Origin of the sequence: Hoyosella rhizosphaerae, assembly GCF_014643175.1 — a bacterium.
In the GTDB taxonomy this organism is placed as follows: Bacteria; Actinomycetota; Actinomycetes; order Mycobacteriales; family Mycobacteriaceae; genus Lolliginicoccus; species Lolliginicoccus rhizosphaerae.
Window position 1 is genome coordinate 1 of the sequence record NZ_BMJH01000001.1, and the last position, 115,343, is coordinate 115,343.

104 protein-coding genes, 2 tRNA genes and 1 riboswitch (1 of these 107 running past the window's edge) are annotated in these 115,343 nt (G+C 58.8%); of the genes, 71 read left to right on the plus strand and 35 right to left on the minus strand.

What is annotated here, in order from left to right; all coding sequences use genetic code 11:
- The first annotated feature begins 590 nt into the window (after positions 1-590).
- Entirely contained in the window at positions 591-758 is a 168-nt protein-coding gene (locus IEW73_RS00010; RefSeq protein WP_188673164.1) for a hypothetical protein, read from the plus strand.
- A 29-nt stretch (positions 759-787) separates the two neighbouring features.
- Here the strand turns inward: IEW73_RS00010 and IEW73_RS00015 are convergent, their stop codons facing one another.
- Positions 788-2,341, minus strand: coding sequence for an adenylate/guanylate cyclase domain-containing protein (locus IEW73_RS00015; protein ID WP_188669595.1), 1,554 nt, complete (start codon positions 2,339-2,341; stop codon positions 788-790).
- A gap of 125 nt (positions 2,342-2,466) precedes the next feature.
- On the opposite strand from IEW73_RS00015, the gene nucS reads away from it, so the two are divergent.
- Together nucS and IEW73_RS16750 are read left to right on the plus strand one after the other, a co-directional pair.
- A complete protein-coding gene (gene nucS / locus IEW73_RS00020) occupies positions 2,467-3,126 on the plus strand; it encodes an endonuclease NucS (protein WP_188669596.1) in 660 nt (219 codons plus the stop codon).
- A 30-nt stretch (positions 3,127-3,156) separates the two neighbouring features.
- Positions 3,157-3,507 carry an Rv1322 family protein gene (locus tag IEW73_RS16750; RefSeq protein WP_229675607.1) on the plus strand — a complete coding sequence of 117 codons (351 nt, stop codon included), beginning with the start codon at positions 3,157-3,159 and terminating at the stop codon, positions 3,505-3,507.
- A gap of 26 nt (positions 3,508-3,533) precedes the next feature.
- On the opposite strand, the gene IEW73_RS00025 is transcribed toward IEW73_RS16750, so the two are convergent.
- Entirely contained in the window at positions 3,534-4,508 is a 975-nt protein-coding gene (locus tag IEW73_RS00025) for a coiled-coil domain-containing protein (protein WP_188669597.1), read from the minus strand.
- 94 nt (positions 4,509-4,602) lie between these two features.
- On the minus strand, positions 4,603-5,073 hold the full coding sequence (gene mce, locus IEW73_RS00030) for a methylmalonyl-CoA epimerase (RefSeq protein ID WP_188669598.1): 471 nt from the start codon (positions 5,071-5,073) through the stop codon (positions 4,603-4,605).
- 134 nt (positions 5,074-5,207) lie between these two features.
- Between mce and IEW73_RS00035 the strand changes: the two genes are divergently transcribed.
- The 3 genes from IEW73_RS00035 to IEW73_RS00045 all read left to right on the plus strand — a co-directional run bounded on the left by IEW73_RS00035 (position 5,208) and on the right by IEW73_RS00045 (position 7,921).
- A complete protein-coding gene (locus tag IEW73_RS00035; protein ID WP_188672602.1) occupies positions 5,208-6,398 on the plus strand; it encodes an acetyl-CoA C-acetyltransferase in 1,191 nt (396 codons plus the stop codon).
- A gap of 113 nt (positions 6,399-6,511) precedes the next feature.
- Positions 6,512-6,901: a DUF3817 domain-containing protein gene (locus IEW73_RS00040; protein WP_188669599.1), complete on the plus strand. Its 390-nt coding sequence runs from the start codon at positions 6,512-6,514 to the stop codon at positions 6,899-6,901.
- 45 nt (positions 6,902-6,946) lie between these two features.
- Positions 6,947-7,921, plus strand: a complete 975-nt coding sequence (locus tag IEW73_RS00045; RefSeq protein WP_229675608.1) for a tetratricopeptide repeat protein — start codon at positions 6,947-6,949, stop codon at positions 7,919-7,921.
- Positions 7,922-7,958: 37 nt separating this feature from the next.
- Here the strand turns inward: IEW73_RS00045 and IEW73_RS00050 are convergent, their stop codons facing one another.
- A complete protein-coding gene (locus tag IEW73_RS00050; RefSeq protein ID WP_188669600.1) occupies positions 7,959-9,386 on the minus strand; it encodes a neutral zinc metallopeptidase in 1,428 nt (475 codons plus the stop codon).
- Positions 9,387-9,391: 5 nt separating this feature from the next.
- A complete protein-coding gene (gene glgB, locus IEW73_RS00055) occupies positions 9,392-11,608 on the minus strand; it encodes a 1,4-alpha-glucan branching protein GlgB (protein WP_229675611.1) in 2,217 nt (738 codons plus the stop codon).
- 176 nt (positions 11,609-11,784) lie between these two features.
- Between glgB and IEW73_RS00060 the strand changes: the two genes are divergently transcribed.
- From IEW73_RS00060 to IEW73_RS00090, 7 genes are all read left to right on the plus strand, one after another.
- A complete protein-coding gene (locus tag IEW73_RS00060) occupies positions 11,785-12,591 on the plus strand; it encodes an ABC transporter ATP-binding protein (RefSeq protein ID WP_188669601.1) in 807 nt (268 codons plus the stop codon).
- Between the two features lie 56 nt (positions 12,592-12,647).
- Positions 12,648-13,427 carry an enoyl-CoA hydratase/isomerase family protein gene (locus tag IEW73_RS00065; protein ID WP_188669602.1) on the plus strand — a complete coding sequence of 260 codons (780 nt, stop codon included), beginning with the start codon at positions 12,648-12,650 and terminating at the stop codon, positions 13,425-13,427.
- A gap of 43 nt (positions 13,428-13,470) precedes the next feature.
- Positions 13,471-14,469: a class I SAM-dependent methyltransferase gene (locus IEW73_RS00070; RefSeq protein WP_188669603.1), complete on the plus strand. Its 999-nt coding sequence runs from the start codon at positions 13,471-13,473 to the stop codon at positions 14,467-14,469.
- Complete coding sequence (locus tag IEW73_RS00075) at positions 14,469-15,647, plus strand: THUMP-like domain-containing protein (protein ID WP_188669604.1); 1,179 nt, start codon at positions 14,469-14,471, stop codon at positions 15,645-15,647. The genes IEW73_RS00070 and IEW73_RS00075 overlap by 1 nt, the downstream gene beginning before the upstream one ends.
- A gap of 39 nt (positions 15,648-15,686) precedes the next feature.
- Complete coding sequence (gene ald, locus IEW73_RS00080; RefSeq protein WP_188669605.1) at positions 15,687-16,808, plus strand: alanine dehydrogenase; 1,122 nt, start codon at positions 15,687-15,689, stop codon at positions 16,806-16,808.
- A 45-nt stretch (positions 16,809-16,853) separates the two neighbouring features.
- Complete coding sequence (locus IEW73_RS00085; RefSeq protein ID WP_188669606.1) at positions 16,854-18,224, plus strand: outer membrane protein assembly factor BamB family protein; 1,371 nt, start codon at positions 16,854-16,856, stop codon at positions 18,222-18,224.
- Between the two features lie 65 nt (positions 18,225-18,289).
- Positions 18,290-19,039: an acyltransferase gene (locus IEW73_RS00090; protein WP_188669607.1), complete on the plus strand. Its 750-nt coding sequence runs from the start codon at positions 18,290-18,292 to the stop codon at positions 19,037-19,039.
- 76 nt (positions 19,040-19,115) lie between these two features.
- On the opposite strand, the gene IEW73_RS00095 is transcribed toward IEW73_RS00090, so the two are convergent.
- The 4 genes from IEW73_RS00095 to IEW73_RS00110 form a co-directional block, all read right to left on the minus strand.
- Positions 19,116-19,958: an SDR family NAD(P)-dependent oxidoreductase gene (locus IEW73_RS00095; protein WP_188669608.1), complete on the minus strand. Its 843-nt coding sequence runs from the start codon at positions 19,956-19,958 to the stop codon at positions 19,116-19,118.
- 72 nt (positions 19,959-20,030) lie between these two features.
- On the minus strand, positions 20,031-21,260 hold the full coding sequence (locus IEW73_RS00100) for a glycosyltransferase family 4 protein (protein ID WP_188669609.1): 1,230 nt from the start codon (positions 21,258-21,260) through the stop codon (positions 20,031-20,033).
- Entirely contained in the window at positions 21,257-22,864 is a 1,608-nt protein-coding gene (locus IEW73_RS00105) for a 1,4-alpha-glucan branching protein domain-containing protein (protein ID WP_188669610.1), read from the minus strand. The genes IEW73_RS00100 and IEW73_RS00105 overlap by 4 nt, the downstream gene beginning before the upstream one ends.
- The gene (locus tag IEW73_RS00110) at positions 22,861-23,652 is read right to left on the minus strand and encodes a class I SAM-dependent methyltransferase (RefSeq protein WP_188669611.1); all 792 of its coding nucleotides are present in this window, start codon (positions 23,650-23,652) and stop codon (positions 22,861-22,863) included. Before IEW73_RS00110 ends, IEW73_RS00105 begins: the two co-directional genes overlap by 4 nt.
- 267 nt (positions 23,653-23,919) lie before the next feature.
- Between IEW73_RS00110 and IEW73_RS00115 the strand changes: the two genes are divergently transcribed.
- From IEW73_RS00115 to IEW73_RS00155, 9 genes are all read left to right on the plus strand, one after another.
- A complete protein-coding gene (locus IEW73_RS00115) occupies positions 23,920-24,705 on the plus strand; it encodes an electron transfer flavoprotein subunit beta/FixA family protein (RefSeq protein ID WP_188669612.1) in 786 nt (261 codons plus the stop codon).
- 42 nt (positions 24,706-24,747) lie between these two features.
- Positions 24,748-25,701 carry an electron transfer flavoprotein subunit alpha/FixB family protein gene (locus IEW73_RS00120; RefSeq protein WP_188669613.1) on the plus strand — a complete coding sequence of 318 codons (954 nt, stop codon included), beginning with the start codon at positions 24,748-24,750 and terminating at the stop codon, positions 25,699-25,701.
- A gap of 254 nt (positions 25,702-25,955) precedes the next feature.
- Complete coding sequence (locus IEW73_RS00125) at positions 25,956-26,804, plus strand: GNAT family N-acetyltransferase (RefSeq protein WP_188669614.1); 849 nt, start codon at positions 25,956-25,958, stop codon at positions 26,802-26,804.
- Positions 26,801-27,709 carry a lysophospholipid acyltransferase family protein gene (locus tag IEW73_RS00130; RefSeq protein ID WP_188669615.1) on the plus strand — a complete coding sequence of 303 codons (909 nt, stop codon included), beginning with the start codon at positions 26,801-26,803 and terminating at the stop codon, positions 27,707-27,709. Before IEW73_RS00125 ends, IEW73_RS00130 begins: the two co-directional genes overlap by 4 nt.
- A gap of 54 nt (positions 27,710-27,763) precedes the next feature.
- Positions 27,764-29,014, plus strand: a complete 1,251-nt coding sequence (locus IEW73_RS00135) for a cysteine desulfurase family protein (protein ID WP_188669616.1) — start codon at positions 27,764-27,766, stop codon at positions 29,012-29,014.
- Positions 29,014-30,138, plus strand: a complete 1,125-nt coding sequence (gene mnmA, locus IEW73_RS00140) for a tRNA 2-thiouridine(34) synthase MnmA (RefSeq protein ID WP_188669617.1) — start codon at positions 29,014-29,016, stop codon at positions 30,136-30,138. Before IEW73_RS00135 ends, mnmA begins: the two co-directional genes overlap by 1 nt.
- A complete protein-coding gene (locus IEW73_RS00145) occupies positions 30,135-31,148 on the plus strand; it encodes a uroporphyrinogen decarboxylase/cobalamine-independent methonine synthase family protein (protein ID WP_188669618.1) in 1,014 nt (337 codons plus the stop codon). The genes mnmA and IEW73_RS00145 overlap by 4 nt, the downstream gene beginning before the upstream one ends.
- Before the next feature lie 90 nt (positions 31,149-31,238).
- On the plus strand, positions 31,239-33,323 hold the full coding sequence (ligA, locus tag IEW73_RS00150) for an NAD-dependent DNA ligase LigA (RefSeq protein WP_188672612.1): 2,085 nt from the start codon (positions 31,239-31,241) through the stop codon (positions 33,321-33,323).
- A complete protein-coding gene (locus tag IEW73_RS00155) occupies positions 33,320-33,796 on the plus strand; it encodes a GNAT family N-acetyltransferase (RefSeq protein WP_229675616.1) in 477 nt (158 codons plus the stop codon). Before ligA ends, IEW73_RS00155 begins: the two co-directional genes overlap by 4 nt.
- 11 nt (positions 33,797-33,807) lie before the next feature.
- On the opposite strand, the gene IEW73_RS00160 is transcribed toward IEW73_RS00155, so the two are convergent.
- A complete protein-coding gene (locus IEW73_RS00160; RefSeq protein WP_188669619.1) occupies positions 33,808-34,458 on the minus strand; it encodes an ACT domain-containing protein in 651 nt (216 codons plus the stop codon).
- 168 nt (positions 34,459-34,626) lie between these two features.
- On the opposite strand from IEW73_RS00160, the gene IEW73_RS00165 reads away from it, so the two are divergent.
- The 5 genes from IEW73_RS00165 to gatB all read left to right on the plus strand — a co-directional run bounded on the left by IEW73_RS00165 (position 34,627) and on the right by gatB (position 39,869).
- Positions 34,627-35,280 (plus strand): antibiotic biosynthesis monooxygenase, encoded by a 654-nt coding sequence (locus tag IEW73_RS00165; RefSeq protein WP_229675617.1) that lies wholly within the window; start codon positions 34,627-34,629, stop codon positions 35,278-35,280.
- A 110-nt stretch (positions 35,281-35,390) separates the two neighbouring features.
- The gene (gene gatC / locus IEW73_RS00170) at positions 35,391-35,690 is read left to right on the plus strand and encodes an Asp-tRNA(Asn)/Glu-tRNA(Gln) amidotransferase subunit GatC (RefSeq protein ID WP_188672619.1); all 300 of its coding nucleotides are present in this window, start codon (positions 35,391-35,393) and stop codon (positions 35,688-35,690) included.
- Positions 35,687-37,171: an Asp-tRNA(Asn)/Glu-tRNA(Gln) amidotransferase subunit GatA gene (gene gatA / locus IEW73_RS00175; protein WP_188669620.1), complete on the plus strand. Its 1,485-nt coding sequence runs from the start codon at positions 35,687-35,689 to the stop codon at positions 37,169-37,171. Before gatC ends, gatA begins: the two co-directional genes overlap by 4 nt.
- 47 nt (positions 37,172-37,218) lie before the next feature.
- Positions 37,219-38,253, plus strand: coding sequence for an ATP-dependent 6-phosphofructokinase (locus IEW73_RS00180; RefSeq protein ID WP_188669621.1), 1,035 nt, complete (start codon positions 37,219-37,221; stop codon positions 38,251-38,253).
- Between the two features lie 80 nt (positions 38,254-38,333).
- Positions 38,334-39,869 (plus strand): Asp-tRNA(Asn)/Glu-tRNA(Gln) amidotransferase subunit GatB, encoded by a 1,536-nt coding sequence (gatB, locus tag IEW73_RS00185; RefSeq protein ID WP_188669622.1) that lies wholly within the window; start codon positions 38,334-38,336, stop codon positions 39,867-39,869.
- An 86-nt stretch (positions 39,870-39,955) separates the two neighbouring features.
- Here gatB and IEW73_RS00190 read toward each other — a convergent pair whose 3' ends face one another.
- A complete protein-coding gene (locus IEW73_RS00190; RefSeq protein ID WP_188669623.1) occupies positions 39,956-41,101 on the minus strand; it encodes a PQQ-dependent sugar dehydrogenase in 1,146 nt (381 codons plus the stop codon).
- Between the two features lie 92 nt (positions 41,102-41,193).
- Here IEW73_RS00190 and IEW73_RS00195 point away from each other — a divergent pair, with 92 nt between their 5' ends.
- Positions 41,194-42,315 carry a DoxX family membrane protein gene (locus IEW73_RS00195; protein WP_188669624.1) on the plus strand — a complete coding sequence of 374 codons (1,122 nt, stop codon included), beginning with the start codon at positions 41,194-41,196 and terminating at the stop codon, positions 42,313-42,315.
- A 116-nt stretch (positions 42,316-42,431) separates the two neighbouring features.
- On the opposite strand, the gene ilvD is transcribed toward IEW73_RS00195, so the two are convergent.
- On the minus strand, positions 42,432-44,273 hold the full coding sequence (gene ilvD / locus IEW73_RS00200; RefSeq protein ID WP_188669625.1) for a dihydroxy-acid dehydratase: 1,842 nt from the start codon (positions 44,271-44,273) through the stop codon (positions 42,432-42,434).
- Positions 44,274-44,338: 65 nt separating this feature from the next.
- Positions 44,339-44,800 (minus strand): PH domain-containing protein, encoded by a 462-nt coding sequence (locus IEW73_RS16675; protein ID WP_188669626.1) that lies wholly within the window; start codon positions 44,798-44,800, stop codon positions 44,339-44,341.
- 343 nt (positions 44,801-45,143) lie between these two features.
- Between IEW73_RS16675 and IEW73_RS00210 the strand changes: the two genes are divergently transcribed.
- The 3 genes from IEW73_RS00210 to ilvC all read left to right on the plus strand — a co-directional run bounded on the left by IEW73_RS00210 (position 45,144) and on the right by ilvC (position 48,773).
- The gene (locus IEW73_RS00210; protein WP_188669627.1) at positions 45,144-47,159 is read left to right on the plus strand and encodes an acetolactate synthase large subunit; all 2,016 of its coding nucleotides are present in this window, start codon (positions 45,144-45,146) and stop codon (positions 47,157-47,159) included.
- Positions 47,156-47,659 (plus strand): acetolactate synthase small subunit, encoded by a 504-nt coding sequence (gene ilvN / locus IEW73_RS00215; RefSeq protein ID WP_188669628.1) that lies wholly within the window; start codon positions 47,156-47,158, stop codon positions 47,657-47,659. The genes IEW73_RS00210 and ilvN overlap by 4 nt, the downstream gene beginning before the upstream one ends.
- 100 nt (positions 47,660-47,759) lie before the next feature.
- Positions 47,760-48,773, plus strand: coding sequence for a ketol-acid reductoisomerase (ilvC, locus tag IEW73_RS00220; protein ID WP_188669629.1), 1,014 nt, complete (start codon positions 47,760-47,762; stop codon positions 48,771-48,773).
- A gap of 82 nt (positions 48,774-48,855) precedes the next feature.
- On the opposite strand, the gene IEW73_RS00225 is transcribed toward ilvC, so the two are convergent.
- Positions 48,856-49,506, minus strand: a complete 651-nt coding sequence (locus IEW73_RS00225) for a chymotrypsin family serine protease (RefSeq protein WP_188669630.1) — start codon at positions 49,504-49,506, stop codon at positions 48,856-48,858.
- A gap of 301 nt (positions 49,507-49,807) precedes the next feature.
- Between IEW73_RS00225 and serA the strand changes: the two genes are divergently transcribed.
- Complete coding sequence (serA, locus tag IEW73_RS00230; protein ID WP_188669631.1) at positions 49,808-51,403, plus strand: phosphoglycerate dehydrogenase; 1,596 nt, start codon at positions 49,808-49,810, stop codon at positions 51,401-51,403.
- A gap of 62 nt (positions 51,404-51,465) precedes the next feature.
- Complete coding sequence (locus IEW73_RS00235; protein WP_188669632.1) at positions 51,466-52,479, plus strand: 3-isopropylmalate dehydrogenase; 1,014 nt, start codon at positions 51,466-51,468, stop codon at positions 52,477-52,479.
- A gap of 19 nt (positions 52,480-52,498) precedes the next feature.
- Here the strand turns inward: IEW73_RS00235 and IEW73_RS00240 are convergent, their stop codons facing one another.
- Positions 52,499-53,737, minus strand: coding sequence for an MFS transporter (locus IEW73_RS00240; RefSeq protein WP_188669633.1), 1,239 nt, complete (start codon positions 53,735-53,737; stop codon positions 52,499-52,501).
- 164 nt (positions 53,738-53,901) lie between these two features.
- On the opposite strand from IEW73_RS00240, the gene IEW73_RS00245 reads away from it, so the two are divergent.
- The 4 genes from IEW73_RS00245 to IEW73_RS00260 all read left to right on the plus strand — a co-directional run bounded on the left by IEW73_RS00245 (position 53,902) and on the right by IEW73_RS00260 (position 56,591).
- A complete protein-coding gene (locus tag IEW73_RS00245) occupies positions 53,902-54,699 on the plus strand; it encodes a fumarylacetoacetate hydrolase family protein (protein ID WP_188669634.1) in 798 nt (265 codons plus the stop codon).
- Between the two features lie 56 nt (positions 54,700-54,755).
- Positions 54,756-56,234 carry a glutamate--tRNA ligase gene (gene gltX, locus IEW73_RS00250; RefSeq protein WP_188669635.1) on the plus strand — a complete coding sequence of 493 codons (1,479 nt, stop codon included), beginning with the start codon at positions 54,756-54,758 and terminating at the stop codon, positions 56,232-56,234.
- 109 nt (positions 56,235-56,343) lie between these two features.
- Positions 56,344-56,415 (plus strand) — tRNA-Gln (locus IEW73_RS00255).
- A 103-nt stretch (positions 56,416-56,518) separates the two neighbouring features.
- Positions 56,519-56,591 (plus strand) — tRNA-Glu (locus tag IEW73_RS00260).
- A 69-nt stretch (positions 56,592-56,660) separates the two neighbouring features.
- On the opposite strand, the gene IEW73_RS00265 is transcribed toward IEW73_RS00260, so the two are convergent.
- The gene (locus tag IEW73_RS00265) at positions 56,661-57,362 is read right to left on the minus strand and encodes an IclR family transcriptional regulator (protein ID WP_188669636.1); all 702 of its coding nucleotides are present in this window, start codon (positions 57,360-57,362) and stop codon (positions 56,661-56,663) included.
- Positions 57,363-57,566: 204 nt separating this feature from the next.
- Between IEW73_RS00265 and leuC the strand changes: the two genes are divergently transcribed.
- A complete protein-coding gene (gene leuC, locus IEW73_RS00270; protein WP_188669637.1) occupies positions 57,567-59,009 on the plus strand; it encodes a 3-isopropylmalate dehydratase large subunit in 1,443 nt (480 codons plus the stop codon).
- A gap of 33 nt (positions 59,010-59,042) precedes the next feature.
- A complete protein-coding gene (gene leuD, locus IEW73_RS00275) occupies positions 59,043-59,642 on the plus strand; it encodes a 3-isopropylmalate dehydratase small subunit (protein ID WP_188669638.1) in 600 nt (199 codons plus the stop codon).
- A gap of 34 nt (positions 59,643-59,676) precedes the next feature.
- Here the strand turns inward: leuD and IEW73_RS00280 are convergent, their stop codons facing one another.
- A complete protein-coding gene (locus IEW73_RS00280) occupies positions 59,677-60,576 on the minus strand; it encodes an alpha/beta fold hydrolase (RefSeq protein WP_188669639.1) in 900 nt (299 codons plus the stop codon).
- A 311-nt stretch (positions 60,577-60,887) separates the two neighbouring features.
- Here IEW73_RS00280 and IEW73_RS00285 point away from each other — a divergent pair, with 311 nt between their 5' ends.
- Complete coding sequence (locus IEW73_RS00285; RefSeq protein ID WP_188669640.1) at positions 60,888-61,742, plus strand: HU family DNA-binding protein; 855 nt, start codon at positions 60,888-60,890, stop codon at positions 61,740-61,742.
- A 132-nt stretch (positions 61,743-61,874) separates the two neighbouring features.
- Here the strand turns inward: IEW73_RS00285 and IEW73_RS00290 are convergent, their stop codons facing one another.
- From IEW73_RS00290 to cofC, 3 genes are all read right to left on the minus strand, one after another.
- Positions 61,875-62,810, minus strand: coding sequence for an NUDIX hydrolase (locus IEW73_RS00290; protein ID WP_372433603.1), 936 nt, complete (start codon positions 62,808-62,810; stop codon positions 61,875-61,877).
- 2 nt (positions 62,811-62,812) lie between these two features.
- Positions 62,813-64,963 (minus strand): RNA degradosome polyphosphate kinase, encoded by a 2,151-nt coding sequence (locus IEW73_RS00295; protein ID WP_188672622.1) that lies wholly within the window; start codon positions 64,961-64,963, stop codon positions 62,813-62,815.
- A gap of 160 nt (positions 64,964-65,123) precedes the next feature.
- Positions 65,124-65,774, minus strand: coding sequence for a 2-phospho-L-lactate guanylyltransferase (gene cofC, locus IEW73_RS00300; RefSeq protein WP_188669641.1), 651 nt, complete (start codon positions 65,772-65,774; stop codon positions 65,124-65,126).
- Between the two features lie 124 nt (positions 65,775-65,898).
- Between cofC and IEW73_RS00305 the strand changes: the two genes are divergently transcribed.
- Positions 65,899-66,897 carry an NAD(P)H-dependent glycerol-3-phosphate dehydrogenase gene (locus IEW73_RS00305; RefSeq protein WP_188669642.1) on the plus strand — a complete coding sequence of 333 codons (999 nt, stop codon included), beginning with the start codon at positions 65,899-65,901 and terminating at the stop codon, positions 66,895-66,897.
- Between the two features lie 62 nt (positions 66,898-66,959).
- Positions 66,960-68,075, plus strand: coding sequence for a D-alanine--D-alanine ligase family protein (locus tag IEW73_RS00310; RefSeq protein WP_279345065.1), 1,116 nt, complete (start codon positions 66,960-66,962; stop codon positions 68,073-68,075).
- A 20-nt stretch (positions 68,076-68,095) separates the two neighbouring features.
- On the opposite strand, the gene IEW73_RS00315 is transcribed toward IEW73_RS00310, so the two are convergent.
- On the minus strand, positions 68,096-68,626 hold the full coding sequence (locus IEW73_RS00315) for a DUF3515 domain-containing protein (RefSeq protein WP_229675828.1): 531 nt from the start codon (positions 68,624-68,626) through the stop codon (positions 68,096-68,098).
- A gap of 46 nt (positions 68,627-68,672) precedes the next feature.
- Here IEW73_RS00315 and IEW73_RS00320 point away from each other — a divergent pair, with 46 nt between their 5' ends.
- The 28 genes from IEW73_RS00320 to IEW73_RS00455 all read left to right on the plus strand — a co-directional run bounded on the left by IEW73_RS00320 (position 68,673) and on the right by IEW73_RS00455 (position 100,261).
- Entirely contained in the window at positions 68,673-69,668 is a 996-nt protein-coding gene (locus tag IEW73_RS00320; protein ID WP_188673167.1) for a thiamine-phosphate kinase, read from the plus strand.
- A gap of 160 nt (positions 69,669-69,828) precedes the next feature.
- Positions 69,829-70,350, plus strand: coding sequence for a gamma carbonic anhydrase family protein (locus IEW73_RS00325; protein ID WP_188669645.1), 522 nt, complete (start codon positions 69,829-69,831; stop codon positions 70,348-70,350).
- 38 nt (positions 70,351-70,388) lie between these two features.
- On the plus strand, positions 70,389-71,066 hold the full coding sequence (locus tag IEW73_RS00330; RefSeq protein ID WP_188669646.1) for a uracil-DNA glycosylase: 678 nt from the start codon (positions 70,389-70,391) through the stop codon (positions 71,064-71,066).
- Positions 71,067-71,172: 106 nt separating this feature from the next.
- Positions 71,173-72,843 (plus strand): DAK2 domain-containing protein, encoded by a 1,671-nt coding sequence (gene fakA, locus IEW73_RS00335; RefSeq protein ID WP_307816180.1) that lies wholly within the window; start codon positions 71,173-71,175, stop codon positions 72,841-72,843.
- A gap of 5 nt (positions 72,844-72,848) precedes the next feature.
- Positions 72,849-75,083: an ATP-dependent DNA helicase RecG gene (gene recG, locus IEW73_RS00340; RefSeq protein ID WP_188669647.1), complete on the plus strand. Its 2,235-nt coding sequence runs from the start codon at positions 72,849-72,851 to the stop codon at positions 75,081-75,083.
- 117 nt (positions 75,084-75,200) lie between these two features.
- On the plus strand, positions 75,201-78,602 hold the full coding sequence (locus IEW73_RS00345) for a pyruvate carboxylase (RefSeq protein WP_188669648.1): 3,402 nt from the start codon (positions 75,201-75,203) through the stop codon (positions 78,600-78,602).
- Complete coding sequence (gene rsmD, locus IEW73_RS00350; RefSeq protein WP_188669649.1) at positions 78,599-79,186, plus strand: 16S rRNA (guanine(966)-N(2))-methyltransferase RsmD; 588 nt, start codon at positions 78,599-78,601, stop codon at positions 79,184-79,186. Before IEW73_RS00345 ends, rsmD begins: the two co-directional genes overlap by 4 nt.
- Positions 79,183-79,671, plus strand: coding sequence for a pantetheine-phosphate adenylyltransferase (coaD, locus tag IEW73_RS00355; protein ID WP_188669650.1), 489 nt, complete (start codon positions 79,183-79,185; stop codon positions 79,669-79,671). The genes rsmD and coaD overlap by 4 nt, the downstream gene beginning before the upstream one ends.
- Positions 79,672-79,843: 172 nt before the next feature.
- Complete coding sequence (locus IEW73_RS00360) at positions 79,844-80,623, plus strand: DivIVA domain-containing protein (protein WP_188669651.1); 780 nt, start codon at positions 79,844-79,846, stop codon at positions 80,621-80,623.
- A 51-nt stretch (positions 80,624-80,674) separates the two neighbouring features.
- Positions 80,675-81,253, plus strand: a complete 579-nt coding sequence (locus tag IEW73_RS00365) for a YceD family protein (protein WP_188669652.1) — start codon at positions 80,675-80,677, stop codon at positions 81,251-81,253.
- Positions 81,254-81,285: 32 nt separating this feature from the next.
- On the plus strand, positions 81,286-82,002 hold the full coding sequence (rnc, locus tag IEW73_RS00370; protein ID WP_188669653.1) for a ribonuclease III: 717 nt from the start codon (positions 81,286-81,288) through the stop codon (positions 82,000-82,002).
- A 9-nt stretch (positions 82,003-82,011) separates the two neighbouring features.
- Complete coding sequence (gene mutM / locus IEW73_RS00375; RefSeq protein WP_188669654.1) at positions 82,012-82,905, plus strand: bifunctional DNA-formamidopyrimidine glycosylase/DNA-(apurinic or apyrimidinic site) lyase; 894 nt, start codon at positions 82,012-82,014, stop codon at positions 82,903-82,905.
- A 169-nt stretch (positions 82,906-83,074) separates the two neighbouring features.
- On the plus strand, positions 83,075-84,556 hold the full coding sequence (locus IEW73_RS00380) for a flavin-containing monooxygenase (protein ID WP_188669655.1): 1,482 nt from the start codon (positions 83,075-83,077) through the stop codon (positions 84,554-84,556).
- A gap of 80 nt (positions 84,557-84,636) precedes the next feature.
- The gene (locus IEW73_RS00385) at positions 84,637-85,095 is read left to right on the plus strand and encodes an OsmC family protein (protein ID WP_188669656.1); all 459 of its coding nucleotides are present in this window, start codon (positions 84,637-84,639) and stop codon (positions 85,093-85,095) included.
- Positions 85,092-85,508 (plus strand): hypothetical protein, encoded by a 417-nt coding sequence (locus IEW73_RS00390; protein ID WP_188669657.1) that lies wholly within the window; start codon positions 85,092-85,094, stop codon positions 85,506-85,508. Before IEW73_RS00385 ends, IEW73_RS00390 begins: the two co-directional genes overlap by 4 nt.
- A 66-nt stretch (positions 85,509-85,574) precedes the next feature.
- Positions 85,575-85,844: an acylphosphatase gene (locus IEW73_RS00395; protein WP_188669658.1), complete on the plus strand. Its 270-nt coding sequence runs from the start codon at positions 85,575-85,577 to the stop codon at positions 85,842-85,844.
- Positions 85,845-85,848: 4 nt separating this feature from the next.
- Positions 85,849-89,472, plus strand: coding sequence for a chromosome segregation protein SMC (gene smc / locus IEW73_RS00400; protein ID WP_188669659.1), 3,624 nt, complete (start codon positions 85,849-85,851; stop codon positions 89,470-89,472).
- A 320-nt stretch (positions 89,473-89,792) separates the two neighbouring features.
- Positions 89,793-90,404, plus strand: a complete 612-nt coding sequence (locus IEW73_RS00405; RefSeq protein ID WP_372433613.1) for a CDP-alcohol phosphatidyltransferase family protein — start codon at positions 89,793-89,795, stop codon at positions 90,402-90,404.
- 59 nt (positions 90,405-90,463) lie between these two features.
- On the plus strand, positions 90,464-91,222 hold the full coding sequence (locus IEW73_RS00410; protein WP_188669661.1) for a DUF881 domain-containing protein: 759 nt from the start codon (positions 90,464-90,466) through the stop codon (positions 91,220-91,222).
- On the plus strand, positions 91,219-91,551 hold the full coding sequence (locus IEW73_RS00415; RefSeq protein WP_188669662.1) for a small basic family protein: 333 nt from the start codon (positions 91,219-91,221) through the stop codon (positions 91,549-91,551). Before IEW73_RS00410 ends, IEW73_RS00415 begins: the two co-directional genes overlap by 4 nt.
- Entirely contained in the window at positions 91,544-92,299 is a 756-nt protein-coding gene (locus IEW73_RS00420) for a DUF881 domain-containing protein (protein ID WP_229675619.1), read from the plus strand. The genes IEW73_RS00415 and IEW73_RS00420 overlap by 8 nt, the downstream gene beginning before the upstream one ends.
- Before the next feature lie 105 nt (positions 92,300-92,404).
- Positions 92,405-92,812 (plus strand): glycine cleavage system protein GcvH, encoded by a 408-nt coding sequence (gene gcvH, locus IEW73_RS00425; protein WP_188669664.1) that lies wholly within the window; start codon positions 92,405-92,407, stop codon positions 92,810-92,812.
- Positions 92,813-93,022: 210 nt separating this feature from the next.
- Positions 93,023-93,529 (plus strand): oxoglutarate dehydrogenase inhibitor Odhl, encoded by a 507-nt coding sequence (gene odhI / locus IEW73_RS00430; protein WP_373286495.1) that lies wholly within the window; start codon positions 93,023-93,025, stop codon positions 93,527-93,529.
- Complete coding sequence (gene ftsR / locus IEW73_RS00435; protein WP_188669666.1) at positions 93,526-94,245, plus strand: transcriptional regulator FtsR; 720 nt, start codon at positions 93,526-93,528, stop codon at positions 94,243-94,245. The genes odhI and ftsR overlap by 4 nt, the downstream gene beginning before the upstream one ends.
- A 75-nt stretch (positions 94,246-94,320) precedes the next feature.
- Positions 94,321-94,794, plus strand: coding sequence for a bifunctional nuclease family protein (locus tag IEW73_RS00440; protein WP_188672628.1), 474 nt, complete (start codon positions 94,321-94,323; stop codon positions 94,792-94,794).
- A 288-nt stretch (positions 94,795-95,082) separates the two neighbouring features.
- Positions 95,083-95,685 carry a MerR family transcriptional regulator gene (locus IEW73_RS00445; protein WP_372433612.1) on the plus strand — a complete coding sequence of 201 codons (603 nt, stop codon included), beginning with the start codon at positions 95,083-95,085 and terminating at the stop codon, positions 95,683-95,685.
- A 74-nt stretch (positions 95,686-95,759) separates the two neighbouring features.
- Positions 95,760-95,880: riboswitch (glycine riboswitch) on the plus strand.
- A gap of 150 nt (positions 95,881-96,030) precedes the next feature.
- On the plus strand, positions 96,031-98,871 hold the full coding sequence (gene gcvP, locus IEW73_RS00450) for an aminomethyl-transferring glycine dehydrogenase (protein ID WP_188669668.1): 2,841 nt from the start codon (positions 96,031-96,033) through the stop codon (positions 98,869-98,871).
- Positions 98,872-98,956: 85 nt separating this feature from the next.
- Entirely contained in the window at positions 98,957-100,261 is a 1,305-nt protein-coding gene (locus IEW73_RS00455) for an Nramp family divalent metal transporter (RefSeq protein WP_206050439.1), read from the plus strand.
- Here the strand turns inward: IEW73_RS00455 and IEW73_RS00460 are convergent.
- The 5 genes from IEW73_RS00460 to IEW73_RS00480 all read right to left on the minus strand — a co-directional run bounded on the left by IEW73_RS00460 (position 100,258) and on the right by IEW73_RS00480 (position 105,935).
- Positions 100,258-101,424: a metallophosphoesterase gene (locus IEW73_RS00460; protein ID WP_229675621.1), complete on the minus strand. Its 1,167-nt coding sequence runs from the start codon at positions 101,422-101,424 to the stop codon at positions 100,258-100,260. The two genes, IEW73_RS00455 and IEW73_RS00460, sit on opposite strands and share 4 nt — an antisense overlap.
- A 21-nt stretch (positions 101,425-101,445) precedes the next feature.
- Positions 101,446-103,620: a malate synthase G gene (locus tag IEW73_RS00465; protein ID WP_188669669.1), complete on the minus strand. Its 2,175-nt coding sequence runs from the start codon at positions 103,618-103,620 to the stop codon at positions 101,446-101,448.
- A gap of 281 nt (positions 103,621-103,901) precedes the next feature.
- Positions 103,902-104,876 carry a dipeptidase gene (locus IEW73_RS00470; protein ID WP_188669670.1) on the minus strand — a complete coding sequence of 325 codons (975 nt, stop codon included), beginning with the start codon at positions 104,874-104,876 and terminating at the stop codon, positions 103,902-103,904.
- A gap of 140 nt (positions 104,877-105,016) precedes the next feature.
- Positions 105,017-105,271, minus strand: coding sequence for a hypothetical protein (locus IEW73_RS00475; protein WP_188669671.1), 255 nt, complete (start codon positions 105,269-105,271; stop codon positions 105,017-105,019).
- 133 nt (positions 105,272-105,404) lie between these two features.
- Positions 105,405-105,935, minus strand: coding sequence for a DUF6278 family protein (locus tag IEW73_RS00480; RefSeq protein WP_188669672.1), 531 nt, complete (start codon positions 105,933-105,935; stop codon positions 105,405-105,407).
- 113 nt (positions 105,936-106,048) lie between these two features.
- Here IEW73_RS00480 and IEW73_RS00485 point away from each other — a divergent pair, with 113 nt between their 5' ends.
- The gene (locus IEW73_RS00485; RefSeq protein ID WP_188669673.1) at positions 106,049-106,438 is read left to right on the plus strand and encodes a hypothetical protein; all 390 of its coding nucleotides are present in this window, start codon (positions 106,049-106,051) and stop codon (positions 106,436-106,438) included.
- On the opposite strand, the gene IEW73_RS00490 is transcribed toward IEW73_RS00485, so the two are convergent.
- The 9 genes from IEW73_RS00490 to IEW73_RS00530 form a co-directional block, all read right to left on the minus strand.
- Positions 106,439-107,296 carry a 3-methyladenine DNA glycosylase gene (locus tag IEW73_RS00490; RefSeq protein WP_188669674.1) on the minus strand — a complete coding sequence of 286 codons (858 nt, stop codon included), beginning with the start codon at positions 107,294-107,296 and terminating at the stop codon, positions 106,439-106,441. It lies immediately after the preceding gene.
- Positions 107,297-107,306: 10 nt separating this feature from the next.
- Positions 107,307-107,750 (minus strand): hypothetical protein, encoded by a 444-nt coding sequence (locus IEW73_RS00495; protein ID WP_188669675.1) that lies wholly within the window; start codon positions 107,748-107,750, stop codon positions 107,307-107,309.
- A 72-nt stretch (positions 107,751-107,822) separates the two neighbouring features.
- A complete protein-coding gene (locus IEW73_RS00500) occupies positions 107,823-109,256 on the minus strand; it encodes a GuaB1 family IMP dehydrogenase-related protein (protein ID WP_188669676.1) in 1,434 nt (477 codons plus the stop codon).
- 30 nt (positions 109,257-109,286) lie between these two features.
- Positions 109,287-110,780, minus strand: coding sequence for an NADP-dependent phosphogluconate dehydrogenase (gnd, locus tag IEW73_RS00505; RefSeq protein ID WP_188669677.1), 1,494 nt, complete (start codon positions 110,778-110,780; stop codon positions 109,287-109,289).
- A gap of 82 nt (positions 110,781-110,862) precedes the next feature.
- Positions 110,863-111,822 (minus strand): M56 family metallopeptidase, encoded by a 960-nt coding sequence (locus tag IEW73_RS00510; protein ID WP_188669678.1) that lies wholly within the window; start codon positions 111,820-111,822, stop codon positions 110,863-110,865.
- Positions 111,823-111,880: 58 nt separating this feature from the next.
- Positions 111,881-112,291: a BlaI/MecI/CopY family transcriptional regulator gene (locus tag IEW73_RS00515; RefSeq protein WP_241012368.1), complete on the minus strand. Its 411-nt coding sequence runs from the start codon at positions 112,289-112,291 to the stop codon at positions 111,881-111,883.
- Positions 112,292-112,369: 78 nt separating this feature from the next.
- Positions 112,370-113,215: an ABC transporter ATP-binding protein gene (locus IEW73_RS00520; protein ID WP_229675622.1), complete on the minus strand. Its 846-nt coding sequence runs from the start codon at positions 113,213-113,215 to the stop codon at positions 112,370-112,372.
- Positions 113,212-114,315 carry a FecCD family ABC transporter permease gene (locus IEW73_RS00525; protein WP_372433602.1) on the minus strand — a complete coding sequence of 368 codons (1,104 nt, stop codon included), beginning with the start codon at positions 114,313-114,315 and terminating at the stop codon, positions 113,212-113,214. Before IEW73_RS00525 ends, IEW73_RS00520 begins: the two co-directional genes overlap by 4 nt.
- Positions 114,312-115,343, minus strand: partial view of a FecCD family ABC transporter permease gene (locus tag IEW73_RS00530; RefSeq protein ID WP_188669679.1) — the 3' portion only. Its footprint extends 420 nt past the window's final position; 1,032 of the gene's 1,452 nt are visible here — the last part of the coding sequence; its start codon lies beyond the right edge, outside the window; its stop codon occupies positions 114,312-114,314. The genes IEW73_RS00525 and IEW73_RS00530 overlap by 4 nt, the downstream gene beginning before the upstream one ends.

Below are 115,343 nucleotides of genomic sequence, written 5' to 3' on the forward strand. Positions count from 1 at the left end.
CACTGCCGGACAAGGGTTGTTGGTGGTGGGGTGTGTCAGACATAGTTCTGGTGCACCCCACCACTATTTTTTTACCCAAAACAGGTTCACCGCTGCTCACCAAGCGCAATCGTGGTCGACGATGGAAGGCTCAACAGAGCCAACTCGAACTGGACCCGCAGGAGCGCACACGGTGAATACCAAACGATACTGCCGCATCGCACCGGTGCTCGTTGTAGCAGCGTTCATTCTGATTGCCTTGCGGAGGCAATGGCACGGGTGAGCTCGATGCCTCAACCACAACGGAAACCACCGTCGCGGAGCCCACAGTAGAAGTCTCTACGTCCACTACCTTACCGACTCCAACACCGGCGATTGATGATTCATACGAAGCAACTCCGCCTGTGGGCCCAACCAACGTCGCACCAACACCAGTGATTACCGGGTGCCAAACCGGTCTTGGGCCTATCGTGACGTACTGGTCAGATGGTTCAGTTACTGGGCATTCAGACTATTGTCAATCAGTCCATGATGAAGTCTTGCGCGGCGAAGTTGAGGCGAACACACCAGTCTGTGATGGCACCGTGTGTAGATATCCGAATGGAGCCGTAATGCCGGATCCAAGCGCTTCGAATCAGCTGCCCGAACCAGGCCCGGCCGTGCCGCACGTTCCAGACTATAACGGTGGTCCATCGTCAGGTGAGATCCAGATGCGCTACGCCTGTGAAGAGGGATACGCCATCCCTGCGGACTGCGACGGCCTGAACTACGGGGGCTAAGGCGCGCGAGCTAGTGGACCGAGCAACACTCACCGAGGCACAGCAACTTCAGTCTCCGCTGACCGCCCTCGCAGCACGACACTATCTATCACTTCCCAGTGTTTTGCCTCAGCTTTATTGGCGTTCTGAACTGCAGTTGCTGAAGCTACTACGTGCTCCGTGACCTTTTTTGAGTAGTCCGACAATCTCGCGCCTTCGTTTACTGGGTCACCGATGACGGTGTACTCAAACCTCTCGTGTGCTCCCACATTGCCCGCAACCGCGCGTCCGTAGGCGATCCCGACTCCAGCCTCACAATCCTGCACCTCAGCCTTGAGGCGACGCATAATGGTGCGCCCAGCACACAGTGCGGCACCGGCTGGATCATCAAGCTCAACTGGCGCGCCAAACACCGCCAATGCGGCGTCACCCTCAAACTTGTTGATGAAGCCACCATTTCGGTCGACCTCCTCAACAATTACAGCGAAGAAGCGGTTCAGAAGCTCAACTACTTCGGTTGGTGGCCGTTCAGTAGCGAGGGTGGTAGATCCGATGACATCAACAAAAAGTACGGCCACAGTGCGTTCTTCGCCACCAAGACCGAGGTTGTTCGACATAGCATTTTCGGCCACGGCCCTACCAACATGGCGGCCAAACAAGTCCCGCATCTTTTCGCGTTCCCGCAGCCCCTCCGCCATGCGGTTGAACCCAACCTGCAAGTCGCCAAGTTCCGTGCCGTCAAAAACCACGACACGTGCGTCTAGCTTTCCTCGCTCAACCTTGTGCATCGCCTTGCGAACGACACGGAGCGGTGCGGCAGTGCGGAAGGCTGTAAGAAGCTCCATGAAACCGCCAAAGACGATGACAATTGTCCCCAGTGCAAGAATCGCGATCGCGAGTTGGTGTGTCGCGACATCGTCGCGAATTACAGCGGCAATAGCGATGATCATGAGCCCGGCAACAGGAACCCCGGTGCCCACCGACCATCCAACTAGTGCCCTCGCTGCGGTCCCAGCTCTCCACCTTGGCCGTTTGTCTACATAAGCAAGGGCTTGAGCTGCAACGGGCCGCAGGGCGAACTCACTGAGCAGGTAGGCGATAGCGCAGACTACTATCCCGGCGAAGCCAATGGTGAAGGCGACTTTGGCGATCACTTCAGGATTGATGATGCCGTAGACGGTGGTGAACAGCACGAGTGCGACGGCCCACAGGAAAAACTGGATGACAGTGAGCCGCATCGGCACCGTCAGCGCAGCTCGAACTTCCTTCTTGCTGGGTGTGCTTCCGTCTCGCGTCCACTTCAATAGACGAAGAGATTTTGTTGTGCCCCAGATAATGCCAACCACGAGCGCCACTGCAATGTAAATCGGAACGAGTATCGCATTGGCTAAGAAGAACTCCCCGTCGAGACCATCGAGTACGTCCGGTCCCGGTATGACATACCCCACGAGTACGAGCACGATCGCGATCCCGATGACGTTGGCGCCTACGATCAACGCAGTGAGCAGCACCTGGATCCTGATGCGACGAACTACACTGCCTTCGTTTTCTTGTCCTAGCAGTGGTGAGCCAAGAGGTGCATCGCGCATTGTGGCTAGGGGCATGCGATCTAGCGTAGGCGAGAAAGGTGCGGATCGGATGCACATCTAATCCGCAGAATCGTCTAGTTCGGTTTCCTTCCAACGGTGTGTGGTTCGGCGTTGAGCTTCGAGCCGCCTATTGTGGACGAGTGCGTTTAGTTATTGCTTACTGCCAGGTGGACTATGTTGGCCGGTTGACAGCTCATCTTCCGTTAGCGAAGCGACTTTTGTTGGTGAAAGCAGACGGTTCCGTCAGCATCCACGCCGACGACCGCGCTTATAAGCCGCTGAACTGGATGAGCCCGCCGTGCACATTGACGGAGAAAGAAAACTTTTGGTTAGTGGTGAACAAAGCGGGGGAGGAACTGCGGATCACCATTGACGAGATCGAACATGACTCTATGCACGAATTGGGCCACGACCCAGGTCTTGTTAAAGATGGTGTCGAAGCTCATTTGCAGATCTTGCTTGCGGAGCATGTGGAGACCCTGGGCTCTGGGTACCGGTTAGTGCGGCGGGAGTTCCCGACGGCAATTGGTCCCGTGGACCTGATGTGCCGCGACGCTGAGGGCGCGAGTGTGGCGGTGGAAGTGAAACGCCGCGGCGACATTGATGGCGTTGAGCAGTTAACCCGCTATCTGGAGCTCTTGAACCGTGATCCGCTATTGGCGCCCGTGTCAGGGGTGTTTGCTGCCCAGCAGATTAAGCCGCAAGCACGCACGTTGGCGTCGGATCGTGGTATCCGGTGCTTGACGTTGGACTATGACACGTTGCGCGGGCTCGACAGTGGCGAATTGAAGCTGTTTTAGCGCACCGTGTTCCGTCGTTAGACTGTGGGCATGCCGCGCCGAAACTCACCCCGACGGGACTCACCCCGACGGGACAAATCAAGCCCCCGACACGGCAAGGCTAGTTCGTCTCATAGGCCGCTTGGCCTGTCGGGGCCCAGAGTCGCTACGGGCACACCCGTTGGGTTTGGCAGCGATTCAGAATTTCTCGTTCGCCAGATAACTGGCGCAGCAGCAACAAAACCGTACCGATGTCCTGGTTGTGACCAGGTCATCGGTACGGGAGTTGCGCATGTTGTTGCGTGGCCGAACCGGTCAGGTGGAACAGACGAACGTCGGCACTGGCATCAAGGCTGCTGGAACAAGCGGTCCACTCGTGGAGTTACGCGCCGCTGGTCATAGCTACCTTTTTGTCAGCGGCTGTAGCCCTAGTTGTCGGCGTGCACGCGATCGTCAAATGGATCGCTGTTGTCGTGTTCGTCGTTGCTGCTCTGTGTGGAGTAGCTGCGAGCGTTGCTTTCGTTCGCCTTGACTGTCTTGCTGGCCTTTTTGAGGGTGTCGCGCTCGTTGTCAGTTTGGCCGAGTGTGCTGGGGAACGCGTCAAATTGTTCGCGGACCTTGGCGATTTCTGACAGTAGGCGATCGCGGATGGTGCCGAGCTCATCGACAACGCTGACAGCCTCGTTGATCCGATTATTGGCGTCGTCCGTTGCTTCGTTGATGCGCTGTTCCGCGTCGGCCTGAGCTTCGCTGATGGTTCGCTCTGCTTCACGGCGCGACCGGTCGCGTAGTTCTTCGATTTCGCGAAGAGCAGCGGTGCGCTTCTCCGACATTGTGGCGTTGAAGTCCTCGAGCTGCTGGCGTTGCTGCGCAATCGTTTCGGCCTCAATTTGACGACGCTTAGCTTCAGCGCCCTCAACGATCCGTTCTGCTTCGCTTCGAGCGCGCGCGAGGGTTTCCTTTTGCTCAGCTTCAAGGCGTGCCCTGCGTTGTGTCCACTCGTCGTACTCGCGCTTTTGGCGGGTCTCAAGTTCGTGAGCGTTTTGCTCAGCGATGGACATGATCTCAGCTGCTTCAGACTGTGCCTGAGCCCGCGTCTCGGCTGCCTCATCGGCGGAGAGCCGAAGCATACGTGCGATGCGGTCACTGACGTCCGCTGCCGAGGTGGGCGTGGTTGCGAGCTGGTCCACGTCCTCGCGAAGGGCTTGAATCTCTGCACGAGCCTCATCAAGCTGGTCTGCGAGGTCGTTCGCTTGAGCCGCGATGGCATCGCGGTCCGCTGCTGTGACTCGTATTTCGGCATCGATGCGGTGGAGGTGTTCTTCAACCTCGCTGCGGTCGTATCCGCGCATGGCAATGCTGAACATTGAGCTGTGTGGAGTCGCTTCGGTCGTACGCGCCATCGTTATCAGCCTCTATCGTGCAGTGCGGTTCCCAAGTAGTGGAAGCCTTTTTACCTGGACTTGTTGGAACTCAGTGTGCACGGATTGGCGGATTTTAGTGGTGTGGCGCGCCGTGTTTTTGCTCAACTAGTTCTACGAGTATTCCCCCGGAGTCCTTTGGGTGTACGAAGTTGATTCGGGAATCGGCGGTCCCACGGCGCGGCTCGTCGTAGAGCAGGCGCAATCCGGCACTGCGGAGATGTTCGGACACGGCTTCGAGGTCGGTGACGAGGTAGGCGAGTTGTTGCATTCCGGGTCCGTGGCGATCGAGAAACTTCTTGATAGTCGAAGTTTCGTCGAGCGGCGCTAGAAGCTGTATCGCGGTGGCTGTCGCGACCGAATCGACTTGCGCGGCTGGAACTAGCATTGCTTCTTCGACGCCCTGGGATGTGTTGGTCTCGCGGTGAACGACGACAAGTCCAAATGTTGCGGTGTACCACTCGATGGCGGGATCAAGTTCGGCAACTGCGACGCCGACGTGGTCGATCGAAATGATCAGTGATCCAATTTCCGGGGCTGAAAGCATGCTATGACGTTATCGCCGGTTACGTCGTATTGCCCAACTGAAGTGATGCGTGCCACATTGGTGGCTCGGGGTAGCCTGGTTGAGGAACGCCGCACCGTCGTTGACGAGCGGGAAACTTTGTTGTGGAGGTCGTGTTGACAACGTCGGTCATCGTCGCGGGTGCTCGGACACCTATCGGTCGTTTGTTGGGTTCATTGAAGGGCTTCAGTGCCGCTGAGTTGGGATCGATTGCGATCCGTGGCGCACTCGAACGCGCAGGAGTGAGCCCCGAAGACGTGGACTATGTGATTCTTGGGCATGTTTTGCAGGCGGGGCAGGGGCAGTTGCCTGCGCGCCAGGCTGCCGCGGGTGCTGGCATTCCTATGAATGTCCCGGCTACGAACATCAATAAGGTGTGCCTGTCTGGCTTGAACGCCATCGCGACGGCCGACCAGTTGATCCGCGCCGGAGAAGTCGAAATTGTTGTGGCCGGTGGCATGGAGTCGATGAGCAACGCGCCCCATTTGTTGTTGGGTAGCCGTGAGGGAACGAAGTACGGCGACACCGCACTGGTGGATCACATGGCTTATGACGGCCTTCGTGACTTTTTCACCGCCGAAGCGATGGGCAAACTCACTGACGACCGAAACGATGTCGACAAGGTGAGCCGTGAGGAGCAGGACGAGTTTTCTGCTGCATCACACCAGCGTGCCGCTCGGGCGTGGAAGGACGGGCTTTTCGACGACGAAATTGTGCCGGTGTCGATCCCTCAGCGTAAAGGCGACCCAATTGAGTTCCGCCTTGACGAAGGTGTTCGCGGTGACACCACTGCGGAGTCGCTCGGAAGGTTGCGGGCTGCATTCCGCAAAGACGGCACCGTAACTGCAGGTAATGCGTCGCAAATTTCTGATGGTGCTGCCGCGGTTGTGGTCATGAGTAAAGAGAAAGCGGAGTCACTGGGTCTAACGTGGCTTGCTGAGATTGGACCGCATGGCATGTCAGCTGGCCCTGACTCGACGTTGCAGTCTCAGCCAGCACTGTCGATTGCTAAGGCCTGCGAGAAAGAAGGCATCGCGGCGACGGACCTCGATCTGATTGAAATCAACGAGGCTTTCGCTGCAGTCGGGATTGTGTCCGCCCGTGAGATGGGTGTTTCTGAGGACAAAGTGAATGTCAACGGCGGCGCCATTTCGTTGGGTCATCCGCTGGGAATGTCGGGCACCCGTATCGTGCTGCACCTCGCTCTGGAATTGCAGAGGCGAGGCGGCGGCGTTGGCGCGGCAGGGCTCTGCGGTGGCGGCGGCCAAGGCGATGCGTTGATTGTGCGAGTGCCTGCGCAGTCGTAAAAGTCGACAGCGAGGTCTATGGCGGCAGGGTTCGCCCTCGCCCGCTAACAACCCGCCATGATCTACGACACGGCGTCGTAGATCATGGCGGGTTTTCGTGCACAATGGTGACCATGCTTTCACACGGATACATGCACGACTTCTTCAACTTGTCGACCCCCGCGAAACGATTCCGGTTCGTTGCTGTGGTGGAGGCATTCACGTGGGCAGGCCTCCTTGTGGGGATGTACTTCAAGCACGTTGCGAAAACAACGGAGGTTGGAGTCCAGGTTTTCGGAGCGCTTCACGGTGCGGCGTTTATGGTTTTTGTTCTCGTCACATTGCTGACAGCTCGGCAACTTTCTTGGAACTGGCGCGTGACAGGCCTGGCGCTTGCATCGTCAATACCGCCGCTGACAACGGTGCCGTTCGAAATTTGGTCTGCACGTAAGGGCCATCTCGCGGAGCTTTCCGAAGCTGTACAACAAAACGCCGATAGTTCAGACGTTCGCAGCACCGTGTAGTGGTGGCGTTCGCGCGATGAATATTTGTCATGCCACACTAGTGTCGTGACTCGACCAGGACCACGTGTAAACCCAGCCGCCGCATCCATTGCAGGTAATTTGGCAGGCGCTGTTGACTTGTCGGCTTTGAAAGAACGTGCCACGCGGCAGGCGGCAGCCCGCAATTCGCCCCCTCCCGCTGCACAAAATTCGGAGACTCCAGGTGCTGTAGCAGATCCTTCCCTTGTTTTTGACGTCACAGAAGAATCGTTTGAGGCTGACGTAATCCAGAAGTCCTTCCAGGTTCTTGTTGTGGTGAATTTGGGGGCGCAGTGGAGTGAGCCGTGCCAGCAGTTGACGTCAAACCTTGAACGCCTCGCCCAAGAAGGCCAGGGTAAGTGGGTTCTGGCGAAGGTAGATGTTGAGCAGCAGCCGCGCGTGGCGCAGGCGTTTGGTGCGGAGTCGATCCCAACGGTCATCGCCCTTGCACAAGGCCAGCCGGTGCACGCCTTCTCTGGTGCGCAGGACGATGCCAAACTGCGCGAGTGGCTTGGCGAACTCCACAAGGCGGTGGGGAGTAAGTTGCCAGGGATTCAGGTCCAGGGGGCCGAACAACCCCAAGAAGTACCTGCTGATCCGCGTTTCGTCGAGGCGGAGAATGCCCTTGAGCAGGGCGATTTCGCTGCCGCTGAGGTTGCCTACCAGCGAATTCTGGACGCCGAACCGCGCAATTCCGAGGCTAAGGCCGGTTTAAACCACAGCCGGTTCCTCCTGCGCGTGCGCTCGTTGAATCCGAATGCGTTGGAGATTGCTGATTCCGCGCCGCATGACGTTGCTGCTCAGCTTGAGGCTGCAGACGTGGAAGTTGTGTCGCAGCGGCCAGAGCGTGCTTTCGCGCGACTTACCGCCGTCGTGCGTGATTCTGCTGGTGACGATCGATCGCTCGCCCGTGAGCGGTTGTTGTCGTTGCTTGAGATGTTCGACCCAACCGACCCGATGGTGCTGCAGGCTCGTCGAAATCTCGCTGCTGCCCTGTACTAACAAACAGCCCTGTACTAAGAACTAGCCCAAACCTGGGTTATCCCGGTAGTTCGCAATGCGCTTGGCCTCGGCTGAATCCAGTGCTAAATGCGCTGGTTCGTGCGAGACCGCTCGGCACTGATACTCCTGTGACATCGCTTGTGAACGTGGGGTGCTGAAGTATGACACCGAGCGCCTCGTCGATGTCGCCGGGCGATAGGTAGATTCGCCCGACGTCTTCGCGCGCGGCTGCGGCGGCCCACGCGCCGGTGAGGCAGGTGATGGCGAGGGCGGCGTCCATGCCCTCTAGTGGCCGTTCGTCAGCTGCATGGTGGTCAGGTGCATGGTGGTCAGCTGCATGGATGCCGAGAATGAACCGAGAAGCGACGAGGCTGAACGCGCTGAAGTCGCCACGAACCTCAGCGGCGAACAGCGAGTTCGGCTGTGGTGCGGTAGACATCGACGCCAACTCGGATAGGTCGATGTGCATGGTATGCCCGTCGGCGCAATACGTCACTGGCGGAGTGTGTGTGCCATCGCCGCAGGGTTGCCCACCGTTGTACACGACGCCTGGTGGGTGGGGGTGCGGGTACTTTTCCAGCACTGAATTTGTCACGAGTTCGATGGTTCCGTGGGTGATGGGAAGCTCGCCCCTGTCGAGTGCGTGCGCGAACGTGGTGGGAAGGTTCACTCGCCGTTCCTCGAGCTGTTCGGCGGATAGTTCGGCGCACTGTGCAGGTCCGCCCTCGAGGCCGTCACGAAAGGCGGCGAGGCGGTCAAAGCCTGAACCATGGCCAGATTCTGGTGAGGTGACGTCCACATCATGGACTGCTAGCAACGCGGCCAGGACTCCATCAAGCCCCGTTGTGGTGTTGAGCGTAAAGCGCGGGGAATTGTCGTGTACTACGTCTCGCATGTAGGCGCCGGAGAAACAGTCGGCTTGTTGTTCCCACATAAAGGGGGCTTGTGCGGCGAAATCGAGTAGCCGCGCTGACGTTGTGATGGCATGGCCGTATTCATGGGCGAGAATCAGAGGTATTGCCATGTCGCCAAACTCTGTAGCGACGAATGGGAGGAGTGCTCCTCGGTCCCACCCAATTTCGTGCGAACTGGGGCAGTAGGCAGCCCCGCCAATCGCGCTTGTTGGTACTCCGCAAAACTCGGTGACTTCCGCTGTTGAGTCCCACGACCGCAATGTTGTTACTGGGGAGAAGGAATCAGGAGAAACGTGGTGGTAGTGCTCTGACCAGTAGCGTTGAAGGTCGGTGATTGCGTGTCCGGCCAGTGTGTCGTGGATGTCGCCGGTGCCCCCGATGACGAGGACGTGCGGAGGATCGACGGCCTCTCTCAGTCCGCTGGGTCCGTCGGACGGTGGCATTCCCGCAACGTATTCGGGGTCCAGTAGAGGGGGATCATTGGCGCCAGAGGTGCAACTTGTGGCAGCGAAACATATGCACAAGGTCGCTGCCGCAAGCTTAGTTTTCATTGCGCTTAACCTAGGGTGCTCTGGGCCTGCGGTGCTCGCAACCACAGCGCGCTCGCGGCGGGGATAGTGATCACCGCCGATGCGCGGTGACCATGCCAGGGCTCATCTGTGGCGAGAACGGCACCGAAGTTGCCGATTCCGTGACCCCCGTATTCTTCGGCATCGGTGTTGACGATTTCGGTCCATGTGCCTAGCTGTGGGAGCCCAAGTCGGTAGTCGTGCAGCGCCGTGGAGCTGAAGTTCACCACGCAAGCAATCGACGGTGAGCCTCGATGGTGACGCAGGAAAGACACGACGCTGTTGTGCGTATCGCTGGCGTCAATCCACGTAAAGGTTTCCGGCTGCCCGTCTGACTGCCACAGCGCTGCCTCTGATCGGTACGCGCTGTTGAGGTGGTCAACAAGACGCGTGATGCCGTTGTGTAGCGCTCCATCGTGTGTGCTGGGGTTTGTTTCAAACCAGTCGACGCCGCGCATCTCGCACCACTCGTCTGACTGTCCGAACTCCTGGCCCATGAACAGCAGCTTTTTTCCAGGGTGCGCCCACATTGAGGCGAGGAGTGCGCGCAATACTGAGGCCTTTGTGGCGGACGTTCCGGGAATGCGAGACCACAGCGTGCCCTTGCCGTGCACGACCTCGTCGTGGCTGAGCGGCAGCAAGAATTGTTCTGACGCGACATTCATCAGCGAAAACGTCACTTCGTTATGGTGATAGCCGCGGTGTTGGGGCTCGCGGGAGATGTAGCGCAGGACGTCGTTCATCCAGCCCATGTTCCATTTGAAAGTGAATCCGAGGCCACCGAGTCGCACGGGTCTCGTAACACCGGGCCACGTGGTGGAGTCTTCGGCGATGGTGATGGCGCCGGGGGCGTGGTTTTCGACGGCGGTGGTGAGTTCCTGGAGGAAAGTGACAGCATCGAGGTTTTCGCGGCCACCGATTTCGTTGGGTTTCCATCCGCCTGGCGGTCGCGAGTAGTCGAGGTAGAGCATGGACGCGACAGCGTCGACACGCAGACCGTCAATGTGGAAGTTCGTTAACCAATACAGTGCGTTCGACGTGAGGAAGTTTCGAACTTCTGCGCGACCCCAATCGAATATGTACGTTCCCCAATCAGGGTGTTCGCCGCGCTGCGGGTCGGGGTGCTCGTACAGCGGCAGCCCGTCGAATCGGGCAAGCGCCCAGTCGTCGCGTGGGAAATGTGCTGGAACCCAGTCGAGAATGACGCCTATGCCGGCTTGGTGGCACGTGTCGATCAGATAGCGGAAGTCATCAGGGGTGCCGTATTTCGGTGTCGGCGCGTAATACGACGTCACTTGATATCCCCACGACCCGCCGTAGGGGTGCCCGGTGAGTGGCATAAATTCTATGTGTGTGAAGCCTCGTTCCTGGACGTACGGAATGAGGGTTTCAGCGAGTTCCCTGTATGTCGTAGGGGAGTGCGTTCCGCTCCACGATCCAGCGTGTACTTCGTAGATGCTGACGGGGCGTGCTGTCCATGGTTCGCTTTGCCGGTCCCGCATCCATGCGGTGTCGTTCCATTGGTAGGCGCTCGTGCACACTTGTGATGCGGTAGCTGGCGGTACCTCGGTGGCTTGCGCCATGGGGTCAGCTTTTTCGACTATGCGGCCACTCGGAGTGTGGATTCGAAACTTGTACAGGTCACCAGGTTTCGCCCCAGGTACGAAGACTTCCCAAACATTTCCGGGTAGAAGCCGCATCGGAAATGTTCGCCCTGACCAATGGTCGAAATCTCCAGTGACAAAAACTCCCTGTGCGTGGGGTGCCCATACGGTGAACCCAACCCCGTTGACCCCGTTGAAGTTTCGGTGATGCGCGCCGAGAACCTTCCACAGTTCTGCGCAGCGCCCTTCAGAAAAGGCTGCTAGATCACGGTCACTGACCGATGGGGGGAGTGAGTATCCATCTGGCGTGACGTGGTTGGAGTCGGCGTAACGGGCATCTATGGTGTAGTCCGGTGAGGCTGGCTCGGCGAGAGTGATGCTGAAGAGGCCGTCCCCCTCGGCGTGCATTTCATGCGCGATTCCCGGTGCGGTGCGGAGGTGCACCGCCTCGGCATATGGCCGGAGGACTCGAATCGTGATTTGTCCGTCTTGGCGATGCGCCCCTAGGGCTGCGTGGGGATTGGAATGCACACCAGTGAGCAACCGTTGTCGCTCGCGCGCAGACAATGGCTCTGACCGTGACGTTTGTGAGGCCGTCACCGTCTGACTATTACCCTTACTGCCACTTCGCTGTGGTCCACAACATCAGTCTGCCACGAGGGCTCTGAGCAAAACCCACCGAACCGGATGGATTCTGCCCGGATTGCCTCAAAGAGTTAATTTGGAACACGACACACGAGGGTAGGCGTTCGCAGTCGTCGTCGTGGTAGGACAAGATGGAACCCGTGGGCGAACCGAATCCAGACTTGTTGCTCGAATTCGACGATGTGTTGCTGCGCCGTGGCCGCAACACACTAGTGGGACCTGTCAGTTGGCAAGTGGCGCCCGGAGAACGGTGGGTCGTCCTTGGGCCCAACGGCGCCGGAAAGACATCCCTGCTGCGTATCGCTGCGGCGGAACTGCACCCCACTTCGGGTACAGCACATCTGCTGGGGGAAACTCTGGGCCGCACAGATGTGAGTGAACTTCGTCCGCGTATCGGCCTGTCTTCTGCCGCGATCGCCCAACGGATTCCCTCCGGTGAGACGGTGGGGGACCTCGTCGTGTCGGCGGGGTATGCGGTGCTCGGCAGGTGGCGCGAAGAGTATGACGAGATGGACTACGCGAGGGCGAAAGAAATGCTCACCGCCGTGGGTGTTGATCACCTCGTCGACCGCACTTACGGAACGCTGTCCGAAGGGGAACGCAAACGTGTGCTCATCGCGCGTTCGTTGATGACGGACCCTGAAATCCTGCTGCTCGACGAACCTGCTGCCGGTCTTGATTTAGGCGGACGCGAAGATCTTGTCGCCCGTCTCGCGGAACTCGCCGCGGACGAATACGCGCCGGGAATCGTTCTCATCACACATCACGTCGAAGAAATACCGCCCGGCTTCACCCACGCCTTGCTGCTCCGCGATGCCCACGTGGTTGCTCAGGGACCGGTAGCGGAGGTAGTTACTGCTGAGAATCTTTCGGAGACGTTTGCGCAGCCAATCGCGTTGACAGTTGATGAGGGCCGCTATTTCGCGCGCCGGAAGTAGGCGACGCTACGCGCGCGAGTAACGGAACTTGCGGGGAAACAGGGTAGCCTGCCTTCATGGCTGAATTTGTCACGCTTGAAGTTTCCGACGGTATCGGCACGATTCGTTTGACTCGACCACCGATGAACGCGATCAACCGTCAGGTGCAATCTGAACTGGTTGAGCTTTCGCGCGAAGTGTCTCGTCGTGCTGATGTGAAAGCCGTCATCGTGTACGGCGGTGAGAAGGTTTTCGCTGCTGGCGCTGATGTGAAAGAAATGGCCCGCATGTCGTACCACGAGATGTCCGAAGCCATTGGGGAACTCCAGGCCGGGTTGAGTGCGATCGCTTCGATCACGAAACCAACTGTGGCCGCCATTACCGGTTATGCACTCGGTGGTGGACTTGAAGTGGCGCTAGGCGCCGATCGTCGAATCGTCGGTGACAACGCGAAACTTGGGGTTCCCGAGATTCTGCTTGGTGTCATCCCAGGCGGTGGCGGTACTCAACGCTTGGCTCGTCTCATTGGGCCCGCCCGCGCAAAGGACATGGTGTTTACCGGTCGTTTTGTGGGTGCGGACGAAGCCCTATCGATCGGACTCGTTGACGAAGTTGTTGCACCAGACGAGGTATACAACGCGGCGGTAGCGTGGGCTAGCAAGTTCACCGGTGCCGCGTCGCAGGCGCTCGCCGCTGCAAAGGCTGCAATTGATCAGGGGCTAGACACTGATCTGAACACTGGCCTCGCTATTGAACGCCACCTGTTTGCCTCACTATTTGCCACTGAGGACCGCACAATCGGGATGGATTCATTTGTCGAACACGGTCCTGGTAAGGCAAAGTTCATCGGCAAGTAGTAACGAACCCTCGACCATAGTTTCCAAGACGAGCAGGAACATCATGACAACGACGTCGAACGAGCCGACCACAGACGCATCGCGCGTAGACGATCCGGCTCCACGGCCCCGCGCCACGGCAGAAGAAGTAGCTGCCGCGTTTGAAGACACCAAACTCGCGCAGGTTCTCTACCACGATTGGGAAGCAGAAACCTACGACGATAAGTGGTCAATTTCTTACGACGAGCGCTGCATTGCGTACGCCCGTGGTCGGTTTGATGCTGTCGCGAGTGACCAGACACTTCCGTATGAGCGCGCGCTTGAGCTCGGTTGCGGAACGGGCTTCTTCCTGCTCAACCTGATGCAGGCTGGTGTCGCCAAAACTGGTTCGGTGACGGATTTGTCGCCGGGCATGGTGAAGGTCGCTTTGCGAAACGCAGAGAACTTGGGTTTGACGGTGGATGGGCGAGTTGCCGACGCCGAAGGCATCCCATACGAGGACGATACTTTTGACCTTGTCGTCGGCCATGCTGTCTTGCACCACATCCCGGATGTGGGCCAGGCGCTTCGTGAGGTTCTGCGTGTGCTGAAGCCGGGAGGGCGTTTCGTTTTTGCGGGCGAACCCACCACCGTGGGGAACATTTACGCACGCCGGTTGGGGCAGCTAACGTGGTACTTCACTACGAACGCGACGAAACTCCCCGCGCTGCGGAGTTGGCGTCGACCGCAGGAAGAGCTCGATGAGTCTTCTCGCGCCGCAGCCTTGGAAGCCGTTGTTGACCTACACACGTTCGAGCCGCGTGAGCTTCAAAAACTTGCACGCGAAGCCGGTGCTATTGAGGTCGGCGTTAAGACTGAAGAGTTCGCTGCGGCGTTGTTCGGTTGGCCAATTCGCACATTCGAAGCTGCTGTTCCGCCGGAGAAGTTGAGCCTTCAGTGGCGACTTTTCTCCTACCAGGCGTGGAAGAAACTGAGCTGGTTGGATGAGACCGTAATGCGACGCATCATTCCGCGTGGATTCTTCTACAACGCCATCATCACCGGTGTGAAACCAGCAGGGTAGTGGCGTACCGTTTTACGGTCGCTGACGTTGCGTTTCTCCGCTCCCAGGCTGGGGCGGAGGCGCTCAGCGTGGCATCTGAACGGCCGCTGACCGAGCGCACCATGATTGCGGATACGGCGTTCATTCGTTCGCAGTTTGGTGATCACGCTCCAAGCGTCCTCGAAACGGCTCGGCTGCGCCGCAAGGCATCCGCCAAGATTCGAGATAGCACATCGTGGTTGTTCACCGACGATGCGCTTCAGCAGGCCACCGCCAGCGTCGTAGCTGAACACCGCGCGCAGCGACTCGCGGGACGAATTGTTCACGACGTCACATGCTCCGTTGGAGCTGACCTAGCTGCAGTTGCCGCAGTGGCGGATCTAGCACTGGGTAGTGACGTGGATTCGGTTCGCCTGGCCATGGCGTCAACCAATGTTCCTACCGCGACGTTTGTCAGGGCTGACGCTCTACAGCCGTGCAGCCGAAATAGCGTCATCGTGGCGGATCCAGCTCGCCGTCAGGGCGGCAAACGAACGTATGATCCCGCCCAACTCATTCCGCCGCTACCGGATTTGGTTGAGGTCTACAGCGGCCGACCGTTGGTTATTAAATGTGCGCCGGGGATCGACTATGCGGCACTCGACTGGTCAGGTGAAGTGGAAGTCACCTCACTTGATGGTGGTGTGCGAGAAGCGTGCTTGTGGTCATCATCGTTGGCAACCCCCGGCGTAACGAGACGCGCAACGATATTGCGTAGCCATGGCGAAACCGTCACTGTCACCGACGACCAGGATGACGATGTAGCGGCGGGCGAACCCGATACTTGGATTGTTGATCCAGACGGTGCGATAGTGCGAGCAGGGCTTGTTCGCCACTACGCAGCCATGCATGGGCTGTGGCAACTTGATCCCCATATCGCCTACCTCACCGGTCCTGTTGTGCCAACCGGTGCGCGGGGGCACCGCGTGCTTGAGCGGTTGCGCTTTAGCGAAAAGGAACTGCGCCGGGCGCTAGCGCGCCATGACTGTGGAAGTTTGGAGATTCTTACCCGCGGCGTACGTGTTGATCCTGATGCGCTACGAATGCGGATGAAGCTCAAAGGCAATAAATCCTTGAGTGCCATCGTGGTACGCATTGGTGAAACGCCGGAAGTCTTTGTGTGCGAACCTACCGTCGGCGGCGCCAGGCACCACGGCTAGACTGATAAGTCACAACGGCGTCGCGAGCGGGGTGAGGACATGCGAATTGGTGTTCCCGCAGAAGTGAAAAGCGGCGAAAACCGAGTTGCCTTAACCCCAGACGCTGTCACGGAACTAGTAGCGGCCGGGCATGATGTGCTCATCCAAGCTGACGCAGGTAGGGGTTCGCACTTCACCAACGATCAGTATCGTCGGGCTGGTGCTCATTTGGTTCCTGCTGAGGATGCGTGGGGCGATGTGCACCTCGTCGTCAAGGTGAAAGAACCACAGCCGTCTGAATACCACTTCTTGCGTTCCGATCTAGTCCTGTTTACGTACTTACACCTCGCGGCCACCAAAGATTGCACTGATGCGCTGGTCCGTAGTGGGATAACGGCAATCGCTTACGAAACGGTCGAGCTAGCGGATGGCGCCCTGCCCCTCCTGTCGCCGATGAGCGACATTGCAGGGCGTCTGGCGACCCAGGTGGGGGCGTTTTCTCTGCAGTCAGCAAACGGCGGACGCGGGGTACTGATGGGTGGCATTGCGGGGGTGGCGCCCGCGTCCGTCGTCATCCTTGGTGCGGGTAACGCTGGTTCACAGGCAGTTGATGTTGCGGTCGGCATGGGAGCCGACGTCACCGTTTTTGACCTTGCCGCTGGCCGGTTACGAACAGTGCTCGACCGATACGGCAACCGAGTACGCGCATTGATGTCGAATCGCGATGCCGTCGACATGGCCCTCCGGCATGCGGACTTGGTGATTGGCGCAGTGTTAGTTCACGGAGCGAAGGCGCCGAAACTTGTGACCAACGATCAGGTTCGAAACATGAAGGCGGGCAGCGTCCTGGTTGACATCGCTATCGATCAGGGTGGGTGTTTCGAAGATTCGCGCCCCACTACCCACGCTGATCCGTTGTATAGCGTGCACAATTCGAGGTTCTACGCCGTGGCTAACATGCCTGCGGCAGTGCCCAATACGTCAACGTCGTCTCTGGTGAACGCCACTTTGCCCTACATTCGCGCCATCGCAAACGCCGGGTGGCGCCGCGCGGTGTCAGAGGACCCCGCGCTAGCCAAGGGGGTTAATGTCATTGCTGGGCACATCACGGTTAAGCCAGTTGCTGAAGCCCACGGATATGCGGTGACAGATCTCAACACCATTGACCTTTCCGCACTGTGATGCGGTAAACAACCGCGATGCACTAGCGTGGCTACGATGTGGGCATTGACACCTTCCTCTCGCCGCCGAAGCAGCACTCGCGCTGCACTTGCCATCACCGCAGCTGCCTTATTGTTGGGGGCGTGCTCGAGTGCGAGCGACGAGGTTGCCACCGGTGAACATGAACAGGATGTTCCCCGCGCAGAACTTCCTGTGGCGCCGTCGCTTGCGTGGTCCGTTGGTGTAGCAGATGTAGATGACGCAGATGTAGATGGTGCAGGCGGCAGCTTTGTAGCCCCTCAAGCATTGGCCGCGATGTACGGGGTTCCAGACGCCTACGAGGTTGATGGTGTTGTCGTGACAGTTCTTCGGGGCGAGGGCGGTTCGCGGTTGGTCGCATTCTCAGGGGACGACGGCGCTGTAGCGTGGCAAACCGATCTGCACATCGACAACCCGGATGCCCTCACCGTTGAGATCACGTGCGCAACAACGGCGATTGATGGCCTCTTGCCGTGCCTAGCTGCAACTTTTAATCCGTCTGATCGCAGCAGAAATTCCGAGTTGAACTTCATTGACCTCGACGACGGTGTGGTGGCTTCGACGGTTCCTGCGCCGTATGCAACGGCGGTCAAAGTCGACAATGGCGCTCTCTACACGGCGGGACAGGATAATCGCGCGGCCCGCACGCCCATTACTATTGCGCGCGGCACCGTAGAAGACCCCACTTCTGACTGGATGGAAGAGTATTTCCTTGCCGGGCAGTGTCAAGGTTCTGGTGACGGCTACACGTTCGACATCGTCAACGGTGTCGTCCATTTCGGGTCGGTGGGAGCAGTGCTAGCGGACGCGGAAAACGGTGAACGACTTATTGCCGACGACTTTTCTGGCGCAACATTGCTTCCTGGCCGGGGTTTTGTTGCGACGTTGTGCAGTGCGCCGCAGACCGCTGTGGTCGGCGCAAACGATGGCACTGAAGTGCGCCGCCACCTTGGCTCCCACACCTGGGGTGCCCCGTGGTCTGACGTTTCGGAGCAGTCACCTTATCTTGTTGGGTTCGAGGGAATTGACTTCGACAGCGGTGAATCGATCTGGAAACTCGAGAACACGGCAAATCGTTCTGTGATGGCGGTGTACTCGGGCACGGTGATTATGTTTGGTTGGGAAGATGACCGTCCGCTCGTCACTGGCGTGGATCTTGAAACTGGGGAGTCGCTGTGGAGCGTGTCCCGCGACATAATCGCCACGGTAGACAACACCGATGGCGAGCGGGTCATCGGCATGAACTCGGTGCTCAACGAGGTGGTCGCGGTTAACCTGCGCAGCGGCGAAGTGGAGTGGACATTGGCGGTCCCCGAAAACTCACGGGCACGTCTTGCTGGCGACGGATTGCTCGTTGTGAGTGGTTCTGAGCTGCAAATGTTTTCCACTGACGACTAAAACGGACACCTTGCGTGGTGTGTGTTGGTCGGCGGCACCGCACTCACACCGTAGGCTTGCTGCTTATGACAAGCATGTGGGGTTCGCCGTATAGATCACGATGGCGTGCGCGGCAGAACGAGGATAAACAAGCGCGGTTCCTCACCGTCGCATCGCTGCGGTGGGTGATTCGCAATAAGGCCTACACTCCGTGGTACTTAGTGCGGTATTTTCGGTTGCTCAAATTTCGGATGATGAATCCGCACATCGTGCTGCGTGGAATGGTTTTTCTCGGCAAGAATGTTGAAATTCACGCAACCCCTGGGCTCGGCCGCATGGAGATTGGCCGGTGGGTGCACATCGGTGACGGCAACGCCATCCGGTGCCATGAGGGTTCGCTTCGTATTGGTGATAAGGCCGTTTTTGGTCGACAGAATGTCATCAACGCCTATCTCGATATCGAGTTTGGTGATGCATCACTGATGGCTGACTGGTGCTACATCTGCGACTTTGACCATGTCGTCGATGACATAAACTTGCCGATCAAGGATCAAGGGATAGTCAAGGGTCCCGTGCGTATTGGGCCTGACACCTGGATCGCCACTAAGGTGAGCGTCCTGCGTAACACTATTGTGGGGCGTGGTTGCGTCTTGGGGGCCCATGCAGTGGTCAAGGGTGTGATACCGGACTACAGCATCGCAGTGGGTGCACCGGCCAGAGTGGTGAAAAACCGCAAAGAGGCCTGGGAGAAAACAGCGGCAGAGCGTGCGGCGCATCAGGCGGCACTGGCAGACATTGAACGGAAGAAGATCGGCGCTAAGCCGGTGACCGACTAGAAGTAGTGCAAAAAACTTTGGCCTCCCGGTTGCGCCGGGAGGCCAAACTTTTAGGTACTGAAGTTCTATGTGCGGGCTACTTGCCGGAAAGGTCGTTGCCGCGGCCTTCAAACTCTTCCATGCTGTGGTAAACGCCCAGTACGCGACCGGCGAGGAAGTCCCACGCGCGGGTCGGCAGTACGCCCTTCAGACCCTTGGACAGTAGGACTGTTTTGGGGAGGAAGATGAGTGGGACGCCAGACTTCATGCCCGCCCACGACTTGTCGACTACCTCTTGAGGCTGAAGGATCGGCGCCATCAAAGGCCCCTTGGCGCCTTCGAACATGCCGGTGTTGATGTAGCTCGGGCACACGGTGGTCATCTTGACGTGCTTGTGGCCTTCGAGTTCTAGTTCGAGACGCACTGAGTCGCTCCAACCAAGTACGCCCCACTTTGAACCGGCGTATACCGACATCTTGGGGTTCGCGACTGTTCCGGCGGCGCTAGCCAAGGTGACGAGCCGTGAATCTTCGTCGCGCTCGATCATTTCGTTGATGAATGCACGTGTGATGTACATCGGCGCGAGCACGTTGATGTCGATGGTGAACTTGGTGTCGCGGAGGTTGTCGTGCTCCCAGAAGAGCTTGCCGCGCACAACACCCGCATTGTTGATGAGCACGTGTGGAGCGCCGAACTTTTCTTTGACCTCGGCAGCAGACTTCTCGATTTGCTCGAGGTTCGCCACGTCAACGACCTGTGCGTGAACTTTTCCGCCCGCTGCGGTGAGTGCGGCTGCCGTCTTCTCGAGTTCAGCGCCATTGATGTCCCACAGGATTATCTGCGAGGCACCTTCTTTGACTGCTTTCTCGGCGAAGAGACGACCCATTCCCATTGCGGCGCCCGTGACTAGCACGGTTTTACCCTTTACTGAAAATCCCATGCGGTTGAGCCTATCCGAACGCATTAGGTTTGCGGCACTCACCTGCCGGAAATGTCGCCGATTATGTCGCTTTCACCGCCCGGGGAGTGGGCGTTGCGTCACGGTCGGACGGGGAAGCTCACGAGGTGGGCGTCGTGTCGTTTCGGCGTACACCGCTAACGTCGTGTCGGTGACCGCTGACCACTCGAATTCTGTGGTGAGTCGTTCGCGCGCCGCAGTGGCCATCTTTTGGGTCAGTTCGGGTTCATCCAGCATATTTCGAATCGCTGAGGTGAGCGCGGTGACATCGCCAGGGGGAAAGGTGCGCCCTGTGACGCCGTCGATGACAGCTTCGCCAAGCCCGCCAGCGGTGGAGGTGATGAGCGGCGTGCCGGATGCGGCTGCTTCAAGTGCGACAATCCCGAACGGTTCGTATCTGCTGGGCAGAAGGATCGCATCTGCTCGGTGCAGGTACGTCAATAGCTCATCGTGGTTGAGGGATCCGAGAAAGACGATAGCGTTGTCGACCTTGTTCGCAATGGCTTCCTGCTCCAGCCACGCGCGCTGCGTGCCCGTTCCTGCCACAAGGAGGATTGTGCCAGGATGGGTTTTTCTGACGTCAGCTAGCGCCGCGATTGCGTCGTGGACACCTTTTTCGTATTCGAGCCGCCCGGCGAACAACAACGTCGCTGGACCGGTGCGTTGACTGCGCTGCTGAAAAGTCCACGTCCCGGTGTCAATTCCATTGTGAATTACCGTTGTCACTGCCAGTGCGGGTCCGAACAGTGAAACGACTTCGTCGCGCATGGATTGGGAGCATGTGATGACGGCGTCAGCTGAGTTTGCGAGCCACCATTCCACGGAGTGCACTTGGCGGTTTATTTTTCCTGAAATCCACCCACTATGGCGTCCAGCTTCGGTGGCATGAATGGTAGCCACGAGTGGCGCTCCGCTGTGTTGTGCAAGCGCAATGGCTGGGTGTGCGACAAGCCAGTCGTGGGCGTGGATGACGTCGGGTTGCCACGAACCAAGAAGTGAGAGCCCGTGCCGGACCATGGCGTGCCCCATGGCGAGTGTCCATGCCAGCATGTCTTCTTCAAAGATCAAGTGCGGGGGGTCTTCCGCTACAGCGATGACCCGCACGTTCTCTGTCACGGTGTCGGTCGTGGGGTGTGTGGTGGAGTCGGTTCCCGAGGGCTGTCGGGACAGGACGACGACGTCGTGGCCTGCGGATGCAAGATGAATTGCCAGGTTGTGGACGTGCCGACCCAGGCCCCCCACTACGACAGGTGGGTACTCCCACGAGATGATGAGTATTTTCATGACCAACCCTCATTGCTGATGCTGAATGTGCGGCTATCGAGCGCCGGGAACAGCCCGTCAGCGTTGTTCCATGCTGAAGCTAGTTGGAGTGCGCGTGCGTCGTCGCCGCGGAAGGCAGCGTCGGCGATTTCTCGTGCGGCGTGGGCATGCTTGTGGGCGCGATCGCGTGCGTAGCCAACAGCGGATTCTTTGCTCACCATGAATGCCCAGTCGCTCGCCAAGCATAGGAGAACTTCGCGAATTACCTGGTCGGCAATGTAGTCGCGGGGCCTGGTTTTGCCGCTGTCACGTTGTTGCAGAAGCTTGACACCAAGGTCGCCGACTTCGGTATTGAGTTGCACTAAGTCTTCGACTTGGTCGCCTGCCCACACACGCCAGTCTTTCCCTGAACCCCAGGATGAGTTCTCAATTTCGGCTGGAGCACCGACGTAGCCTGCGTTAATCGCGTCGTCGAGCGTGCCTACGTTGATGCCTACCTCGGGAAGTCGTCTGAGGACGGCCGCAAGCCACTCAGGGCCTTCGTGCCACCAATGACCAAACAGTTCCGTGTCGAATGCGGCGATGACGTGTGCGGGTCGGCCGATGCGTTCTGATTCGCTGATCAGACGACGCCGGACGGTGTCAACGAAGTCATCTGCGTGTTGTTCGACGGCTGCGGCAGCGCGCAGTGGGTCGTATGGCGCCTTCGCGTCGGCTGGAGTGGTTTTGCTGGTCACCCTGGCAGGTTTCAGGCCGGTGCCGTGGTGGTAGCTATGGAAATCGCGGTAATCGCGGTGCCCGGGATACCCCGATTTTGGTGACCATACTCGGTAGCTGACCTGGAGGTCGCGACCAAACGCAATTACGTTCGAATCCCAGACCGGGCGGCCAAGTGTTGTGTCGCCGCGGAGGCTCGGCCCGTCCACCATAAAGTGGGTGATTCCGGCCTGCTGGTACAACGATTCGAGTCCGGGAGTGTAGGCGCATTCTGGAGCCCAAATTCCCTGTGGCCGTGTTGAAAACCGGGATGCCGCATCGTTGAGCCCCGCTGCCAACGCTCCTGCGCGCAGTGTTGGGTGGGTGAGTGGTTGAAAAGTGTGAGTAAGCGGGCCGCCGAGCAGCTCGATAGTGCCTGCTTCTGTTAGTTGGCGGACTAGACCGGCTCCGCCATGACGCCAGTGCAGCTCAAAATCTTCCAGGGCGGCCGCTGCGTTGCTGTGCTCTCGCCAACCGAGTTGACGTAAGGCGTGAGGGCTAGCCGCATTGTCTACGGGGGGCGTCCCCTTTTTCCGGGCCGAATCCGGCGTGAGTGCCGCTTCGTGTGCACGATGTTGCCAGTTGCCGAGCCAATGGTGCATCGCGGAAAGTGCGTACGGGTCGTCTAGTTGAGCCGACAGCACCGGCGTCATGCCTAGGGTCAGTAGGTGAGAGCGACCTTCGGCGGCGAGGGTGCGGAGAACTCTGAAAACGGGAATGTAGCTGTCGGCCCACGACTGATACAGCCATTCTTCGCCTACCGGCCATCTCCCGTGGTGCGGCAACCAGGGCAAATGGCTGTGCAGGACAAGTGTGAACATGCCGGGCACAGTTGCGGTTGGTGCGTTCACGGTGGTGGTGGCGCTCATTCTTTGGTTGCGATGGCGACTAGGTCGAGGCTGTCGTCAATGTTGTCAGGTGTGAGAACGAAATCTTGGGCGGTGACGTCCGCGACATCACGTGCGAGCTCGGTCGGCCAGGGCACACCCGCAAGCGCGAGGTCGAGTTGCTTATTGATGAGCGAACCGTCGTATTTTGCGTCTAGTGCTTTGAGGTCTGCACCGTGGTGAACTCCGGTCATTGTTTTGACTGAGAGTCCGCCTTCGGTGAGCAGTTCTGTTAGTTCCTCGGTGTTGAGTTCGCGGGTATGGAACGGGTTAAGTGGCGTGTCGCGCCCTGGTGAGAAGGTAATGCGGTTCGGGGTGGAGATCAGAAGTTCGCCGCCTGGGCGGAGGACCCGTGCACACTCGCGAATGAACTGCACTTGATCCCAGAGGTGCTCAATTACCTGGAAGTTGACGACAACATCAACGGAGTTGTTGGCGAGCGGCAATGTTGCGAGGTTGGCGCGCATGGCTGTGACAGACGGGTAGCGGCGTGCGACGTGTTCGGTCGCCTGTTGGTCGTAGTCGAGCCCAATGACGGTGCGGGCGCTGCGCGAGATGAGGTCGGCGCCATACCCTTCGCCGAAACCGGCATCGACAACAATTTTGTCGGCGCAGCGATCGAGGAGTTCGAGGTAGACAATTTCGTGCCGCCTGAACCAGTAATTTTCTTCGGCAATGCCAGGGACGGTGCGCTCGCCGGTGAGGGGAAGCGTCTCCGTTGGTTCTGGGTTGGCGGGGGTGGCAACTGTCGCGCCGGTGAAATCAGTCACGACAGCAGCCTAAAGGGAAAATGCCTAGTAATTCGAATCGGCGCGGCCATAGAGCTGACACAAGTGGGAATGGAAGTCCAACATAAGTTGGGGGAGTACGACCCAAGTCCGCCATTCTGAGAGTTTATAGAGTATGTTCAGCTTGGTACTTGCACAAATGTTACTCGTCGGTAACCTAGGTGTAGGACACGGTTGCGGACTGAACTGACGAACAGTTCGTCGCCGGAGACGGAATTGCCACCACTCGCAGGAGGTCAAGGAAGACCCATGACAAATGTTGTCGTCTTGATCAAGCAGGTCCCGGACACATGGTCCGAGCGCAAGTTGAGGGAAGATGATTGGACTCTCGACCGTGACTCTGCGGACCCAGTGCTCGATGAGATCAATGAGCGTGCAGTAGAAGAAGCACTGCTCATCAAAGAAAAACATGGTGGCGAGGTGACTGTGCTTTGCGCCGGTCCAGACCGCGCTGCCGACGCCATCCGCAAGGCCCTCTCGATGGGTGCGGACAAGGCGATCCACATCAATGACGAGGCTCTCCATGGCAGCGATGCCCTGCAGACAAGCTGGGTGCTCGCAAAGGCACTCGGTACCGTCGAAGGCGTCGAGCTAGTTATCGCAGGCAACGAATCAACCGACGGTCGCGTCGGTGCGGTGCCCGCGATCATCGCCGAATACCTCGGACTCCCGCAGCTCACGCAGATGCGGAAGCTCGAAATTGACGGTGACACCATTAGTGGTGAGCGCGAGACCGACGACGGCGTCTTCGGGCTTGAAGCCACGCTGCCTGCCATCGTCAGTGTCAACGAGAAGATCAACGAGCCACGCTTCCCTTCCTTCAAGGGCATCATGGCCGCGAAGAAGAAGCCGATTGAGGTTCTTTCACTCGCTGATCTTGAGGTCGAACCAGGCGAGGTTGGCGTTGCAAACGCCGCATCGCAGGTCACCGCTGCGCAGCCGAAGCCACCCAAGGCTGCTGGTGAGAAGATCACCGACGAAGGCGAAGGCGGCACCAAGATAGCCGAATACCTCGTCGCGCAGAAGATCATCTGATCGCCTCACTGACGACACACAGACGAACAGGAGTAGGAACAAATGGCAGAAGTTCTTGTGCTCGTCGAGCATGCTGAGGGCACAGTCAAGAAGGTAACCTCGGAATTGCTCACCGTGGCACGCACCCTCGGAGAGCCATCGGCCGTAGTGACCGGTGCCTCCGGAACCGGAGCTGCGCTCGCGGACAGCCTCAAAGAGGCTGGCGCTGAAAAGATCTACGTAGCCGAGTCTGATGCGTTCAGCAACTACCTCATCACCCCGGTTGTTGACGTTCTCGCTGACCTAGTCGAGCAGGCTTCACCGGCTGCAGTTCTTACCGCAGCCACAGCCGAAGGCAAGGAAGTTTCAGGACGCCTTGCCGCACGTCTCGGCCTTGGGCTCCTCGCTGACGTCATCGGCGTCAACGGCGATGGTTCGGTCGTCCACTCCATCTTCGGTGGCGCGTTCACCGTGGATGCCAAAGCAAGTGGCGTACCAATCATCAGCTTGCGGCCCGGTGCTGTCGATGCAGAACCACAGGCTGGCGCTGGCGAGCAGGTCTCCGTCGAGGTTGCTGAGCCCGAAGATGGCATCGTGAAGATCACGTCCCGTGAACCCGTCGTTGCGGGTGACCGTCCCGACCTCGCTGAAGCTAGCGTCGTCGTCTCCGGTGGACGTGGTGTCGGCAGTGCCGACAAGTTCAGTGTCGTCGAGGAACTCGCAGACATCCTTGGTGGTGCTGTGGGCGCTTCCCGTGCGGCTGTTGACTCCGGTTACTACCCAGGGCAGTTCCAGGTTGGTCAGACTGGTAAGACAGTCTCCCCGAACCTGTACATCGCACTCGGTATTTCCGGCGCAATCCAGCACCGCGCAGGTATGCAAACCTCGAAGACCATCGTCGCCGTCAACAAGGATGAGGAAGCCCCGATCTTCGAGATCGCGGACTACGGCATCGTTGGCGACCTCTTCGATGTAGCGCCGCAACTCACCGAAGCGGTGAAGAAGCGCAAAGGCTGAGCATCAAGTTCCTTAGGGAGCCCGATGTAAACGCTTAACACTAAACCCCGATGGACACGGTCCATCGGGGTTTAGTCGTCGTCAAGCCGAAAGTGACAGCCGTCGCACCTTCATGTGGAAGGCGCCGGTTGTTCATACGGGTGTTGCCGTAACCTCATGAATCCGTCAACTCCGGCGAAAAGTTAACCGGCTTGGCACTGCACCTTCACCGCCATGACCCCCTGAGGCTGATCTACCCCGGTAGACACCCAAGTATGACCACATCTTCGGTGCTAATCCCAGCCCCACAGCCCCGGCTTGGGGCACCGGTTACGACGCCGCGATATTCACTTCTGCTCTCAACGTCGGCGGCGGACATTGACGCTGTGCAGCGCCTTCGGTACGAAGTATTCCGCTCAGAACCCGGTTTCAGTGACGCGATAGGCGTGAATGGCCGTGACGCGGATGCCTTTGATGAACATTGCGACCATCTTCTCGTGCGTGACGACCACACTGGTGACGTCATTGGCTGCTACCGCATGCTGCCGCCTGAAGCTGCTAAAACAACGGGTGGCTTGTATACAGCAACAGAGTTCGCCCTCGCAGGGTTCGATCAGATCCTGCCGACAACCGTAGAGATGGGACGCGCATGCGTCCGATCTGACCACCGCAATGGTTCGGTTCTGAGTCTGATGTGGTCAGGGATCCTGCGATACCTAACCCTGACCGGTAATGAGTGGGTGCTCGGATGCGTGTCTGTGCCCATCTCGCCCACGCCGGACTCGGTTCCAGGTGCCAACGTGCGTGGAGTTCGTGATTTTGTACTCAGCAAGCACCGCTGTCCCGAAGGTATGGACGCGCATCCGTTCCGTCCCGTAATTCTCAATGGTGTTCCTCTGGACGACATCTCAGCGCCAAACAAGATTGACATTCCACCGCTACTGCGCGGCTACTTAAGGCTGGGTGCGCGAATCTGTGGCGAACCGGCATACGATCCAGATTTTGGGGTCGCGGACTTCGTCACTGTTTTGGGTGTCAATCATGCGAACGCGCGATACCTCGAGCGCCTGATGTCCGCATCCGCACGAATTCCAGTCGAAAAATCGAAGGGGACCAGCGAATGACGTCAGTGATCCAGGCCCGGTTGGCGCCGATGCTCCATGACGAGCGGCGAGAGGAAGCGCACGACTGGTTCCCGACAAGTCCATGCAGTTGCGGCTGTCTTGCAGGCGACCATGCCACCGCAAACTTTGCGGTGGTCACAACGCGTTGTGTGCGGCTGACCAGTGTGCTTGTGGCTGCACCCGCATTCTTCGCGGTCCGTTCAGTCCTCCCTGCGTCCGAGAAGCGGCGCTGGCAACGGTTGTTCTCAAAAACACTCCTCAGTGCATTTGGTGTCTCGGTTTCGATCACAGACAGGCGAGGTGGCATTGACGCAGGGTCACGGTCTGGCCTTGTTGTTGCCAACCACATTTCGTGGCTCGATCCCTTGGTGATTTCAACTATCACCTCGGCAGCGTTCGTCGCTAGAGCGGACCTCGCACAATGGCCAGCCATCGGCACGTTAGCTCGATGGGCCAGCATCATTCCGCTTCGCCGCGAATCTCTCAGGGATCTCCCCGGTGCCGTCCAGAATGTTTCTGATCGTCTGCGCAGGGGCGACCGCGTTGCCATCTTCCCTGAGGGCACAACCTGGTGTGGGCGCTCCTGGGGGAGGCTCCGACCGGCCTTCTTCCAGTCCGCACTCGATGCTGACGTTCCGATTCACCCCATCCATGTTCGGTACGTCGACGGCACCGGGCGGATGACGACGACGCCCAGCTTTGTCGGAGAAGACGGAATCGCGCAGTCGATCTGGCGAGTACTGACTCAGCGCCACGTCACTGTCGAGGTCACGCTTCTGGCGCCCGAACTAGCTGTGGGCGACAGACGCATTCTTGCGCAGCGCTGTGAGCGCACTCTCCGTAGCGCAGAAATGCAGTCGTGGACTGCGAGTTTCGCCCATGATGCGGAGCGAGCAGTGGCGTAGAAAATTTGCCGCATTGGGCTGTATGCCTTGTGGGCGACTATCCTTACCTGTGCTATGACATCGCCCGCACAAACGGTGGAATCCGGATCGCTACGACGCCGGAACCGTACCCGCCCGACGTACCTTGATCACGCGGCAGCCACACCCATGCTGCCGTCCGCGATTGAGGCTATGACGGCTGGGTTTCACGTGGTGGGCAATGCTGCCTCCGTGCACAGCGCAGGGCGTACCGCCCGTCGACATGTTGAAGAATCCCGTGAGCTGATTGCTGAGGCGTTTGGCGCTCGTCCGTCAGAGGTGATCTTCACCGCCGGAGGAACCGAAAGCGACAACCTCGCCATCAAGGGCATCTTTTGGGCGCGACGTGACGAAGTGCCACAACGAACCCGACTCCTCGTGGGGGCGACGGAACACCATGCCGTGCTCGATGCTGCTGAGTGGCTTGTGCGCTATCACGGCGCCACCATTACCTGGGTGCCGGTGACTGACGAGGGGATCGTCACTCCTGCTGCCTTGGAAGCTGCGATTAATGAGAATCCTGACGACGTCGCGCTGGCGACCGTCATGTGGGCGAATAATGAAGTGGGCACAATAAACCCCATTCGCGAACTCGCAGCAGTCGCACGATCTGCGGGAATTCCCCTGCACAGTGATGCGGTACAAGCCGCTGGTCCACTCGGCTGTGACTTCGCTGCGAGTGGATTATCTGCAATGACCATTACGGCCCATAAATTTGGTGGACCACATGGGGTAGGCGCACTGTTCCTACGCAGAGACGTGGCGTGTCAACCGATACTGCACGGTGGTGGTCACGAACGCGACGTTCGTTCCGGAACGCCAGACAACGCTGCCATTCTGGCGATGGCGGCTGCAGTCAAGACGGTGGTGCGCGATCGTGACGAAACAACGACGACGATGAGGCGACTGCGCCAGAGGCTCATTACCGGGATCAACGAACTCAATGTTGACGCAGTCATCAATGGTGGGCGAGATGCACAACTTCCAAACATTGTGAATGTCACCTTCCCTGGTTGTGAAGGTGATTCGCTTCTCATGCTGATGGATGCTAACCAGATTGAGTGCTCAACCGGTTCTGCGTGTACCGCAGGGGTCGCGCGGGCTAGCCATGTCCTTATCGCGATGGGCATTTCGCCCTCGATTGCACGAGGCACATTGAGGTTCTCATTCGGGCATACCTCAACCGACCATGACGTTGACCATGTACTAGAAACCCTCCCGCAGATTGTGGAGAGGGCTAAATCAGCAGGACTTGCCAGCGCAGCGGCTGGGGAAAGGAACGTGTAATGCGCGTACTAGCGGCCATGAGTGGAGGAGTGGACTCCGCAGTGGCGGCAGCACGAGCAGTTGCCGCTGGCCATGACGTCGTCGGTGTGCACCTCGCACTGTCGACAGCACCTGGAGCGTTACGAACAGGTTCGCGTGGATGTTGTTCACGCGAGGACGCAGGCGACGCCCGTAGGGCCGCCGACGTGCTTGGCATCCCGTTCTACGTGTGGGATTTCGCCGAACGATTCAAAGAGGACGTCATCGACGACTTCGTGGAGGCGTATGCGGCGGGCGAGACACCGAACCCGTGTTTGCGTTGCAACGAGAAGATCAAATTCTCGGCGCTCGCAGATCGTGCCTACGCGCTCGGTTTTGATGCGGTTGTCACTGGCCACTACGCGCGGTTGCATGACGGTGTTCTGCGTCGAGCAGTAGATGCCGACAAAGACCAGTCATACGTGCTGGCGGTCCTCACGTCAGCTCAGCTTAGCCGCGCGATGTTTCCTGTAGGCGATACCCCGAAGCCGCAGATTCGTGACGAAGCCGCTGAGCTGGGGCTTTCTGTGGCGAATAAACCCGACAGCCACGACATTTGTTTCATTCCTTCAGGGAATACGCAAGCTTTCCTTGGTGCTCGAATAGGTATCCGGCCGGGCAAAGTGGTCGACTCGGATTCAGGTGCCGAACTCGGTGACCACGAGGGTGTGCATGGGTTCACTATCGGCCAACGCAAGGGCCTCGGACTGCCCGGACCGGCGCCGGACGGCAAACCTCGCTACGTCACTGGAATCGACCCAGAGTCGGGGACTGTCACCGTTGGTTCAGCGGAGTCACTAGACGTGTGGACGATTTTTGCCCGCGACGCCGTGTGGACGTCCGGTGTTACGCCTTCTGAGCCCGTTAACTGTGTAGTGCAGGTGCGTGCCCACGGCGGACTCGCAGCTGCTGTCGCCGAATCTGACGGCACGGGATTACGCATCACACTCCAAGAACCCCTCACCGGTGTTGCGCGGGGGCAGGCTGCGGTGTTGTACCAACTCGACGACGCGGGCGACATCGTCCTCGGCAGCGGCACAATATCGGGCACAAGCACGGAACGTCCTGTCGGTTCAGAGGCCAGCGCTGGTGTGCATACACAGTGAGCGCGATTGCAGGGGGAGCCACGGGTCTCGGATCGTGGCCAGGAACTGACTCGCACGAGGCTGCGCGGGCCGTTTTCGGTGAACTCAGCGGTCGAGGGACACCCTTCCTGCCCATGCTTGAGAACCGTGGTCCAGGTTCGGAAGCGCTCGGGCGCACGACCGCGCTGCTTGTGGATCTACCGGTAGAGGCATCGTCGACGGGATACAGGCTCAGTGACCACGTTGGATTGATTGGTCGACGTGCGATTGACTTTCTGCATCGCGACGTGGACGCTTTTGAAGAAGTCTGGGAGATCGGTCGCTATAGCCATGTGCCAACGGTCAAGATTCAGGTCGTAGGCCCAGTCACACTGGCTGCGCGCCTAGAGTTGCGCAACGGTCACGCTGTGGTGGATGACCGGGGCGCCGTTCGCGATCTTGTTGCATCACTTGCGGAAGGCACCGCTCGCCACATCGCGGAAATTGAACGGCGCCTGCGGTGCCGCGTGGTCGTGCAGTGGGATGAACCCTCACTTCGAGAGGCGATGAGTGGTCGCGCACCTGCTGTGAGCATCCTTCAACCATCGCGTTCGGTGACGCCCCGCGAAGCCGCAACCATGCTCGGTCAGGTCGTAGGTTTGGGCGAAGCCAGTGTCCTCAATTTGGGTGCTGGCCCGATCACGTGGGACGTCATCTCCGACGTGGCGTGCGATGCTGTAGTTGTTGACCTAGGCCGACACACAACCGCTGCCCGTGACATTGATGGGCTTGGCGCGCACCTTGATCGTGGCCGCGATGTTGTAATCGCAGCAGTGCCTATAGAGCGCTCGGGGCCGTCCACTACTGGAGACATCGTTCGTGACGTTCGCCGTGTGTCGTCGACGACTGGATTCTCCCCGCAGACGCTGCTTGAGCACCTTTCCATCACTCATCTGCATGATGTGAACGACGTTGCCACTGGTCGCATGGTGCAAGCACTGCGTGCAGCTGTGAGCGCGTACAGCGCCGTCACTGAGGATTTCAACACCTAGCCCATTCCGCGGCGCTTCGGCGCTATGCGCACTGCGTTTAACTCCTGTGTCAGAGCAGTGCGATACTCTGCCGTTGTGGCTGAAGGTGAAATGCAGAGGACTCCTGCCGACGTGCGGGAGCGGTGGCAGAAACTTGCCGAGGATGTTCGTTTTCATCAGTTCCGGTACTACGTAAGGGACGCGCCGGTCATCAGCGACGGCGAGTTTGACGAGTTGTTCGGTCAGCTGCAGGAGCTAGAAGCCCAATACCCTGAACTCTTGACCCCCGATTCGCCCACTCAGTTGGTCGGTGGCGGTTTTACGACGGATTTCGCCCCCGTTGATCACCTCGAACGCATGCTGAGCTTGGACAACGTGTTCAGTGAGGACGAATTGCGCGACTGGGCACACCGTGTGGAATCGTCAATTGGTGGCGGGGTGAACTATCTTTGTGAACTCAAAATCGATGGCGTAGCACTGAGTTTGGTGTACGAAAACGGTGTGTTGGTGCGCGCGGCAACACGTGGTGACGGGCGCACCGGCGAAGACGTCACACTAAATGCCCGGACGATTGACGATGTGCCGGAAAAGCTCAAGGGAACGGAAGAATACCCGGTTCCTACCCTGTTAGAGGTTCGTGGGGAAGCATTCTTCCGACTAGAGGATTTTGCGAATCTCAATGCTGCGTTAAACGCTGAAGGGAAGCCGCCCTTTGCGAACCCGCGAAACTCCGCGGCGGGGTCCCTGCGTCAAAAGAACCCAGCGGTTACTTCGCGACGAAAACTACGGATGATTTGCCACGGGGTGGGCAAACGCGAGGGCTTCACCCCAACTTCACAGTTTGATGCCTACCAAGCGCTGCGGGCGTGGGGATTGCCTGTTTCCGAACACACAGTACGGGTGTCGGACGTCGATTCTGTCGTTGAACAGGTGCACGTGTGGGCTGAGCGACGCCACGACATTGAACACGAGGTAGATGGCCTTGTTGTCAAAGTTGATGAAGTCAGTAGCCAACGGAGGTTGGGGGCAACGTCGCGGGCGCCCAGGTGGGCCACTGCATACAAGTATCCTCCGGAAGAAGCGACGACAAAGTTGCTGGACATCCGCGTCAATGTTGGCCGCACCGGTCGGGTCACGCCGTTTGCCTATATGAAACCAGTTCTGGTCGCAGGATCAACAGTTTCGCTTGCGACATTGCACAATGGCGATGAGGTTAAGCGCAAGGGCGTTCTCATCGGCGATACGGTGGTCATCCGCAAGGCTGGTGAAGTCATCCCGGAGGTTTTAGGCCCCGTGGTTGATTTGCGTGACGGCTCGGAACGCGAGTTTGTCATGCCAACGCAGTGCCCAGAGTGTGGTGCCACGCTTGCACCATCCAAAGACGGCGACGTTGACATTCGGTGCCCTAATGCCCGCACATGCCCCGCCCAGCTGCGGGAGCGCGTGTTTTACATCGGCGGTCGTAGTGCGCTCGATATTGAAGGCCTCGGCTATGAGGCCGCATCGGCGCTGCTGCAGCACGAGGTCATCACAGACGAAGGTGACCTGTTCACGCTGACGGCTGACGACCTGCTGAAAACGGACCTGTTTCGGACTAAGGCAGGCAATCTCAGTGCCAACGGAAAACGGTTGCTAGAAAACCTAGTTAAGGCACAACAACAACCCTTGTGGCGTGTGCTCGTCAGTTTCTCCATTCGACACGTCGGTCCCACCGCAGCGCGTGCCCTCGCGACGGCATTTGGGAGTGTCGACGCAATCAAGTCAGCCAGCGCCGAGGAACTAGCGGCAGTGGATGGCGTAGGGAGCACCATCGCAGACGCAGTCACGGAGTGGTTTGACGTCGATTGGCACAACAACATCGTCAACAAGTGGGCACAGGCCGGTGTCCGGATGGTCGACGAACGCGATGACAGCATCCCGCGGAACCTCGAAGGGCTATCCATCGTAGTAACGGGTGCGCTGCAGCAGTTTTCGCGGGACGAGTCGAAAGAAGCGATTGTGGTGCGAGGCGGAAAAGCCGCTGGCTCTGTGTCGAAAAAGACCGCATTTGTTGTGGTTGGTGATTCGCCAGGCTCGAAGTACGACAAGGCTATTGAACTTGGTGTGCCAGTGCTTGATGAGGAGGGCTTCCGAGTGTTGCTGGAGGAAGGCCCTGACGCGGTAAAACCAATAGGCGCGGGCGGCAACGACCAGTGACAGCAGAGATCATCCTTCGGTCAATCGTTCCCAAGGACTACGCGACGGTGAGCGAAATTACTGTCACGTCCTACGCGCCCTACATTCCGGGAGATGCCGACTATTTCGATGTACTCGCCGACGTGGCCGGGCGCGCACAATGTTCCGACCTTGTTGTTGCTGAAGTCGACGGAACTGTCGTTGGCGCCATTGCCATTGTTGATGCCGGAACTAAATTTGCTGAGGTCGCCGAACCGGGCGAGATCGAATTTCGCATGATTGCAGTCGCGCCAGAAGCGCGAGGCTATGGCGTGGGATCGGCAATGGTTGCCCACGGGCTCGAGGTCGCACGACAACGTGGCTGCAGAGCGGTTGTTTTGTCGACACTTGAGACAATGGTCGACGCTCGTCGTATCTATGTGCGATTCGGATTCGTAGACGCCCCGCACCGCAAGATCTACCGCACTGTCGACGTGATGGAGCTAGCGCTCTAGACGAGTTGTGATCACAACAAAATGGTGCCGATGATGCCAGCGAGGTAGCCAAGTCGGGCCACTTCAGAAGGTCGAAACTCTGGTCCGCCCGGGCGCCCGAGGACCAGTGCCATTTCTTTTGCGCCTAGCGGTGCGGCAGCTAGGGACGTTGCCATGTCTTTCCACAGCTCAGGCACCCAATCAGCCTCACCGTCGAGCATGGCGGGGCGCTTCAACGGCAGCCACGGAACCTCGGCAGGGCGGGATTCGGGTGCGCCAGAACTAGCAGCAACCCGGTAAGCACCGTTGGGGCCCAGCGCGATCACGGTGGCCCACCCGACCCGGAGGACACGCGGAGCGCCGTCGACGACAACTTGGATACGGTCTGTAGATGCCATCGCGACTTGATCGATCAACTCGAGTTCACGGTGTGTATCGAGCATGTCTGCGTAGGGGCGAATTGAGTCAACTCGCACACCCTCAAGCTTTTCTGCGGCGGTGATCAGGGTATCGGGGAGGGAACCTGGGGACATCTCAACAACGAGGTCATCTACAGCCATGCCCGTGGTGCGTTCGACGACGTCGAGCGAAATGATGTCAGCGCCAACAGACCCCAATGCGAGCGCGAGTGCTCCCAAGCTACCGGGCCGATCAGGCAGTTGCACCCGCAACAAATACGACATTGTGCACCTTTCGTCGAGACCGTGGCGAGCCAAGTTCACGCGCCGAACTTCATACTTTTCGCCCTAATCCAACCTACTGGCAACACCTGACACATGTGCGGAAGCAGATGTGACACAGCGTTCACATGAGGCTAACTACCCGAAATATGGACCAGCGAAACTATGACCATGGCAATTCATATGAGTCACACCAGGCTCGCCGCGACGCCGCCGACCCAACCCAAAGGTCTGCGCACCCACCTTAGTGGTGTTCCTGCACCGACAGTTACCACTTCGGTAGTTCGCGACGTAGACGCAGAACGCGAAGAAGACTTTGTCCAGTGGACAGAGGCTGGAATTTCACTGGCGCGCACTTTTCCAGGGTTCCTCGGTGCGGGCTGGGTGAGATCGTCGACAAACAAGCATCGATACCACGTTCAGTACCGATTCTCCGACGATCGTGCTCTCCAGAGTTGGCTTCAATCGCCTTTGCGTGGCGCTTGGTTCGCGCATGGCCGACTCTTCTCCAAGGAAGCGGCGGTTCACCAGCGCACAGGAATTGAGGGCTGGTTCGACCCAATGATGTCGGCGGTACCGGCGGAATCCCAACAGCCGACCAAAGCTCCGCTCGCGCCACCACGGTGGAAACAAGCTGTGACAATCTGGCTTGGCTTTTTTCCGGTAAGCCTGCTGATGAACTTCCTGTTTCTTCCATACCTCGCCGATGTCAATGTCGTGTTGACGACCTTGATCGTGACGGTTGCTGTCACCCCAGTGATGGTGTTTGCGGTATTGCCGTTCGTCACAGCGCGTTTAGCGCCATGGTTGCAACGTAAGGAGTAGAGCGGACTCCAGTGCGTGTCGGCCGGGGTGGGAGGTAAGCGTCGTTGCGGCTAGTCTAGTCAAGTCCGCTATCGTGATCCCTCCGGAAAGGGGCCTGTGCAGTGCCTGACATGCCTGCTATCTCCCGTGACGAGGTTGCACACCTCGCACGGCTGTCCAGGCTCGCGCTGACTGCTAGCGAACTTGATGAGTTCGCGGGCCAGCTCGATTCAATTCTTAGCCACGTTAAAGCCGTCACTGAGGTTGCGGCTGACGATGTGCCCGCCACCGCGCATCCAGCGGCGACGGCAAATGTGTGGCGTGAGGACAGCATTAAGCCGGGCCTCACCCTCGAGGAAGCGCTATCTGGTGCCCCCGAAGTGAGCGGTAGCCGTTTCGCTGTTCCACAAATTTTGGGGGAAGAACAGTGACCACTGATCTCACCGCTATGACCGCGTCCGGTCTGGCTGACTTGATTCACCGGCGTGAAGTGTCAGCAGTCGAAGTGACGCAGGCTCATCTTGACCAGATTCATGCTGTTGATGACAAGTACAACGCGTTTCTGTACGTGGGTAACGAGTCAGCACTCGATTCTGCGCGCGCTGTCGACACTGCGCTGGGCAACGGGGAAGCGCCCGCATCAGCACTAGCTGGAGTACCACTCGCGCTAAAAGACGTGTTCACCACTCGTGACATGCCCACTACGTGCGCCTCGAAGATGCTGGAAGGGTGGGTGCCGCCGTACGACGCGACGGTCACCACAAAACTGCGTTCGGCCGGTATCCCCATCCTGGGTAAGACCAACATGGATGAGTTCGCGATGGGCTCATCGACTGAGAATTCGGCCTACGGACCAACAGTTAATCCGTGGGGCGACAATCGTATTCCTGGTGGCTCTGGTGGGGGCTCAGCAGCGGCGTTGGCCGCACAGCAGGCACCGCTCGCCATTGGAACCGACACCGGCGGCTCCATTCGGCAACCTGCTGCAATGACAGCAACTGTGGGTGTAAAGCCGACATATGGGACGGTGTCTCGATACGGTCTTGTTGCGTGTGCGTCGTCGCTCGACCAGGGTGGTCCGTGTGGTCGCACAGTTCTCGACACCGCGCTGCTTCACGAGGTGATTGCAGGCCACGATCCGCGAGATTCAACATCGATTGATCAACCAGTGCGCCCCGTTGTTCAGGCCGCTCGTGAAGGTGCGCTCGGCAACCTCAAAGGTGTGCGTGTAGGCGTAGTCAAGGAACTGCATTCGGATTCATACCAGGCTGGGGTGCTCAGCACTTTCGACGCCGCGGTAGAAACATTGCGCAGCCTTGGCGCCGAAGTGGTTGAGGTTTCGTGCCCACACTTCACTTATGCACTCGCGGCGTACTACCTCATTCTGCCCAGTGAAGTGTCGTCGAACCTCGCCCGTTTTGATGCCATGCGGTACGGCATGAGGGTGGACAACGACGGAACTAAGAGCACCGAACAGATCATGGCGGAAACCCGCGCCGCCGGCTTTGGTGCTGAGGTTAAGCGTCGCATCATGATCGGCACCTATGCGCTGTCGGCCGGATACTACGACGCCTACTACGGCCAGGCGCTCAAGGTACGAACACTCATTGCTCGCGATTTCGAACAGGCATACGAAAAGGTGGATGTTCTCGTAGCGCCCACCAGTCCGTTCACAGCGTGGAAGCTGGGGGAGAAAGTTGATGACCCGGTAGCCATGTACCTGTCGGACTTGTGCACACTTCCCACGAACCTCGCGGGGCACTGCGCGATGTCTGTTCCCGCTGGTTTGTCACCAGATGACGAACTTCCCGTCGGCCTGCAAATTATGGCTCCAGCGTTGGCTGACGAGCGGCTGTATCGGGTTGGCGCAGCGTATGAGGCAGCGAGGGGACCACACCCTGCTGCTGTCTAACCAAGCGACGTGACGAAAGTGCTGCTAGTCGAAAACCGGAGGTGAGCTTGAAGCGCATTGGAGTACTCACCGGTGGTGGTGACTGTCCGGGATTGAATGCGGTGATCCGTGCGGTTGTGCGGACCAGCGAGGTTCGGTACGGCAGCACTGTCGTTGGGTTCCGCGACGGGTGGCGAGGCTTGCTCGAAGACCGCAAACAGCGTTTGCGGTTCGACGATCGTGTAGATCAAGTCCTTGCCCGTGGTGGAACCATGCTTGGTACCGCGAGGGTCAACCCAACTGTGCTGCGCGAAGGCCTCGACAGCATTAAGGAAACTCTGGATAACAACGGTATCGACGTCCTCATCCCGATCGGCGGTGAGGGCACGTTGACGGCGGCCCATTGGTTGTCCGAATCGGGAGTCCCTGTGGTGGGGGTGCCGAAAACGATCGACAACGACATCGCGTGCACCGACTACACGTTTGGGTTCGATACGGCATTGGCTGTGGCCACCGAAGCGATCGATCGACTGCACACGACAGCTGAATCGCACCAACGAGTAATGCTTGTCGAGGTAATGGGACGCCACGCGGGTTGGATCGCGCTTCACGCAGGACTAGCAGGCGGAGCGCACCTCACTTTGATACCTGAGCAGCCATTCGATGTTGACGAAGTGTGCGCAATGGTTAAGCGACGCTTTCAGCGCGGTGACAGCCACTTCATTTGTGTGGTGGCAGAAGGTGCCTCACCGAAACCCGAGTCGATGACCCTCCGTGAAGGCGGCATCGACGAATTTGGGCACAAGAGGTTCACCGGCGTTGCTCAGCAGTTAGGCGACGAGATCGAAAAGCGCCTCGGCAAAGAGGTGCGCACAACGGTGCTGGGTCACGTTCAGCGAGGTGGTACCCCCACCGCATTCGACCGTGTTCTCGCCACCCGATTTGGTATCCACGCAGCTGATGCTGCGCACGAAGGAAAGTTTGGAAACATGGTCTCGCTTCGGGGGACAGAGGTGGAGCTTGTGACACTCGCCGAGGCTGTCGACCATCTCAAAACCGTTCCGCAGCATCGCTACGACGAAGCGGCCGCGTTCTTCGGTTAAGCAAGAACAAACAATTTACGTACGCCATCGCCCACGAGCAGTGTCTAGTTGTGGGCCCGACAACGAATAGACTGTGCGACATGACTGCAAGCCCCCGGATTGATGCTGACTTCGACGCACGCTCGGTGGAACCACTCGACTACGACGATGTTCTGGAAACATACGACCCAGTGCTCGGGATGGAAGTGCACGTAGAGCTGCACACGGCCACCAAAATGTTCTGCCCGTGTCCCACAACATTTGGGGCCGAACCAAACACTCAGGTCTGTGCCGTGTGCCTTGGGCTTCCGGGCGCGTTGCCTGTCGTAAACAAGGCGGCCGTCGAATCGGCGATCCGGATCGGTTTGGCACTGAACTGCTCCATCGCGCCGTGGAGCCAGTTTGCGCGCAAGAATTACTTCTACCCTGATCAGCCGAAGAACTACCAGATTTCCCAGTACGAGGAACCCATTGCGTCTGACGGTTACCTCGATGTAGTTCTTGACACTGGTGAGGTTTTCCGCGTTGATATCGAACGCGCGCACATGGAAGAGGACACCGGAAAGCTCACCCACATGGGTGGCAACACGGGCCGAATCGAAGGTGCCACCCACTCACTGGTGGACTACAACCGTGCGGGTGTTCCGCTCATCGAGATTGTCAGCAAACCGATTGAAGGTGCTGGGGCGCGGGCCCCAGAGGTCGCTCGCGCCTACGTGACGGCGCTACGAGACCTCCTCAAGGCGCTCGACGTGTCGGATGTGCGAATGGACCAGGGTTCGCTCCGGTGTGACGCCAACGTGTCCCTTCGTCCCCACGGTCGGGAAGAATTTGGGACGCGAACCGAAACGAAAAACGTCAACTCCCTGAAGAGCGTTGAGGTGGCCGTCCGGTACGAAATGCGTCGGCAAGCCGCAGTTCTCGAAGGTGGCGGTGAAATCATCCAGGAGACGCGGCACTTCCAGGAAGCAGATGGCACCACTAGTCCGGGTCGCAAGAAGGAAACGGCCGACGACTACCGGTACTTCCCGGACCCAGACTTGCAGCCAATCGAACCTGACACAGGTTGGATTGAAGAACTGCGCGCCACGCTTCCCGAAATGCCGTGGCTTCGCAGGGCCCGCATTCAAACCGAATGGGGCGTCTCAGATGAGGTCATGCGGGACATCGTCAACGCGGGCGCGGTCGAGCTCATCATCGCCACCGTTGATGCGGGTGCTCCGTCGGATGCCGCACGGTCATGGTGGGTTTCTTACCTGACTCAAAAAGCGAACATCGAGGGCGTTTCGCTGGTTGACCTCGCGATCACGCCGACTCAGGTAGCAGCGGTGGTTGAACTCGTTGCAAGCGGAAAGCTCAACAATAAGCTTGCCCGCGAAGTAGTCGATGGTGTGCTCGCAGGCGAGGGCGAACCAGTTGATGTGATGAAGAGCCGGGGCGTTGAAATCGTGCGCGATGATTCGGTCCTTGAAAAGGCTGTGGACGACGCACTGGCCGCCAACCCTGGCATTGTGGAGAAGATCAAGGGCGGCAAAGTTCAGGCTGCGGGCGCCATCGTTGGCGCGGTAATGAAGGCCACTAAGGGCCAAGCTGATCCTGGACGTGTGCGGGAACTGATCATTGAGAAGTGCCAGTAATCGGTTCGTGATTTGTGGGCCGCTACATCGCTAACCACGCTGTAGCGGTCCCGCACCGGTGGTTTTTGGCACCGGTGGTCGTTCGCTTAGTCAGGCCCCACAGCACCGCCGCCGCCATCTGTTGGAATAAGTACAACACGATCATCAGTCTCGCCCGGGTCTCCGCTGGCCTTGTTGATTGTGCCTGACCAGATCTCTCCGCCCAGTCCGAGCGCAGCACCATGCAGTTTGCCGAAGCGGCCCTCGGCAGCCATGGCAGGGTCGCCCGAGATGAGCCCGGTGTCGTCGTCCCGGGTTAAGAAGCTGACAGCCTCACCCTGAGATAAAACCACCGCAATGTCAGTTCCTACAACGACGCAATGCCCGGCGCCCTCACCGTCAGTCCACGACCACAACGCCTCCGTGCTGCCGTCACTACTGACGCGCACCAACCGATCACCAGCCAGTGAACTCTCTGTCACGTACACCGTTTGGGAAACCGGATCAACGCAGGCCCCACCGGTACCACGAAGACCGCTGGCAACGATGACGGGACGGTCCGAACCGTCGGGGTTTAACGCCCCCACTCGCAAGGCTTTTCCAGCCAGCGAAGCCGGGTCCGCGGAACTTGCGGCGTTGCCCGCGTCCCCTGTGCGAACAAGCAGTGTTCCCGCCTGTTCAAACATCAACGACCCCTGGTTGCCCGTCTGTCCACGTGGGATGCCCGCCAAGACCACCTTGGGGACATCACCAGGGGTGATACGAACTACCCGATTGTCACTCGGAGTGGTGATAAGGGCGTAAAGCAGTCGATCTTCAGCAAATGTCGGCGACAGTGCGATATCGAGCAGTCCTCCATCGCCGGAGCTGTCGACGGGGATCTGGACAAACTCCTCAGGCTCGATGTCAGGGCCAACAAGCAGGATGCGCCCTGTCACACGCTCAGCGGCGAGGGCAGCATCCCCGGCGGGAAGGACGGTCACACCCGAAATTGGTTCTAAACACGTCGCGATAACGGCTGGGTCGGGGTCCACGCACGGACCATCGATTTCCCGTTCTTCGTCCGAGTCTTCGTCTTCGGGTTCGCTGGGTTGGATATGCGCGTATGCGCCTGCGGTCGGTTCGGGCTCAAAAGGCGATGCGAGAGAATCATCGAATCGGGCACAACTGGATGCCGCGACAACAAGAGCCACCATCCCCGCACCGACCACCAACGAGTGTGTGCGTGGTGATCGCGTTTTTAACCCAACCATGGACACCAACGTAATGGAAAACACCGGATGCTTGCAGGGCGCGCCCAGAGTGATATCCGCGTTTGTACGAGTGTTCGTCCTAGGCTGTCACTATGACCGACAAGCGCGACGACGCGGAGGCGTCAGAATCGAACGATGAGACCGGGGCAGCCCCAAGTCCTTTCGATCACGAGACCGAACAGATCCCTGTCGGACAGCCGACTGAGTCTCCGGCTGAGCGGACAGAGGCGATGAACATAGCCGACATCAATGCGGCGGGCGAGGCTGAGGATTCAGCTGCAGATTCGGCTGATACCAGCCCGGGTTTTGCGTGGTCCCGCAGTCCTGAGTATCAGCCCGAACCGCCGACTGCGGCTCCTAGCCAACACGTCACAAGGGGACGGCCACCTCGCCCATCGGCAGCGAACTATGACGATGCAGCGCCAGGATTTTCCAGTGACGCACCAGAGAGCACAACTAGTGCTGCGACGGAACAGATTCCGGTCAGTGCGTCATCCGAACCTGCACAGGCGTACAGCAGCAGGCACACCGAGATTCTGAAACGCCCCGATCCATCAGCTGATGGCGGTTTTGCGTACGAAAATACTGCGCCACAGTATGTCGCCTCAGAATATGACGCGCCGCCGTCGCAGGCTTTCGAGAACTATCAGCAGGAATATGCTCAGGAACCGGTGATGGTTCCGGCGGCGCCACCAGTGGAAGCCCGCCGGGGGACACTCGATTTTGGGCTGTTCATCATGCGACTTCTCATTGGTGGTGCGCTCATCACTGACGGTGTGCGACACCTTATCGGTGATGGCGGTGGGCTTGGTGTGGACGGATTTGAGGCGCTGTTTGCCTCGGCTGGTTACGACTACGCGAACATCGTCGCGATTAGCGTGTTGAGTGCCCAGATCGGTGGCGGCGCTCTGATTGTTCTGGGGCTGGCTACTCCGCTGGGTGCTGCTGTGGCGTTTGCCGCGATGATCAACGTATGGATTGCGCACCAAGGCGCACGCGCTGCTCTTGATGGAATCGGTACCCCTGCGCTTGAATTGGCGACGATCCTCGGCATCGGGGCGGTGGCGCTTGCGTTTACCGGACCAGGGCGGATGAGTTTGGAACGCAACGCCAAGTGGGCTGTACGCCCACGGTGGGGTGCCAGTGTGTTGATCGTGCTCGGCTTGATTGGCGGGATCGCTGCGTGGGTTGTGCTCACAGGCGTGTTCCAATAGTCGGCCAAGTTTCGTAGCAAGGTTTTTGAAGCCAGCGATACAAATTGATGGTGGACACCATGTTGGTGTCCACCATCAATTTTTTTGTTACCGCACTTTATTACTTCACTTCCGGGTTACTTCACTTCGCGCACTGCCCCGCGGTCTGCTGATGTAGCAAGTGCCGCGTACGCCCGTAGCGCCATGGTGACTGGCCTCTGTCGGTCCTTGGGTTGCCAAGGACGCTCACTGGCGTCCATCTTGGATCGACGCTCAGCAAGAGCCTCATCCGAAATGAGAAGCTGTAGTGTTCGGGAGGCAATGTCGATCAGGATTTCGTCGCCATCCTCCACAAGTCCAATTGCGCCTCCCGCAGCGGCCTCGGGGGAGATGTGCCCCACCGAGATTCCTGACGTCCCACCCGAGAAGCGTCCATCAGTGATGAGCGCGCACTTCGCCCCAAGTCCGGCGCCTTTAAGGAATGCTGTGGGGTGCAACATTTCTTGCATACCAGGACCGCCCGCGGGGCCTTCGTAGCGGACGACGATGATCTCTCCGGGCTGAATCACTCGTTGCAAGATGACAGAAACGGCTTCTTCCTGACTTTCAACGACGCGCGCCGGGCCCTGGAATCGCCACAGTGCTTCGTCAATGCCAGCCGTCTTGACGACGGCACCGTTGGGGGCGAGATTTCCACGTAGAACAGCGAGCCCGCCGTCCTGGGTGTAGGCATGCTCAATGTCGCGAATGCACCCGCCAGAGGCATCTGTGTCGAGTGAGGACCACCTGTTGTCCGTGGAGAACGGTTCTGTCGTGCGGACTCCGCCGGGAGCGGCGTGGAACAGTTCTTTTGCTTCGTCGGTCGCAGTCTCTGACCTGATGTCCCAGTCGTCCAGCCATTGCCCGAGGCTTGATGCGTGGACTGTTGTCGTGGTGGTGTCAAGAAGCCCGCCGCGCCGCAATTCACCCAGGATGGCGGGGATTCCACCAGCCCTATGCACATCCTCCATGTGGTAGTCGGAGTTGGGGGACACCTTGGCCAGGCAGGGCACATGGCGGCTAATTTCGTCGATGTCTTCGAGCTTGAACGGCACTTCGCCTTCTTCTGCGGCAGCGAGAATGTGCAGAACGGTGTTTGTTGATCCCCCCATTGCGACGTCAAGGGCCATGGCGTTGCGGAACGCTGCGGGTGTCGCAATGTTGCGAGGTAGAACGGATTCGTCGCCGTCGCGGTAGTACCGAGTTGCTGCGTCGACGATGACAGTTCCGGCCCGTTCGAATAGTGCGCGACGGGCTGCATGCGTAGCCAGGGTGGAACCGTTGCCAGGTAGCGCAAGTCCGAGTGCTTCGGTGAGGCAGTTCATCGAGTTTGCAGTGAACATGCCGGAGCATGACCCGCATGTGGGGCAAGCGGAGCGCTCGACTTCGTCAAGACCTTCGTCGGCAACTGCGCTGTTTGCGCTAGCGGAAATGGCGGTGACGAGGTCTGTTGGTGCGTGCGTCACTCCATCAACGACAACGGCCTTGCCAGCTTCCATCGGTCCGCCGGAGACAAACACGGTGGGGATGTTGAGTCGCATCGCCGCGTTGAGCATGCCTGGGGTGATCTTGTCGCAGTTCGAGATGCACACCAATGCGTCGGCGGTGTGGGCATTGACCATGTATTCAACTGAATCGGCGATGATTTCTCGGCTCGGCAACGAATACAACATGCCGCTGTGTCCCATGGCGATGCCGTCATCGACGGCGATGGTGTGGAACTCTCGGGGCACTCCACCGGCTTCGCGAATCTTTTCCGCGACGATGTCACCGAGGTTCTTGAGGTGGACGTGGCCCGGGACGAACTGGGTATACGAGTTGGCGATGGCCACGATGGGTTTGCCGAAGTCGGAATCCGTCATTCCGGTGGCGCGCCAGAGTGCGCGGGCGCCGGCAGCGTTTCGGCCGATCGTGGTGGTGCGGGATCTCAATGGGGGCATAGGTCGTGACCTCGTGTGGTGTGCAGCAGCGGGCTGACTGCCGTAGCGGAACGGGGGAGGTGGTCTTACTTAGAGTGTTTTTCCTGCGGCGGCGTCGAACGCGCGCGCTGTTCTTGACGCTCTGCCTGCAGCGAAGCCTCGATGTCAGGGATGCGGCCGTTGCTCAAGGGTGTGATCTTGGGCAAGTCTTCAAACGTCACGGTCGGGAGGGGTACCTGGTCTCCGGACGTTAGAACGGCTCGGGCGGAACGATACTTGGGGAAGGTTAACCCTTGGATTTCGTCCCACAACACAGTACGTGTTCTGAATAGAGTTCGTAATTGGAGCGCAGTCTCAGATACCCTAGTCTGTACTCGCAGGATCCACACTGCGAGGAATATGGGCACTGCTAGCAGCCAGCCAAACAGGAATGGCTCGGCAGCGGCCAGAAATGCGATACAGCACGCGAGTAAGAGGACGCCAAGTAAAGTCAGACGTGAGATGCGAATGGTTCGCGCTTGCGGGTTTTGGGGCTTTGCTTTCGGCACACATCCATCCTTGCATCCCGCAGCAAATCTCTCATAGTGTGGGAATTGCGGCTGATTCGTTTGACGTCAGACGCAGGTCTTGATTAGCGTCGGATGCGTGAATCAGATTCGGGTACTCGTAGTCAACAAGCGCGTCGTCGCTTAGTTGGTGCCGATTTAGTTAGTTCGGCGAGATACCCGCAAGATACGACGCGCACCCTCGTTCCGCAGAGACCTGCGAGCGGGGGTTTTTTAGTGCCCGTAGGTAGGATCTGTAAAAGGATTCTTCACTTGGGCACAAGCCAGACGCGCCAGACAGACGCACCAAACAGACGATAGCCCGAACTAGCCAGAGGAACTTGCAGTGAGTGCACCGACAGCACGGCCAACGCCAGGCCCGCAGCCAGGACATCTCGCCGCGGGACAGACACCCGCGGGTCAGAGCAGTGACGCCGGTGGTGCCCAAAACGAGCCAGGAACAGGTGCCACACCTGCGAACCTGCCCAGCACCCGCCCCGGTACACCTGAGAAGATGACCGGCGCTCAAGCCGTTGTACGGTCCCTAGAGGAACTACACGCCGACATTGTCTTCGGTATTCCAGGTGGGGCCATTTTGCCCGTCTATGACCCGCTGTTGGACTCACGCAAGGTACGCCACGTCTTGGTCCGCCACGAGCAGGGTGCAGGCCACGCCGCTACCGGCTACGCGCAGGCAACAGGCAAGGTCGGCGTTTGTATGGCGACGTCCGGCCCAGGGGCAACCAACCTTGTTACCCCACTGGCTGATGCCTACATGGACTCAGTTCCCATGGTGGCGATCACCGGGCAGGTGGGACGCCCATTGATCGGTACGGACGGTTTCCAGGAAGCCGATATTTCCGGTATCACTATGCCGATCACCAAGCACAACTTCCTGATCACTGAGGGCGACGACATCCCTCGCGTCATGGCTGAAGCATTTCACCTTGCCGCGACTGGGCGCCCCGGACCGGTTTTGGTCGACATTCCTAAGGACCTCCTGCAAGGCCAAATGACGTTCACCTGGCCCCCGGAGATGCATCTTCCTGGCTACCGTCCGGTCACCAAGCCGCACGGCAAGCAGGTCCGAGAAGCCGCACGCCTCATCGCCGCAGCGAAGCACCCCGTCCTGTACGTGGGTGGCGGCGTGATCAAGGCTGACGCATCAGCGGAACTCCTTGAACTTGCAGAACTCACTGGAATCCCTGTAGTCACCACGCTGATGGCACGCGGCGCCTTCCCCGACAGCCACGACCTCAACCTTGGCATGCCAGGCATGCACGGCACTGTCGCCGCAGTGGGAGCGCTACAGAAGAGCGACCTCCTCATCACCCTGGGCGCACGCTTCGACGATCGCGTGACAGGCAAACTCACGACCTTCGCGCAGTTCGCCAAGATCATCCACGCCGATATCGATCCGGCTGAAATCGGTAAGAACCGCCACGCAGACGTTCCCATCGTGGGCGACTGCAAGGAAGTCATCTCCGAACTCACTGAGGTGATTCGTTCTGACCGCTCATCAGGACGCACCCCTGATCTCACTGGTTGGTGGGAATACCTCAACGGCATCCGAAACACGTACCCACTCAGCTACGGACCTCAGAGCGATGGATCACTATCGCCTGAATACGTCATCGAACAGCTCGGCAAACTCGCCGGACCTGACGCTGTCTACGTGGCCGGAGTTGGACAGCACCAGATGTGGGCAGCTCAGTTCGTTAAATACGAAAAGCCCCGCACCTGGCTCAACTCAGGTGGCCTTGGCACGATGGGCTACGCAGTTCCTGCGGCCATGGGCGCCAAGATGGGAATGCCCGACACTGAAGTGTGGGCAATTGATGGTGACGGTTGCTTCCAGATGACCAACCAAGAGCTCGCCACCTGTGCGATCGAAGGCGTGCCGATCAAGGTCGCTCTGATCAACAACGGCAACCTCGGCATGGTCCGTCAGTGGCAGACGCTTTTCTACGAAGAGCGCTACTCCAACACCAACTTGTCCACCCACTCGCTGCGCATTCCGGACTTCGTCAAGCTTTCCGAAGCGCTCGGCTGTGTCGGCATCCGCGTGGACAAAGAAGAAGACGTCATCCCAGCCATCAAGAAGGCACAGGAAATCAACGACCGACCTGTCGTCATTGACTTCATTGTCGGGGCAGACGCCCAGGTGTGGCCGATGGTTGCGGCGGGAACTGGCAATGACGAAATCATGGCTGCACGCGGCATCCGCCCACTGTTCGATGACGATGAAGCCGCTGGTGACACACCGGCTGTGATCCATCAGGTGATGCAAACCGAAGACCAAGCCGTAGCGCACCGCGCAGCACAATCCAAGGCAGATTCAGAAGGGGCCGACTCACAGTGAGAACAAGTCACACACTTAGCGTTCTCGTCGAGGACAAGCCAGGCGTTCTCGCCCGAGTCGCGTCGCTCTTTTCTCGCCGCGGATTCAACATCGAGTCTCTCGCTGTTGGGCCAACCGAAATCAAGGGCATCTCACGCATGACCATCGTGGTCATCGTTGACGACCAGCCGCTTGAACAAGTCACCAAGCAACTCAACAAACTGATCAACGTCCTCAAGATCGTTGAACAGGACCCGACAGCTTCCGTTGCGCGCGAGTTAGTTCTCATCAAGGTGCGAGCCGACGCGACGGTACGGAGCCAGGTTGTCGAAGCTGCAGAATTGTTCCGCGCCAAAATCGTGGACGTTTCGCCGGAATCACTCACCATTGAGGCGACAGGCACCCAAGACAAACTTGAGGCGCTTCTGAAAGTTCTCGAACCGTACGGCGTCCGTGAACTCGTGCAGTCTGGCATCGTGGCTCTAGGGCGCGGTCCCAAATCCATTACAGCAACACGCTAGCCTCTTAACCCAGAGTAGGTAGTTGTTACTTAGGCACTACATACGACCTGCAGGCCCGACACTCGTCGGGCTTGTCAAAAGCGAAGAAGGGAACTATCACGTGGCCGTCGAGATCTTTTATGACGATGATGCCGATCTCTCCATCATTCAGGGCCGTAAGGTGGCCGTCATCGGATACGGCAGCCAGGGGCACGCGCACTCCTTGAGCCTCCGCGACTCCGGTGTCGATGTTCGCGTTGGCCTACAGGAAGGGTCGAAGTCACGGGCCAAGGCTGAGGAGCAGGGCATCAAGGTCCTCACCCCAGCAGAAGCTGCAGCCTGGGCCGACGTCATCATGGTCCTCGCCCCTGACACCGCGCAGGCATCGATCTACAGCAATGACATCGAGCCAAACCTGAAAGACGGCGACGCCCTCTTCTTCGGACACGGCCTTAACATCCGCTTCGGCCTCATCAAGCCACCGGCTAACGTCACCGTTGCCATGGTTGCTCCCAAGGGCCCAGGCCACCTCGTGCGTCGTCAGTTCTCAGATGGCAAGGGCGTTCCTGCGCTTGTCGCCGTCGAACAAGACCCCAAGGGTGAAGGTCTTGCACTTGGCCTTTCCTACGCCAAGGCAATCGGTGGCACTCGTGCAGGCGTCATCAAGACCACGTTCGCTGAAGAAACCGAAACTGACCTATTCGGCGAGCAAGCCGTACTCTGCGGTGGCACCGAGAAGCTCGTACAGACAGGCTTCGAGGTTCTCATCGAAGCTGGCTACGCACCTGAAATCGCCTACTTTGAGTGCCTCCACGAGTTGAAGCTCATCGTCGACCTCATGTACGAGGGTGGAATCGGCCGCATGAACTACTCAGTGTCCGACACTGCCGAGTTCGGTGGCTACCTCTCCGGCCCGCGTGTCATCGACGCTGACACCAAGACTCGGATGAAAGAAATCCTCGCTGACATCACCTCCGGCAAGTTCGTCGAGCGCCTCGTCGCCAATGTTGAAGGTGGCAACAAGGAACTTGAAGGCCTCCGCAAGGAAAACGCCGAACACCCCATCGAGGTTGTTGGTTCGAAGCTGCGCGGCTTGATGAGCTGGGTGGATCGCCCCATCACCGAGACTGCATAACTTCTCTACTCAACGAGGTGTGCCCCCCGCTTATGTCAGCGGGGGGCACACCTCGTTTGTGCGTAAATCGGGGAGCGTGCTCTTAGATCGGGCGGAAGCCTGCGCCGACGCCACCTGCGAAGTTAGCGTCTGCGACTACGGCATCCATGTTGATGCTGACGTGGGGTCCGATGCACGGGATGAAGAAATATGCGGACACAATGCCGATGACGTTGTTTCCTGAGGTGATGGGGCCACCTGAGTCACCTTCGGTGATGCAGACAAATCCATACTGCTCTGAAAACAGTTGGTCTACAAAGAGGTTCACGCCACAGGTGTGACCGGTGCTTCGTCCTTCTTTGCACACGAATTCAGGGAACGGTGCAGGGCCAGCGACGCCAGTGATTGTTGTGTTTCCAACAGTCCGTGTGGGACTCACGCGGCTCTCGTCAAACTGAATTACGGCGTAGTCGAGTGCTGGATTGACCCGAACGATGGTGCCAACCGCTCCGAGGGTAGTGGCTTCTTCGGCATGCACTGATGAACCGGGTGGACCACAGTGGCCTGCGGTAAACCCAACTAGGCGGCCAGCGTTATCTCGACCAATTGTGGTGAGTGAGCACAGGAAGTCGCCCCCTACGATAATGCCGGACCCTCCGCCGAGCACCGTCCTCGACGGGTTTGCTTGCGCAGCGGGGATGCCTGCGATTAGTGCGGCAACGATAGCGATCGTTGCGACTACGATGCGTTTCAACCAGCCACTCCTTTATTGCTGTGTCACTGCCTGTACCTCGGAAGCCCGATTTCAGGTGCGAAATCCGGTTGGTGGTGCTGGCTACACTCACCATTCGATGAGAGTACGTGACTGTATTGGTATGTAAGCGTTATTGAGGATGGTACTTGACTGACGGTGAACTGGCTCACATCAATGTGGGGAAGTGCCGCTCGGGTGCCCTCTCAACTCACCATCAGGTGAGACGATGTGGAATGTCACGGGGCAAGGGGACTAGGCTATTCGCCGTCAAGTAATTTCGTATCCTGAGGAGAGTTCGCACGTGACCCAGTCAGGTCGTCCCGTAGTCCTTATCGCGGACAAGCTCGCGCCATCCACTGTGGAAGCACTCGGCGATGGTGTGGAGGTTCGCTGGGTCGATGGGCCCAACCGTGCCGAACTGCTCGCCGCAGTACCCGACGCTGATGCGCTGCTTGTTCGGTCCGCCACGACGGTTGACGATGAAGTTCTCGCAGCCGCAACCAAGCTGAAGATTGTCGCTCGCGCAGGCGTGGGTCTCGACAATGTTGACGTCCCTGCCGCCACGGCACGTGGTGTGATGGTGGTTAATGCGCCAACATCGAACATTCACAGTGCGGCAGAGCACGCGGTGGCGTTGATGATGTCGGCGGCTCGCCAGGTTCCGGCAGCCGATGCCACGCTCCGCGACCGTGAATGGAAGCGCAGCAGCTTCAATGGCACCGAAATCTTCGGTAAGACTGTTGGTGTTGTCGGCCTTGGACGCATTGGTCAGTTGTTTGCGCAGCGCGCGGCAGCGTTCGAGACCAACATGATTGCGTATGACCCTTACGTTTCAGCAGCGCGCGCGGCTCAGCTGGGCATTGAACTTGTCAGTCTCGACGAACTGCTCGAGCGTGCTGACATCATCTCGATCCACCTCCCGAAGACTCCTGAAACTAAGGGTCTGATCGGTGCTGCTCAACTCGCTCGCACTAAAAAGGGCGTCATTATCGTCAACGCCGCACGTGGTGGCTTGATCGACGAAGCTGCGCTCGCTGATTCGGTGAAGAGCGGCCATGTTCGTGGCGCTGGCATCGACGTATACGCCTCAGAGCCTTGCACAGACAGCCCTCTGTTTGATCTGCCGCAGGTCGTTGTCACTCCGCACCTGGGCGCATCAACCGAAGAAGCGCAGGACCGTGCCGGAACCGACGTCGCGAAGAGCGTCATCCTTGCTTTGGCCGGCGAGTTTGTTCCCGACGCAGTCAACGTGGCGGGCGGCCCTGTTGGCGACGAGGTAGCACCATGGCTGGAAATTGTCCGCAAGCTGGGTGTGCTCGCAGGCGAGCTCGCTCCAGAATTGCCCGCTAGCGTCTCTGTTGCCGTCCGCGGTGAACTCGCGAGCGAAGACGTGAAGATTCTCGGCTTGTCCGCAATTCGTGGACTGTTCTCAGCCGTCATCGACGACGCCGTTACTTTCGTCAACGCGCCTTCGATTGCGGAGGAGCGTGGAGTCTCTGCAGAAGTGACCGTTGCTCCTGAGAGCCCCAACCACCGCAGTGTTGTCGACGTTCGCCTGGTTCTTACAGACGGAGAAGTCATCAACGTATCGGGCACCCTCACGGGTCCTGCGCGGGTAGAGAAGATCGTTAACATCAACGGTCGTAACTTCGACATGCGCGCGGAGGGAACCAACCTTCTTGTGCACTACTCCGATCAGCCTGGCGCTCTCGGAATTATTGGTTCCCGTCTTGGCGATGCCGGTGTCAATGTGCTCGCCGCGCAACTCAGCCAGGACACAGAAGGTGACGGGGCAACCATTTTGCTTCGCCTCGACGCTGACGTTCCACAGGGCGTCATCGATTCGATCTCTGCAGGAGTTTCTGCAACGAACATCAAGCTCGTCGACCTCAGCTGATTTTTCGCGTGTGGGCCGTGCCAGTCCTGGTGCGGCCCACACGTTGTATTGGAAAGGAAACCATGAAGCTTGCGGTTGTCCCCGGAGACGGAATCGGCCAGGAGGTCATCGCGGAAGCGTTGAAGACCCTCGATGTCGTTGCGCCCGGCGTGGAAAAGACCACCTTCGACTTGGGCGCCAAGCGCTACAACGCCACCGGTGAAATCCTTCCGGATTCAGTGTTGGAAGAGATTCGCCAGCACGACGCGATTCTCCTCGGCGCAATTGGTGATCCCTCAGTTACACCAGGAATTCTTGAACGTGGCCTACTGCTGAAGTTGCGGTTCGCCCTCGATCATCACGTCAACCTGCGCCCATCGAAGTTGTTCGACGGCGTTGTCGGGCCACTAGCAGGCAACAAGCCCGTCGACGTTGTGGTTGTTCGTGAAGGCACTGAGGGGCCTTACATCGGTAACGGTGGTGCCCTCCGCGTCGGAACCGCGCACGAAGTCGCAACTGAAGTCAGCGTCAACACGCGGTTTGGCATTGAGCGGGTAGTGCGGTACGGGTTCGATGTTGCGATGACACGCAACAAGCACGTCACACTTGTGCACAAGACCAATGTTTTGACCTTCGCGGGATCATTGTGGTCACGCACGGTCGACCAGGTTGCAGCCGAGTATCCAGAGGTCGAGGTTGCGTATCAGCATATTGACGCCACCACGATCCACCTTGTGACTGACCCGTCTCGCTTCGACGTGATTGTTACCGACAACCTATTCGGCGACATCATCACCGACCTGACGGCTGCGATCACTGGTGGTATTGGGCTCGCTGCGAGCGGCAACATTGATGCAAGTCGGACCAACCCCAGCATGTTTGAGCCGGTCCACGGCAGCGCTCCCGATATCGCTGGTCAGCAGAAAGCTGACCCCACGGCGGCGATTATGTCTGTCGGTATGCTCATGGCCCACATGGGTGACGAGGATGCTGCGCAGCGTATCGACCGGGCTGTCGCTGCGGATTTGGCGGCGCGCACACCTGGCGAGACCAGCGCTACCAGTGTTATTGGTGACAGGATCGCGGCTGCGCTGTAGTTAGTTTAGGTTCCGCGCATCATTCGCGAGTGTCGATGGTGCGCGGAATCGCAGGTATGGCTGCGATGGCGAATAGCGCGGCTGCCGCAAAGGCGGCAGGGAAGCCCGCGACCGCAATGAGCGCGCCGATTGAAGGCGGTACCGCGGTTCCGAGGGCGTTTTGTGCTGTGTTGTGGATGCCTAGTACTCGGCCACCCCAGAACGGTCCCGCGATTTCGGCCGCAGCCGTGTAGGCCAACCCGTTGTCGGCAACAGTGACGACGCTTGCGACGACTAAGAGTGCGACGGCGACGATGGCGATGCCGAAATAGTCGGTTACCGCGAGACCTGCCATCACGATGGCTGCACATATGGCGATGATTCGCATCGGGTTTGTTCGTGATCCCACGCGATCGGACCAAATTCCTGCACCAACCCTGCCGCCCGCGCCTGCTAGCTGGGTGGCGCCCACAAACGCTCCAGCGGTGAGAGCTGACCAGCCTAGTTCGCCTATTAGCCAGACGAGGGCGAAGGTCCACACGGTGAATTGCGGTACTACGAGCAAAACTGCAGCGGCGTGGATGCGCCACAGTCCAGCTTTATTGCGGTAGGGGTTTGATCCCAGTGCGATTCCTTCGGTGCCTTGGCGTGATGGCCGTGCGGGGTCGCGTACCCACGTTGCTACCACCAGTAATGCGACGACTGACAATGCTGCCGGAAGTAACAACGTGGTGATGGCACCGGCGGAGTGTGCGGCGGGCGGGATTGTGATGGCGGCGAGCGCAACTCCTAGGGGTTGCGCCATTTGACGCACTCCCATGGCAACACCCCGCCGGTGCATGGGGAACCACCCGATGATGAGTCTGCCGCTGGCCGTGTTTGCGCTGGCTGCGGCGATGCCACCGAAGAAGAGTGCAATCGCGAGTGCTACGACGGTGAGGCTTGTCGACGTGGTGAGTTGAATCGCTGCGGGCGAAAGCATGGTGGCTGCGCCTAGGCCGCTGCCAAGTAGTAAGACTGTGCGCTCACCAATACGATCGACGAGTACACCCCATGCGACGAGAGTGATCATCAGGCCACCAGTTACAGCCGCTGCGACAGCTCCTGCTGATGCGAGGCTTAGTTGGTATGGGCCCTGGGGGTCGCTGAGGTGGGGGATGAGAAAGGCGCCGGTTGCGACGAGGTACGCGGATGCTGTTTGGGCGACCGTGCTTGCGGCGAGTATCCGCCAAGGGAGCGGGGTGTGCCCCTTTATGACGGAGCTTGGCGAGTCTTTCATGGTCGACCCCCACTCAATTCAATCCCATTAAATGGGAAATTCATCCTGCCATGTGGATAGCGTCGATAATACTCCAAGCTGATCCGGATGCAACAAGTCGGCCACGTGGTGGTCGACGCTGCACGCTTCGCGCCGGTTCCACTGAAACCGCTAGGCTTGCCCCCATGCGTCTTGGTCGAGTAGCTAGCCCAGATGGCGTCGCATTCGTCGCCATCGATGGAGATCCTTCAGTATCAAACGGCGACGGTGCCGACGTTACCGTGCGGCAGATTGCCGAACATCCTTTCGGCAACCCCACCTTCACCGGGCGAACCTGGAAGTTAGCCGATGTTCGCCTCCTTGCCCCAATCCTGTCCAGCAAAGTTGTGTGCATCGGCAAGAACTACGCAGCGCATGCAGCGGAAATGGGGGGAGAAGCACCGGCTGAACCCGTGATCTTTATGAAGCCGTCAACCTCAATTATTGGGCCCGAGATACCAATCCAACTCCCGGATGCATCCGAGGAAGTGCACTACGAAGGCGAACTGGCAGTCGTCATCGGCCGCCCATGCAAAGACGTCCCCGCAGCGCGCGCACGCGACGTCATTCTCGGCTACACCGTCGCTAACGATGTCACAGCACGTGATCTTCAACGCCGAGATGGTCAGTGGACCCGGGCAAAGGGATTCGACACTTTCTGTCCGTTGGGGCCATGGATCAACACCGATATTGACCCGTCAGATCTGCGGATACATACCGAACTAGACGGCCAGACCGTGCAAGACAGCCGTACCTCCCTGCTCCTGCACGACATCCCCACGCTGATCGAGTGGGTGTCGCGTGTAATGACGCTGTTGCCAGGTGACGTTATTCTTACTGGAACGCCCGAAGGTGTGGGACCGATCCGTGCGGGCCAAAAAGTATCGGTCACCATTGATGGAATTGGCACCCTCACAAACACGGCGCAGCGGCGCAGTAGTTAGACGGCGCAGTATTTAGAACATGCGCGTTCCCCACCCCATCGCCAACGAGAAGAGTTATGAGTACAGCAGTGAAACCTGTCCGCGTGCGGTTCTGTCCTTCGCCCACTGGAACACCCCACGTCGGCCTCATTCGTACGGCGCTGTTCAACTGGGTGTTCGCTAGGCACCACGGCGGAGCTTTTGTCTTCCGGATTGAAGACACAGACGCACAGCGAGACAGCGAAGAGTCCTACAACGCACTTCTTGACGCGATGCGGTGGTTAGGAATCGATTGGGACGAGGGCCCTGAGATTGGTGGACCGTACGAGCCGTACCGTCAGTCACAGCGTCGCGAGTTGCACCTAGAGGTTGTGCAGAAGCTACTTGACGCTGGTGAGGCTTACGAGTCCTTCTCCACCCCGGCGGAAGTTGAAGCGCGCCATAAGGCAGCCGGTCGCGACCCCAAACTGGGGTACGACAACTTTGATCGCCACCTCACTGACGAGCAGCGGGCGGCCTTCGAGGCAGAGGGGCGGCAACCCGTTGTTCGGCTACGCATGCCGGACCATGACCTCACGTGGGATGACCTCGTCCGTGGGGAAATTACCTTCAAAGCCGGTACTGTTCCGGATTTCGCCCTTACGCGCGGCAATGGTGACCCGCTCTACACCCTTGTGAACCCCGTGGATGACGCCACGATGCACATCACGCATGTTCTGCGCGGGGAAGACCTCCTGTCGTCCACGCCTCGCCAGGTCGCCTTGTACGAGGCGTTGCAGCGCGTTGGTGTTGCTGAAGGCACTCCGTTGTTCGGTCATCTGCCGTACGTGATGGGGGAGGGCAACAAGAAGCTTTCCAAGCGCGACCCCCAGGCGGACTTGTTCTTGCACCGCGATCGCGGATTTATCCCTGAGGGATTGCTCAACTACCTAGCGCTGCTTGGTTGGAGCATTTCGGGCGACCGCGATATTTTCTCGTTGAACGAAATGGTGGCCGCATTCGACATCAGTGACGTGTCGAGCAACCCCGCTCGTTTTGACCAGAAAAAGGCGGACGCCATCAATGCGGAGCAGATCCGACTGCTCGACGTTGAAGAGTTCACCAAGCGCCTGCGCGCATTTCTTGAGCAGCATTGTGGCCTCCCAGAAGATGCAGACGCACAAGTCTTTGCGGTGGCGGCGGAACTTGTCCAGACACGCATCGTTGTACTTGAAGACGCATGGCAGCTACTGAAGTTCCTGTACACGCCCGAGAGCGACTTCACTGTTGACCCAGCGGCTGCTGCCAAGAACTTGAAGCCAGAAAGCGCTCAGGTACTGGAAGCAGCCATCGTCGCGCTCGAAGGTTGCGATAACTGGGTGACTGCTGAGATCGAGAATGCTCTAAAGACTTCGCTCATTGAAAACCTTGCACTCAAACCGCGCTTGGCTTTCGGGCCCGTGCGAGTAGCGGTTACAGGGTCACACATCAGTCCACCGTTGTTTGAGTCGTTGGAGCTTCTCGGCCGCGATCGCACACTCGGAAGGCTGAAGAATGCGCGAGAATCACTCGCCTGAACTGCTCGTTTGGGAAAACAGGCATAGAGTTTGCTAACCTGTTCACCGGTCTGGAGCGCAGGCGAGGGTGCTGTGCGTATGCACAGCGTCAGCCTTCGCTCCAGAACTTTGGGGTATGGTGTAATTGGCAACACAGCTGATTCTGGTTCAGCCATTCTAGGTTCGAGTCCTGGTACCCCAGCTTGTTTGAGGAAGGCCACCGAATTTGGTTGCCAGCCTCCAGCCAGCTAAGCTGACTGAGCTTTCGAGCAAACAAACAGTGAAACTTTCGGTTTCACAGTCCTGGCCCCGTCGTCTAGAGGCCTAGGACGCCGCCCTCTCAAGGCGGTAGCGCGGGTTCGAATCCCGTCGGGGCTACAATAGTAAAATCCCCCACCTTTTCCAAGGTGGGGGATTTTTCTATGTGTGGTGAACCACTGTGCCGCGTCAGAGGCGCTTCTGGATAGCTTCAGATGCTGCAAGAAGGTCGGCTGCCCATCGTGCACCAGGTTTGCGGCCCATGCGATCAATAGGGCCTGACACGGATATAGCTGCGATGACCGCGCCGGTGCTGTCGCGGATGGGGGCCGCAACGCTTGCGACGCCTGGTTCGCGTTCGGCGATCGACTGAGCCCAGCCGCGACGTCGAATCTCGCTGAGCGTGCGGTCTGTGAACTGGGCTTCTGACAGAATCGCCCGTTGGGTCGCAAGGTCAGACCAGGCAAGCAGGATCTTCGCCCCAGAGCCTGCAGTCATGGGCAGCCGCGCACCAACAAGGACGGTGTCGCGTAGTCCAGCTGGCGGCTCCATTGAGGCGATGCAGATACGTTCGAGTCCGTCGCGGCGATAAAGTTGCACACTTTCGCCGGTGATTTCACGCAGGCGTGGAAGTACATACGATGCTGCGTCGATCAGTGTGTCCTTGGCCGTGGACGCGAGTTCGGCAAGGGCGGGGCCAGGTGCCCACAGGCCTTGCGAATTTCGAATGAGAAGTCGATGAGTCTCAAGGCCGACGGCAAGTCGATGTGCCGTTGCCCTGGGCAGTCCAGTCCGCTCGCAGAGTACGCTGAGATTGCATGGTTCGTCTGCTACTGCGTGCAGAACAGTCATCGCTTTGTCTAGAACTCCAATGCCGCTATGCTGTCTCACAAGACGATATTAGCGTTCCGGATGCTGAGATGGCTAGTAGTAAGCAAAATGCGCTTTCCGCACAGTCCATTGTGGTTAGTTGAATAGCTTAATGCAATAGGCCCTCAGCAGGCGGAAACTAAGAGTGACATGTAGTGGGGTTGGCAGTCCGATTCAGCCCAAGTAATCGGCCGTCGAACCCCACCAAGATGGGGTGGTATTCAGATGACACAGACATCGCCAGCGACGGCCCGTCCCCGCACAATGGCGGAAAAAGTATGGGAAGAACACGTCGTCGTGCGCGGCAAAGGCGACGGAGCCTCCCGCGAACCCGACCTAATCTACATCGACCTCCACCTCGTTCATGAGGTCACGAGCCCGCAAGCCTTCGACGGCCTGCGCCTCGCCGACCGGCCAGTGCGCCGCCCAGACCTCACTATTGCGACCGAGGACCACAACGTCCCCACAATCGACACCGACAAACCCATCGCCGATCTCGTATCACGCACACAAGTCGATACGCTGCGAAAGAACTGCAAAGATTTCGGCGTGCGCTTGCACCCGATGGGCGACCTCGAGCAAGGCATCGTGCACGTTGTTGGCCCACAACTTGGCCTCACTCAACCTGGAATGACCGTGGTGTGCGGCGACAGCCACACGTCGACCCATGGCGCCTTTGGTGCACTAGCAATGGGTATCGGAACGTCCGAAGTTGAGCACGTCCTCGCCACTCAGACTCTCCCTCTGCGGCCATTCAAGACGATGGCGATCAATGTTGACGGCGAACTCCCGCCCGGTGTGACAAGCAAGGACATCATCCTTGCTGTCATTGCCAAGATCGGCACCGGCGGCGGCCAAGGCTACGTCCTTGAATATCGCGGCAGCGCTATCCGTAGTTTGTCGATGGAATCGCGCATGACCATTTGCAACATGTCCATCGAAGCTGGCGCTCGCGCCGGCATGATTGGCCCTGACGAGACGACGTACGAATTCATCAAAGGCCGCCCGCACGCACCCAAGGGTGCAGATTGGGACGCCGCGGTTGCCGCCTGGGACCAACTCACCACCGACGAGGGTGCGGAGTTCGACCAAGAGGTTTACATCGACGCGTCCACCCTTGCGCCGTTCGTTACCTGGGGCACCAACCCGGGGCAGGGCATTGCGCTTAGCGAGAGCGTCCCAGATCCCGAATCCTTCGGTGACGAGGGCAGTCGTACAGCGGCATCTAACGCACTTAAGTACATGGGTCTCACTGCGGGAACGCCCATGCGGGAGATCCCTGTCGACGTTGTTTTCGTAGGATCCTGCACAAACGGTCGTATTGAAGACCTACGTGCGACAGCGGAGGTTCTGAAGGGCCGAAAGGTAGCGCCAGGGGTGCGCATGCTGATCGTCCCAGGTTCCATGCGCGTGCGCGCACAAGCAGAAGCTGAGGGGCTAGGAGACATCTTCGAAGCCGCCGGTGCTGAATGGCGCCAGGCCGGGTGTTCGATGTGCCTCGGGATGAACCCCGACCAACTCGCCCCAGGTGAGCGGTGTGCATCCACGTCGAACCGCAACTTCGAAGGACGGCAAGGTAAAGGCGGGCGTACTCACCTCGTTTCGCCACCGGTCGCCGCAGCCACCGCGGTACGCGGCACATTGTCCTCACCCGCAGACCTCGCCTGAACTTCGGCCACGCCAACTCAAGGATTAGTCACCATGGAAGCATTCACTAAACACACCGGAATCGGTGTTCCGCTGCGCCGGTCCAATGTCGACACTGACCAAATCATTCCTGCGGTTTACCTCAAACGAGTCACCCGAACAGGATTCGAGGATGGACTTTTCGCCGCGTGGCGTAATGATCCGTCGTTCGTTCTGAACAATGCCCCATTCGACAAGGGCTCAGTCCTCGTTGCGGGCCCAGACTTCGGCACCGGGTCATCGCGTGAACATGCAGTGTGGGCGCTGTCAGACTTTGGTTTCCGGGTTGTCATCTCATCGCGTTTCGCAGACATCTTCCGCGGAAACTCCGGCAAGCAGGGACTGCTTGCTGCCGAAGTTGAACAGAGCGATGTCGAACTGCTGTGGAAAAAGCTCGAGGAACAACCGGGGATGGAGATCACGGTTGACCTCGAGACAAAAACCATCACAGCTGGGACTGTTGTGGTCCCGTTCAGCATCGATGACTACACCCGGTGGCGCCTGCTGGAAGGTCTCGACGACATTGGGTTGACGCTGCGCCACGAAGAAGCGATCACCACGTTCGAGAAGACTCGGCCGACCTACAAACCAGCGACTCTACCTGCAGCGCAATAGGGTTGTAGGCAACGCCAGGGTTGACGCCGTGCGTTCACTCGCCGGTCTTTTGGGTGACGGTGTCGATGAACTCGCGCGTCGCGGCTGCAAGAATTGCGGGATGTGAGATCGGCGCCCAATGCCCGGCGTCGATCTTGCGTTCCACCATGTGCGTTACGTACTTGCCGTAGTCCGCGTATCCGGAATGATGCACGGCTGGGTCCCGCATGTTGATGATCACTTGCACGGGGACATTGATGATTTTGCTGCGCGGCCGCGATAGGCGGGGACCGATGTTGGCGCGGTAGCGGTTGACACCGTTGGCCATGTCATCAGGCAACGTGGCTGCGGGACGGACCCTCTCAGCGTCCTGGCCGTCGAACAAGGCGAGGAAGCGCGGCCAATGTTGGGCGACACCGTTGCGAAGAACGTACTGCGGCAGCATAGGAATATGAAACAGGTACGTGTACCACGAGTTCGCAAGCTGACGTAGGGGACCAGCAAGGTTTCTCGGGGTTGGTCGCGAGAATCGGTCGCGCACCCAGCTCCCTAAAATGTCCAGGTTTGGGCCGGAAGTGATTGTCGCTGACGCTATTCGCTGCTCGGCTTGCGGCTCACCGAGGACCTCCCACGTTTCCACACCGCCCCAGTCGTGTGCGAGAACATGGACCTGACCGTCGGGGCACACGTCATCGATGACGGCGTAAAAGTCCCGCGCAAGTTCAGGTAACGCGTAAGCAGATGTCGAGTTTGGAGCAGTGGTAAGTCCGGCACCGCGGGTGTCGTACGAGATGATGCGGAACGTGTCGCCCAACTCTGCGACCACAGCGTCCCATAAAGCGTGAGTATCTGGCCAGCCGTGGACAAGCACAAGTGGGGTGCCACTTGGGTTGCCGGATTCGAAAACAGCGATACGGATATCACCATTGGTGACGTACTTAGTGGGGGTGTCCATAATTGCCATCCCAGAGTTCCCATCCAGAGTTCACAAACGATACGGCGACCGCTAAAGCATGAAACACACTTGCGCTCCGTAGGCTACTCGTTGGGACGATCGCCGTTCTAATCATCTGAAAGCGACACCAGCACTGTGGCATTAAAACCACACTGTGAAGGGGTGCCGAATAATAATTTTCAATGAGTACGCGGCAAATTCTGCCGTCTCCACACACGAGATTTACTGTGGCACATAGACTCGGAGAGATCACAGAATTACTGTGAGACTGGGGCCGGAGCCACCGGGGCCAGACTGTGCGGAGGCAATGTATGAACAAGGCGGACCTCGTCGATGCCCTCACCCAGAAACTGGGCACGGATCGGCGCAATGCATCACAGGCAGTTGAAACACTTGTAGACCTGATAGTACGGGCTGTTCACGCAGGTAAAACAGTCACTATCACTGGTTTCGGTGTGTTCGAGCAGCGAGCTCGAGCAGCGCGCGTCGCGCGTAATCCACGTACGGGCGAAACAGTTCGTGTCGAGCCCACCAATGTCCCATCTTTCCGGCCTGGTGCTCAGTTCAAGGCGCTCGTTGCTGGCGAAGCTGATCTTCCGGACGAGGGTCCTGCCGTCAAGCGCGGTGCGGGTGCCCCTGCGTCAACGGAAAAGGCTCCGTTGCCACGTGCAGCGCGAAGCACAGTGGTCAAGGCTCCCCGAAAAGCGGCTACCAAAGCTGTAGAGGCGGGTAAAGCTGCGGGCAGCGCTGCTACCGACGCGGCGACAACTCCCGCGAAGAAGGCCCCCGCGAAGAAAGCCCCAGCTGCTAAGGCACCAGCAAAAGCAGCGGCCGCGAAGAAAGCTCCAGCCAAGAAGGCTCCAGCTGCTAAGGCGCCAACGAAAGCTGCTGCAGCGAAGAAGGCCCCAGCGAAGAAAGCTCCTGCCAAGAAGGCGCCAACTAAAGCTGCGGCAGCTAAAAAGGCTCCTGCGAAGAAAGCTGCTCCAACTAAAGCTGCACCAGCAAGCGCGTCGACAGCTGAAACAACTGCTGCTGCAAAAGCCCCAGCGAAGAAGGCTCCAGCAGCCAAAAAGGCGCCTGCCAAGAAGGCTCCAGCCAAAAAGGCCCCAGCTAAGAAGGCCCCGGCTAAGAAGGCTCCAGCGAAGCCTGCCGACTCCGCTGAGTAGATGCTGCTATCTCGGTGGCCGCAGTAGTACAAAAGAGTCGATCACAGTCTGCACACGATGCCTGTGCGGGTCCACATGTGGATCCGCACAGTTCATTTGGTGTTCACTGGCGAGTTAAATCGGTCGGTGTGGTTAGGCGGTACTGAGCGCAGTGTCAGAATGCGGCGATGCAAGGTAGTCCGCACTGAGAAGCCGACCATCAAGCAGAGAAAGAACCCACACGCTTCCCTTCAGATTGTCCGATGGTGGAAGTGTGATACCACTGCGTTGAGCCAGCCATTCAGTTATATGTGGGATAACTTTGCCTTGGCTGCACACCACCCGTGTGCCGGGGAGCCGCGAGATTTCAAGTAAACGCTTGTGCGCCGCTTCAGGATCCTTTATGTAGGCCTCTTCTGACAGTGTGGGTTCAACAATTATGTCGCGGTTCAATTCGTCGGCCAGCGGTGCGACCGTTTGCGTGCAGCGAACCCGGTCCGCAGAATGCACGTCCGTTGCCCCGAATGCAAGAAAATGGGGAAGAAGCGCTTCGGCTTGTGCCCGGCCCTCAGGTATCAGCGGGCGAGCAGTGTCGTCGCCGAAGAAGTCCTCTCGCCGACCAGCTTTAGCGTGGCGAACGAACAGCAATGTCGTGACGTCAGTTGGTTGCTTGGCGTAAATTTTGATGACGCGGCGATCCAAGTTGTAGCTCACCTTCTTGGCGGCTTTTTCCACTGTCAACCAGAGCAGTTCGTCACATTCCTCATTGGGCACGAACTCGCCGCCGAGAGCTTCGGCCGCCCAATAATCGACTTCTTTGCGCTTGGCATCTTTCAGCGGGTAGGAAACGCGGATGAGGTGTCTCCCCAACTTAGGGACGAAACCGGTCTCTTCCTCAATTTCGCGGGCTGCAGCGATGACTGGTGTTTCCCCGGAATCCAATTTTCCTTTGGGCAACGACCAGTCGTCATACCGGGGGCGATGCACAACGGCGATTTCCCGCACCCCCTTGGGGGTACGTCGCCACAGCACCGCTCCCGCTGCGAGAACGCTTGTGGATTTGTGCTTCTTTTTCTTCGTCGAACCCACGTTTATGACCCTTGTGTTAGATGCCGGCGAATCATCTCCTCTTGATGATCGCGCACTTGCTCGCCATCTGCAGGGGCGGCCACCCAATTGCTGTCTTCTTGGAGAACCCAGCAGCGAGTAGTGGGGTCGAGCGCGGAGTCAAAGATACTGTTGATTTCAGCCGTGATCTTGGGGTCGGTGACGCGCAGGAGAACCTCCACGCGGCGGTCCAAGTTGCGGTGCATCATGTCGGCGCTACCGATCCAGAACTCGTCGCTCCCGGCGAAGTGCATGATGCGGGAGTGTTCGAGGAAACGTCCGAGGATAGATCGCACATGGATGGTCTCGCTAAGTCCGGGGACACCGGGCTTGAGTGCACAAATGCCGCGAACAACAATCTCGACCGGTATGCCCGCTTGTGATGCGCGGTAAAGCGCATCGATAACTTGTTCGTCGACGAGAGCATTTGCTTTCATGCGGATCCGTGCAGGAAGACCAGCGCGCTGGAATTCAATCTCTTTGTCGATTCGAGCGATGATGCCTGATCGAATCCCGGTGGGGGCGACAAGAAGGTTGCGGTACTGCTCCACGCGCGAGTAGCCGGTGAGCGAGTTGAACAAGTCGGTGAGGTCCGCGCCAACCTCCGGTGCAGCGGTGAGGATACCGACGTCTTCGTACAATCGGGCGGTCTTGGGATTGTAATTGCCGGTCCCGATGTGGCAGTAACGGCGGATGGTGGCGCCTTCACGCCGCACCACGAGACACGTTTTGCAGTGCGTTTTGAGGCCCACGAGGCCGTAAACGACGTGCACGCCTGCCTGCTCAAGTTTGCGAGCCCACTTGATGTTGGCTTGCTCGTCGAAGCGCGCTTTAATCTCGACCAGCGCTACAACCTGTTTGCCAGCTTCTGCGGCATCGATCAAGGCATTGATGATCGGGGAGTCGCCGGACGTGCGGTACAAGGTCTGCTTGATGGCGAGCACTTGTGGGTCAGCCGCGGCTTGTTCAATGAACCGCTGCACGCTGGTCGAGAATGATGCGTATGGGTGGTGTACGAAGATGTCACCTTCGCGGAGGGTCGAGAAAACACTCTTCGGGGTCTCGCGTTCACCGAACGCTGAGTGCGTTGCGGGTACGAAAGGCTTGTCCTTGAGTGCGGGGCGGTCTACGGCGTACACCTGCCAGAGACTCGAAAGATCAAGTAGCCCAGGCACGTGAACAACATCGGCTGGGTCGACATCGAGTTCACGCAGGAGCAGGTCGAGCATCCGTTCGGTCATGTCATCGGACACTTCGAGCCGAACTGGGGAGCCGAAACGGCGGCGGGCAAGTTCACGTTCGAGCGCTTGCAGGAGATCTTCGTCGCGGTCTTCTTCCACTTCGAAGTCGGCATTCCTCGTGATGCGGAATGCGTGGTTCTCGACGATCTCCATCCCGTGGAAGAGTACGTCGAGGTGCGCGGCGATGAGTTCCTCAACCGGGAGGAAAGCCACTGTGTCGGGGTCTTCATGGTCGACCTTGACGTACCGGCTGACGTTGTTGGGAACTTTGACGCGGGCGAAATGCTGGCCCCCACTGGCATCACGAACTGTGACGGCTAGGTTCAAACTCAGCCCACTGATGTAGGGGAAAGGGTGGGCCGGGTCGACAGCGAGCGGGGTGAGGACCGGGAAGATCTGCCCGTGAAAAAACGTCGACAGCTGTTTGTGTTGGTCGTCGTCGAGTTCGCCCCACGACACCAGCAAGATGCCCTTTTCGTCGAGCGCTGGGCGCACCTGGTCCATGAAGACGCGGGCGTGTTTGTTCGCAAGTTCTTGAGTGCGTGTGGCGATGAGTGACAACTGTTCGCGCGGCGAAAGGCCGTCTGCGGAACGCACCGACAAACCTGTTTCGTCTCGGCGTTTCAGCCCGGCGACACGCACCATGTAGAACTCGTCGAGGTTGGAAGCAAAGATTGCGAGGAACTTCGCGCGCTCAAGAAGGGGGATTGACGAGTCTTCAGCGAGGCTGAGGACACGGGAGTTGAAATCCAGCCAACTCAGTTCGCGGTTCAAGTATCGATCCGCAGGCAGTCCCTCAGGCGTGGAATCCGCCGCCGTCGCCGCAGGTGGGGCGGACGGGATGACATGCACGGGTGTGTTGGGTGCAAGTTCTGCATCAGGGTCCAGCGTCAGTCCGTCGGGTAGCGGGTGCTGCTCAGTCTTCGCTGCATCGTCTGCAGATACGTCGCTGGCAAGAGGTCGGGGGGAACTTGCGTGATCGGCCACCCCCTGATCATTCCAAATTATTGCGCATCGGCAAGCCAGTCTTGCTCTGATTGAGCTAAACATTTAATTACCAGTGGGTGACGCGCCGGAAAAGTGGCGCTTTACGGGTTACATCACGAGTGAAAGCACCAACATCGAGTCCACCGATCTCGTCAAGATCGGCTGGGGTGTCAACGTCATGACGCAAGCCTGGTACCGGTCCAAGGAATGGCCGCGCCCCGTCGGCATGAAAAGCGGCGGCGGAATTGGGACCGAACAGTGGGTGCACAGCGTGCCCGCCGGGAATAAACAAGGCAGTGGTGCCGATGCCGTGACGATCAGCGATAAATACCGGTGTCGCAGTTGTTGCGGTGAATGTCATGACGGCTTCTAGCTCGTGCGGTTGCACAGCTGGCACATCAGCGTGGACGATGCCGAGCGCTGTTCCGGGGTTTGCTTGGCGAATGCGATCGCATGCGTCCGTCAGGGAGTCGTTTAAGTCGTTTCGCTGTTCGGATTCATACAGGGCACCGTGTTCGCACGCGATTTTTTCGACATCCACAGAGGAACCAACAACGGTGACGCGCGAGACAAGCGGGCTCCGCGACACAGCATCAAGCGTGTCGCGCAACATGGCGGCGGCTAGTCGTGCCCGCTCCGTTGCGCTAAGAACCCCAGCGAGGCGCGATTTCGCCTGACTCAGCGGTTTTGCCGGAACAACGACGGCGAACACATCCACCACACACACCCTAGTCGCTTATGGCTGGGCGGGTTTGTTGGTGTATGTGCCGCCGATGCGCCCCGTGGCTGGCAGAATGCGGGCACAAGGTTCTTTGACGCGCGAACGGTGGAGGTAGGTTGTCATGACCAAGGCAGCAGTAATGGGTTCGGGCTCATGGGGAACTGCGTTCGCCAAGGTGCTCGCCGACGCTGGTACCGACGTCATGATGTGGGCGCGTCGACCGGAACTTGCACAGTGCATTGAGCAAACCAACGAAAACAAGGACTACCTGCCTGGCAGCATCTTGCCGGAGAGGCTGCACGCGACGCACGACCCCGAAGTGGCGCTCGCGAATGCTGACATCGTTGTTCTTGCAGTACCGTCTCAAACCTTGCGCGGCAACCTTGAATCGTGGAAGTCGATGATTCCCCCAGACGCGACTCTGCTGAGTCTGGCCAAGGGCGTTGAAAGCGAAACTTTGCTGCGGATGAGTCAAGTAATCGCGCAGGTCACCAAGGCTGATCCTTCGCGAATTGCTGTGTTGTCGGGGCCGAACCTTGCCCGTGAAGTTGCGGAAGGCCAACCAGCTGCCACCGTGATTGCTTGCCCCGACTCTGCCCGCGCAATTGCAGTGCAAAAAGCTTGTCACACAGGCTATTTTCGCCCGTACACAAATACCGATGTGATCGGGTGCGAAATCGGTGGGGCATGCAAGAACGTCATCGCTTTGGCGTGTGGGATGGCCTCTGGTGTTGGGTTGGGCGACAACACCATTGCATCGATCATTACCCGAGGGCTAGCGGAGGTGACGCGACTTGGCGTAGCTACGGGCGCAAACCCTTCGACGCTAGCCGGGCTCGCAGGCGTGGGTGACCTCGTGGCGACCTGCACCTCGCCGCTGTCTCGCAATCGTAGTTTTGGACACGCTTTGGGCCGGGGTGGCAGCCTTGCCGATGCCCAACGGGCCGCGCATGGGCAGGTCGCCGAGGGCGTGAAATCATGTACATCAGTCCGTGCTCTGGCCAACAGTTATGGCGTGGACATGCCGTTGACCAACGCCGTGCACCGGGTATGCCACGAGGACCAAGCGGTTCTCGATGCAGTGCAGCAATTGCTTGGGCGCAGCACCAAATCCGAATAAATCTTCGCCACACGTGTACGACCATTCGCATGACCAAGTTTTCGGAAGGTAGCGTTACCAGAGTGTCTGACAAGCGGATTCGAGTAGCAGTCATTTTCGGTGGGCGCAGCAGCGAGCACCCCGTGTCGTGTGTGTCGGCTGGCAGTGTGCTCCGCCACATCGATCGGGACCGGTTCGACGTCACCCCCATCGGCATCACCACAGCCGGTGCATGGGTGCAGGGCGTCACCGACCCGGACAAACTCGTGATCGCAAATAAGACGATGCCCTCTGTCGATCCCGCCGGTGGAGAGGTGTGCTTGTCGCCTTCGCCTGCCAGTGACGGTGCCGTCATCGCAATGGACTCCACCGAAATGGGCCGCCTGCTCGCCAATGTCGATGTTGTTTTCCCCATCCTCCACGGGCCATACGGCGAGGACGGCACTATTCAAGGCCTGCTTGAACTATCTGGTGTTCCATACGTGGGACCAGGCGTTTTGGCCAGCGCCGCAGGGATGGATAAGGAATTCACCAAGAAACTCCTTGCTGCCGAAGGGCTACCGGTAGGCCGTCAGATCATTCTTCGCCCGGGTACGCACGAGGTCACGGATGCTCAGCGTGAGGCCATCGGCTTGCCCGCTTTTGTTAAGCCCGCTCGGGGTGGATCGTCAATCGGGATCTCCCGCATCACCTCCTGGGACCAACTGGCTGACGCGATTGCTGTCGCTCGGGAACACGATCCCAAGGTGATCATCGAGGCGGGCATTGTTGGTCGTGAAGTCGAATGTGGTGTCCTGGAGTTTCCTGATGGGCGGGTCGAGGCCAGCGTCATCGCCGAGATTCGATTGCCCGACACACACGTGGGCGACGCAGAAGGCGGCGCTTTCTATGATTTCGAAACTAAGTACATCAATGACGTCACTGAATTTGATGTACCCGCAAACTTAAGCGACGTCGAAACGAAAGAAATTCAGCGAATCGCCGTAGAGGCATTCCGTGCCCTTGATTGCCAAGGCCTGGCACGAGTCGACTTTTTCTCGACCGCTGACGGACCGGTCATCAACGAGATCAACACAATGCCGGGATTCACATCGATCTCGCTGTATCCGCGGGTATGGGCAGCGAGTGGTGTTGAATACTCCGATTTGATTTCCACCCTCATCGACACCGCAATCGCTCGCGGGACTGGGCTTCGGTAGCGGGGGATTGGGCCAGCGGGCTAGTTAATTGGTGCCGGGTCGATCGGTTGTGGCGGCAGCACATCAGCGATCGTGTCGGACACCACCTGGAGTGGGGTAGGGCCTGAGCCGTTGGGGACAGTCAAGGCTATGTAGATTCCCCTGTCGACGGCGTACCAGGTGCTTGAATCAATCCCGAGCGGGGCGCCTGATGCCTCGAACCACTCCACGCCGTTGATGATCTGCAACGCGGCAGCACGATCAAACTCAAGGGGCCGGTCAAGCCCACACCGCAACACAACTGGGTCATCAAGCGAGGCCGCCAAGCGCCATGCCGCAGCACCCACAGGCGCCGGATCCAACAACTCCGCCCGCTCAAGGTCTCCCAGCGTGTCGGGCAGCGCCGACACCACACTGGCACATTGCTCCGACTCGGCGTCGGGCGCAGGCACCACGGAGAGAGGGACAGGTTGGGAAGGGGCGGTCCGCTGCAACACCACCGCCGCCACGATGAGAGCGACAACCAGAATCACTGGCAGAGCCACTGCCGTCGCAATGATTGCGGGTGACATTCGTTCTGACGACGTATCGTTCACAGCGCCACCGTACTCTAATGCAGTGACAACTGACCGATCAGATCTTCCCAATGTCAGCGACGCCACAGTGAGCGAAATCGGCGAATTTTCCGTCATCGCCCGCGCCACGGACCAGCGTCAACAGCCCGCAGATGTGCAGGTGGGGCCCGGCGACGACGCCGCAGTGGTCACGATCGATGGTGCTGCTGTTGTGGCATGCGTGGACACCCTCGTTGAGGGTAGGCATTTTCGTGTGGACTGGTCGACGGGAAGCGACATAGGGCGCAAAGCGATCGCACAAAATGCGGCAGATCTTGCTGCGATGGGTGCGATACCAGTGACGTTCCTTGTGTCCTTAGGGTGCCCCGCAGATACTTCGGTGGCGTTCACCGACGATCTGGTAGCGGGGCTATGGGCTGAGGCCGCCAGATTTGGAGCCGGGATTAGTGGCGGCGACTTGGTGCAGTCCGATCAAATCACTGTGTCGGTGACCGCTTTGGGCTCTTTGCAGGGGCGAACGGCTGTCCTGCGTAGTGGAGCACAACCCGGCGACGTTGTTGCCGTTGCGGGTGAACTCGGAAAGTCAGCAGCAGGGCTTCATCTGCTGGCCAACATGAACTCCGATTCGTTGGCACCTTTTGTTGACTGCGTGCATGTTCATCGTGTGCCCGACCCCCCGTATACCGCAGGGATCGCGGCAGCGAATGCCGGTGCGCATTCCATGATTGACACATCGGACGGGTTGCTCGCGGACCTATCTCATGTGGCTGCAGCCTCGCAGGTGCGGGTCGACATAGAAACGGCGTTGCTCCCGATACCGTCGGCGGTAGCTGAAGTGGCAGAAATGGCGGGGGTCGACCCGTTGGATTGGGTACTCGGCGGTGGAGAAGACCACGCGCTCGTGGCGACTTTTGCGTCTCATCAGACTGTGCCCGCACCATTTAGGCGGGTCGGCAGCGTGTCTGCCGGTTCCGGCGTCACCGTCGATGGGGCGCGCGTCGAACAGCGTGGGTGGACGAGTTGGCGCCGCACTGAGTGATGCTTTTGGGGCTTGTTGGCTTCGCGCTCCCGTTTTGTGCGGACGCTCCCGGTTTTGCGGTGAAAAAGTGGGAGCGTTTGCACAAAGTCGGAGCCCCACTGGAAACCACCACCAGACCATCAGCTGTGACAGTGTGTCTCACTTGCTTTATGCTTGCGCGATGGCGATATATGCACTCGGCGACAGGGTCCCGTCCATTCATCCCGATGCCTACGTACACCCAGATGCCGTTGTCATCGGTTCGGTCACCCTTGAAGCAGGCGTTTCCATCTGGCCGACGACCGTACTTCGTGGTGACTACGGCACCATTTCCATCGGTGCCAAGTCCAACATTCAAGATGGCACGATCATTCATTGCACGAGTGTTCACCCGACAGTCATTGGGGAAAATTGCGTGGTGGGGCACAACGCGCACATCGAGGGTGCCGTTATTGGGCCGAACTGCCTTATCGCATCCGGCTCGATTGTGCTCAACGGCTCAGTGATTGGCGAGAACGCGATCGTCGGCGCCGGTGCAGTGGTGCCGTTCAATTTCCAACTACCCGCCTACCGGATGGCTTTGGGTGTTCCAGCGAAGATCCGCGAAGGCTACGAGGTGCCGGTCGGGCACGTCGACGGCAACACTGCGGTGTATATGGCGAACGCAACCTACTATCGTGAGGCTTTGCGTCGACTCGATTAGTGGCGATGCAACCGCAACGGTAGAGGAGAAGCAGAGTCATGGCGCCCAAGCCATTGTCCGACATTGTTGAAGCTGGCTGGGCTGAGGCGCTGGCGCCGGTAGAGCCGGTGATTGCGGAAATGGGGGAGTTCTTGCGGGCCGAGCAGTCGGCCGGTCGCGGATACTTGCCCAGCGGCGCGAACATTTTGCGGGCATTCCAGCAACCACTTGCGGACGTGCGGATTCTGATCGTGGGGCAGGACCCATATCCGACACCGGGGCACGCTGTGGGGCTCAGTTTTTCGGTGGCGCCCGATGTTCGCCCATTGCCGCGTAGCTTAAGCAACATTTTTCGCGAGTACTCCGACGATCTTGGGTTTCCGATGCCGTCGAACGGAGATCTGACTCCGTGGTCGAAAGCTGGCGTGATGTTGTTGAACAGGGTTCTCACGGTGCAGCCGGGGCAGCCAGCATCTCATCGCGGTAAGGGCTGGGAGGCAGTGACGGAGCAGGCGATCCATGCCTTGGTGGATCGAGTTGATCCGTTGGTGGCCATTTTGTGGGGCCGTGATGCGTCGACGTTGAAACCGTTGTTGCCAGATGTGCCGATTATTGAATCAGCGCACCCGTCTCCGTTGTCGGCCTCGCGGGGGTTCTTTGGGTCCAAACCTTTTAGTCGCGCCAATGAGCATCTTTTAGATCTTGGAGCCGACGAGGTTGATTGGCGCTTGCCGTAATTTTAGGACGTGCCTCGTGCGGTGAAGGTCCACCACATGACCGGTATGGCGGGCTACGCTTTGAGGTAATCGGACATGAGGGTCCACTGATGGGGAGGGGTGTGTAGTGCTGAAGGTTCTGAACGAACTTGACGCTCGCTCCCTAATGCAATGGGCGTCGGCATGTGTCGAGGGTCTTGATGCCCGACGGGATGAGATCAATCTGCTGAATGTTTTCCCGATAGCGGATTCCGATACCGGCACGAACCTGCACTTCACGATGAAGGCTGCATTTGATGCTGCCTCGCTGGCGTTAAACACTCCGGATGTTTCTGTGCATGACCTCGCGGTGGCGTTGGCGCGGGGTGCAGTGGCGGGCGCGAGGGGGAACTCTGGCGTCATCTTGTCTCAGGTGCTGCGCGGTGTGGCTGATGCCGCAGCGCATGGCCCCATTGATGGCAGGGTCTACCAAAATGCGCTCAGCGGAGCCCTCGAATTGGTCGGCCGTTCGATGTCGAATGTTGTTGAAGGCACGGTCGTCACAGTTCTTCGTGGTGCGGCGTGGGCTGCAGCGGCTGCGTCGGATGGTGACCTACCTGTGGTTGCGCGCGCCGCGGCGGATGGGGCAGCAGAAGCATTGGAGACCACGCCGTCGCAGCTGGCGGTGTTGCGGCAAGCGGGTGTCGTCGACGCTGGCGGTTTGGGATTGTTGATCATCCTGGATGCGATGGTGGGCGTGGTGTCTGGTGATATCCCGACGAGGCCTTCGTATGCAGCGCGCGCTGCTACCCCTGGGAACCTGCCTGTTGACGATGAGGGTGCGCAGAACTCCCAGGACGTGATGGCGTGCGTGACGGAGCACGTGCATGAGTATTCCGCTGGCGGGGTCGAATACGAGATCATGTACTTGCTTCGTGGGTGCGGTGACGACGGGGCTACGCAGTTGCGGGACAAATTGTCAGACCTAGGTGATTCAGTGATCGTTGTGGGTGACGGTTCTGGAGTGTGGTCGGTGCATGTGCACAGCATGGATCCCGGTGCTTCTGTGGAGGCTGGGCTTGCGGTTGGTGTCCCATATGACATTCGAATCACCGCTTTTGGTGCTGACCAGCCAGGGTTTTCGCCGTCGTCAAAGCCGCGCATACGCACCGTTCTGGCCATCGTTAACGGCGATAAGTGCGCGGAGTTGTTTCATAGCGAGGGCGCGTCGGTGCTTCGGTGCGGCGGGGAGTGCACACCGCAGGATTTGCTTGACGCTGTGTTGGCTGTGCGTGCGGACGAGATTTTTGTGCTGCCTAATGGGTTTATTCGCCCTGAGGAGCTAGTGGCGGTAAGTACTCAAGCTCGGCAATTGGGGCATCCTGCGGTTCTGCTACCGACGTCGAGTTTGGTGCAAGGGCTAGCAGCGCTTGCTGTGCATGATCCGACGAGGGCCGCATCGGATGATTCGTATGCTATGGCTGCCGCTGCGGCAGGAACGCGGTGGGGATCGGTGCGGCAGGCGCATGAAAGGGCTTTGACACTGGCTGGCACATGCGAGTCTGGTGACTTTTTGGCGTTGGTTGGGCGCGAGGTGCTTGTCATTGATGACGAATTCAAGCGGTCGGCGTTGAAGCTGGTGGACTTGATGTTGGGTGCTGGTGGGGAGCTGGTGACGGTACTGACGGGCGATAGTCACCTCGTTGCTGATTTCGACCGGGTGGTCGAGGAGCATATCGACCGGAATCACCCGGGTGTCGAGGTCATGATGTATTCCGGCGGGCAGAGCGAGGACATTATCCAGATTGGAGTGGAGTGACGGCGGTGGGCACTTCGGTCACTTTGTCGTCACCACTGCAAGGGTTGCTGGGTGACAAGACTGTGCTCACTTTGGGTGAGCAGTACGGCGCGCACACCGTGGGTGATCTTCTGCGGATATACCCGAGGCGGTACGCGCGCAACGGTGTTCCATTGGGCGACGAGCAGGCCGAACCTGGCGATCACATCACCGTCGTTGCGAATATCACGCGCGCTGATCTTGTTCCGATGAAGAATCGCCGCGGCAGTTTCTTGAAGCTCACGTTGCAGGCTGACCGCCAGCGGCTTGAGGCGACCTTTTTCAACCCGCAGAAACTGCGCCACGTTCTGAAACCAGGTTTGCGGATGATGTTTTCGGGAACTGTGTCGTTCTTCAGAGGCACTATGCAACTGACTCATCCGAGCTATGTCGAGTTGCGGGGGGCAGGCGAGGACGCCCGAGTTCGGGGGAGTGGCCAACTGGCGGAGTTGGCGCGCGCGCAACAAAAGTCTGCAGGCGTTGTTGACGAGGATGTCTTTGCCCGTGACATCATCCCGATTTACGACTCAACCCGAGAAATTCAAAGTTGGGAAGTGTGGACGGCGATTCGGGTAGTTCTGAACCAACTAGGCGAAATCGCTGACCCAATGCCGGAATCTGTTCGGCAGACGCGGGGCATGGTGTCTTTAGATACTGCGCTGAGGGCAGTGCACCTTCCAGATCGGCCTAGTGACTACGACACTGCGCGGGATCGCCTTCGGTTTGATGAAGCATTGACGATGCAGCTAGTACTGGCCCAGCAGCGAAGTGATGAGTCCCGCAGGGCCGCACCCCCCATGCCACCGCGGAGTGGCGGAATCGCGGCTGCATTCGAAGAACAACTGCCTTTTGTGCTCACCGCTGGCCAAAAGGCCGCGGGAAGCAAAATTAGTGAGCGACTTGCCGCAACGCACCCGATGAATGTGCTGCTGCAGGGCGAAGTGGGCTCGGGCAAAACAATCGTTGCGCTGCGGGCAATGTTGCAGGCCGTTGACGCCGGGTTCCAGTGCGCAATGCTTGCTCCCACTGAGGTGTTGGCGACGCAGCACTACCGTTCGCTGCGCAATATGCTGGGCGCGCTAGGGCAGGGTGGTGAACTTGGAAGTGCTCCGAACTCGACTGCTGTCGCGTTGCTCACTGGGTCGATGAATACCGCTCAACGTAAGAAGTCGCTTCTGAGCGTTGTGTCCGGAGACGCCGGGATCGTTATTGGAACCCATGCGCTTATTCAAGATTCGGTGGACTTTTTCAACCTGGGGTTGGTCATCATCGATGAGCAGCACCGGTTTGGGGTTGAGCAACGTGATCATTTGCGTTCCAAGGCGCGCGAAGGACTCACGCCACACATGTTGGTGATGACTGCGACGCCCATTCCGCGAACGATTGCTATGACAGTGTTCGGCGCCTTGGACGTGGTGACGTTGCGGGAGCTTCCGCGCGGGCGTAGCCCCATCGCAAGTTCGGTTCTCGCTCTTGGAGTTTCTCGACGGTGGTTGCCTCGGGTGTGGGAGCGGATTTCGGAGGAAGTTGACCGGGGGCGTCAGGCTTATGTGGTGTGCTCGCGCATTGGTGATGACGACTCGTCACCGCCAGGCGGTAAGGAAGGTCCCGAAACGACCTCAGTAGTCGACATGTTCGAGCACCTTGAACAAGGACCGTTGTCACACCTTCGTTTGGGGTTACTCCACGGCAGATTAGCGGCGGATGAGAAGGACTACACCATGCGAGAGTTCTCAGCGGGGAACATTGATGTCCTGGTGTGCACAACGGTGATCGAAGTCGGCGTTGATGTTCCAAATGCGACGGTGATGGTGATCGCCGACGCCGATCGCTTTGGTGTGAGCCAACTGCACCAGCTGCGCGGACGGGTGGGTCGAGGTGAGCACGCGGGCTTGTGCATCTTGATGAGCGAGGCTCCTGAGGGATCGGCAGCGCTGTCTCGTCTGGGCGAGGTGGCGGAGATCACCGACGGGTTCCGTCTTGCAGAGTTGGACCTTCGTACCCGCCGGGAGGGCGACATTCTTGGGGCAGCACAGTCGGGTACGCGCACATCCCTGCGGCTGTTGTCTTTGCTTGAACATGGCGAGGTCATCAGTGCTGCAAGGGATCTAGCCGAGGAGTTGGTTTCAGATGATCGCGACCTGACCAGTCACCCAGGTTTGGCGGAACTCGTGCGCGCTGCCACTTCGGTAGCGAACATTGACTACCTTGAGAAGGCGTGACGCAATCGGGCTGACGCCCGGTAGTGTTCCTAAATACGGAGCTTTTGCAGTGCACTCGCGATGTCGCTGCTGAGGCTCAGCGATCCGCGTGAGCAAACGTAAGGAGCTGGCACTCATATGTTCACCAAAGTTCTTGTCGCCAACCGAGGTGAAATCGCAGTGCGGGCTTTCCGCGCAGCTTACGAACTCGGTGCCGCTACTGTGGCTGTGTTTCCGTTCGAAGACCGAAATTCGATTCACCGGCTCAAAGCTGACGAAAGCTACGAGATCGGCGAACACGGGCACCCGGTGCGCGCCTATTTGTCGGTGTCCGAAATCATCAACGCTGCCGCAAACGCGGGCGCGGATGCTATCTACCCTGGGTACGGTTTCCTTTCGGAGAACCCTGATCTCGCGGCGGCTTGTGAAGAAGCGGGTATCGCCTTCGTTGGTCCCTCAGTTGAAGTTCTCGAACTAGCAGGGAACAAGGCCCGCGCCATTAACGCGGCTCGGGAAGCCGGACTGCCGGTGTTGAAGTCTTCTGAGCCCACCGCAGACATTGATGAGCTGATCGCTGCGTCGAAGACAATGGAGTTTCCAGTCTTCGTTAAAGCTGTGGCCGGTGGTGGCGGTCGCGGAATGCGTAGGGTCGACAAGAAGAGCCATCTCCGTGAGGCAATTGAGCAGGCGCAGCGCGAAGCAGAATCGGCGTTTGGTGACGCCACAGTGTTTCTGGAGCAAGCTGTCGTCAATCCGCGCCACATCGAGGTGCAAATCCTCGCTGACAAAGCGGGCAACGTCATTCACCTTTTCGAGCGTGATTGTTCGGTTCAGCGCCGCCACCAGAAAGTTGTGGAGCTTGCCCCAGCACCAAATCTTCCTGAGGAAACTCGGGACCTGATGTGTGCGGATGCTGTGCGGTTTGCTCGCAGCATCGGGTATTCGTGCGCGGGTACCGTTGAATTTTTGCTCGATGAGCGCGGAAAACACGTGTTCATTGAGATGAATCCACGCATCCAGGTGGAACACACGGTAACTGAAGAGGTCACTGATGTTGACCTTGTGCAGGCACAAATGCGCATTGCCAGTGGAGAAACCCTGTCCGACCTCGGGTTGACGCAGGAGTCGATCGTGTTGCGCGGTGCCGCGCTGCAGTGCCGCATCACCACTGAGGACCCCACCAACGGATTCCGACCCGACACCGGTCGCATCACGGCGTACCGCACCCCGGGCGGGGCTGGTGTTCGCCTTGACGGCGGTACAGCGTTGGGTGCTGAAGTTGGCGCCTACTTCGATTCCATGCTGGTCAAACTGACCTGCCGTGGCAGGGATTTCGATACAGCGGTGCGCCGTGCGCGGCGAGCATTGGCGGAGTTCCGCATTCGTGGAGTCTCCACAAACATCCCGTTCTTGCAGGGCGTTCTCGACGATCCCGATTTCAGGTCGGGCAATGTCAACACCTCGTTCATTGACAAGCGACCGCACCTTCTCACCCAGCACACTCCAGCCGACCGTGGCACAAAAATACTGCGGTATCTCGCCGACGTCACAGTGAACAAGCCGCATGGGGAGCGGCCAGTCGACTTCGATCCGCGCACCAAACTTCCCAAGCTGGACAAGGACGCTCCGATTCCGGACGGTTCGCGTCAACGACTGCTGAAGTTGGGGCCGGAAGGTTTCGCGGCGGCACTACGTGCACAGTCGGCCATCGGGGTGACGGATACAACCTTCCGTGACGCGCACCAGTCTTTGCTCGCCACTCGTGTCCGTACCCGGGACCTTCTGGGTGTCGCGGGACACGTCGCGCGCACCACGCCGGAGCTACTGAGTATCGAGGCTTGGGGTGGCGCTACATACGACGTTGCCTTGCGATTCCTCCACGAAGATCCGTGGGAGCGTCTCGCCCAGCTTCGGGAGGCAGTGCCGAACATCTGTTTGCAGATGCTGCTTCGCGGGCGAAACACTGTGGGCTACACCCCGTACCCGGAAAGTGTGACGCGCGCCTTTGTCGACGAAGCCACAAAGACCGGAATCGACATCTTCCGCATCTTTGATGCGTTGAACAATATTGATCAGATGCGTCCCGCAATCGATGCCGTTCGCGAGACGGGCACAGCGTTGGCTGAGGTTGCATTGAGCTACACAGGTGACCTCAGTAATCCAAATGAAAACCTGTACACGCTGGATTACTACCTCAAGCTTGCGGAACAGGCAGTTGACGCTGGTGCGCATGTCCTGGCAATCAAGGATATGGCTGGTTTGCTGCGGGCCCCTGCTGCAGCAACCTTGGTGAGCGCCCTGCGATCCAGGTTTGACCTGCCAGTCCATGTGCACACTCATGACACTCCAGGTGGGCAGCTTGCTACGTACCTGGCAGCGTGGGGTGCGGGGGCCGACGCAGTGGATGGTGCCGCAGCGCCGCTGGCGGGGACAACGAGCCAGCCAGCTCTGTCAGCTATTGTTGCCGCCGCAGCTCACACCGATCGCGACTCCGGTATTGATCTTGGTGCAGTGTGTGCGCTCGAACCGTACTGGGAAGCTGTACGAAAGGTGTACGCCCCGTTCGAATCAGGGCTGCCGTCGCCGACCGGGCGGGTGTACGAACACGAGATCCCGGGTGGTCAGCTGTCGAACCTCCGCCAGCAGGCCATCGCCCTGGGCTTGGGTGACCGCTTCGAGAAGATCGAAAACGCCTACGCTGCGGCGGATCGGCTCCTCGGTCGCCTGGTGAAGGTCACGCCTTCATCGAAGGTTGTGGGCGATCTGGCGTTGCACCTTGTGGGTGCGGATGTTTCCGTCGACGAATTTGCGGAAGATCCCGGGTCGTTCGACATCCCAGATTCAGTGATTGGGTTCTTGCGCGGTGAGCTCGGCGACCCCGCAGGTGGGTGGCCAGAACCGTTCCGCACGAAAGCTCTCGAAGGCCGCGCCGCCGCGAAGCCAGCACCGGAACTCAGTTCTGACACTGAACGCGCGCTTACTGAAGGGGACAGCGCCAAGCGCCAGCAAACTTTGAATACGTTGCTGTTCCCCGGCCCCGCCCGTGAGTTCCTTGACCACCAGGAGGAGTTTGGTGACACCTCACTGGTGTCGAGTAGTGAATTCTTCTATGGGCTGCAACCAGGCAAGGAACATCAGGTCCACCTAGAGCCAGGCGTAACCCTGTTGTTCGGACTCGAAGCGATCGCAGAGCCTGATGAGAAGGGCATGCGCACGGTGATGTGCACGATCAATGGGCAACTGCGCCCGGTGAAGGTTCGTGACCACTCCATTTCCAGCGAGGCGCCATCGTCGGAGAAGTCTGACAAGAACAACCCGGACCATGTACCTGCGCCATTCGCTGGTGTTGTCACGATTGCGGTGAAAGCGGGCGAGTCGGTGAAGTCCGGGGACACCGTGGCCACCATTGAGGCCATGAAGATGGAGGCTTCAATCACTGCGCATAAGGCAGGTACGGTGGCGCGCATCGCCATCAGTTCGGTGCAGCAGGTTGAGGGGGGAGACTTGATTGCCGTGATCGAGTCGGCTGCGTCCGAATGACGAGAATTATTGCTGGTGCGGTAGGAGGCACCCGGATTAAGGTGCCTCCTACCGGCACGCGGCCAACCTCTGACCGCGTGCGTGAAGCGCTGTTTAGCGCGTTGCAGGCCCGACTCGACTTCGCCGACATCAGGGTGCTCGACTTGTTTGCTGGGTCGGGAGCATTGGCTATTGAGTCGCTGTCGCGTGGCGCCGCACACGCCACTTTTGTCGAAAACAGCGGGCGCGCAGTGTCGGTGATCAAAACAAATTTGCACCTCACCCGACTGACGGACCGAGCTGTGGTGACAAAAGAAGACGTACTGCATTTTGTTCAGAAACCAGCCCAACATGGTTTTGACTTGGTTTTCGCCGATCCGCCGTACGCCGTTGATGACGACACAATCGAGGCTTTGCTTGTCGGGTTGGGTAGCAACGGATGGTTGAGCCCCGAAGCCTTTGTCGTTGTGGAGAGATCGGCGAGATCATCGTCGCCGAATTGGCCAACTGGTTTCGACGATGTGCTTGATAGGACGTATGGCGAGACACGGATCAGCATCGGTGAGTTCGCCACACCGACGGACCTGTTACCGTCAGCGTCATGAGTGGAGCCGTCTGCCCCGGATCTTTTGATCCCATCACCCGTGGCCACCTCGATGTTATTGAGCGTGCATCGAAAAACTTCGACCGCGTAGTGGTGGCGGTCTTGGTTAACCCGAATAAGCAGGGCATGTTCACTATTGATGAGCGCATGAAGCTTATTCGCGAAGTCACGTCTCACCTGCCCAATGTGGAAGTGGATTCGTGGCAGGGATTGTTGGTTGACTACACCACCAAAGAAAACCTCACTGCCATAGTCAAGGGTCTGCGGGCGGTCAGCGACTTTGAGTACGAACTGCAGATGGCGCAGATGAACAAGGAACTGACCGGTGTTGACACGTTCTTCACCGCTACAAACCCGATTTACAGTTTCGTGTCGAGTTCGCTGGTTAAAGAAGTGGCGACCTACGGCGGCGATGTTGCCCAGCATTTGCCGGACCCAGTGCACGAGGCCTTGCTTGCGCGCATTAAAGAGCGACAGGCGACGTAGATGGTAGGCCAGCGGTCGTTGAAGGACTATGCTCCAAGCTTGGAGCTGGGCAGACAGGCTCGCGCGCGGAAGATACCTGTGATCTGATGATGCGGAAGCCGACCAGTCCGGGCAGACTAGCGTGTGAGAGACGCACTTACTGCAAAAGCACAGTCAGAGATGTGGGGTAGCGGTGTATCGAGTTTTCGGCGCACTTGATGAAATTGTGGCCATAGTTGAAGAGGCACGTAGTGTGCCGATGACATCGGGTTGCATTGTGCCGCGTGGCGACGTGCTTGATTTGCTTGACGATATTCGTGAGGCGATTCCGTCCGAGCTTGACGATGCACAAGATGTGCTCGACCATCGGGACAAGCTTGTAAACGACGCGCGGGAAAACGCTGAGCAGACTGTGACTGCGGCGAACGACGAAGCCGAGACCACTGTGGGCAATGCGCGCGAGGACGCCGACCGAATGTTGCGGGAGGCGAAAGCGCAGGCTGACCGGATGGTCGCCGAGGCGAAAGCTCATGCTGAGCAACTTGTGTCGGAGTCGCAAGCGGAAGCCGATCGCACGGTGCAGGGCGGCCAACGTGAGTTTGAGGCGATCACCGCACGCGCGCGAAGTGAAGCTAATCGACTCATCGAATCGGGTAACGCAGCCTACGAACGTGCTGTGAGCGAGGGCGTCGCCGAGCAGCAGCGTCTTGTATCGCAATCCGAGGTAGTCCAGGCTGCACAAGCCGAGGCAAACAGGGTCGTTGACGCAGCTCATGCTGAGTCTGAGCGGTTGCGCGCCGATTGTGACGATTACGTTGATGCGAAGTTGGGTGAATTCGAAGAATTCCTCAATGGCACACTGCGGTCGGTCAGCCGTGGACGGCTCCGTTTGCGTGATGCTGGAGCGGGCGCGCCTGCCCCTAGCGTGGTCCCGCAGTTCGCGGAGGAACGAAGTACCTCTCGTCGCCGTTAGAATGGTGGAACTGTACGTTGAGTTTCACCTGAATCGGAGTGTGAGTGTGTGATGTCTAGCCAGCATGGTTCGGCGCTACCTAATAGAAATGCGCCGTTTGTGCTGGATGCACGAGCGTTGAATCGGGCGCCAGGGTCAATGCGTGAGGAACATCGCGTCGTATCAGCGCCTTCGCGTATGGGCCTAGACATGATTGCGATCGACAAGGGCAGAGATGTAACTCTGGACTTGCGGTTGGAATCTGTGTCCGAGGGCATTTTGGTCACCGGGACAGTGTCGAGCATCGCCTCGGGGGACTGCGTTCGTTGCCTCGAACCGATGGACCTTGATGTCGAAGTTCCTATCACCGAGTTGTTCGCCTATCCACACAGCGTTACGTCGGCAACGACGGAAGAAGAAGAGATCTACCGCCTCATTGATGACCTAATCGATCTTGAGCCTGTAGTGATCAACGGGCTTGGGCTCGAGTTGCCGTTGCAGCCATTGTGCTCGGAGGACTGCCCGGGATTGTGCACCGACTGCGGTGTTCCGATCGCTAGTGCCGAACCTGACCATGGGCATGACACAATAGATCCTCGGTGGTCGGGTCTGCTGGACAAAATGGGCAGCGCAGATTCATCGAAAAACTGATGGTTGCTTAAATTTTGACAGCGAAGGATTCCATGGCCAACAGCACATCTGATCGTGAGCAGTTGATCGCTGCTTTGGGCGTTGGTATTCGCGAAGATCTTCTAACCTTGGCGTTGACGCACCGTTCATATGCTTACGAGCACGGAGGTTTGCCGACCAACGAGCGGCTCGAGTTTCTCGGGGACTCTGTTTTGGGCTTGGCCATCACGGAGCACTTGTATGTGACGCACCCAGATAAACCAGAAGGTGAACTCGCGAAGATCCGGTCCAGTGTCGTCAATATGAACGCACTAGCTGACGTTGCGAGGGAACTCGGCGAAGGCGGTCTCGGCGCCCATATCTTCCTCGGCAAAGGTGAGGAACTAACTGGCGGCCGTGACAAGGCAAGCATCCTTGCTGACGGGATGGAATCCATCCTTGGCGCCATCTATCTCGACCACGGTCTGGATGTGGCACGCGATGTGGTGCTGAGACTGTTCCGCGGGCACCTTGAGCGTGGACCGCGTCTTGGTGCTGGCCTCGATTGGAAAACCAGTTTGCAGGAACTGACCGCGGAGCAAGGGTTGGGCGTCCCGGCATACGACGTCGAGTCGTCGGGGCCTGATCATGACAAGGAATTCACCGCGACGGTGCGGGTTTCGGGAACGGACTACGGTACCGGAACTGGACGCACCAAGAAGGAAGCCGAACAGAAGGCCGCCGGTGCCGCATGGCATGCGCTGTCTGCATTGTCGGTCCCAGCAGAGTAGCGGTGCAGTTTGCCTGAACTGCCCGAAGTTGAGGTTGTACGGCTTGGCCTAGAGCGCCACATTTTGGCTTCCACGATCAACCATGTCGCCGTATTGCACCCGCGTGCGGTTCGGCGACATGTGCCGGGGGCGCGCGACATCGAGACCCGCCTGCAGGGGCGTCAATTCGTTGCCGCTCACCGCCGAGGCAAATACTTGTGGCTTGAACTCGACTCGCCCAGCGGTGCTGGCGAGGAATCAGTGCTCGTTCATCTGGGGATGAGCGGCCAAATGCTGGTCCAGCCGCCAAATGTTGCACGGGAAGCCCATGCCCGCATCGTGGTGTCGCTCGCCAACGGGATGGAACTGCGATTCGTCGACCAACGCACATTTGGCGGCTGGATGATGGCAGACCTCGTGCCCAGCCACGGCGGCGCTATAGTTCCGGTGCCGATAACCCATATCGCTCGCGATCCTCTCGATCCACTGTGCGACATCGATCAGGTAGTCGAAGTGATGCGCGGCAAGACATCTGAGGTCAAGAGGCTTTTACTTGACCAAACAGTGGTGTCAGGAATTGGAAACATCTATGCAGACGAGGCGCTGTGGCGAGTCGGCATGCACGGTGCGCGCATCGCACAAACCCAGTCCCGGCCAAAACTGCGACGGTTGATCCACGCGGCCGCTGATGTCATGACAGAAGCACTCGCACAAGGCGGAACCACATTCGACGCGCTATATGTGAACGTGAACGGGCAGTCGGGGTATTTCAGTCGATCGCTGAATGCGTATGGGCGTGAGAATGAGCCGTGCGTGCGGTGTGGGGCGGTGATGCGTCGTGAGTCGTTTATGAATCGGTCGTCGTTTTATTGCCCTCGGTGTCAGCCGCGGCCCCGGCGCACGTCGAATGCGGCCCCGGCCTAAGCAGGACCCGGCCCAAGTAGAACTCGGCCCAAGTAGAACTCGGCCCAAGTAGAACTCGGCCTGAGTAGTAACCGGCCTCGGTAGAACTTCTGCGCGTCGAGACTCACGAGTGAGACACTGTGTCTAAGCTACGAAGGTATTGCCTGTGAGCTGGAAGTAGGGGAAACGCATGTCTGAGCGCGAAGAGTTCCGCGTAGTTGTGGTTGGTGCTGGTTTGGCGGGCATTGCCGCTGCGATCAAGCTCGAACGTGCGGGTATTGATGACGTTGTTGTGTTGGAGAAGGCCGACAGGGTCGGTGGGACGTGGCGCGACAATACTTACCCAGGCTGCGGATGTGACATCCCTTCCAACGTCTATTCGTTTACGTTTAACCCCAATCCGGACTGGAATTCGACGTTCGCGCTGCAACCGGACATTCTTGAGTATGTTGAGGCGACTGCCGAAAAGTTCGATGTTTATCGCAAGATCCGGTTCCGTACTGAGGTGACGGAGGCTCGCTGGGACAGTGAGGCGCGTCGGTGGCTTATCGACACGACCAACGGTTCGTTTCAATCGCAGTTTGCAGTTTTCGCGGGTGGTCCCATAACCGAACCGAAGTTGCCGGACGTACCTGGTATCGGCACGTTCACTGGCGACATTTTCCATTCGGCCCGGTGGAATCATGACCTCGACCTCAGCGGTAAACGTGTCGCGGTGATCGGTACTGGTGCGTCTGCGGTCCAGTTTGTGCCCGAGATTCAGCCTGTAGTTTCTCAAATGTATGTATTTCAGCGAACTGCTTCATGGGTGATTCCCCGTGTGGATATGCCTGTACCAGGCTTGCTTAAGAGTGTCTTCCGGAAGGCGCCGGCTACTCAACGTGGCATGCGACATGGGCTTGACGGAATCCTCCGGTTGCTCACTCTGGCGATGCGCCACGAAGCTGCTGCGAAGCGGTTGAACATCATCGGCACGTCGTTTTTGCGGGCCCAGGTTAAGGACCCTGAGTTACGGAAACATTTGACGCCTAAGTTCAGCCTTGGCTGCAAGCGGCTACTCATCTCTAACGAATTCTTACCTGCGCTAACAAAGCCGAATGTTGAGCTCGTTCCTCATGCTTTGCAGAGTGTTGGTGAGCATTCCGTGACAGCTGCTGACGGTACGACTTGCGAAGTTGATGTGATCATCTTCGGCACTGGTTTTGACGTCAGCCATCCACCTATTTCTCGGCATATTCGGGGTGAAGATGGCACCATGCTGTCTGATGCGTGGACGGCGAGCCCGGAAGCGTACCTGGGCACAACGACGGTTAATGTGCCGAATGCTTTTATAATGCTCGGTCCTAATCTTTTGGTATACAACTCGTTCCTCGGAATTGCTGAGGACCAGATGAATTACGTTATCGATGCCATCACGAAGGCAGATAAGTATGGCGTTGAGGTGCTGTCGTTAAAACCAGAAGTGCTCCGTGAATTCAACGACGACATCCAAGAAGCGCTGCAACACACTGTGTTCAACCACGGTGGGTGTTCTAGCTACTACCTAGATGAGAATGGCAAAAACTTCGCTGCCTGGCCGTACTCCACCACGTTGATGCGTAAACGTCTCAGTGAATTCGATATCGAAAGCTACGACACCGTGCCGTACAAGAAGTCCGCGCCTGTGAGTTGATCTCGCTGGAGGCGTGTTGTTTCTCTCTCCTTGGGCCTGCTGAGCGGAATTTCTAGGCCCCAGATGGGATTATTACCATCATGGAAGATGATCTGCACGAGTCCGAGGTCCGCAATCCCAACCCTGACAATGTTCGTCTGTGGGTAGACCGCGCTGGTGTGCGGCGCTATACGGGGAAAAATTCGCGTGGCGCCGAGGTCCAGATTGGATCTGTTGACGTTGACGGCGTGTTCACCCCGGGCGAACTGTTGAAGATTGCGCTTGCGGCATGTTCTGGTTTGTCGTCGGACGGCCCACTGTCGCGACGTCTTGGCGACAACTATGACGCGCGAATTCGCGTTACTGGCTCGCCTGATCGGGAGAGTGAAACGTATCCGTTGCTTGACGAAGTGTTGGAACTCGACCTCAGTGAACTCGATGCGGATGCCCAACAGCGTTTGCTGCTGGTTGTCGAGCGTGCCATTGAGCGCAACTGCACCGTCGGTCGTACGCTAAAAGAGGGCACAAAGGTTGACCTGACCATTGAGGGGGAGTCGTGACGGGCAAGGCACCGCGGAGCAAGACTAGAGCGCAGACGCGCACTCGGCGTGCGGCCGATCCTCGTACGAAGGCGCGTAGGCCTCGGCAATTGCGCTCCGGCGTTGGCGAGTTTGGTCCACGGCCTCGAGCTGGGACAACGACCAAGCAGGTAGACGGTGTGCAGCCAGCCCAGGAACGGCCAGAGCAAGATCGTCCACGTGGATTTATTCGAGTAGATCCGGCCACGGTGAAGGTTGCGGTCTTCCTCGCGTCACAGGTGAAGTCGTTTACGACCCCGTCGTTTGAGCTGCGGGGGGTTGGCAAGATCGGGTCGTACACAATCCCAACTGTCACCGTTCCCAGTATTGCTTTTGAAGCCGGTCAGGTTTACCCACCACGGCTTCCGCGGGTCCGGATCAATCGCTCTCGGTAATCTTCGCTGCACTGTTACCGGCGCGTTAGTTTCAAACTTGTCGGAGTGCAGCGACATAATGTCGGGATGGTTCGGTTAACGGCGTGGGTGCATGGCACAGTGCAGGGGGTCGGGTTCCGATGGTGGACCCGATCTCGGGCGCTGGAGCTTGGCCTCGTCGGTCATGCCACAAATCATCGTGATGGCCGTGTCCTAGTAGTTGCTGAGGGCGAGCGGTCGGCATGCGAGAAGCTGCTCGCTTTGCTGCGGTCAGGTAAGACCCCTGGCGTCGTGACGGTGGTTGTCGAGTCGTGGGACGAACCCCGCGGTGACGTACAAGGGTTTGTGGAGCGGTAGCGGCATGTACTTGAAGTCGCTGACGCTTAAGGGGTTTAAATCCTTCGCATCGGCAACCACACTGCAGTTTGAACCAGGCATCACCTGTGTTGTGGGGCCGAATGGTTCAGGCAAATCCAATGTCGTGGATGCGCTGTCTTGGGTGATGGGCGAACAGGGCGCTAAAGCGCTGCGTGGTGGAAAGATGGAAGATGTCATCTTCGCCGGAACTTCGGGTCGCGGTGCGTTAGGCCGCGCTGAAGTTACGCTCACAATCGATAACACTGATGGTGCGCTGCCCATCGAATATTCTGAAGTCTCTATTACGCGTCGCGTGTTTCGTGATGGTGCGAGTGAATATGAAATCAATGGCGCGAGTTGTCGGCTTATGGACGTCCAGGAGCTGCTCAGCGACTCTGGCATTGGGCGCGAAATGCACGTCATCGTGGGGCAAGGACAGTTAGCTCACATTCTCGAGTCTCGGCCCGAAGATCTACGCGCCTATATCGAAGAAGCCGCGGGTGTGCTCAAGCACCGCCGTCGCAAAGAAAAAGCACTCCGCAAACTCAACGCCATGCAGGCTAATCTGTCTCGACTTTCCGACCTCACCGGCGAACTGCGGCGGCAACTCAAACCGCTTGCGAGACAAGCTGATGTTGCCCGGCGCGCTCAAGTAATTCAGGCTGACGTGCGCGACGCAAAGCTACGCATCGCCGCTGATGACGTTGTGCAGCGACGGGTCGAATTGGCTGATCAACAGCACAACGAAACTCTTGCCCGCGAGCGTGCGGCGGCCGTTCGCGAGAAGTTCGACACGGTCAACGCGCGAGTCGGGAGCCTTGCGAGTCAAGCCGAAACGGTGTCGCCGCGCGCCGAAGAAGCATCGCAGGTTTGGTTTACGTTGTCTTCCATCGCGGAACGTGTGAATGCCACCATTCGTGTGGCGCGTGAACGGGAGCGGCACCTCACGAGCGCCACGGTGGCGCAGCGTGGTCAGGATCCTGATGAACTTGATGCGCAGGCCGAGCATTTTGCCCAGCAGGAAAACGAGCTCAACGAGGCCGTGCTCATGGCCGAAGCGGCACTCGAAACGGTTCGCGAGGAGCTCGCTGCGTGCGAAGACGAGGCTGCTACCGCGGAGCGGGAACACCTTGCGGCCGTGCGAGCTATCGCGGACCGCCGTGAAGGCCTTGCGCGTTTGGCGGGGAAAGTTGAGAACCTACAGACACGAGTCGAATCCTTCGACGCTGAGGTGTCGCGGTTCAACGAGCGGATAGCGGATGCTCAACGCCGCAACGAAGCCGCGCAGGAAGCGTTCGACGCCACCAGCGTCACCCTGGCTGAACACGAGGCCGTGGAGGAAAAGCTGGACCGCCAGTACGAACGTGCGCGGGCGACTCTGGCGAAGGCTGAGAATCGTGTCAAAGAGCTTCGGGATGCCGAGCGTGGCGCTGGGCATGAAGTGGTGTCGTTAACATCGAGGATTGACACACTGTCCGCTGGTTTGCGCCGCGCTGACGGTCCCACGTGGCTTCATGATCATCACAGCGGCGTGGGTGCGCGGTTGCCCGACGTTGTTCAACTGTCCACTGGATACGAGGTGGCGATTTCCGCCGCACTCGGTGCCGCAGCAGATGCTGTCACGTCGTTGAATTCCGAAACAGCGGCTGACGCGCTTTCCTCTCTCCGTGAGGCAGACCGGGGGCGCGCGGTCATCATGATCGATATTCCCCCGACCCAATCCGCCGACAACAGTGATTCGACAAGTCTGCCGCAAGGCGCAGTTTGGGCAGCGGACCTCGTTGCGCCACCACAATCGCTAGCCGGAGCGGTGCGTTCACGCCTGGCACACACGGTGGTTGTTGACGACAACGATCTCATTGATCAGGTCCTCGCCAGTCACCCGACCGCGCGTGTTGTGACGCTGAGCGGGGAAATTTACGGCACCGGATGGGTCGAAGGTGGTACCGCTCAAACACCCTCTACTTTGGAGGTCCAGGCGGACATTGCGTCGGCGAAGGTGCAGCTCAACGAAGCCACCACCCGTGCGCGGGAACTCTCCGCGGCGCTTGCCGGTGCAGTCGAGGAACTCGACGATCGCCGCCACGCTCTAGCGGAGGCTCATACAGCACTTGCCGCAAACGACACTGCGATCACTCAGACACAAGAGGAACTTGCACGCCTTGGGCATAGCGTGCGCGGCACAAATGCGGAACGTGAACACCTCATTAGCCAACGCCTACGTGCTGAGGCTGAGCACGATCAGCTCATCTCCGAGTTAACTGAGCACGAAGAACGGCTTCGGCGGGCGCAATCTGACAGCGACGATGACCATGACGAAGCCGGAACTTCTACCCGCCGTGAAGCTGCCGCACATGCCCTCGCCGCCGCGCGTGCCGCCGAGGTCGATGCACGCTTGGGGGCCCGCACGGCTGAGGAGCGCGCGAATGCTGTGCGAGGTCGGGCCGAGTCCCTTCGGCGTGCAGCCCGAGCAGAACGCGATGCCCGGGCGCGAGCAGAACAGCAGCAGCGGCGCCGTGAGGCCGCAGCCCGCACCGCAAACGTCATCGTTCAAGAAGCTGAAATGCTCGCGCACAGACTCGCAAAGGCGGTCAGCGAAGCGGCGGCAAACCGCGACGCACTCTCCGTCGAGCGCGACGGAATCAACGCCGAACTCCTCCGCGAACGGGACCACCTACACGCCCTCAACTCCGAATTGCACCGTCTGAACGACGCGATGCATCGAGACGAGGTTATCCGCGCCGAGGCGGCATTACGCGTGGAACAACTCGAAGAACAGGTACTCGAACAATTTGGCATTGCCGCCGACGACCTCATCGCCGAATACGGCCCCGACAGCCCCTTGCCACCATCGGCGCTGGAGTTGCACGAGTATCAGCAGGCAAAAGAACGCGGGGAACTTGTCAGTGCGCCCCAACCGATGAAATACGAGCGCACTGCACAAAAACGCAGGCTCGCAGCGGCGGAACGTGATCTCGCAGCGCTGGGCAAGGTTAACCCCTTAGCGTTGGAAGAGTTCGCAGCTCTCGAAGAGCGCTACAACTTCCTTTCAACACAACTAGAGGACGTTCGGGCAGCCCGCCAGGATCTACTTGGTGTCGTCGACGACGTAGACAAGCGGATCCTCCAGCTCTTTACCGATGCCTATTACGACGTCGAGCGTGAGTTCGTCACGGTGTTCCGCACTTTGTTCCCCGGAGGTGACGGGCGACTAGTTTTGACCGATCCCGCAGATATGCTCACCACTGGCATCGAAGTACAAGCACGGCCGCCTGGAAAAAAGGTCAAGCGGTTGTCGCTGTTGTCCGGCGGCGAAAAGTCACTTACGGCCGTCGCGTTGCTTGTCGCCATTTTCCGGGCACGACCGTCACCCTTTTATGTGATGGACGAAGTTGAGGCTGCACTCGATGACACCAACCTGCGACGCCTAATTCACTTGTTCGAACAGCTCCGCGAAACATCGCAGCTCATTGTGATTACGCACCAAAAAACCACCATGGAGGTGGCTGACGCTTTATACGGCGTCAGCATGCGAGGTGACGGCATCACGACTGTTATCTCACAGAGGCTCCGAAATGCAACGCTTGCGCAGCGACCTGCGGCACCAACATCGCCGGAGGTTGCATGAGTGCCATCTGGGTGTGCAACAGTTAAGTCGCTGCTCGTGAGTGAACATGCGAGACGATGCACGTATCGTAGAGTCGTGGATTGGTTGCGCGGGCTACGCGTTGCTACACAAGGCCCCACAGCAACACAAGGCCAAACAGCGACACAAGATCGAACAACATAGTCGATGACGTCACATCGGAAGAGTGGTGTGTAAGAGTGGCAGACATGAGGACTCCGGAACCGGGTTCCCGCCCGCCGCTGCGCCGCCGAGGCGAAACTTACACCGAATACGCCAAACGTCTACCGCGCCCCGTGCGATCCGAAGATTACGTCCGTGAGCTGGATGAGCTAGCGGCTGAACCAGCTATCACCACCGACCGCATCTTCACCGTGCCTAACGTACTTAGCTTGATGCGGCTAGCGGGTGTGCCGATCTTTCTCGTCTTGTTGCTTGTGTACGAACTCGATGGGTGGGCGCTCATCATTTTGGTGTTCAGTGGCATCAGCGACTGGCTCGACGGCAAGCTCGCACGACTGCTCAACCAAACATCAAAACTCGGGGCGATTCTGGACCCACTCGCTGACCGGTTATACATGTTTGTCATCCCCATCGCGTTCGCGTGGCGAGACTTCATTCCATGGTGGGTTGTCGCCATACTGATTGGCCGCGACGCCATCCTCGCGTGCATGGTGCCGTTTGTTAGGTCGCGAGGTGTGGATGCACTACCGGTGAGCTACTTGGGCAAAGCTGCAACCTTCGCGTTGATGTATGCGTTCCCTGTCATTTTGGCAGCCCAGGGCACAACCGCCTTCGCTGCTGTCATGGACCCCATCGGGCACGCACTCCTCATCTGGGGCATGTTCCTATACCTGTGGACAATGCTGCTGTACTTAGTGCAGGTGCGATTGCTCGTGAAGCACAACCCGCGACTTCCAAAACACAAGCGGTGAAACGGCGTCGGTCGTCCGCGCCGGTTTATAACCGGCCGCCATCGCTGCTGCGATCGTTGATGACAGATCACCTCGACCCGGGGTACGCGAAGGCAGCGGCAAAGGAATCTGCCACGAAGCGCGGAGCACGATCGGCGCAGGTGTGGTTCGCAGTGGGTGCTTTGTTAATTGGCGTGTCGTTGGGTTCGGCGCGAGGATGGGCCGAGCTCAGAGCAGACGATACTGATTCCGTGCGTTCCGCATTAAGGACTGAAGTTCGTGCAGCACAAACTCGCACGGCGCAGCTAGCGGACGAACGTGACGAACTCGTGGAAGAAATCTCGAATGCTCGAAATATGGTGCTTGACCTTGATGGTCCCGATGGTGCGATCCTCGAACAGGTGCGTCGAACACAGTTCGCTGCAGCGTCGGTCCCAGTGCGCGGACCCGGTATCGAGGTTGTCTTGTCGGAACCTGCGGGGGAACGCAACACGATCTTGGATCGGGATCTTCAGATCGTCATCAATTCATTGTGGGCTGCGGGCGCTGAGGCAGTAAGTGTCGGTGGTGTAAGGATTGGTCCGCACGTGGCGATTCGGCAAGCCGGTAGCGCCATCTTGGTGGACAATCGCGTCGTGCCGCAACCATATGTTGTCTCTGCGATTGGTGAACCACGCCAGGTGCAGGCCAGCTTCTTGACCAGTGGCGCGTATATGCGAATGTCAGGTATTAGTCAGCTATATGGTGTGGGCTTTGTTGTGCGTGATGCAGCAGATATTTCTATGCCCGCCGCCTCGGTGAGGGAAGTGCGAATCGCACAGGAACAGGAGGACCGGTGATTGGCCTCGTCGCGCTGCTTGTTGGGGTGGTTTTGGGTGTGTATCTCAGCCCTGACATCCCGGTTGCTGTGCAACCGTATATGCCGATCGCGGTGGTAGCGGCACTCGATGCCCTTTTTGGCGGGTTGCGAGCCTATTTTGACGGCATCTTCGACTCAAAAGTTTTTGTGGTGTCGTTCGTCTTTAATGTCACTGTGGCATCGCTTCTAGTGCTTCTTGGGGACCTTCTAGGTGTAGGTACACAATTGTCGACAGCTGTTCTGGTGGTTCTTGGAATCCGCATCTTCGGTAATGCGGCTGCTATCCGGCGTGGAGTTTTCGGTGCCTGATACCAGCCCAGAAAGCAACGAAGCCAAAGCCGCGTCCAAGCAAGGGCGCCGCGTTGCATTTTCGGTTCTTGTTGTTGCCTTATGTGTCCTGCTTGGAATTGCCATTACAACGCAAGTCCGGACGGCGAGTAGTGACGATGTGCTCGACGGGATGCGGCAAACCGATTTGTTGGAATTGCTAGATCAACTTAATGCCCGCGAGGCTTCGATGCGGGTAGAAATCGAGTCGCTTGAGGAGACTCTCGCGTCCATTGTGGCGTCAGGGTCAGATAATCAGGCAGCGCTCGCGGAGGCCGAAGCTCAGCGTGATGCACTAGCCATCCATATCGGGATAGTGGCGGCGCGTGGCCCTGGGATCGTGATGATTATCCGCGATCCCAATAACGCGGTACCGGCGGAAGTGTTGCTTGACCAGGTTCAAGAACTTCGCGCGGCTGGCGCGGAGGCTATCCAAATTGCGGGCAGTGGTCCTAATACCGGCGGGCCCGTTCGGGTTGGAGTGAATACGTGGTTTGTCGGCGCTGGGGGATCGGTCAGTGTTGAAGGCGAAGCTTTGGTGAGTCCGTATGTGATCACAGCCATTGGTGATCCGCCAACTCTTGACGCCGCCTTGAACATTCCGGGTGGTGCTGTTGATACTGTTGCGCGCAGCGGTGGTCGGCTTACCGTCGAAAAGCGCGAAAACGTCGTTGTGGATGCCTTGCGCGAACTGCCGACACCTCAATACGCTCAGTCTGGCGGGTCGTGATGGTGTCGCTGATATGTTTCATGTAGGTCCTCGTCGCGGCGAGGGGTAAGTCGAGTGGTCGGTCAAGTTGTTAGTCGAGTTGTCACGGATGGAAGGAAGACATTAGTGAGCGAGGCCAGCCTCCCAGAGGAGTTGCGCTACACCCGCGAGCATGAGTGGGTTCAGCGCACGGGAGATACATCGGTGCGCATCGGCATCACGGATTATGCTCAGAAGCAGCTTGACGACGTTGTCTTCGTTCAGTTGCCGACTGTTGGCGACAAAGTTGCTGCCGGTGAGCCGCTCGGCGAGGTGGAATCCACCAAAAGTGTTTCCGACATTTTCTCTCCCATCAGTGGCCGCGTTGCTGCGGTGAATGATGCGCTGAGTGACAGCCCAGAGTTGGTGAATGTGTCGCCATATGACAAGGGTTGGCTCGTGGAGTTGTCTGTCTCCAACGAGGAAACTCTTGATGCTGCGCTGCACGACACGCTTGATGCGGATGAGTATCGTGAGATTACGGGTGACGAGTAAGTTCGATCAGTATTGTTCGCATTAAGTTTCGCTGAGGATTGCAGAAAACTAACGCAAGCGAGCCGCCAAGGCTGTGCGACAGGGTACGGTCGAACCTATCGTTGATGAGGCTCTCACTGTGTGAGTCATGTTGATGGTCGGGGATGACATTGCAGTCGTGGCGACGATGCTGTGGCGCACATAGCTGTAATCCAGGGTCGTTTGGTCACGATGCACGAAGAAAGAGGAGATACGGTGAGCGAGAACCAGAATAATCCGGCGTTCGAAGGGGCGTCGGCGGAAACCACATCGGTATTCCGTGCGGATTTTCTGCGCGAGCTCGATGCGGCGGGTCAAGCGCCGGAGCCACAGGTCTCTGGCATTGAAAGTCTGCCCGCAGGTTCGGCACTACTGGTGGTGAAGCGTGGCCCCAATGCTGGATCCCGGTTCCTCTTGGATGAGGCAACGACTTCGGCTGGTCGCCACCCAGACAGCGATATTTTTCTAGATGACGTGACTGTGAGCCGTCGCCATGCTGAATTCCGCCGCGAGAACGGTGTGTTTCAGGTTGTTGATGTCGGCAGTTTGAACGGCACCTATGTCAATCGTGAACCAGTTGATTCAGCTGTGTTGGCTAACGGCGATGAGGTGCAGATCGGGAAGTTCCGTCTCGTTTTCCTCGCTGGCCCTAAATCAGCGGGACACGATGAGCAGACTGCGGGTGCGGGAAGCCAGTGACCGCTGCTAGTCACCCGTTACACGGCTCGGGTCTATCCATCGGGGCGGTGCTCGATCAACTCCGCCCCGACTTTCCCGATGTGACTATCTCGAAGATTCGATTCCTCGAATCTGAGGGCCTTGTGAGTCCGCAACGAACCCCGTCGGGATATCGCCGATTCTCGGCGGGGGACTGTGAGCGCCTCCGTTTTGTGTTGACGGCGCAGCGTGACCACTACTTGCCTTTGAAAGTTATTCGTGAGCAACTCGATGCGATTGATCAAGGGTCGACGCTTGAGGGGCCAGTGGTGCGGTTGCCGCGTTCGTTCGCGGTGTCGACGGAAGAACAATTTGATGCGGGGCCTGGTGGCTCGCGGATCAGCGGCGAGGAACTGCTTGAACGCACCGGTGTCGATAAGGCGTTTTTGAAAGACCTGGTTACTTCCGGCTTTCTGAAGCCCGGCAACGGTGGTTACTTTGATGGCGATTCGGTGACGTTGGTGAAGACAGCCCACGCACTCGCTGAGTTTGGATTAGATACGCGACATTTGCGGTCGTTCCGGATGGCCGCTGAGCGCCAAGCCGACCTTCTCGCACAGATTGCAGGACCAGTCGCCAAAGGGCGAGAAGCTGGCGCTAAGGACCGTGCTGAGGAGATTGTGCGCGAGTTAGGCTCGCTCATCGTGTCCGCTCATGGGGCGCTGTTGAAGGCCGCTGTGCGCGAATCGCTACGCTAGGGTGTCACCACTTCCCATAAACTGGAGGGTGGCAGACCTGTTCGGTTCGGCGGTCGCATGTGAGAGGCGGTCATGATGGGCGAGGTTCGTGTCGTCGGCATTCGTGTAGAGCAACCTCAAAACCAACCGGTTTTGCTGCTCCGCGAGGTCGATGGGGACCGTTATTTGCCAATTTGGATCGGGCAATCGGAGGCGACATCGATCGCTTTGGAGCAACAGGGTGTCGTTCCTGCCCGGCCGTTGACACATGACTTGTTTCGGGATGTTGTTGTGGCACTTGGGCATACGTTGACAGAGGTGCGCATAGTTGATTTGCAGGAAGGCACCTTTTACGCCGAATTGCATTTCGACAAAGATATTCGGGTTTCTGCTCGTCCGTCAGATGCGGTGGCGATCGCGTTGCGCATTGATGTCCCCATCTACGCTGAAGAGTCTGTGCTTGAGGAGGCTGGCCTTGTAATCCCTGATGAGAAGGAGGACGAGGTTGAGAAGTTTAAAGAGTTCCTGGATTCGGTATCGCCTGATGACTTTAAATCGCCCGAAAGTTAATTGCGTCTCAGAATGGCTACGTAAAAATCTCAAGTAGTGGTTTAGAGTTTACTATTCCGTTTTGTTTATTACATTTATGTGATTTTACTCATACAGAATTTGACTAAGTTGTAGTCTTGAAATCGGCGAGGCGCAAAGGCGCGTCACGCTTCAGGGCGGTAGTCTCATCGCGACCACCCTGAAGGAACCAGGAAGGTTCCACGATATCTGTGGCGTAAGTGCGGCGAAGGCCGTGTGGAGTTACAGATCCGGCAAGAGGGAGATACCGTGGCCGATAAACTGACGGGAATAAGTGGCTCTGACGCCTCGACTTCACCGAATGTAGCGCCCGCTGCTCGTGCTCTTAGTGCGCCAATACAACCGGGGCTTTTCCCCGACGACTCAGTGCCTGACGACTTCGTAGGCTACCGAGTGCCGACGGCCTGCCAGATCGCAGGCATCACATACCGGCAACTCGACTACTGGGCCAGAACTGGATTGGTGCAGCCATCCATCCGAACCGCGGCTGGATCCGGCAGTCAACGCTTGTATTCCTTCAAGGACATGCTCGTCCTTAAAATCGTCAAGCGCCTGCTTGATACCGGCATTTCGCTGCAGAACATTCGGGCAGCTGTTGACCATTTGCGGCAACGCGGTGTTGCTGACTTGGCCAACATCACCCTGTTCTCTGACGGCACCACCGTATACGAGTGCACCTCACCGGAAGAGGTTGTTGACCTGCTTCAGGGTGGCCAAGGTGTTTTCGGTATTGCCATAAACGGCGCCATGCGCGAACTTACGGGCAAAATAGCAGAGTTCCCAGGGGAGCAAGCAGACTTGGGTGAGCCAGCAGTATCGGTGGAAGACGAACTGGCATCACGACGCCGCAACCGGACTCGCAAAATCGGGTAGTAACCGGGCGAATGTTGTGAGTGTGCGGAGCTGATTCGTGCGCCGCAACACCACGCAGTAAGCTAGTGGTGCGTCGATGCCGTGCGGGAGAGTCCTCGCCGAACAGGTCCACATTGTGGTCCTAGTTTGAGTGGGGCGCCGAAGGAGCAACACCTCTCCGACAATCTCTCAGGCACCCAGGACCGTGCGAGCTGCGACGCCTCTGGAAAGTGGTGGCTTTGACCGCCCGCCCACGGGGAAAGGCGCACGCGCGCTGAATCTCTCAGGCGCCATTCTTGGCGGCGACAGAGGGGGAGGACCACAGTAGGACAACCTTGTTCTACCCGGCCCCTCGAGGAGCGCACCATGATTGACTCGACCGCGCATGGTTTTGCTGACCGCCATATTGGGATCACCCCCGAAGCGCTCAGTCATATTCTGTCCGTCATCGGTGTCGGATCTCTCGACGAACTCGCCGCCAAAGCGGTCCCGAGTGACATTCTGGACAACGCCTTTGCTGACGCCCAGCACGATGCTGCAAGCGAATACGAGGTGCTTTCTGAGTTACGCGCCCTTGCGCAGCGCAACACGGTGACAACGGCGATGATCGGGCTTGGGTATTACAACACGCTCACCCCTCCGGTGCTGGTGCGCAACATTCTCGAAAACCCCGCTTGGTACACCGCCTACACCCCATACCAGCCTGAAATCAGCCAAGGCCGGTTGGAAGTGCTGTTGAACTTCCAAACGATGGTCGCGGACCTCACCGGTATGGACATGGCCAATTCGTCGCTCCTCGACGAAGCAACGGCAGCAGCAGAGGCGATGACAATGCTCCGCCGTGCATCTAGGTCGAAGTCGCCGAGATTCATTGTCGACACTGACATTTTTCCCCAAACTAAAGCAGTCTTAGAAACCCGTGCTGAACCACTCGGAATCGAACTTGTTCACGCCGATTTGTCTGTAGAAATTCCGGACGGCGAATTCTACGGCGTTTTAGTTCAGACCCCCGGCGCTAGTGGACGCATTGTCGACTGGAGTGCGCTCATCGACGCCGCGCATGAGCGTGGAGCGTTGGTTGCAGCTGGGGCAGACCTCCTAGCCATGACGCTCGTTACTCCGCCCGGAGAGATGGGCGCTGACGCAGTATTTGGTACCACTCAGCGGTTCGGTGTGCCCATGGGGTTTGGTGGGCCACACGCCGGTTACCTTGCAACACGGCAGGCGTACGCCCGTCAGCTCCCCGGTCGACTGGTCGGGGTGTCAAAGGACGCGGACGGAAACCGTGCCTACCGTCTTGCGTTGCAGACACGCGAGCAGCACATTCGGCGTGAAAAAGCCACATCCAACATCTGCACCGCGCAGGTTCTTCTTGCCGTCCTCGCTGCGAGCTACGCCAGTTACCACGGACCTCAGGGCCTGCGGGCCATTGCGGAACGGGTTGCGGGCCACGCCAACACGATTGCGTCCGAGCTACGCGCTAACGCGATCTCAGTGCGTCATGACCAGTTCTTCGACACTCTAGTTGCCCACGTCCCTGGGCAGGCACAAGATGTGTTCGATTCTGCCCGTCGTGACGGAATCACTCTCCGAGTCGTCGATGCCGACCACATCAGCATTGCGTGTGACGAAGCGACAGATGATGCCATTGTTTCCGCGGTGCTCTCGGCTTTTGGGCTCACCAGCCGCGCCACAGCAGCTGCAAACACCATCAACGCAATTCCGGCAGCGCTGCAACGCACATCGGAGTACTTAACCCACCCCGCTTTCCACCGCTACCGTACCGAGACGGCGATGTTGCGCTACTTGCGCTCCCTGGCGGATAAAGACGTCGCGCTGGATCGCAGCATGATTCCGCTCGGTTCATGCACCATGAAGCTCAACGCGACTACTGAGATGGAAGCCATCACCTGGCCTGAGTTTTCCGGCCTGCACCCGTTCGCCCCGAGCGAGGACACCGCAGGTATTCGGGCCCTGATCGCAGATCTAGAAACGTGGCTTGCAGAAGTCACCGGCTACGACCGCGTCAGCCTCCAGCCCAACGCGGGAAGCCAGGGCGAACTTGCCGGACTGCTTGCCATTCGCGGTTACCACCTCAGCCGTGGTGACACGCAGCGCGACGTGTGTGTCATCCCGTCGAGTGCGCACGGCACAAACGCTGCCTCCGCGGTGATGGCTGGGATGCGCGTGGTCGTCGTGAAATGTCGCGACAACGGTGACGTCGATATTGACGACCTCCGCGCAAAGGTGAACGCCCACGCCGACACCCTGGCCGCCATCATGATTACCTACCCGTCGACGCACGGTGTGTTTGAGCATGAGATCCGGGACATCTGCGCGGTTGTGCACGACGCAGGTGGGCAGGTTTACGTTGACGGAGCAAACCTCAATGCGCTCGTCGGTGTGGCCCGACCAGGACATTTTGGTGGCGATGTTAGCCACCTCAACTTGCACAAGACGTTCTGCATCCCGCACGGTGGCGGGGGACCAGGTGTTGGTCCCGTGGCCGTACTCGAACACCTTGCACCGTTCCTGCCAGGACACCCGTTGGCGCCTGAACTTGGCAACGGTCCAACCATCTCCGCCGCCCCATACGGGTCAGCGTCCATCCTGCCGATCAGTTGGGCATACATGCGCATGATGGGTAACGCAGGTTTGCGCCGTGCGACGCTCACAGCTACTGCGTCCGCGAACTATTTGGCACGTCGCCTCGATGAGTACTTCCCAGTTCTGTACACCGGTGACGCCGGTATGGTCGCCCACGAGTGCATTCTCGACATCCGGCCACTCACTAAGGCCACGGGCGTCACGATTGACGACGTTGCCAAGCGCCTCGCCGATTACGGCTTCCACGCCCCGACCATGAGCTTCCCCGTTCCGGGCACTCTTATGGTGGAACCGACCGAAAGCGAAAACATCGAAGAACTCGACGCTTTCATCGACGCCATGATTGCGATCCGCAAAGAAATCGACCGGGTTGGTGCGGGCGAATGGCCGGTGGACGACAACCCACTGCGCGGCGCCCCACATACCGCGGAGTCACTAGTCCGCGAATGGAACCACCCCTACAGTCGTGAGATTGCCGCCTATCCGGCGGGAATTGGTGCCCGACCTAAGGTGTGGCCAGCAGTCCGGCGTATCGATGGGGCTTTCGGTGACCGCAACCTGGTCTGCTCATGCCAACCACTTGAGGCATACAGCGAGTAATCGGACAAACAGCATTCAGCGCCCGAGCGTGGCCACTGTGAGTGTAGTTTCCTCTTGACTACACGAACAGGATTGGACGTCGAGCATGAGTGTGGATTCGCGAGAAGGCGATTCTCCGGACACCGGGTTAGTTAACCGCAGTACGTTGTGGGCTGCGTTGGGCCCCGGCATCCTCATGGCAGGAGCAGCGGTCGGGGTTTCTCACCTTGTTCAGTCAACTCGGGCCGGGGCGGAGTATGGGTTTCTTCTCCTTGGCCTGGTCCTTCTCGCGTGTTTGCTGAAGTACCCGTTCCTAGAATTCGGTCCGCGCTACGCCGCCGCGACAGGTGAAACGATGATCCGCGGCTACCGACGAATGGGTCGTTGGGCGATCATCACGTACGCCGTCATTACGGCGGCAACATTTTGGGTGATCCTTGCCAGCGTCACCATTGCCACCGCGGGCCTGGCTGGGGTTGTGTTCGGGGTCGACCTCCCCATCAGTGTCCTCGCGGCGGGTGTATTGGTTGTGGTGGCTGCGCTGCTGGGTGTGGGCCAGTTCCGCGCGCTGGACTTGTCGATGAAGATCATCATGAGCGTTCTGGCTGTGTCGACGCTGAGCGCTGTCGTGGTAGCTGTGGTGGGGATGCCCGATACTCAGGGGCCAATTTGGGTGTCGCCGGATGCGCTCTGGACCGCTGCGGGCATTGCCTTTGTGCTCGCGTTGCTGGGTTGGATGCCCATTCCGCTCGACGTCGCGGTGTGGCATTCACTGTGGACCAAGGAGCGGGCGCGTGACACAAAAACAATGCCGTCCGTTAAGCATGCGGTCCGCGATTTTCAGATCGGCTACTTAGGGGCGACACTGCTCGCCGCTGCGTTTCTGACGCTCGGGGCGCTGGTGATGTTCGGTGGCACCGGGTTCGCCACCACGGCCGTTGGCTTTTCCGACCAACTGGTTGGCATGTACTCCGCAACACTGGGTGACTGGAGCCGCCCAGTCATCACGATTGCTGCTCTGACAACCATGTTTTCGACAACCCTGGCTGTGGCTGATGCCTACCCCCGCGTGATAGCGGGAATTGTGCGTGAGGTGAGGACGTCGTCCCCGGACACCATTGATGAACCCGCTACCACGCGGGCAACGTACGCGCTGTGGTTGGGGATCGTGCTCGCCGGTGGTTGGGCGATCATTCAGTTTTTTGGTGCACAATTCACTACGTTGATTGACTTCGCCACGACAGTGTCATTCTTGGCCGCACCAGTGTTGGCGTGGATGAACTTGAAACTAATCACTGGCCCGTACACGCCGGTGGAGTCTCAGCCGGGTCGGTTCCTTCGAGTCCTGTCGTGGGTAGGTATCGCATTCCTTGTGGTGTTCTGTGTCGTGTGGGCGTGGTGGCGCATCTAGCGCAGTTCGAGTATCGCCACTTCAGGAGTGTTGCCCACGCGGACTGGTGGCCCCCACGTCCCAACTCCCGGAGTTGTGTACAGAACGGCGTCGCCAACACTGTCGAGACCAACAATCCTGGGGGACTGCGCCAACTTCACTGCGTAGTTGAACGGCCACATTTGCCCGCCGTGGGTGTGTCCAGACACTTGTAGATTGATACCCGCTTCGGCGGCCTCATCGATGTGGTGCGGTTGATGCGCCACGAGGATGGAGAAGCGCGACGGGTCTGCCCCGTCTAGCGCCGCTGAGAGGTCGGCCGGGTCAGGTTCTGGCGCATCCCAGTCGTGGACACCCACAATGTCGATGCTGGCGTCGCCGCGTTCAGAAGCTACGCGACTGTTGCGCAGAGTTGTCATGCCGAGGGAGTCAAAGTGGTCGAGCCAATTATTGACATCGTCGGCGTAATACTCGTGGTTGCCGCTGACCACGAACACCCCGAGTGGTGCGCTGAGCGAGGCGAGATCAGCAATGTCTGGTGCGACATGATGAACGGTGCCGTCGATGAGGTCGCCTGGAATGAGGATGAGGTCGGGGCCTTCCTCCTGAACCAACTGGACCACTTTTTGGGTGAATCCTTTGCCGAGTGTAGGTCCGACGTGAAGGTCAGCGAAAACGGCGACGCGCAGCCCCTCAAACTCAGGCGGTAGGTCTTTGACGTCGACTGTGACGTTGTTGATGACGGGGTTTAGCGCGTTGTGCGCACCCAAGCCAACGGTGATGAGCGACGCGGGAATCAGAACAGCGGTCGACGCACGGATCCATAGCAGCCGTGTGCGTGGGTCGGCACGAACGATCCTGAGCAGACCGGACGCAAGAGCTATGACGAGGGTGCCGAGCACGAGGTAAAACACGACACCGAGCCATAGTGCCCCGGTGTAGCCAAACGGACGCGACCATGACGGCGATAGGGCTGACCCGACGGCGAAACTCATCACCGCCAGCACCCAGAGCACGATAAGGCCCGCGGTGGCGATGGTGCGTGTGCGTGGGGGAAGTTGGGTGGCGCGGATCAGCCGTCGGTATAACAACAAGTGCACGAGGCCGAGAAATGTTGCGACGACGAGCAGAAGTATGAGCACGGTTCCTTCCACGACAAAAGGGGTGACAGCGTCAGCTGTCACCCCTTGTCATACTGCTAGGTGTTACGCGTTGGCTGCTTTGTATTCGCGGCGGCGGCGGTGCAGGATTGGTTCGGTGTAGCCGCTTGGCTGCGTTGCACCCTCGAGGATAAGTTCCTTCGCTGCTTCGAAGGCGATATTGCCTTCAAAGTTTGGTGCCATTGGCTTGTATGCGGCGTCGCCTTCGTTCTGGCGGTCAACCACAGCTGCCATGCGTTCCAGGCTTTCGTTCACCTGGTCCTTGGTGATGATGCCGTGGCGCAACCAGTTAGCAAGCGTCTGGCTTGCAATACGGAGTGTTGCACGGTCTTCCATGAGTGCCACGTCGTTGATGTCAGGCACCTTGGAGACGCCGACACCTTGGTCGATCCAGCGAACAACGTAGCCAAGGATGGACTGGCAGTTGTTGTCCACTTCACGGGACACAACCTTGGGGTCCCAAGTTGAAGCATCGTCTGCGACAGGAATGGTCAGCAGTGAGTCAAGGCTCGCGGGGGTGCGTTCCTTGAGTTCCTTGTGCGCCGCAAACACGTCAACCTGGTGGTAGTGCATGGCGTGCAGGGTCGCGGCGGTGGGGGATGGCACCCATGCGGTGGTGGCGCCTTGCTTCAGCTGGCCCGCTTTTTGCTCGACCATGGCGGACATAAGGTCCGTCATTGCCCACATGCCCTTGCCGATTTGTGCGTGACCGGGAAGCCCAGTGGACAGACCCGCGTCAACATTGTTGTCCTCGTAGGCGGCAAACCATTTTTGTGACTTCTGGTCAGCCTTAGGAACGAATGGTCCAGCCTCCATGGAGGTGTGGATTTCGTCGCCGGTGCGGTCGAGGAAGCCGGTGTTGATGAACACGACCCGCTCGCGCGCGGCTTCGATGCAGGCACGGAGGTTGACGCTGGTGCGGCGTTCCTCGTCCATGATGCCGATCTTGAGGGTGTTTTCGGGAAGGTCGAGGATCATTTCGACGCGGCTGAACAGTTCGCCGGTGAAGGCAACTTCTTCAGGGCCGTGCATCTTTGGCTTCACGATGTACAGCGATCCGGTGAGGCTGTTCTTCAGCGGGTAGGAGCCGCGGAGGCTGTGCAACCCGGCGAGGGACGTCACGATGCCGTCGAGGATGCCCTCGGGGATCTCGTTGCCATCGGCGTCGAGAATCGCGTCGGTGGTCATGAGGTGACCAACATTGCGCACGAACATCAACGAACGGCCTGGAATAGAAATTGTGCGGCCGTCAACGGTGGTGTAGTCCCGATCAGGGTTCATCACTCGTGTGAAGGACTTGCCGTTCTTGGTCATCTCCTCGGCAAGTTCACCCTTCATCAAACCAAGCCAGTTGGTGTAACCCAAGACCTTGTCTTCGGCGTCAACTGCGGCGACGGAGTCTTCGAAGTCCATGATGGTGGTGAGTGCAGATTCGAGGACGACATCCTTGACACCCGCTGCGTCGGTCGAACCGACTGGACTGTCGGGGTCAATGACGATCTCGGCGTGCAGACCGTTGTGCTTGATCAGGAATGAGGTTGGGTTGCTCGCATCGCCGGTGTAACCGATGAATGTGGCGTTGTCCGCCAACCCTGTGGTGGTGCCGTCAGCGAGAGTAACGGCAAATTTGCCGTCGTTGATGCTGTACTTGGTGCTGCCAACGTGCGAACCATTGGCTAGTGGCACTGCTTGGTCCAGCACATTGCGGGCGTAAGCGATGACCTTGTCGCCGCGAACCTTGTTGTATCCCTTGCCCTTTTCGGCGCCGCCATCTTCAGAAATGACGTCTGTTCCGTAGAGCGCGTCGTACAACGAACCCCAGCGTGCGTTTGCGGCGTTGATCGCGAAACGCGCGTTGGTCACGGGCACAACAAGCTGCGGGCCTGCGGTTTCAGCGATTTCTTCGTCGACACCAGCAGTGGTGACGGTGAATTCCGATGGGCTGGGCTGCAGGTAGCCAATGTCAGTCAGGAAGTTTTTATACGCGGTGGCGTCGAATGAATCTTTATTCTCGGTGTGCCACGCGTCGATCTTGGACTGCAACTCGTCACGCTTGGCCAGCAGTTCCCGGTTCACAGGGGCAAGATCGTTAATGACAGCTTCTGCGCCAACCCAGAACGCATCTACGTCGACACCAGTACCAGGGATGGCCTGGTCCACTACGAAGTCGTACAGAACCTTAGCAACCTGCAGGCTACCGACGGTTACGCGCTCAGTCATTCATTGCCTCACTTCTATGGAAATTGCGTTACATACGCACACAAAAAACGCGAGCAGTCACAGCACTGTGATACTCACACAATCACCTTAGGGTACCCGCAGCGTCTAATCCGAAACTAACGTATCGGTGACAGATCGACGCACAGGTTCGTTCACGCTGATGAACGTCGAAGAACCCGGGGCTCATAACCATCATTAAACAACAGCGTGTACCGGCTGGTTCTCGCAATGAGCAACCTACCCAGCGCAGGAATCTGCGACAAGGTTGCCAGAGAGCGCTCCTAAGCTCCCGTGGGGGTTGCAGTGGACCAACTTTGTGCAGCAACGCGGCGAAAGTTGCCGCCGAGAACTGCAGCAACGTCATGGTCTCCCCAACCCCGTGCTTTCAAATGTTGTCCAAGTCTGAGGAAAGTTTCAGGCGGCATCCACTGAATCGGGCCCCATCGCGTGTAGTTTTCGTCGAATAGCTGGGGGTTTGTAGCGACCTCAGCGAGGAAGTCTTCATAATCAAACGAGAAGTCGGTGCTCACGCCAACATGCTCAACACCCACCAGGTTCGCCGCATATTCAATGTGTTGAGTCATCGCATCAAGCGTCGGAGTGTTTGGACCTAAGAAAATGCCGACACCAGTGATCCCGATGACGCCCCCAGTGCCCGCACAAGCGATTGCCTGATCGTCAGTGATGTTCCGGGGATGATCCCACACACTACGCATACACGAATGGCTGTACACCACTGGTTTAGACGATATTTCGCACAAGTCCAGGCCCGTACGGACACTGCAGTGCGAACCATCAGGAACCATGCCAGCAGAGTTCATTTCCGCCGTAATTGCCCGACCCCATGCGGTAAGCCCAGTGTCTTCAACGTCGAGGCTGCCGCACCCGGCCGCGTTGGCGTGGTTATAAGTCGGCAGCATGGTGCGCACACCAAGCTCCGCAAACCGGTGCACGTTGTCGAGGTCCATGTCCAATGGGCCGGAATCTTCGAGGTCGAAGGCGACCCCGATCCGCCCTGCCCCTGACTGCGAGGCAATGTCGGCGACGTTTGACACCAGATACATAACGTCGGACGCACTGATCTTGGCGCGGTCATAAGCAAGAAGTTTGTCGACATCATCCCGGCTGTGTGGGGCGTAGCCCACATTTACGGAGACAAAAACATCACCTGGGTTCTGGAACCGCGTCAGCATCGACACATCGGCGTCAACCTGCAACGGTAGGCAAGTGTGCTGGTCCCACAACAATGGCGTCATACGTATTGACTCTGCACCGCCGACCGAAAAAGGTCTAGAGAATTAATTGCCGAACGGCGCTGCCCCGACAGCAGCGCCGTTCTTCAGGAACCCCTTGCAGGGAAGTATTAACTTTTCACCACATCATCGAGAGTTGTCTGTCAAAGCTTCACCCACTGACGGCGCCGGAACTTGCGTGGAACACGAATACAACGGAACCACGCTCGTTTACACCGACCCTTCCAAGTGGGGTAACCAGTTATGACATTTTCATACCTCGGAGAATCAGAACGGTAGAGCCGGTCGATTTCGGCTAGCACCCGAATGTAGGTCTCCGGGTCGCCGCCGACATCAGGATGATGCTCGCGAGCTGCTGCACGACGGGCAGCCTTGTACTGCGCGCCCTGGTCAGTCACTCTCGAAGTCCCTCCCGTTTTGTTCCTCAGTAGTTAGTCGTGGTGAACACTCAAAACTGCACGAGCGAATCTCTGTGATCCGCGCCACACGGCCTCATGTCGGCTTCTGTCCGGAGGAACCGGGGCAGCCCCCTCAGCCTCCGGCGGAGGACCGGTAGCGGTTGACTACGTGAGTGGGAGATTCTCCGTGGTGCTCGACGTAGCGATCTGCAATTGCAGTGGCATCGAGATCGGTTCGTCCGACTTGAACAACTGGGTGCCCGTTTTGCCACACTTTCCATTGTGCTCCGTCAGCGTTGGCTACCAGTGCATTTCCCAACAGCAGACCAATTTCTCCGCTAAGCATGTGCCCGAGTTCCTCATCGGCAATGGCCTCCGGGAGGCGGCGTTCGATGGCCGCTAGTGCTTCATCGGGATTGTCGATCCGCTCACCTCGGTCGGCCAGCCACTGCAAGAGATCGTGAGGTTGCAGAAAGGGAGATTCAGCATCGATTTCGCCATCACTGCGCCCGTTTGCGCCGTACACAACAAACCCGTGGGCGATCCCGTACCGAGGGCCGACTCGAAGGCCACGCTGGACAAAGAGCGGTAGTCGGACGCTCACTGCGCTGGGCAGATGCAAATCCAAAATTTCTCTAAAGGGCATCCGCTGTGATCGTTTCACATCCATACGGTAGCCCTCCGGCCTCGTCGTCAAAAAGCCTCGCTTTCGGCAACTTGGCTCACTCTCTGTCTACACTGACTGGTCTGCGATGGTTCGCTTGTGAAGGGAGCACCGTGGATAGAAACTCCTCGGAATGGCCGGTGGCGGTCTACGAGAAACTTGTATCGCTATTGCGGCGCGGTGACGTCGGTAATCCTACGGAGACTGAAGTTGTTGCTACCTGGCTGAACAACACTGACGTATTCGTGGTGTTTAAACGCAACGGCGGAAACGAGTGCTACGGGATCAGTTTCAATACCAAAGATTGCCCAACAGGCACCGTCTGGCCTGAGCCGGAATCTATCGCGTCCGAGATTGCAGCCTACTGTGTGTTTGAATCGCTCGGCGCTGCGGCACCTCCAGAGCCAGCGGCTTTGCCGAACATTAACTGGGTGCTTGAGCAATCACATGAAGGCCTTCCGCAGACTGTCGGGCAGTTATCGAGTGACTCGCGCTGGTACTGATTAGTGCGCGAGGAGGGCGCGGCATTGCTCGAGGAGCTGAGTGCGAATGGTCGTTGCGCGTTGGGATAGTTGCTGTTGCTGGCGGATGTAGTCGGCTCGGCCCGCGGCGGTTTCGATGGGTACTGGGTCGTATCCGTAGGCGGTGAGGTCGTAGGGGCTTGCACGCATGTCGAGTTCGCGCGCGGCGTACGCGAGTGTGAAGGCGTCCCAGACGAGTTGTGTGCTCACAAGGGGGAGCAGTTTGGCGGAGAACTTGTAGAGGTCCATTCCGGCGTGGAGGCAGCCCGGTTGTTCGGCGTCGATTTGGGTGTCGCGGCTGAGGTGGGTTTCGTTGCGGGGCCGTGCTGGTTCGGTGAAGAACCGGAAGGCATCAAAGTGTGTGCAGCGCAGGGGAAGCGATTCGACTACTGCGTCGGTTTCGGCGTGCCCTAGGCGTAGGGGCACTGTTGAGTGTCGAACTGCTTCGGTTCCGCCGCGGTAGACCATTGCCCATTCGTGTAGCCCGAAGCATCCGAACCGTGGGGTGCGGGTGGCGGTCGCTTCCATGAGGTCCGCAATGTAAGTGATGGTGGGTCGGCGGTGCTCGAGGTGTTGAGCGCTGGCGGTAACGCCGCCCGCAGTGGTGCGGTATCCGCGCAGGTTTTCATACTCGGCGGCGTCCTGGAGGGTGTATCCAAATCCAGGGTGCCAGCGCAGTAACTGTGCGGGCTTTAACGAGTAGTAGGTGAAGAGAAAGTCGATGACGGGGTGTGTGGCGCCGCGGCTACGTTCGCCGAGATATGTGCCAATGAGGGCATGAACCTGTTGGTGGTGTGCCTCGCTGAGGGCACGCCAGGTTGCTGAAGGTAGGAGCGTCACATACTAACTGTTACCGCTCGAGGGGGCACAAATGCCAGCGGGCGGCATTCCAGATTGGGAAAACCTGGGCTGTGGTGGCGTCGGGGTGCCGTTCGCGTGTGTAGGCGAGGAGGTCGTCGACAGTGTTGGTGCTGTTCTGGGTGAGCACACATGCCTTGAGGGAAATCTTGCTGGTTTCAGTGAAACCGATGTCTCGGGCGAAGGATCCCATGCGTTGTTCGGGGACGAACCGGTCAAGGTCTTGTGCCCACCGGTTGAAGCCTTCTTGGGTGTCGTAGTCACATGGTTCGCCGTAGAACATTGCACAGTTCTGTTGGGAGCCTTCGATGGCGAAAGTGAGGTCATCCTGGGGGAATTCAGTGGTCTCTTCCCTGTCGACGAGCACAAAGAAGAGTAGGGCACCAAGTACCACGGCGATAATTGCAGCAACAATTCCTGCCAGCAAACCTTTCATGCATTCACCTTATATGGGCAATTCGGGTGTTGGAACCAGAATGCACAACGTCGACTTTTCTCGGTGGTGCGCTCAGCCTGTAGGGCGTGGCCTTCCTTCGGCGAATCCAGCTGGCGATTGCACGCCGACGAGTGCTTTGCTGAACAACTCGTCGAGTGTGTGCGCTCCGGTGTAGGTGCATGTGCTGCGCACACCAGCGCAAATGTGGTCGATGAGGTCTTCGACGCTTGGTCTTTCTGGGTCAACGCGCATTCGTGAAGTCGAAATACCTTCTTCGAATAGTGCTTTGCGGGCTCGGTCGTACGGCGAGTCACCTGACGTGCGGGCTGCGACGGCTCTCTTGGATGCCATGCCGAAGCTTTCCTTGTAGGCGTGGCCGTGCTCGTCGAAGAGTAGGTCACCGGGAGATTCGTACGTTCCGGCGAACCACGATCCAATCATGACGTTGGATGCGCCGGCGACGAGCGCGAGGGCAACGTCGCGGGGGTGTCGAACCCCTCCGTCGGCCCAGACGTGGTGGCCGCGGTCGCGGGCGGCGGTTGCGCATTCGGCGACTGCGGAGAACTGTGGTCTGCCCACGCCGGTCATCATGCGTGTGGTGCACATCGCGCCGGGGCCAACACCGACTTTGACGATGGTCGCTCCCGCATCGAGAAGGTCGTTGGTGCCTTCGGCGGTGACAACATTGCCGGCTGCGATGGCCACCCCAGGGTTGAGGTCCGCGATTGTTTTCACGGCGTCGAGCATTTTTTGTTGATGTCCGTGGGCAGTGTCGACCACGAGGAGATCGGCTCCCGCTTCGACGAGGGCGCGTGCTTTACCTGCGACGTCACCGTTAATTCCGACTGCTGCTGCTACTCGCAGTTGGTTGTGTGCGTCAATATTGGGTTGGTAGAGGCCGGTGCGCAGCGCTGCAGCTTTGGTCAGAACTCCAGCGAGTGTGCCGTCGCTATGGATGAGGATGGCGAGGTTTTCGCGGGCTGCTTCGAGTTCGTCGAACACAGTGCGGGCGTCGGTGAGGTGGTCGATGGTGGTGAGATCTGTGTTCATGACATCGCCGACGCGTGTGTACCGGTCTACTCCTTCGCACAGTGCTGCGGTGAGGATGCCGATGGGCTTGTCATGCTCGGTGACGATCGCGGCGTGATGTGCTCGCCTGGTCATCAATGTCAGTCCCTCGTAGATCGCTTGATCCGGGTTGAGGCTGACGGGCGTGTCTGCAATGAGGTGTCGCGACTTGACGTAGGCGATGGTCTCGGCCGCCGCAGGCAGAGGCAGGTCCTGGGGGAGCACGACGAGTCCACCGCGGCGCGCAACGGTTTCGGCCATGCGTCGCCCCGCCACCGCCGTCATGTTGGCTACAACGAGCGGGATTGTGGTGCCTGAGCCATCGCGAGTGGAGAGGTCAACATCGAAGCGTGATGCTACGTCGGCGCGCCTCGGGACGAGGAAAACGTCGTCGTAGGTGAGCTCGTAACCGGGGTCGCTGTGGTCGAGAAACCGCATGTCGAAACCTCCTGGTGGGTGTGGATGGTGTTAGTCGGTGCGGATTTCGCTGCGGTCGCCGCCCCACAAGGTGTGGAAGTGCCCAGGTTTGTCGATGCGTTCGTATGTGTGGGCGCCGAAGTAGTCCCGCAGGCCTTGGAGCAATGCTGCGGGGAGGCGGTCGGCGCGAATGCTGTCGTAGTACGCCAGCGCAGAGCTGAACCCTGGTACCGCCACGCCCACTGATGTGGCCGCAACAACGACGCGACGCCAGCTTGTGGTCGATGCGGCAACGGCATCGCTGAAGTAGGGGTCGAGAAGCAAGCTGGGCAGGTCTGGGTTTGCTGCGTACGCTTCGCGGATGCGGCCGAGGAACTGGGCGCGGATGATGCATCCGCCGCGCCATATGGTGGCGAGGTCACCGGGCTTGAGGTCCCAGCCGTATTCGACACTGCCGGCGGTCAGTTGGTTGAAACCTTGCGCGTAGGCCACCACTTTGGAGGCATACAGTGCGGCGTGAATATCGGCGAGGAAGGTGGCTTCGTCGATGTTGGGTAACGCTTCTTGCAGTGTGGTGGCGAGTTCGCCCCCGGGGAGTCCGTGCGCGGCTTCGCGCAGTTCGCGTGACCCCGATACTGCGCGTGCAAACACGGCTTCGGCGATGCCTGTGACGGGCACGCCCAGGTCGAGGGCGGACTTAACTGTCCAGCGGCCTGTGCCTTTTTGCCCCGTCGCGTCGAGGATGACGTCTATGAGAGGTGCACCGGTTTCGGCATCAACCTGCGCTAGGACGTCTGCGGTGATGTCAATGAGGTAGCTCTCGAGTACCCCTTTATTCCATTCGGCGAACACTTCAGCGCATTGTGCCGGGGTGTATCCGAGAACACCGGTCAGCAGTTGGTATGCCTCGCCGATGAGTTGCATGTCGGCGTATTCGATGCCGTTGTGCACCATTTTGACGTAGTGCCCGGCGCCGTCGGGGCCGATGTATGTGCAGCACGGGGTGTCGTCAACGACAGCAGCAACAGATTCGAGCAGGGGTCCGACATGGGTGTAGGACTCGCGTGATCCGCCCGGCATGATCGACGGACCGTTGAGTGCGCCTTCTTCGCCGCCGGAGATGCCACAGCCCACGAAATGGATTCCGCGTTCACGTAGTGCGGCTTCGCGCCGTCGCGTATCGGTGTAGAGGGCGTTGCCGCCGTCGATAATGATGTCGCCCGGTTCCATTTCGGCTGCGAGTTCTTCGATGACGGCGTCGGTCGCAGCGCCCGCCTGAACCATGATGAGTGCGCGTCGCGGTGTGGCGAGGGATGCAACAAATTCAGCAATTGTCTTGGTTGCGACAAAGTTGCCTTCAGAACCGTGGTCACTGATGAGGGCTTGAGTGCGCCCGAAACTGCGGTTGTGCACAGCGACGGTGTGGCCGTGGCGTGCGAAGTTTCGGGCGATGTTGGCGCCCATCACGGCGAGACCGGTAACGCCAATCGGTGCACCACCGGATGCGGTGTGGTTATCGGACGCACTGGAACTGGGCGGTGTCATGGGGCACTCCTGACGGCGACGCCGAACGGTGAATGTGTTGGTTCCCCTTCACAATATCGACCACACGCCGTGGCCGCGTGGTTCACCGTGCTGTTAGTCCGAAGAGTCGGGAAAGTTCCACCAGCCACGGCACTGCTACGGCGATAGTTGGGCCGATCAAGATGAGTGCCGCAACGGTGTAGGCAGCCACGGAGGTGCGTAGGTCGTATGTGCCGTCGGCGAGCCGTTGAATGCGCAGGAGGGTTGCGATCCCTCCCGCGGCCATGGCCCCGTCCGGCGTGGCATTGGACGAACAGGTGACAAGTGCCCGTGCGAGGGGGGTGGCACCGGTGGCGCGGAGTGCTGCGTCGTCGGCGAGTAGCTCGATGAGGAGGCGGACAGCACCGAGTGCCGACTTGCTTCGAACGACCCGCGGGAAGGCTGCGTGGACGGCGGTGAATGCTTCCAAGACGAGGTCGTGACGCGCGCGGAGGTGTGCTCGTTCGTGAGCGAGGATTGCGTCGAGTTCGTCGGGTGCGAGTTTGTCGAGGGCACCTTCGCTGACAACGACGCGCTGCCTCAGGCCTGGGAGACAGTAGGCGAGCGGCTCGGAGTGTCGCAGAACGCGCAGGTCCGCTCTGGTGAGGTGGTCTAGCCGCGGGTCGGGTTGGTCCAGCAGATCGACGAGCATTCGGTGATGGGCTCGTCGTTTTCGGGTGCGGATTGAGACCTGTGCCGTGCTGTAGATCAGTCGCGCCCCAATAAGTACGGTGATGGCGAACACTCCGACGGACAGAATCCACAGGGGAAGCCCGAGTACAGCGATTTCCTCTGTTGGAGAGGTCGTGGGCAGACCGTCGGGGCCGGGGACGAGCAACATGCTTGCGATCGCGAGTCCTGAGCTAAACGCTGATAGGACTGCGGCGATGGCGATGGATTGCCAGAGAACAAGTGCCGCTCGTGGCGCTTTGAGTGGCCATTGAGCTTTGCTAAGTATGGCGGGAATCGGACCTGCGAGGGCGACAGCGAGTACCGCGAATGCGGCAGCCGTGGTGCCCGTCATGGCGCGTCCTTAAGGGTTGGTGGCGTGTCCCCATCTAGTGTGCATGTAAGTGTGGCGATCAGCGAAACCGTGGCCCGCGACCGCGGCTTCGAGGTTCGGATTCGCGGCGTTCAAGGGCGGCCAGGGCGTCTCGCAAAGCGTCAACTTCGGTGGCGTCAGCCCGCTCGACGAAGTGCACCAGTGCTGCAGCACGTCCACCGGACTTTTCTGCCTGCTTCAACGCGTCCATCATGAGGTCCGCAACAAGTTCTTCGCGAGCATTAACCGGCGTATAGCGGTAGGCGCGTTCGCGTCGCTCTTGGGCGACAAGATTCTTTTTCGCCAAGCGTTGTAGCACCGTCATGACGGTTGTGTACGCCAGTGAACGATGCTGCGCCAATGCCTCGTGGACTTGGCGTACGGTCTGTGGTTCAGGTGCGGACCACAGGTGATCCATCACTGCCCGTTCGAGTTCTCCGAGACCTGCCATTCTTTCAATCCTACTGAATAACCAACAGGGTTGGCTACTACAGTTGGTCGTAGAAGCGGTCTAATCAGGTGAGGTTGGTCACCCTATTGCATCCGCGGTGATCAAATCCGCGTGCACGTGCCTCGTTCCGATGGGAACAATTAGGGGCGCGTCTGAGGTGGGGTCGTCGATGACGGCGGCGCGCAAACCGAATGCCTCATCAAGCAGGTCGGCGGAAATGACATCACGTGGTGCACCGGCGGCAATGATCGCGCCATCTTTCATCACCACAATGTGATCGCTGTAGCGCACGGCAAGGTTCAGGTCGTGCAGCACCATCACCACGGTGCGGCTCATGTCTGTATGCAACCTGTCGATCAGATCCAACACGTCGATAGCGTGCGACAGGTCGAGGTAGGTGGTTGGCTCGTCGAGGAGCAAGATGTCTGTTCCTTGAGCCAGCGCCATCGATATCCACACTCGTTGCCTCTGCCCGCCCGAGAGTTCATCGACAGGTCGGTCTGCTAGGTCAGTGATGCCCGTTAATGCGAGCGCGGCCGCAACCTCCGCCTCGTCGTCGGCGGACCATTGGCGAATCCACGACTGATGTGGATGGCGTCCTCGCGATACTAAGTCTGCGACAGCAAGGCCTTCAGGAGCGATCGGTGCTTGGGGGAGCAAACCCACAATGCGGGCGACATCTTTAGTTCGCATAGTGGTGATCGTCTTGCCGTCGAGAACAATTGCGCCGTCACGCGGCTTCAGCAGCCGGCCCAACGCACGAAGGAGGGTGGATTTACCGCACCCATTGGGGCCGATGATGGTCGTAATTTCACCGGGGCGGATCGCCATGCTGAGCTTCTCAACAATGACGCGATCGCCGTAGTTCAACGTGATGTTGTCGGCAACGAGTCTCGGCGGTGAAGACATTCCGTAATCAGTCATCCGGTTACCCTTCGGTTTGCGCGGATCAGGAGGTACAGCAAGAACGGGCCACCGAGCGCTGCGGTCACAATGCCCGCGGGAAGTTCTACGGGTAACAGCGTCCGTGCTGTGATGTCCGCAGCTAACACGAGGCACGCGCCGGTAAGACCTGACGCGAGAATCGGTGGGGTTGGGGTGCGCAATAGTCGCATAGCCACCTGTGGAGCCATCAGCCCGACAAAGCCAATGGGGCCCGCCGCTGACACACTGGCTGCGGTTAGCGCGACCGCCGTCAGGAGCAAAATGGTCTGCGTGCGGTGGAGGCGCACGCCCAGAGCCTGGGCGGTGTCGTTGCCCAACCGTAGTGCGCCCATCGAAAAGCTCGCACCCACCGCGATCGCACCAAATACTGTTGTGGTGACCAAAAGTGGGGTGAAGTGTCGCCAATCCCTACCATTGAGCGACCCCACGAGCCACGCCTGGGCTTGGGCGACATCGTTGATGTCCGAGACGATCAACATCCAGTACACCAATGCCTGGCAGATGGCCGTGACGGCTATGCCAATAAGTATCAGTCGGAAGCCGTCTACACCTCCCTTCCACGCAAGGGCATACAGAATGACGGCGGCAGTGATACCGCCAATCAATGCGGCGACGGGCAGTCCCATGAGTCCAAGCGTCGACATGACCACACCGGTGGTTCCACCGCTCAGCACAATGAGGGCTACAGCGGTGACGCTTGCCCCTGCACTAATCCCAAGAATGTCGGGGCTTGCGAGAGGATTTCGAGTCAGGCTTTGTGTGAGTGCCCCCGCGATGCCAAGCGAAAGTCCGACAAGAGCGCCGACGAGTGAGCGTGGGAGTCGAAGGTCCATCACGATGAACCGCTCCATCCGGGTGCCGCCACCAAGCAGAACTTCCACCACCGCTGTTATCGATAGCGGGAAATCGCCGCGCCCAATGTTGATGCACAGCAGTAGGAAAAGTAGCGCGCCGAGTAGTGCGGTCGCGATCACCATTGGCGCGCGCAGCACGAGGGACACGGGCCCTAGCCGGAACGACTTTCGGCTAGGGATGGTGCGGTGGTCCCCGGAAACCTGCCGTTGAAGCGTCGTTGTCACAAGCTCACCAGCTTGCGGCGGCGAACAAGCGCAATAAAGAACGGCCCGCCCACGAGGGCTAGCACGATGCTCAGTTGTAGCTCCCCTGGGCGAATAACAACCCGGCCAACAACATCAGCCGTGAGCAGCAGTATCGCGCCGCACAGCGCGGCGACGGGGATGAGCCACCGATAGTCAGGGCCGGTGATGGCCCTAGCGATGTGTGGCACCACAAGTCCAAGGAATGCGATGACTCCGCAGGCCGCGGTGGCTGCACCTGCGAGCAACGTGATGGCAAGTACGCCAATGATGCGGGTGCGGACAATGCTAGTGCCGAGGGAGCGAGCGACGTCGTCTCCGAGGCTCAGCAAATTCAGTCCGGGTGTGCTGGCGAACGCGAGGATCAGCCCCACGATGATGAACGGCAGCACCTGAACCAAGACGTCGAAACCGCGGCCAGCTACAGATCCGACGTTCCAAAATCGGTAGGCGTCGAGCGAGGCTTGGTCAAGCAGAACGATCGCGTTGGTCATTGCGGCTAGAAACGCGCCAACGGCGACACCCGCGAGGGGCAATGTAAGAGGGCTTGCGCCGCCGCGGCCTATTGACGCCAGAGTGAACACAGCGACGGTTGTAAGAAAGGCCCCCGCGAAGGCGAACCAAATGTATTCGATGGGTGAGCTGAGGCGGAACAGGTACACGGCGAGAACGACTGCGAACGCTGCGCCTGGGATGACGCCGAGGATTCCGGGGTCAGCAAGAGGATTGCGGGTGTGCCCTTGGATGAGGGCGCCGGCAACGCCTATGGCAACTCCGACGGTGATGGCGAGGAGGGTGCGCGGGAAACGCAGCGTGCGCACGATGATGTCGGTGTCAATCCCCGTTGGGTGGATGAGTGCGTTCCCAACCTCGGCGAGGCTGAGGGGTCGCGCACCGATTGCGAGGCTAGCCAGGATGAGCATTGCGAGGATGGCCGTGAGGACGGTGATTCCCGCGAGGCGTTGGCGGCGTAACGCCGTGATGCTGAGGTTGCGACGGTAGGTGATGAA

Excerpts from the sequence above, each read along its gene's own strand:
- gcvP (WP_188669668.1), top strand. The coding sequence starts at position 96,031 with ATGATTGACTCGACCGCGCATGGTTTTGCTGACCGCCATATTGGGATC.
- IEW73_RS00115 (WP_188669612.1), top strand. The coding sequence starts at position 23,920 with ATGACAAATGTTGTCGTCTTGATCAAGCAGGTCCCGGACACATGGTCC.
- IEW73_RS00190 (WP_188669623.1), bottom strand. The coding sequence starts at position 41,101 with ATGGTTGGGTTAAAAACGCGATCACCACGCACACACTCGTTGGTGGTC.
- IEW73_RS00240 (WP_188669633.1), bottom strand. The coding sequence starts at position 53,737 with ATGAAAGACTCGCCAAGCTCCGTCATAAAGGGGCACACCCCGCTCCCT.
- IEW73_RS00520 (WP_229675622.1), bottom strand. The coding sequence starts at position 113,215 with ATGACTGATTACGGAATGTCTTCACCGCCGAGACTCGTTGCCGACAAC.
- rnc (WP_188669653.1), top strand. The coding sequence starts at position 81,286 with ATGGCCAACAGCACATCTGATCGTGAGCAGTTGATCGCTGCTTTGGGC.
- mce (WP_188669598.1), bottom strand. The coding sequence starts at position 5,073 with ATGCTTTCAGCCCCGGAAATTGGATCACTGATCATTTCGATCGACCAC.
- IEW73_RS00135 (WP_188669616.1), top strand. The coding sequence starts at position 27,764 with ATGACATCGCCCGCACAAACGGTGGAATCCGGATCGCTACGACGCCGG.
- leuD (WP_188669638.1), top strand. The coding sequence starts at position 59,043 with ATGGAAGCATTCACTAAACACACCGGAATCGGTGTTCCGCTGCGCCGG.
- IEW73_RS00305 (WP_188669642.1), top strand. The coding sequence starts at position 65,899 with ATGACCAAGGCAGCAGTAATGGGTTCGGGCTCATGGGGAACTGCGTTC.
- IEW73_RS00500 (WP_188669676.1), bottom strand. The coding sequence starts at position 109,256 with ATGCGGTTTCTCGACCACAGCGACCCCGGTTACGAGCTCACCTACGAC.
- IEW73_RS00470 (WP_188669670.1), bottom strand. The coding sequence starts at position 104,876 with ATGACGCCATTGTTGTGGGACCAGCACACTTGCCTACCGTTGCAGGTT.
- IEW73_RS00330 (WP_188669646.1), top strand. The coding sequence starts at position 70,389 with ATGGCGCCCAAGCCATTGTCCGACATTGTTGAAGCTGGCTGGGCTGAG.
- IEW73_RS00235 (WP_188669632.1), top strand. The coding sequence starts at position 51,466 with ATGAAGCTTGCGGTTGTCCCCGGAGACGGAATCGGCCAGGAGGTCATC.
- IEW73_RS00090 (WP_188669607.1), top strand. The coding sequence starts at position 18,290 with ATGACAAGCATGTGGGGTTCGCCGTATAGATCACGATGGCGTGCGCGG.
- IEW73_RS00015 (WP_188669595.1), bottom strand. The coding sequence starts at position 2,341 with ATGCCCCTAGCCACAATGCGCGATGCACCTCTTGGCTCACCACTGCTA.
- IEW73_RS00195 (WP_188669624.1), top strand. The coding sequence starts at position 41,194 with ATGACCGACAAGCGCGACGACGCGGAGGCGTCAGAATCGAACGATGAG.
- IEW73_RS00050 (WP_188669600.1), bottom strand. The coding sequence starts at position 9,386 with ATGAAAACTAAGCTTGCGGCAGCGACCTTGTGCATATGTTTCGCTGCC.
- IEW73_RS00105 (WP_188669610.1), bottom strand. The coding sequence starts at position 22,864 with ATGAGCGCCACCACCACCGTGAACGCACCAACCGCAACTGTGCCCGGC.
- gatB (WP_188669622.1), top strand. The coding sequence starts at position 38,334 with ATGACTGCAAGCCCCCGGATTGATGCTGACTTCGACGCACGCTCGGTG.
- IEW73_RS00385 (WP_188669656.1), top strand. The coding sequence starts at position 84,637 with ATGGAAGATGATCTGCACGAGTCCGAGGTCCGCAATCCCAACCCTGAC.
- IEW73_RS00165 (WP_229675617.1), top strand. The coding sequence starts at position 34,627 with ATGGCAATTCATATGAGTCACACCAGGCTCGCCGCGACGCCGCCGACC.
- IEW73_RS00120 (WP_188669613.1), top strand. The coding sequence starts at position 24,748 with ATGGCAGAAGTTCTTGTGCTCGTCGAGCATGCTGAGGGCACAGTCAAG.
- IEW73_RS00160 (WP_188669619.1), bottom strand. The coding sequence starts at position 34,458 with ATGTCGTATTTGTTGCGGGTGCAACTGCCTGATCGGCCCGGTAGCTTG.
- IEW73_RS00495 (WP_188669675.1), bottom strand. The coding sequence starts at position 107,750 with ATGAAAGGTTTGCTGGCAGGAATTGTTGCTGCAATTATCGCCGTGGTA.
- IEW73_RS00440 (WP_188672628.1), top strand. The coding sequence starts at position 94,321 with ATGGGCGAGGTTCGTGTCGTCGGCATTCGTGTAGAGCAACCTCAAAAC.
- gnd (WP_188669677.1), bottom strand. The coding sequence starts at position 110,780 with ATGACACCGCCCAGTTCCAGTGCGTCCGATAACCACACCGCATCCGGT.
- IEW73_RS00060 (WP_188669601.1), top strand. The coding sequence starts at position 11,785 with ATGGAACCCGTGGGCGAACCGAATCCAGACTTGTTGCTCGAATTCGAC.
- coaD (WP_188669650.1), top strand. The coding sequence starts at position 79,183 with ATGAGTGGAGCCGTCTGCCCCGGATCTTTTGATCCCATCACCCGTGGC.
- IEW73_RS00065 (WP_188669602.1), top strand. The coding sequence starts at position 12,648 with ATGGCTGAATTTGTCACGCTTGAAGTTTCCGACGGTATCGGCACGATT.
- gatC (WP_188672619.1), top strand. The coding sequence starts at position 35,391 with ATGCCTGCTATCTCCCGTGACGAGGTTGCACACCTCGCACGGCTGTCC.
- IEW73_RS00100 (WP_188669609.1), bottom strand. The coding sequence starts at position 21,260 with ATGAAAATACTCATCATCTCGTGGGAGTACCCACCTGTCGTAGTGGGG.
- odhI (WP_373286495.1), top strand. The coding sequence starts at position 93,023 with ATGCACGAAGAAAGAGGAGATACGGTGAGCGAGAACCAGAATAATCCG.
- IEW73_RS00010 (WP_188673164.1), top strand. The coding sequence starts at position 591 with ATGCCGGATCCAAGCGCTTCGAATCAGCTGCCCGAACCAGGCCCGGCC.
- IEW73_RS00070 (WP_188669603.1), top strand. The coding sequence starts at position 13,471 with ATGACAACGACGTCGAACGAGCCGACCACAGACGCATCGCGCGTAGAC.
- IEW73_RS00125 (WP_188669614.1), top strand. The coding sequence starts at position 25,956 with ATGACCACATCTTCGGTGCTAATCCCAGCCCCACAGCCCCGGCTTGGG.
- leuC (WP_188669637.1), top strand. The coding sequence starts at position 57,567 with ATGACACAGACATCGCCAGCGACGGCCCGTCCCCGCACAATGGCGGAA.
- IEW73_RS00280 (WP_188669639.1), bottom strand. The coding sequence starts at position 60,576 with ATGGACACCCCCACTAAGTACGTCACCAATGGTGATATCCGTATCGCT.
- IEW73_RS00130 (WP_188669615.1), top strand. The coding sequence starts at position 26,801 with ATGACGTCAGTGATCCAGGCCCGGTTGGCGCCGATGCTCCATGACGAG.
- IEW73_RS00510 (WP_188669678.1), bottom strand. The coding sequence starts at position 111,822 with ATGACGGGCACCACGGCTGCCGCATTCGCGGTACTCGCTGTCGCCCTC.
- IEW73_RS00380 (WP_188669655.1), top strand. The coding sequence starts at position 83,075 with ATGTCTGAGCGCGAAGAGTTCCGCGTAGTTGTGGTTGGTGCTGGTTTG.
- IEW73_RS00465 (WP_188669669.1), bottom strand. The coding sequence starts at position 103,620 with ATGACTGAGCGCGTAACCGTCGGTAGCCTGCAGGTTGCTAAGGTTCTG.
- gltX (WP_188669635.1), top strand. The coding sequence starts at position 54,756 with ATGAGTACAGCAGTGAAACCTGTCCGCGTGCGGTTCTGTCCTTCGCCC.
- IEW73_RS00345 (WP_188669648.1), top strand. The coding sequence starts at position 75,201 with ATGTTCACCAAAGTTCTTGTCGCCAACCGAGGTGAAATCGCAGTGCGG.
- rsmD (WP_188669649.1), top strand. The coding sequence starts at position 78,599 with ATGACGAGAATTATTGCTGGTGCGGTAGGAGGCACCCGGATTAAGGTG.
- IEW73_RS00285 (WP_188669640.1), top strand. The coding sequence starts at position 60,888 with ATGAACAAGGCGGACCTCGTCGATGCCCTCACCCAGAAACTGGGCACG.
- IEW73_RS00365 (WP_188669652.1), top strand. The coding sequence starts at position 80,675 with ATGTCTAGCCAGCATGGTTCGGCGCTACCTAATAGAAATGCGCCGTTT.
- IEW73_RS00395 (WP_188669658.1), top strand. The coding sequence starts at position 85,575 with ATGGTTCGGTTAACGGCGTGGGTGCATGGCACAGTGCAGGGGGTCGGG.
- ligA (WP_188672612.1), top strand. The coding sequence starts at position 31,239 with ATGCAGAGGACTCCTGCCGACGTGCGGGAGCGGTGGCAGAAACTTGCC.
- IEW73_RS00025 (WP_188669597.1), bottom strand. The coding sequence starts at position 4,508 with ATGGCGCGTACGACCGAAGCGACTCCACACAGCTCAATGTTCAGCATT.
- mnmA (WP_188669617.1), top strand. The coding sequence starts at position 29,014 with ATGCGCGTACTAGCGGCCATGAGTGGAGGAGTGGACTCCGCAGTGGCG.
- IEW73_RS16750 (WP_229675607.1), top strand. The coding sequence starts at position 3,157 with ATGCCGCGCCGAAACTCACCCCGACGGGACTCACCCCGACGGGACAAA.
- IEW73_RS00095 (WP_188669608.1), bottom strand. The coding sequence starts at position 19,958 with ATGGGATTTTCAGTAAAGGGTAAAACCGTGCTAGTCACGGGCGCCGCA.
- IEW73_RS00325 (WP_188669645.1), top strand. The coding sequence starts at position 69,829 with ATGGCGATATATGCACTCGGCGACAGGGTCCCGTCCATTCATCCCGAT.
- IEW73_RS00410 (WP_188669661.1), top strand. The coding sequence starts at position 90,464 with ATGACAGATCACCTCGACCCGGGGTACGCGAAGGCAGCGGCAAAGGAA.
- ilvD (WP_188669625.1), bottom strand. The coding sequence starts at position 44,273 with ATGCCCCCATTGAGATCCCGCACCACCACGATCGGCCGAAACGCTGCC.
- ald (WP_188669605.1), top strand. The coding sequence starts at position 15,687 with ATGCGAATTGGTGTTCCCGCAGAAGTGAAAAGCGGCGAAAACCGAGTT.
- IEW73_RS00515 (WP_241012368.1), bottom strand. The coding sequence starts at position 112,291 with ATGGCAGGTCTCGGAGAACTCGAACGGGCAGTGATGGATCACCTGTGG.
- IEW73_RS00245 (WP_188669634.1), top strand. The coding sequence starts at position 53,902 with ATGCGTCTTGGTCGAGTAGCTAGCCCAGATGGCGTCGCATTCGTCGCC.
- IEW73_RS00455 (WP_206050439.1), top strand. The coding sequence starts at position 98,957 with ATGAGTGTGGATTCGCGAGAAGGCGATTCTCCGGACACCGGGTTAGTT.
- smc (WP_188669659.1), top strand. The coding sequence starts at position 85,849 with ATGTACTTGAAGTCGCTGACGCTTAAGGGGTTTAAATCCTTCGCATCG.
- IEW73_RS00315 (WP_229675828.1), bottom strand. The coding sequence starts at position 68,626 with ATGTCACCCGCAATCATTGCGACGGCAGTGGCTCTGCCAGTGATTCTG.
- IEW73_RS00040 (WP_188669599.1), top strand. The coding sequence starts at position 6,512 with ATGCTTTCACACGGATACATGCACGACTTCTTCAACTTGTCGACCCCC.